This window comes from Edaphobacter acidisoli, assembly GCF_014642855.1.
Classification (GTDB): domain Bacteria; phylum Acidobacteriota; class Terriglobia; order Terriglobales; family Acidobacteriaceae; genus Edaphobacter; species Edaphobacter acidisoli.
This window is the reverse complement of sequence record NZ_BMJB01000001.1, coordinates 3,051,107-3,166,449: the sequence shown is the minus strand read 5'-3', so window position 1 is coordinate 3,166,449 and position 115,343 is coordinate 3,051,107. Positions and strand designations below refer to the sequence as shown.

At 58.7% G+C, this 115,343-nt stretch carries 99 protein-coding genes and 5 tRNA genes (1 of these 104 cut by a window edge); 49 read left to right on the top strand and 55 right to left on the bottom strand.

The genetic code is table 11. The features are described 5' to 3' along the window. Positions 1–30: 30 nt before the first annotated feature. From IEX36_RS12955 to IEX36_RS12910, 10 genes are all read right to left on the bottom strand, one after another. Entirely contained in the window at positions 31–957 is a 927-nt protein-coding gene (locus IEX36_RS12955) for a TadA family conjugal transfer-associated ATPase (protein ID WP_188759678.1), read from the bottom strand. Beyond that, positions 954–2,990 (bottom strand): type IV secretory system conjugative DNA transfer family protein, encoded by a 2,037-nt coding sequence (locus IEX36_RS12950; RefSeq protein ID WP_188759677.1) that lies wholly within the window; start codon positions 2,988–2,990, stop codon positions 954–956. Before IEX36_RS12950 ends, IEX36_RS12955 begins: the two co-directional genes overlap by 4 nt. 15 nt (positions 2,991–3,005) lie before the next feature. Further along, positions 3,006–3,302 carry a hypothetical protein gene (locus tag IEX36_RS12945; protein WP_188759676.1) on the bottom strand — a complete coding sequence of 99 codons (297 nt, stop codon included), beginning with the start codon at positions 3,300–3,302 and terminating at the stop codon, positions 3,006–3,008. Between the two features lie 298 nt (positions 3,303–3,600). Continuing rightward, positions 3,601–4,443 carry a hypothetical protein gene (locus tag IEX36_RS12940; protein WP_188759675.1) on the bottom strand — a complete coding sequence of 281 codons (843 nt, stop codon included), beginning with the start codon at positions 4,441–4,443 and terminating at the stop codon, positions 3,601–3,603. Positions 4,444–4,445: 2 nt separating this feature from the next. Then, complete coding sequence (locus IEX36_RS12935) at positions 4,446–5,483, bottom strand: hypothetical protein (protein WP_188759674.1); 1,038 nt, start codon at positions 5,481–5,483, stop codon at positions 4,446–4,448. Next, positions 5,461–5,682 carry a hypothetical protein gene (locus IEX36_RS12930; protein ID WP_188759673.1) on the bottom strand — a complete coding sequence of 74 codons (222 nt, stop codon included), beginning with the start codon at positions 5,680–5,682 and terminating at the stop codon, positions 5,461–5,463. The genes IEX36_RS12935 and IEX36_RS12930 overlap by 23 nt, the downstream gene beginning before the upstream one ends. 61 nt (positions 5,683–5,743) lie before the next feature. After that, the gene (locus IEX36_RS12925; RefSeq protein ID WP_188759672.1) at positions 5,744–6,040 is read right to left on the bottom strand and encodes a hypothetical protein; all 297 of its coding nucleotides are present in this window, start codon (positions 6,038–6,040) and stop codon (positions 5,744–5,746) included. Positions 6,041–6,130: 90 nt separating this feature from the next. After that, complete coding sequence (locus tag IEX36_RS12920; protein WP_188759671.1) at positions 6,131–6,526, bottom strand: single stranded DNA-binding domain-containing protein; 396 nt, start codon at positions 6,524–6,526, stop codon at positions 6,131–6,133. Between the two features lie 32 nt (positions 6,527–6,558). Continuing rightward, positions 6,559–6,966 carry a single-stranded DNA-binding protein gene (locus tag IEX36_RS12915; RefSeq protein ID WP_188759670.1) on the bottom strand — a complete coding sequence of 136 codons (408 nt, stop codon included), beginning with the start codon at positions 6,964–6,966 and terminating at the stop codon, positions 6,559–6,561. Between the two features lie 537 nt (positions 6,967–7,503). After that, on the bottom strand, positions 7,504–9,072 hold the full coding sequence (locus IEX36_RS12910) for a DNA cytosine methyltransferase (protein WP_188759669.1): 1,569 nt from the start codon (positions 9,070–9,072) through the stop codon (positions 7,504–7,506). Between the two features lie 86 nt (positions 9,073–9,158). Between IEX36_RS12910 and IEX36_RS12905 the strand changes: the two genes are divergently transcribed. Next, positions 9,159–9,473, top strand: a complete 315-nt coding sequence (locus tag IEX36_RS12905) for a type II toxin-antitoxin system RelE/ParE family toxin (RefSeq protein ID WP_188759668.1) — start codon at positions 9,159–9,161, stop codon at positions 9,471–9,473. 3 nt (positions 9,474–9,476) lie between these two features. Further along, positions 9,477–9,785 carry a helix-turn-helix domain-containing protein gene (locus IEX36_RS12900; protein ID WP_188759667.1) on the top strand — a complete coding sequence of 103 codons (309 nt, stop codon included), beginning with the start codon at positions 9,477–9,479 and terminating at the stop codon, positions 9,783–9,785. A gap of 14 nt (positions 9,786–9,799) precedes the next feature. On the opposite strand, the gene IEX36_RS12895 is transcribed toward IEX36_RS12900, so the two are convergent. The 3 genes from IEX36_RS12895 to IEX36_RS12885 are packed head-to-tail and all read right to left on the bottom strand — an operon-like array spanning position 9,800 to position 11,247. Further along, positions 9,800–10,186 (bottom strand): hypothetical protein, encoded by a 387-nt coding sequence (locus IEX36_RS12895; protein WP_188759666.1) that lies wholly within the window; start codon positions 10,184–10,186, stop codon positions 9,800–9,802. Positions 10,187–10,189: 3 nt separating this feature from the next. After that, the gene (locus IEX36_RS12890) at positions 10,190–10,867 is read right to left on the bottom strand and encodes a VirB8/TrbF family protein (RefSeq protein WP_188759665.1); all 678 of its coding nucleotides are present in this window, start codon (positions 10,865–10,867) and stop codon (positions 10,190–10,192) included. A gap of 5 nt (positions 10,868–10,872) precedes the next feature. After that, a complete protein-coding gene (locus IEX36_RS12885; protein WP_188759664.1) occupies positions 10,873–11,247 on the bottom strand; it encodes a type IV secretion system protein in 375 nt (124 codons plus the stop codon). On the opposite strand from IEX36_RS12885, the gene IEX36_RS12880 reads away from it, so the two are divergent. Beyond that, on the top strand, positions 11,246–11,467 hold the full coding sequence (locus IEX36_RS12880) for a tyrosine-type recombinase/integrase (protein ID WP_188759663.1): 222 nt from the start codon (positions 11,246–11,248) through the stop codon (positions 11,465–11,467). The two genes, IEX36_RS12885 and IEX36_RS12880, sit on opposite strands and share 2 nt — an antisense overlap. Before the next feature lie 97 nt (positions 11,468–11,564). Here the strand turns inward: IEX36_RS12880 and IEX36_RS12875 are convergent. Next, positions 11,565–11,641 (bottom strand) — tRNA-Val (locus tag IEX36_RS12875). Positions 11,642–11,725: 84 nt separating this feature from the next. Here IEX36_RS12875 and IEX36_RS12870 point away from each other — a divergent pair. The 10 genes from IEX36_RS12870 (at position 11,726) to IEX36_RS12825 (ending at position 22,926) form a co-directional block, all read left to right on the top strand. Further along, the gene (locus IEX36_RS12870) at positions 11,726–12,295 is read left to right on the top strand and encodes a CDP-alcohol phosphatidyltransferase family protein (protein ID WP_188759662.1); all 570 of its coding nucleotides are present in this window, start codon (positions 11,726–11,728) and stop codon (positions 12,293–12,295) included. A 375-nt stretch (positions 12,296–12,670) separates the two neighbouring features. Continuing rightward, entirely contained in the window at positions 12,671–13,135 is a 465-nt protein-coding gene (locus IEX36_RS12865; RefSeq protein WP_188759661.1) for an RrF2 family transcriptional regulator, read from the top strand. A 59-nt stretch (positions 13,136–13,194) separates the two neighbouring features. After that, complete coding sequence (locus IEX36_RS12860) at positions 13,195–14,463, top strand: IscS subfamily cysteine desulfurase (RefSeq protein ID WP_308422306.1); 1,269 nt, start codon at positions 13,195–13,197, stop codon at positions 14,461–14,463. Positions 14,464–14,730: 267 nt separating this feature from the next. Continuing rightward, positions 14,731–15,147: a Fe-S cluster assembly scaffold IscU gene (gene iscU, locus IEX36_RS12855; RefSeq protein WP_188759660.1), complete on the top strand. Its 417-nt coding sequence runs from the start codon at positions 14,731–14,733 to the stop codon at positions 15,145–15,147. Positions 15,148–15,249: 102 nt separating this feature from the next. Next, the gene (locus IEX36_RS12850) at positions 15,250–15,753 is read left to right on the top strand and encodes a HesB/IscA family protein (protein ID WP_188759659.1); all 504 of its coding nucleotides are present in this window, start codon (positions 15,250–15,252) and stop codon (positions 15,751–15,753) included. 115 nt (positions 15,754–15,868) lie between these two features. Next, on the top strand, positions 15,869–18,094 hold the full coding sequence (locus IEX36_RS12845; RefSeq protein WP_188759658.1) for an alpha-N-acetylglucosaminidase: 2,226 nt from the start codon (positions 15,869–15,871) through the stop codon (positions 18,092–18,094). Positions 18,095–18,109: 15 nt separating this feature from the next. Next, the gene (locus tag IEX36_RS12840; protein ID WP_188759657.1) at positions 18,110–19,300 is read left to right on the top strand and encodes an acyltransferase family protein; all 1,191 of its coding nucleotides are present in this window, start codon (positions 18,110–18,112) and stop codon (positions 19,298–19,300) included. A 147-nt stretch (positions 19,301–19,447) separates the two neighbouring features. Further along, positions 19,448–20,386, top strand: coding sequence for a tetratricopeptide repeat protein (locus IEX36_RS12835; protein WP_188759656.1), 939 nt, complete (start codon positions 19,448–19,450; stop codon positions 20,384–20,386). Between the two features lie 113 nt (positions 20,387–20,499). Then, positions 20,500–21,657 (top strand): acyl-CoA dehydrogenase, encoded by a 1,158-nt coding sequence (locus IEX36_RS12830; RefSeq protein WP_188759655.1) that lies wholly within the window; start codon positions 20,500–20,502, stop codon positions 21,655–21,657. 111 nt (positions 21,658–21,768) lie between these two features. Next, on the top strand, positions 21,769–22,926 hold the full coding sequence (locus IEX36_RS12825; RefSeq protein WP_229668948.1) for an MFS transporter: 1,158 nt from the start codon (positions 21,769–21,771) through the stop codon (positions 22,924–22,926). Here IEX36_RS12825 and IEX36_RS12820 read toward each other — a convergent pair. Both IEX36_RS12820 and IEX36_RS12815 read right to left on the bottom strand, forming a co-directional pair. Continuing rightward, positions 22,927–23,003 (bottom strand) — tRNA-Arg (locus IEX36_RS12820). After that, entirely contained in the window at positions 22,981–23,625 is a 645-nt protein-coding gene (locus IEX36_RS12815) for a hypothetical protein (RefSeq protein ID WP_188759653.1), read from the bottom strand. The genes IEX36_RS12820 and IEX36_RS12815 overlap by 23 nt, the downstream gene beginning before the upstream one ends. A 747-nt stretch (positions 23,626–24,372) precedes the next feature. On the opposite strand from IEX36_RS12815, the gene IEX36_RS12810 reads away from it, so the two are divergent. Next, the gene (locus IEX36_RS12810) at positions 24,373–25,053 is read left to right on the top strand and encodes a PEP-CTERM sorting domain-containing protein (protein ID WP_188759652.1); all 681 of its coding nucleotides are present in this window, start codon (positions 24,373–24,375) and stop codon (positions 25,051–25,053) included. A 317-nt stretch (positions 25,054–25,370) separates the two neighbouring features. Here IEX36_RS12810 and IEX36_RS12805 read toward each other — a convergent pair whose 3' ends face one another. The 4 genes from IEX36_RS12805 to IEX36_RS12790 form a co-directional block, all read right to left on the bottom strand. Beyond that, positions 25,371–26,639 carry a S41 family peptidase gene (locus IEX36_RS12805; protein ID WP_188759651.1) on the bottom strand — a complete coding sequence of 423 codons (1,269 nt, stop codon included), beginning with the start codon at positions 26,637–26,639 and terminating at the stop codon, positions 25,371–25,373. 380 nt (positions 26,640–27,019) lie between these two features. Then, entirely contained in the window at positions 27,020–28,060 is a 1,041-nt protein-coding gene (locus tag IEX36_RS12800; RefSeq protein ID WP_188759650.1) for a YheT family hydrolase, read from the bottom strand. Continuing rightward, a complete protein-coding gene (locus IEX36_RS12795) occupies positions 28,060–28,857 on the bottom strand; it encodes a DUF72 domain-containing protein (RefSeq protein WP_229668947.1) in 798 nt (265 codons plus the stop codon). The genes IEX36_RS12800 and IEX36_RS12795 overlap by 1 nt, the downstream gene beginning before the upstream one ends. Before the next feature lie 31 nt (positions 28,858–28,888). After that, a tRNA-His gene (locus tag IEX36_RS12790) sits at positions 28,889–28,963 on the bottom strand. 91 nt (positions 28,964–29,054) lie between these two features. Between IEX36_RS12790 and IEX36_RS12785 the strand changes: the two genes are divergently transcribed. The 7 genes from IEX36_RS12785 (at position 29,055) to IEX36_RS12755 (ending at position 36,000) form a co-directional block, all read left to right on the top strand. Beyond that, positions 29,055–29,597: a DUF4112 domain-containing protein gene (locus IEX36_RS12785; RefSeq protein WP_188759649.1), complete on the top strand. Its 543-nt coding sequence runs from the start codon at positions 29,055–29,057 to the stop codon at positions 29,595–29,597. A gap of 30 nt (positions 29,598–29,627) precedes the next feature. Beyond that, positions 29,628–29,704: transfer RNA gene (locus tag IEX36_RS12780), tRNA-Pro, on the top strand. Positions 29,705–30,436: 732 nt separating this feature from the next. Next, a complete protein-coding gene (locus tag IEX36_RS12775) occupies positions 30,437–31,378 on the top strand; it encodes a hypothetical protein (protein WP_188759648.1) in 942 nt (313 codons plus the stop codon). 3 nt (positions 31,379–31,381) lie between these two features. Continuing rightward, entirely contained in the window at positions 31,382–32,347 is a 966-nt protein-coding gene (locus IEX36_RS12770) for a DUF4129 domain-containing protein (RefSeq protein WP_188759647.1), read from the top strand. Further along, positions 32,344–33,555, top strand: coding sequence for a DUF4350 domain-containing protein (locus IEX36_RS12765; protein WP_188759646.1), 1,212 nt, complete (start codon positions 32,344–32,346; stop codon positions 33,553–33,555). Before IEX36_RS12770 ends, IEX36_RS12765 begins: the two co-directional genes overlap by 4 nt. Continuing rightward, positions 33,539–34,549: an AAA family ATPase gene (locus IEX36_RS12760; RefSeq protein ID WP_229668946.1), complete on the top strand. Its 1,011-nt coding sequence runs from the start codon at positions 33,539–33,541 to the stop codon at positions 34,547–34,549. The genes IEX36_RS12765 and IEX36_RS12760 overlap by 17 nt, the downstream gene beginning before the upstream one ends. Beyond that, entirely contained in the window at positions 34,549–36,000 is a 1,452-nt protein-coding gene (locus IEX36_RS12755; protein WP_188759645.1) for a DUF58 domain-containing protein, read from the top strand. Before IEX36_RS12760 ends, IEX36_RS12755 begins: the two co-directional genes overlap by 1 nt. Positions 36,001–36,002: 2 nt before the next feature. Here the strand turns inward: IEX36_RS12755 and IEX36_RS12750 are convergent, their stop codons facing one another. After that, on the bottom strand, positions 36,003–37,013 hold the full coding sequence (locus IEX36_RS12750) for a stage II sporulation protein M (protein ID WP_229668945.1): 1,011 nt from the start codon (positions 37,011–37,013) through the stop codon (positions 36,003–36,005). Between the two features lie 44 nt (positions 37,014–37,057). Between IEX36_RS12750 and IEX36_RS12745 the strand changes: the two genes are divergently transcribed. After that, entirely contained in the window at positions 37,058–37,837 is a 780-nt protein-coding gene (locus tag IEX36_RS12745) for an RDD family protein (RefSeq protein ID WP_229668944.1), read from the top strand. Between the two features lie 136 nt (positions 37,838–37,973). Here IEX36_RS12745 and IEX36_RS12740 read toward each other — a convergent pair whose 3' ends face one another. From IEX36_RS12740 to IEX36_RS12730, 3 genes are all read right to left on the bottom strand, one after another. Next, entirely contained in the window at positions 37,974–39,251 is a 1,278-nt protein-coding gene (locus tag IEX36_RS12740; protein WP_188759642.1) for an MFS transporter, read from the bottom strand. Between the two features lie 185 nt (positions 39,252–39,436). Continuing rightward, positions 39,437–41,017, bottom strand: a complete 1,581-nt coding sequence (locus IEX36_RS12735; RefSeq protein WP_188759641.1) for a VOC family protein — start codon at positions 41,015–41,017, stop codon at positions 39,437–39,439. A gap of 83 nt (positions 41,018–41,100) precedes the next feature. Beyond that, positions 41,101–44,631, bottom strand: coding sequence for a TonB-dependent receptor (locus IEX36_RS12730; protein WP_188759640.1), 3,531 nt, complete (start codon positions 44,629–44,631; stop codon positions 41,101–41,103). A gap of 542 nt (positions 44,632–45,173) precedes the next feature. Here IEX36_RS12730 and IEX36_RS12725 point away from each other — a divergent pair. Then, positions 45,174–46,205 (top strand): LacI family DNA-binding transcriptional regulator, encoded by a 1,032-nt coding sequence (locus IEX36_RS12725; RefSeq protein ID WP_188759639.1) that lies wholly within the window; start codon positions 45,174–45,176, stop codon positions 46,203–46,205. A 112-nt stretch (positions 46,206–46,317) separates the two neighbouring features. Here the strand turns inward: IEX36_RS12725 and IEX36_RS12720 are convergent. Next, positions 46,318–46,410 (bottom strand) — tRNA-Ser (locus IEX36_RS12720). A 95-nt stretch (positions 46,411–46,505) separates the two neighbouring features. Here IEX36_RS12720 and IEX36_RS12715 point away from each other — a divergent pair. After that, positions 46,506–47,840 carry an APC family permease gene (locus tag IEX36_RS12715; RefSeq protein WP_229668943.1) on the top strand — a complete coding sequence of 445 codons (1,335 nt, stop codon included), beginning with the start codon at positions 46,506–46,508 and terminating at the stop codon, positions 47,838–47,840. A gap of 113 nt (positions 47,841–47,953) precedes the next feature. Here the strand turns inward: IEX36_RS12715 and IEX36_RS12710 are convergent, their stop codons facing one another. Continuing rightward, on the bottom strand, positions 47,954–48,511 hold the full coding sequence (locus IEX36_RS12710; protein ID WP_188759638.1) for an inorganic diphosphatase: 558 nt from the start codon (positions 48,509–48,511) through the stop codon (positions 47,954–47,956). Between the two features lie 133 nt (positions 48,512–48,644). Here IEX36_RS12710 and purS point away from each other — a divergent pair, with 133 nt between their 5' ends. The 5 genes from purS (at position 48,645) to hemG (ending at position 53,347) form a co-directional block, all read left to right on the top strand. Further along, positions 48,645–48,890, top strand: coding sequence for a phosphoribosylformylglycinamidine synthase subunit PurS (gene purS / locus IEX36_RS12705; RefSeq protein WP_188759637.1), 246 nt, complete (start codon positions 48,645–48,647; stop codon positions 48,888–48,890). 292 nt (positions 48,891–49,182) lie between these two features. Beyond that, entirely contained in the window at positions 49,183–49,755 is a 573-nt protein-coding gene (locus tag IEX36_RS12700; RefSeq protein WP_188759636.1) for a hypothetical protein, read from the top strand. Between the two features lie 95 nt (positions 49,756–49,850). Next, positions 49,851–50,951, top strand: coding sequence for a uroporphyrinogen decarboxylase (gene hemE / locus IEX36_RS12695; RefSeq protein WP_188759635.1), 1,101 nt, complete (start codon positions 49,851–49,853; stop codon positions 50,949–50,951). Then, a complete protein-coding gene (gene hemH / locus IEX36_RS12690) occupies positions 50,944–51,924 on the top strand; it encodes a ferrochelatase (protein WP_188759634.1) in 981 nt (326 codons plus the stop codon). The genes hemE and hemH overlap by 8 nt, the downstream gene beginning before the upstream one ends. Before the next feature lie 10 nt (positions 51,925–51,934). Continuing rightward, positions 51,935–53,347 (top strand): protoporphyrinogen oxidase, encoded by a 1,413-nt coding sequence (gene hemG, locus IEX36_RS12685; RefSeq protein WP_188759633.1) that lies wholly within the window; start codon positions 51,935–51,937, stop codon positions 53,345–53,347. Between the two features lie 30 nt (positions 53,348–53,377). Here the strand turns inward: hemG and IEX36_RS12680 are convergent, their stop codons facing one another. Together IEX36_RS12680 and IEX36_RS12675 are read right to left on the bottom strand one after the other, a co-directional pair. Continuing rightward, a complete protein-coding gene (locus tag IEX36_RS12680; protein ID WP_188759632.1) occupies positions 53,378–54,130 on the bottom strand; it encodes a metallophosphoesterase family protein in 753 nt (250 codons plus the stop codon). 129 nt (positions 54,131–54,259) lie between these two features. Next, complete coding sequence (locus IEX36_RS12675; protein ID WP_188759631.1) at positions 54,260–55,072, bottom strand: ATP-binding cassette domain-containing protein; 813 nt, start codon at positions 55,070–55,072, stop codon at positions 54,260–54,262. Between the two features lie 189 nt (positions 55,073–55,261). On the opposite strand from IEX36_RS12675, the gene IEX36_RS12670 reads away from it, so the two are divergent. Beyond that, entirely contained in the window at positions 55,262–56,851 is a 1,590-nt protein-coding gene (locus IEX36_RS12670; protein ID WP_229668942.1) for a hypothetical protein, read from the top strand. Between the two features lie 194 nt (positions 56,852–57,045). Next, entirely contained in the window at positions 57,046–57,978 is a 933-nt protein-coding gene (locus IEX36_RS12665) for a hypothetical protein (protein WP_188759629.1), read from the top strand. 37 nt (positions 57,979–58,015) lie between these two features. Here IEX36_RS12665 and IEX36_RS12660 read toward each other — a convergent pair whose 3' ends face one another. From IEX36_RS12660 to dnaG, 7 genes are all read right to left on the bottom strand, one after another. Then, the gene (locus tag IEX36_RS12660) at positions 58,016–59,167 is read right to left on the bottom strand and encodes a glycosyltransferase family 2 protein (protein WP_229668941.1); all 1,152 of its coding nucleotides are present in this window, start codon (positions 59,165–59,167) and stop codon (positions 58,016–58,018) included. A gap of 19 nt (positions 59,168–59,186) precedes the next feature. Continuing rightward, entirely contained in the window at positions 59,187–61,100 is a 1,914-nt protein-coding gene (locus tag IEX36_RS12655) for a glycosyltransferase family protein (protein WP_188759628.1), read from the bottom strand. A 191-nt stretch (positions 61,101–61,291) separates the two neighbouring features. Then, a complete protein-coding gene (locus IEX36_RS12650; protein WP_229668940.1) occupies positions 61,292–61,723 on the bottom strand; it encodes an NINE protein in 432 nt (143 codons plus the stop codon). 150 nt (positions 61,724–61,873) lie between these two features. After that, positions 61,874–63,580 carry an RNA polymerase sigma factor RpoD gene (gene rpoD / locus IEX36_RS17665; RefSeq protein WP_188759627.1) on the bottom strand — a complete coding sequence of 569 codons (1,707 nt, stop codon included), beginning with the start codon at positions 63,578–63,580 and terminating at the stop codon, positions 61,874–61,876. Positions 63,581–64,069: 489 nt separating this feature from the next. After that, the gene (locus tag IEX36_RS12640; RefSeq protein ID WP_188759626.1) at positions 64,070–65,209 is read right to left on the bottom strand and encodes a glycosyltransferase family 4 protein; all 1,140 of its coding nucleotides are present in this window, start codon (positions 65,207–65,209) and stop codon (positions 64,070–64,072) included. A 35-nt stretch (positions 65,210–65,244) separates the two neighbouring features. Then, positions 65,245–66,753, bottom strand: coding sequence for a lipopolysaccharide biosynthesis protein (locus IEX36_RS12635; RefSeq protein WP_188759625.1), 1,509 nt, complete (start codon positions 66,751–66,753; stop codon positions 65,245–65,247). 66 nt (positions 66,754–66,819) lie between these two features. Then, positions 66,820–68,622 carry a DNA primase gene (gene dnaG / locus IEX36_RS12630; protein WP_188759624.1) on the bottom strand — a complete coding sequence of 601 codons (1,803 nt, stop codon included), beginning with the start codon at positions 68,620–68,622 and terminating at the stop codon, positions 66,820–66,822. A 255-nt stretch (positions 68,623–68,877) separates the two neighbouring features. Here dnaG and IEX36_RS12625 point away from each other — a divergent pair, with 255 nt between their 5' ends. From IEX36_RS12625 to IEX36_RS12615, 3 genes are all read left to right on the top strand, one after another. Then, entirely contained in the window at positions 68,878–69,825 is a 948-nt protein-coding gene (locus tag IEX36_RS12625; RefSeq protein WP_188759623.1) for a YXWGXW repeat-containing protein, read from the top strand. A 74-nt stretch (positions 69,826–69,899) separates the two neighbouring features. Beyond that, complete coding sequence (locus IEX36_RS12620; RefSeq protein ID WP_188759622.1) at positions 69,900–70,658, top strand: RNA methyltransferase; 759 nt, start codon at positions 69,900–69,902, stop codon at positions 70,656–70,658. A 47-nt stretch (positions 70,659–70,705) separates the two neighbouring features. Further along, positions 70,706–73,057 carry a S9 family peptidase gene (locus IEX36_RS12615; protein WP_188759621.1) on the top strand — a complete coding sequence of 784 codons (2,352 nt, stop codon included), beginning with the start codon at positions 70,706–70,708 and terminating at the stop codon, positions 73,055–73,057. A gap of 21 nt (positions 73,058–73,078) precedes the next feature. Here the strand turns inward: IEX36_RS12615 and gluQRS are convergent, their stop codons facing one another. Both gluQRS and IEX36_RS12605 read right to left on the bottom strand, forming a co-directional pair. Then, a complete protein-coding gene (gene gluQRS / locus IEX36_RS12610; RefSeq protein ID WP_188759620.1) occupies positions 73,079–73,900 on the bottom strand; it encodes a tRNA glutamyl-Q(34) synthetase GluQRS in 822 nt (273 codons plus the stop codon). A 23-nt stretch (positions 73,901–73,923) separates the two neighbouring features. Further along, a complete protein-coding gene (locus tag IEX36_RS12605) occupies positions 73,924–75,243 on the bottom strand; it encodes a DNA polymerase Y family protein (RefSeq protein ID WP_188759619.1) in 1,320 nt (439 codons plus the stop codon). Positions 75,244–75,341: 98 nt separating this feature from the next. On the opposite strand from IEX36_RS12605, the gene IEX36_RS12600 reads away from it, so the two are divergent. Both IEX36_RS12600 and IEX36_RS12595 read left to right on the top strand, forming a co-directional pair. Beyond that, the gene (locus tag IEX36_RS12600; protein ID WP_188759618.1) at positions 75,342–76,997 is read left to right on the top strand and encodes an acyl-CoA carboxylase subunit beta; all 1,656 of its coding nucleotides are present in this window, start codon (positions 75,342–75,344) and stop codon (positions 76,995–76,997) included. Between the two features lie 2 nt (positions 76,998–76,999). Next, positions 77,000–77,341, top strand: coding sequence for a cupin domain-containing protein (locus tag IEX36_RS12595; protein WP_188760005.1), 342 nt, complete (start codon positions 77,000–77,002; stop codon positions 77,339–77,341). A gap of 5 nt (positions 77,342–77,346) precedes the next feature. Here the strand turns inward: IEX36_RS12595 and IEX36_RS12590 are convergent, their stop codons facing one another. Both IEX36_RS12590 and IEX36_RS12585 read right to left on the bottom strand, forming a co-directional pair. Further along, complete coding sequence (locus IEX36_RS12590) at positions 77,347–77,703, bottom strand: carboxypeptidase-like regulatory domain-containing protein (protein ID WP_229668939.1); 357 nt, start codon at positions 77,701–77,703, stop codon at positions 77,347–77,349. A 55-nt stretch (positions 77,704–77,758) separates the two neighbouring features. Continuing rightward, positions 77,759–77,959 carry a hypothetical protein gene (locus IEX36_RS12585; RefSeq protein WP_188759616.1) on the bottom strand — a complete coding sequence of 67 codons (201 nt, stop codon included), beginning with the start codon at positions 77,957–77,959 and terminating at the stop codon, positions 77,759–77,761. Positions 77,960–78,115: 156 nt separating this feature from the next. Between IEX36_RS12585 and IEX36_RS12580 the strand changes: the two genes are divergently transcribed. From IEX36_RS12580 to IEX36_RS12560, 5 genes are all read left to right on the top strand, one after another. Continuing rightward, entirely contained in the window at positions 78,116–79,624 is a 1,509-nt protein-coding gene (locus tag IEX36_RS12580; protein ID WP_188759615.1) for a M28 family metallopeptidase, read from the top strand. A gap of 15 nt (positions 79,625–79,639) precedes the next feature. Continuing rightward, on the top strand, positions 79,640–80,467 hold the full coding sequence (locus IEX36_RS12575; RefSeq protein ID WP_188759614.1) for a rhomboid family intramembrane serine protease: 828 nt from the start codon (positions 79,640–79,642) through the stop codon (positions 80,465–80,467). Between the two features lie 145 nt (positions 80,468–80,612). Next, positions 80,613–81,455 carry an alpha/beta hydrolase gene (locus tag IEX36_RS12570; protein ID WP_229668938.1) on the top strand — a complete coding sequence of 281 codons (843 nt, stop codon included), beginning with the start codon at positions 80,613–80,615 and terminating at the stop codon, positions 81,453–81,455. A gap of 95 nt (positions 81,456–81,550) precedes the next feature. Then, positions 81,551–81,847 (top strand): hypothetical protein, encoded by a 297-nt coding sequence (locus tag IEX36_RS12565; RefSeq protein ID WP_188759612.1) that lies wholly within the window; start codon positions 81,551–81,553, stop codon positions 81,845–81,847. Between the two features lie 80 nt (positions 81,848–81,927). After that, entirely contained in the window at positions 81,928–83,295 is a 1,368-nt protein-coding gene (locus tag IEX36_RS12560; RefSeq protein ID WP_188759611.1) for a pyridoxal phosphate-dependent decarboxylase family protein, read from the top strand. A 3-nt stretch (positions 83,296–83,298) separates the two neighbouring features. On the opposite strand, the gene cfa is transcribed toward IEX36_RS12560, so the two are convergent. After that, positions 83,299–84,414 (bottom strand): cyclopropane fatty acyl phospholipid synthase, encoded by a 1,116-nt coding sequence (gene cfa / locus IEX36_RS12555; protein ID WP_188759610.1) that lies wholly within the window; start codon positions 84,412–84,414, stop codon positions 83,299–83,301. A gap of 131 nt (positions 84,415–84,545) precedes the next feature. Here cfa and IEX36_RS12550 point away from each other — a divergent pair, with 131 nt between their 5' ends. Continuing rightward, positions 84,546–85,067 carry a Dps family protein gene (locus tag IEX36_RS12550; RefSeq protein ID WP_188759609.1) on the top strand — a complete coding sequence of 174 codons (522 nt, stop codon included), beginning with the start codon at positions 84,546–84,548 and terminating at the stop codon, positions 85,065–85,067. Positions 85,068–85,083: 16 nt separating this feature from the next. Here the strand turns inward: IEX36_RS12550 and IEX36_RS12545 are convergent, their stop codons facing one another. From IEX36_RS12545 to IEX36_RS12535, 3 genes are all read right to left on the bottom strand, one after another. After that, positions 85,084–86,151: a SurA N-terminal domain-containing protein gene (locus IEX36_RS12545; RefSeq protein WP_188759608.1), complete on the bottom strand. Its 1,068-nt coding sequence runs from the start codon at positions 86,149–86,151 to the stop codon at positions 85,084–85,086. Positions 86,152–86,237: 86 nt separating this feature from the next. Then, entirely contained in the window at positions 86,238–87,257 is a 1,020-nt protein-coding gene (locus IEX36_RS12540) for a DsbA family protein (protein ID WP_188759607.1), read from the bottom strand. A gap of 41 nt (positions 87,258–87,298) precedes the next feature. Further along, complete coding sequence (locus IEX36_RS12535) at positions 87,299–89,740, bottom strand: LPS-assembly protein LptD (protein ID WP_229668937.1); 2,442 nt, start codon at positions 89,738–89,740, stop codon at positions 87,299–87,301. 267 nt (positions 89,741–90,007) lie between these two features. On the opposite strand from IEX36_RS12535, the gene IEX36_RS12530 reads away from it, so the two are divergent. Next, a complete protein-coding gene (locus tag IEX36_RS12530; RefSeq protein WP_188759605.1) occupies positions 90,008–91,363 on the top strand; it encodes an RDD family protein in 1,356 nt (451 codons plus the stop codon). Positions 91,364–91,437: 74 nt separating this feature from the next. Here IEX36_RS12530 and IEX36_RS12525 read toward each other — a convergent pair whose 3' ends face one another. After that, positions 91,438–91,929: a carboxymuconolactone decarboxylase family protein gene (locus tag IEX36_RS12525; protein WP_188759604.1), complete on the bottom strand. Its 492-nt coding sequence runs from the start codon at positions 91,927–91,929 to the stop codon at positions 91,438–91,440. Between the two features lie 102 nt (positions 91,930–92,031). Between IEX36_RS12525 and IEX36_RS12520 the strand changes: the two genes are divergently transcribed. After that, complete coding sequence (locus IEX36_RS12520) at positions 92,032–92,901, top strand: sigma-70 family RNA polymerase sigma factor (protein ID WP_188759603.1); 870 nt, start codon at positions 92,032–92,034, stop codon at positions 92,899–92,901. A 59-nt stretch (positions 92,902–92,960) separates the two neighbouring features. On the opposite strand, the gene aspS is transcribed toward IEX36_RS12520, so the two are convergent. The 3 genes from aspS to IEX36_RS12505 are packed head-to-tail and all read right to left on the bottom strand — an operon-like array spanning position 92,961 to position 96,671. Beyond that, positions 92,961–94,781 carry an aspartate--tRNA ligase gene (gene aspS / locus IEX36_RS12515; RefSeq protein WP_188759602.1) on the bottom strand — a complete coding sequence of 607 codons (1,821 nt, stop codon included), beginning with the start codon at positions 94,779–94,781 and terminating at the stop codon, positions 92,961–92,963. A gap of 45 nt (positions 94,782–94,826) precedes the next feature. After that, a complete protein-coding gene (hisS, locus tag IEX36_RS12510) occupies positions 94,827–96,119 on the bottom strand; it encodes a histidine--tRNA ligase (RefSeq protein WP_188759601.1) in 1,293 nt (430 codons plus the stop codon). Between the two features lie 33 nt (positions 96,120–96,152). Further along, positions 96,153–96,671 (bottom strand): gamma carbonic anhydrase family protein, encoded by a 519-nt coding sequence (locus tag IEX36_RS12505; protein WP_188759600.1) that lies wholly within the window; start codon positions 96,669–96,671, stop codon positions 96,153–96,155. A gap of 341 nt (positions 96,672–97,012) precedes the next feature. On the opposite strand from IEX36_RS12505, the gene rpsU reads away from it, so the two are divergent. The 4 genes from rpsU (at position 97,013) to IEX36_RS12485 (ending at position 101,084) form a co-directional block, all read left to right on the top strand. Beyond that, the gene (gene rpsU / locus IEX36_RS12500) at positions 97,013–97,210 is read left to right on the top strand and encodes a 30S ribosomal protein S21 (protein ID WP_014267628.1); all 198 of its coding nucleotides are present in this window, start codon (positions 97,013–97,015) and stop codon (positions 97,208–97,210) included. 273 nt (positions 97,211–97,483) lie between these two features. Next, positions 97,484–97,918: a zinc-ribbon domain containing protein gene (locus tag IEX36_RS12495; RefSeq protein ID WP_188759599.1), complete on the top strand. Its 435-nt coding sequence runs from the start codon at positions 97,484–97,486 to the stop codon at positions 97,916–97,918. Positions 97,919–97,962: 44 nt separating this feature from the next. Further along, complete coding sequence (locus IEX36_RS12490; RefSeq protein ID WP_188759598.1) at positions 97,963–98,898, top strand: MBL fold metallo-hydrolase; 936 nt, start codon at positions 97,963–97,965, stop codon at positions 98,896–98,898. 110 nt (positions 98,899–99,008) lie between these two features. Next, on the top strand, positions 99,009–101,084 hold the full coding sequence (locus IEX36_RS12485; RefSeq protein WP_229668936.1) for a glutaminase family protein: 2,076 nt from the start codon (positions 99,009–99,011) through the stop codon (positions 101,082–101,084). A gap of 63 nt (positions 101,085–101,147) precedes the next feature. Here IEX36_RS12485 and rpmA read toward each other — a convergent pair whose 3' ends face one another. The 6 genes from rpmA to IEX36_RS12455 all read right to left on the bottom strand — a co-directional run bounded on the left by rpmA (position 101,148) and on the right by IEX36_RS12455 (position 109,311). Continuing rightward, a complete protein-coding gene (rpmA, locus tag IEX36_RS12480) occupies positions 101,148–101,423 on the bottom strand; it encodes a 50S ribosomal protein L27 (RefSeq protein WP_188759597.1) in 276 nt (91 codons plus the stop codon). Between the two features lie 122 nt (positions 101,424–101,545). After that, complete coding sequence (gene rplU / locus IEX36_RS12475) at positions 101,546–101,869, bottom strand: 50S ribosomal protein L21 (protein WP_188759596.1); 324 nt, start codon at positions 101,867–101,869, stop codon at positions 101,546–101,548. Between the two features lie 663 nt (positions 101,870–102,532). Beyond that, the gene (locus IEX36_RS12470; RefSeq protein ID WP_188759595.1) at positions 102,533–104,725 is read right to left on the bottom strand and encodes a glycoside hydrolase family 3 C-terminal domain-containing protein; all 2,193 of its coding nucleotides are present in this window, start codon (positions 104,723–104,725) and stop codon (positions 102,533–102,535) included. A gap of 153 nt (positions 104,726–104,878) precedes the next feature. Further along, positions 104,879–105,976: a S41 family peptidase gene (locus IEX36_RS12465; protein ID WP_188759594.1), complete on the bottom strand. Its 1,098-nt coding sequence runs from the start codon at positions 105,974–105,976 to the stop codon at positions 104,879–104,881. 218 nt (positions 105,977–106,194) lie between these two features. Further along, on the bottom strand, positions 106,195–107,655 hold the full coding sequence (locus tag IEX36_RS12460) for a glycoside hydrolase family 28 protein (RefSeq protein WP_188759593.1): 1,461 nt from the start codon (positions 107,653–107,655) through the stop codon (positions 106,195–106,197). A 315-nt stretch (positions 107,656–107,970) separates the two neighbouring features. Beyond that, positions 107,971–109,311 (bottom strand): class I SAM-dependent rRNA methyltransferase, encoded by a 1,341-nt coding sequence (locus IEX36_RS12455; RefSeq protein ID WP_188759592.1) that lies wholly within the window; start codon positions 109,309–109,311, stop codon positions 107,971–107,973. A gap of 49 nt (positions 109,312–109,360) precedes the next feature. Here IEX36_RS12455 and IEX36_RS12450 point away from each other — a divergent pair, with 49 nt between their 5' ends. Continuing rightward, the gene (locus tag IEX36_RS12450; RefSeq protein ID WP_188759591.1) at positions 109,361–110,536 is read left to right on the top strand and encodes a BaiN/RdsA family NAD(P)/FAD-dependent oxidoreductase; all 1,176 of its coding nucleotides are present in this window, start codon (positions 109,361–109,363) and stop codon (positions 110,534–110,536) included. A 150-nt stretch (positions 110,537–110,686) separates the two neighbouring features. Here the strand turns inward: IEX36_RS12450 and IEX36_RS12445 are convergent, their stop codons facing one another. Both IEX36_RS12445 and IEX36_RS12440 read right to left on the bottom strand, forming a co-directional pair. Then, complete coding sequence (locus IEX36_RS12445) at positions 110,687–111,181, bottom strand: c-type cytochrome (RefSeq protein WP_188759590.1); 495 nt, start codon at positions 111,179–111,181, stop codon at positions 110,687–110,689. A 107-nt stretch (positions 111,182–111,288) separates the two neighbouring features. Then, a protein-coding gene (locus tag IEX36_RS12440) for a choice-of-anchor D domain-containing protein (protein ID WP_229668935.1) crosses the window boundary here: on the bottom strand, positions 111,289–115,343 show its 3' portion. The gene runs 559 nt beyond the window's last position; the window shows 4,055 of its 4,614 coding nt (coding positions 560–4,614); the start codon falls outside the window, past its right edge — the gene reads right to left on this strand; it ends in the stop codon at positions 111,289–111,291.

Sequence of the window (115,343 nt, the reverse complement as noted above, 5' to 3'; positions counted from 1 at the left end):
TCGCATGAAGGACTTGGCTGAGGACCGTTTTCAGCCGCCCTTTAAACTCTCAAATGGTTTGGGCAACTCCAGGACTGTGCCGACTCTTCGGATTCCTCGGCACCGCTCGATGTGGACGACGCGATGGAAGGAAGAGGTGATCTCGGCGTCTGCCTCTCCGGGCCTGAGCGAAACGGCACCACGCAGGAGCAGAGTGCGCAAACGGAGCAATGCGCCCTGGGCGCTGCTGGCGTGGATGGTGGCCAGGACGCCGCGATGTCCTGTGTTCATGGCATCGAGCAGCATGCGGGCTTCAGTGCCACGAATCTCACCGAGGATGATGCGGTCTGGACGGTGCCGCAGGGCCGCTTTCAGGAGATCGTCGAAGGTGACAGGCTTGCGGTGAGTATCGGTCTGGGCCTCTTCCGCGACGACATGGGGCTTCCGCAGATGCAACTCTGCCGTGTCCTCGATCACCAGGATACGTTCTTCCTCTGGAATTGCATCTGCGAGCACATTGAGGAAGGTCGTCTTGCCTGTAGAGGTCCCTCCCGAGATCAGGATGTTGTCGCCCTGTCGGACAGCCTCTGACAGAACGGACGCCTGCTCTCCGGTGAGCATTCCGCGTGCGACCAGATCCTTCATGGTAAAGTCCCGCGCGGTGAACTTGCGGATAGTCATCAGAGGCTGGGGACCGACTATAGGCGGGATGATGGCGGCCAGTCTGCTGCCATCGGGCAGACGCAGGTTGAGGATGGGCGAGTCGGCGTCCAGCTTCCTGCCGAAGCGGTTGGCGATCGCTTCGAGACTGGTGGAGAGCGCACCTTCCTCGAAGGAGATATCAGGTTGGCGCTGAATGAGGCCTGCCTCTTCTATCCAGACGGTGCCGTCCGGGTTGACCATGATCTCGGAGATGGAAGCCTCCATCAATAAATGTCCGATGGGTTTCAGAAACGGGAGGATGATTTCGTAATTCATTGGGGTATCCTTTCCGGGGCGAAGCCAATCTCCTCCTGCTCGAACCAGCTCATGCTGACAGGCAGGAAGTCGGGCTTCAGATAGCAGTAGGTCGGCGGCAGAGGGCGGATGCCGTTGAAGGCGACCACGATAGCCTGGGCGTTGCCGAGATCGTAGAAGGCGTTCTCGTCGAACAGCGGCTCCCGGCGTTTCTGGTATTGCTTTGATGCCGAGACCGATCCTTTATTGGACGAGGTGCGGCCACTGAGCCATCCCACATTGGCGTTTGAGCTTGATTCGGAGACCGTATAGCTGATGTGCGTCCGGTCGGTCTTGCCGCACAACTCCGAAGCATAGCGTGCCGTGTCGGGGTCCGAAGTGGTGAGGAAGACCTTTGTGCGAAAGGCCTGCAACAGGGTCTTGACGCCTTCGTTGGGCAGCGCCTCCTTCAGCGATGAGATGCTTTGCGTGGCGACGAGCGGGATGCACTTCGGCTGGCGGGATAGAGACAGGAACCGCTCATCACCGGTAGGGTTGTCCCCACCGACGGTGGCGAAGTTCTGGTACTCATCGCAGAGGAAGACGGTAGGGCGGAAGTGCCGTTCGGGATGCACCTCCATCTTGGGGATGCGCAGCATGACGGCCCGCTGGTAATCGACTTTCATCAGGGTGCCAATGACCTTGGCGAGCGCGGGATTGAGCGCCGTGGGAAAGTTCAGGCCCACGATCGAACCCGACTCGATCAGATACTCGAACGGAGGCAGCACCTTCGCGCCGGGATCGGAGGCCACGGGTTTTCCCTCGTAGAGTTCCTTCGGTGGACAGAAGATGCGCCGGACAGTGCGGTTGGTGTCGAAGAGCGAGAGGAAGATGGTAACGCCTTGAATGATGGCCGTTTTGGTCTCGTCGCGGAAGAACTTCCAGTGTTCCCAGTACCAGTAATGGACACTCTCCCAGTCCGCGCCGGACTCTTCGCTGCCCTGGGTCCTTCTATATATAGATACGGGGATGGATGTCTGCTGGACGATGACAGATTCCAGCGCTTCGCTGGAGCGGGCCAGATACTGGCCGAGCCTCTCGTTCCATGCGAACCCAAACGGAGCCAGCAGAGACTCGTATCGCTGATACTCTGCTTTGTCGACACCGGCGAACGAAGCCGGGGTGAAGCGCCTCCCGGTTGCAGTCAGTATGGCTTCCAGCGTCGCGGCACTGATCACCGTGCGGAAGATGTCGACCATCGTGACGTACTCGTCGCGGACGCGGTGGAGCATGATGACGTAGCGGACGAGGTCGGTGTAGGACTGCATCCAGAATGGCTCCTTGCCTTTCCCCCAGATAGCAATGATGACGGAGGCGATGTTGAATGCCTGGGCGTAGGGATCGGCATCGTTGTTGAGAGGGTTATAGCGAAGGCTGCCGGTGAGCGAGACTTCGACATAATCCTGCTCTCGCCCACACTCCTTCAGGGTCCTCTGGACATGGCCGCAGAGATCGCCTTTGACTTCGAGGACGACGCCGGAGAGACGTTGCCTGGGATCGGTAGCCTTGTAAGCGAAGAGCTGCCGCATAGCGGGCAGCAGGATGGCCCGGGTCTTCCCACTGCCGGTTGCTCCGACGATGCAGATACCGGTATAGAGGCCGCGCTCGGGGATGGAGAGCCATTGCGGTGTGGGTGAAGGCTTCGGTTTCGTCGGATGGTGCAGTTCGCCAAGGACCAGGGACAGATGCTCGCGGGTGAGAGGATCGGGATAGGGCGGCAATGGTCCTGAGACCTCCTTCTGTCGTGGTGCATAGAAATGGACATACGCGAGCGAGAACAGGATGGAGAAGAGCAGGAAGGGCGTGCTGTACAGGAACAGGTTGTAGCTCCAGACCAGGGCATGAAAGATGCGGGGCTGTTCGAGTTCGATCAGACGCAATATCGGATCGGATGTATGGACTGGGTAGAGGCTTCGGAGCACGATGCCACAGGCTGCACTGAGCCCCAGAGAGAGCAACAGCCGGTACTCAATCAGTGGCCGCAGGATGCGTTGAAGATAAGCTGTAAGGCGCATAGTTAGAATCCCCTATTAAGAGCGCACGGGTGCAGGTGCATCTGGCCTGGTGATCGTGTCCTGTGCTGTTCGGGCTGATGAGGATGCAACTTTCGTACCGCCAGTGGTCTTTGCTGCACTGGCCTTGTATCTCTGGAAGCCATCTTCCTGTGCCAGCGCAAAGCGGAGCAGTTCGTTGACGATGTACCTGCGGTCGTTATCAGACCATGCTGCCATCAGGTCGATGTCCTCGGCGATGGTGTCCTCGATATTGGTCTTGAGCAGGACAAGACTGATCCTGCTTGCCCGATGCTCGATCTTCAGTTTGCTCATCGTTCAGTTCCTTTCCGGCCTTGTTCATGGGCCTTTTAGTGGACAGATGTTCGATTAACTCAGGTACAGATTCAGGCCCTGCATCGGGCCGGATGAGGTACTGAGTTCGGACCTCAACACGTACCTGTTTCGGCCCACACGCAATCCATCGGAGACACATGGGCGGGAGCGATCAGCACGGCGGGAGCCGGTGCGGCAGGCCGTAGGCCGGGATCGCTCCCGCCCATGTGTTACCCAGAGCCTGTGTGTTGCCTTGCCATGTATTTGCAGGGCCATCGTTTATCTCCTCCTTTCCTTTTTAACTGCGAACCCTTGCGGAACCCCTGACCTCACTTCGCTGGAGAATGGGATAGCTGTAGCCGAGCAGCAGCGTGGTGAATCGCGGCTGGAAAGGGACGCGAGGTTGCATGACGACCGGTCGCAAATCGTCGTCTAAGAAGCTGGGACTGCTGTGCGGATCGTCTGCGAACTTTCTCCAGAAAGTTGCTTCAGCATCCTCAAAGTGAGTGCCCGAGATGGCCACATAGGCCACCTCGAAGTTGCCGACTGAGCGCAGCAGCGGGCCGGTGACGGAGAGAAACCGGAGGAACTTCTCAACCGTGGCAAGCCCTTCATCGACAAAAGCGAAACGCACCGGCGAGCGCGCAGGCCGTGTGCGATCTGTCAGCGAGATGGGAAACGATGCCAGCAGCGGATACAGTGCGCCATCTTCACCGGTGAAGAGACTCGGCGAGATACCGCGAATCTCCGCGAGAAAATGGAGCCTCTCTTCCGGGGAGATGAGATAACGGTCGTCCTCATTTTCGAGTGCGTAATCGAGCGCCATAAGCCGGGCACGCACATGGGCGTCCCCCTTTCTGCGCCGGAGCTGCGACTCGGGATCGCCGAGCAGACGATAGATCGTCCGCGAGACGATGTGATAGACATGCCAGCCTTGCTTATAGTCCAGGGATTCAATGTGGCCAGTGGCGTGGGCCTTTTCGAGAAACCGCATAACGATGGAACCTTTGTTGCGGTCGGTAAAGTAATCGAACTGTCGGCGTAGGAAGTAGCCGGAGTGGGCGGCGGCCAGGTAGAGGAACGCGGCCTCGCGGTCGGTGTAGCCGAATGATTGAAGTGCGGGGATGGGATCGGCGGCCATGGTTACAGCTCCAGAATCCTGTCCATGAGGTGATGGTCACCCTCGATCCTCGCGGTCAGGGTGGCGCGGTCGGAAGCTGAGGCATAGACGTGAAAGCCCGCCTGCGCTTTGTGCCGGAGATGGCCGGGGCGGTAGGCCGCTGTCAGGACCTCGATGTCTTCGTGGCCGGTGCGCGGACCATGGTCCCTGTCCTGATCGTCCTTGCGCGGTAATTCATACTCAATCCGTGCATCGGGAATCTGGATGCCGCCATCCACGAAGGGCAGATCAAACTGTCTGGCCACCTGCTGCTTAATCTCATCCATGCCGCGTTCCGGGTTGACCTTGCGCTCGACGTAAATGGCCTTCTGAATCTGCGATTTCAGTTCAAAATCAAGCTGGACGCGGAGGTTCGTGCCGCCTTTCCGCTCGATGCGCTCGGCTTCCTTGCGAAAAGCGCGATAAATCTGCGTGTCATGTTCCACCTCGCGCGGCTTGACCATCCCGGCATAGAGTTTCTGGTCACGCGGCAGATCGCTCGTCATGCGTGCCAGCGATTGGCCACCTTTGGTGAGCGTGACAACCTCAATACGCTCGACACTGCCGCCGCGCCCGTCGCGGCGGGCATTCACAGAATCCACCTGAATGAGTCCTTTCTCGCGCAGGAAGGCGAGGTCGCGTTCCATGCGCGACTGGCGGTTGTCATAGATGGTCGCGGCAAGATCGCGGGTAGCGACGACGCGGAAGCGGCCCACATCAGCCAGCACCCTGCGTTCTTCTTCGCGTAAAGAAAGCCCGATAGCTTCGGGCGCTAATGTCTGCCGGCGCGGGCGTTGGTCTCTCAGACTATCTACTGGAAGCGCGCGACGTCCTTGATCGGATGCCCGCTCGGGATGGCGGGAACGATGCTGCTGCGCCTGGGGCATGGGACGGCGGTCGGCGGCGCGTGCGGCCAGAGCTTCGTGTCTTGCCTCGACGGGAGAAGGTTTCAGCGGAACATCGGGCTGTGGCGGTTCAGGCTCCCGACGCTGAGGCACATCATGAGGAATATCGAGCCGCATCAGTCCGGCTCTCCCGGCCCGTCGAAAACGTCATCCTTAAAATCCAGAGGCGCTGCGTGGGGACCACAGGCTCTTCTTTCAGTTGCCCATGAAGGATCGTGACGTCATATTCCGAGACATCGCCGAACGACTCCATCTCCCTCTGCGCGGCTGTTTTGGCGGCACGGACGCGAGCCACATGGTCGTTTGAAAAATCCATGAACTGCGCTTTCTCTTCCGCGGTGAGCGGCTGCTGCGCAGGCGTCCCGCTCGAGTTTTGTTTACTCTTCGCCGAACTGCGCGGCGATCTCTTCTGAGAGTTCCGAGTGTCCACTGTGTATCTCCTGATCGAAGTGTTTGAGCTTGCGGCCTGTGTCGCGGAGGAAGAACTTGCGCTCGATCCAGATGGTGAGGCCGAGAATGTTGGCGAAAAGCAGAGCGGCGTAGAGCACGATGCCCCTGAGGTAGCTGTGCAGGATGAGCAGGCGCCACGGCGTGAGGAAGACAAACTCACGCGAGAGTCCGAAGAGCAGCGCGAGGAAAACCAGTGTGGAGATGAAAACGGCGTTGGCAACCATCGAATTCCTTTCTGCTGTGGCCAGTGCGCGGCATTTTCGGAACAAAATGCGGAGAGGAGTCATCCCCTCCACAAGCAGGGCAAGGGGTTCTCAGCCGTCCTCGCCGTAATCGACCAGATAATCTGGGCGATCCAGTCTGCTGATGCGAGTTGCATGAACGGCATAGTTACCGCGTTTCACCGGCGTACATTCCCCAGCGACCATCACGGAGCGGGTCTGCACCTCGATACGGAGCTCGCCTTCGACTTCGAGATAGTCGCCGCGCCGCATCCCGCGCACCATGCCGCAGAAGAACGGGCCGGGGCAGATGACGCGATGGATGTCTGTGCGTGGATGCCACTCGTTGTGGCCGAGATCCCAGATGCCCGAGACAGTCGCCAGCGTCAGGAGGGCGAAGGAATCATTGGCGATGTGATCCGATGATGGAGCCTCGGCATCGTTGCAGAGGAAGCCGCGAAGTTGTACGAGATTGGTAAAGAGATTCATGGCAGCACCTCCCAGTGGGAGGACAACGCCGCTTACGCGGCATCATCCTCGGTAATGGGCTCGGCGTCGAGGTTCTCGTTCTTGGCCGGCTCTGCCAGCTTCTTTACGATGCTGGCGCGAATCTCCTTATCCCGGAAGGCGACCTTGACCTTGTTCTTGCCCTGGCCGACTTCCTTCTCATACTGGGTCGAGTGCAGCTCGCCTTCAACTTCCACGTAGTCGCCCTTCTTCAGGCTCCTCGCGTAGTCAGCGGGCTTGCCGAAAGCCACGATGCGGTGCCATTCAGTATGGTTCACCCACTCGTTCTTCTGCTGGTCCTTGTAGCCGGACTTGGTAGCAAGCGACAGGACGACGAACGTCTTCTGGGTGCGGGTAGGGAAGGACTCGGCGTCCTTCCCTAAAAAGCCTTTGACGGTGACGGTGTTGGTATAGAGTGCCATTGCTGTATCTCCTGTTTGGATTTGCCCTGCGCTTACTCGGGACACTCCTGCACGAAGTGACGCGAGTGTGCCCCGCTCCCAAGGCCGCAGACGTGCTTTCTGCGGAGGCTCCGAAGAAAAATCTCGCCCGTTCTTTGGGCCGTAGCCGCAGGGAGATTTTTCTTTGGAAACCCAGACCCGAAGGGCGCGCGGTAGCGCGAAGCAAAACGGCAAGTGCCGCCGGGCGCGGGAGAAGCACCGAGCGAGTGACCGAGTGAGACATGGGAAAATCCGGGGGGATGGCGCTCGATGGAAACACCCGACTGAAGATGGCGGGGAAGGATGCTCCTGGTTCGTAGCCTGTGCACCGGTGAAGTCGCCCAGTCCGTCGTGCCTTCTATCCGGTGCGGACGGGCTGAAGTGGGTACATCACACAGCCTGCTGCATCGTGACTGATCTACCGGCGCTGCAAAGAGTAGAACGCGGGCGACGGAGTGGGAGGATGCGCTGCACGCTCGATGTGTTGAGAGGATGTTGAAGGCATAAAGGTCAAAGCCGTCACTCTTTCGCATGAAAAGCACCGGTATCGTGGAATAGCAGTTCAAGGCGTAAACCTCGCGCCGTGTTCACGAAGGATGGCATCGACTTGAGCGATGCGTTGTCCCAGCCAGCGCATGACAGGAACAGCCATCGGAGAGCTTTGTAGCGGGGGCCGTCGGCGGCGAGCCTGCCGCGATACTCGACCAGGGTGTAGTCGTCAGGAAATCCCTGCAGGCGCTCGCACTCGCGTGGCGTCAGTCGGCGCACGGCCATCTGTGCTGCCATCGCTCCATCGGCGCGTCCCCCTTCACCGCCACGCTGAAGGGGCCCGGCGAGATTGGTCGATGCGGCGAGTTCCTGTGTCCAGGAGACGACGACATTGGCGGCATTGCGGCTGGTTGCGTTCGCGTTGGTCCCCAGCGAGTGCATCACGCCGCTGCTGCGAACATCGCCTTCCTGGTTCTGCGCAAACGCGATGGCGATCTGTCCGCCACCGTTCGGGTGGCTGAGATGATGTCCCATGCCGCGCAGCGTGGGCGCGACATCATCGGCATCCATCCCGTAATCCTTCGAGGAAAAAGCAATAGCCTGAGCGCCGCTGCCGCTCTCCAGCGTATGCGCGATATTGTCTGAGAAGCCGGAGCCATTCGACTTCGTGTGCGCAATGTTGATGGCGATGGGGACCATCGGCACGCCGCGTCCGGTGCCGTCTTCCGAGGCATCGAAGCCATCGGAGCAGAGTGTATGGGCAATGAAGGTTTCCGTCTCAAAATCCTGCCTGCCCATGCCACCGGCGTTCAGACAGCGTGAGACGTTTTCAGTCGAAGCAATCAGGCCGCCGTCGAGGTCGAAGTCGGTTTCTGTCCCGCCACCACCATAAGCGCGTGTGCTAAGGGTGGGGGCAAGGTCTTGCCGCGCTTTGCGGCGCGGCGGAGGATACCCCGACAGGCACGCCCACTCAAGCAATACCGCTGCGGGGCCTCGCCATCCTCCAGAATGTCCGATAACGAAGACGCGACGCCGTCGCTGGGGTACTCCGAAGAATTGTGCGTCCAGAACTCGGTAGGCGATCCCATACCCGAGTTGGACCAATAGCCCGAGGAAGGCTCCAAATGTCCGTCCTCCATCAAGCGACAGGACACCGGGGACGTTCTCCCACACCAGCCACGAGGGCCGTAAGCGATCAGCAAGTCGAGCAAACTCGATGGTGAGGTTGCCACGCGGATCATCCAGTCCCGCTCGCTTACCGGCGACGGAGAAAGACTGGCAAGGTGTTCCTCCGGCCAGAAGGTCGATTGCTCCCACATCGTCTTTGCCTATCTTCATGAAATCGCCTGCGTTGATGATGTCGCCAGTGGCGGGCAGAGCAACGATGTTGCGAATGGCTGCTGCACGGTGTTTCGCCTCTTTCCTGTCCGGTGCATCATGCGGACTGGGCATAAACACAGGCCGCGATGCGCGGTAGCGCGAGCGCAGAAGCCAGCAGCAGAACGGATCGATCTCGGCGAACATGGCAGGCTGCCAGCCGAGAGGTTGCCACGCAACCGAGACGGCTTCGATGCCGGAACACACGGAGAGATATCTCATGGATGCATCTCCGCCGTTTCCATAAATTTCGGCTCGTAGGCTGCTGCCTGATTTAGATAAGTATTGATATAATCGGTCGAATGGAGATGAAGCCCATTTTCTTCATCGGCAGCAGTCGGGACGACCTGCGGGAGTTTCCAGTAGAGGTCCGCAAATCGCTTGGCGATGAGCTTCTCCGCGTGCAGCATGGGCTGATGCCGGTTGACTTCAAGCCCTTGAAGGACGTGGGCAGAGGCGCCTATGAAATCCGGGTCCGCCTCAATGGTGCCTGGCGCGTGATTTACGTTGCGAAGTTTGCGAACGCTGTTTATGTGCTGCACGCCTTCGAGAAGAAGACTCAGAAGACGAGCCAGAGCGATATGGAGCTTGCGAAACGGCGATACAAGCTGATTGGAGAATGACGGATGAAGAAGACCGATTCCCGTTGGAACGACACCAAAATCACCAAAGGCAGCAGTAACATCTTTCTGGATCTCGGCTTTGATGAAGATCAAGCGGCCATTCTCAAGATGCGCGCCGAGGTCATGATCCGTATTGAAAAGCGCATCGCGGAGAACGGCTGGACACAGGCCGCAGCCGCCAGAGAGCTTGGCATCTCGCAGCCGCGCGTCTCGAAGATCAAGCGCGGCGAATGGAAAGACTTTTCGCTTGATACGCTGCTGACCATCGCTTCGCGGCTGGGCCTTCGTCCCAGGCTCAAACTGGCTGCGTGAAAGGGCCGACTCCCTCATGCCGCACCCCGTGGCCCGCGCTTCCGCGCGCAAAGCACGTTGAGCGCGGCGAGGATGTAGGCCATCGAGGTGTTGCGGCCATAGAGCACGATGTCCGCGTAGCGGACGGGTGCGAGGTCACCCGCCCGGTCCACCAGCAGGATGGGAACGTGCAGATCCGATTCGAGCAGGCGGTGAATCAACCTGCCTGAAAGGTCGCCCTGCCGTGTATGAATCAGCACTCCGCAGAGAAGCTCATCGCTGCCAGCCATCATGAGCGATGCAGCGTTCCGGCTGTCGTCGACAGCCGTGACCTCATATGGGTGCAGGTGCAACGCAAAGGCCATCGAGGGGAGCAGTTCGCGGTCGGGGCAATAGAGCAGAAGTTGCTTCTTCTGTTTCATGGCTTAACTCCCGAACGCCTGGTCTTCGTGGACGTAGCTGATGACAAGGCCCAGAGGGTTGGTGAGCAGCATCTGGTTGGGAACCTCGCCGCGGAAGCTGAAGATGACATTTGCGGCCCAGCGTTCGCGGTTCTGCTCCTGCTGGTCGCCGGGCGAATACATGACCTTCTCGAACTCGATATGAGCGCGGTATGGGGCCTGGCGTGTATCGTCGAGCACAACAGCCCTGATCTCGATGTCCACGTTGGGTGCGCTGGGATCAAGCAGGAAGGTCTCGAGCGTCTTCGCCTTGTTGACGCGGGCCAGCGTCGCCGACTGCAACGGGTCCGAGAAGAAGTTGAGCGACTCGGCGAAGTCGCGCTGCAAAGTGGCGTGATTGCGTCCGTAGTAGAGCTGCGCCCAGCGGGCGAGGTAATACTTGCTCACACGCTCCGTAGGGACCTTTGAGAGGTCGTCGTAGTTCATCACCTGTCCACGCCCGATGTCCGAGACCGCGATGACGAGCGGCTTCAACCGTGAGGCAGCGGTCTGTGCCCGGTAGAGTAGAGCCAGCGCAGTGAGCGCGACAACAGCGAGCACGAGCAGCGCGACCTTGAGATAGTTGTTGGTGACGACAGGCTCGGCATAGAGTTCAAGGAACCTGTGGCCTGCCTCGGTCGTCGAATAGGAAGTCTTGTGCATCGCGGTTACTCCTTGTTGAGGCCGACCCACGTCCCGGCGCGGCCACCGAGGATGGAGCCGGTCAGTTCGGGTATCTTGTGCAGGCCGTAGACGCAGACGAAGGCCAGAGTGAGGAGGGCCGGCAGCACCGTCACGATATTCGCAAGACTGAGCGTCCCGATCACATGGAACATCCCGATGACGACCTTCGAGAAGACGAAGATGAAGGCGCTTGCTACGACCTGGTAGAAACTGAAGCCGATGAAGGCTTTCAACCATCCCCAGAAGAGCCAGTCCATCTTGGGCACGATGAACCACGGGATGAAGACTGGGCCGACGAGGACACACACGGCAGTGGCAACATAGCCGTAGGCGATCACCGCGAAGACGAATGCCTGCATGATGGCGAGCGCAAGCTCAGCAACCCGGCATACCTACAGCACGATGTTGGCCGAGCATGGCAACGACGTGAAGGTGGTGCAGGAACTGATGCGTCACGCGAAGCTCTCGACCACGATGGAGATCTATACGCACCCGCGAATGGAAAAGAAGCGGGAGGCGCAGAGCAAAGTCGTGGATGTGCTCTTCGGTCGTCAGCGTTTGCAGGAGGTTGTGGCGTGAGAAGGTACACACCACAACACGCAGTAGATTCCGTGCCCTCTCTGTGTCCTTTTGTGCCCTTTTGGGGTATGGGAGAGAGCGTAAGTTGTTGAGGATATGGTAGGCACGAGGAGACTCGAACTCCTGACCTCTACCGTGTCAAGGTAGCGCTCTAACCAACTGAGCTACGCGCCTGCGTTGAGTCTTCAGTCTAAATGGAACCGTTCCGCTAAGCAATATCAGCATGGACTTGAGTTAAGATTGACTCACCACTAGAACGTGCGTTTCCTCAATCAATTTCGCGCCGCACCTAATCTGCTGACGCTGATGCGGCTCTTCATTATCCCTTTTCTCATCATCGAAATACTCGATGGGCACTATCGGACTTCGTTTGCGCTGTTTCTGCTGGCCGGCCTTAGCGATGCACTCGATGGGCTGTTGGCGCGCGCACTCAAACAGCGCACTACGCTGGGGCAATACCTCGATCCAATCGCCGACAAGCTTCTGCTCAGTACCCTATTTGTCGTCCTTACACATGTGGGTCTGATGCCGCGCTATGTGACCGTGCTGGTATTTAGCCGCGACCTGGGGATACTGCTGATTGCAACTCTGCTGTTTGCCACTGGCACACTGCGGGACTTCCGTCCAAGCCTGATTGGCAAGCTCAATACATTGGTACAGATCGTGGCTCTGCTCGCAGTATTTTGCGAGAAAATTTTTGTGTCGGCGCATTTAACTGCCTTGCGCATTGGTCTGGTAAGAACGATCGCAGTACTGGCCCCTCTTTCTGCAGCGCAATATGCATGGCTAGTATTTCAACGGATGAGTCAACAAGCGCCAGCCACCTAATCTTCGACTGAGGAGTCGTCAACGTCTTGCGCTTCTTCGATAGCGATGTCGCTAAACTCTTCTGAATCAAATACTTCTCCACATGATTGGCATTCTACAAACTCAACATTGTCTTCGCGGCTCACAACTTTCACGACGGGGTGTTTGCAGGGTGCACTCATGGGGTTGGGAAGAATTTGTAAGGATTTTGCCCGTCTCCCAGTAGCTTGTCAACAGCGATTTAGCTCACTTTTGCAGTGACAAAAATTACGGTTTAGCCAGAATGATCCAGATGTGGCAGAGTCAGGTTTGCAACAGCACCTAAAACGACGTAAACTATCTAGGACTGGAATTGTCGGCATTCGCCGGGCGTATCCGTGTTATTGAGTACTCAAGATGCTGCGTCTGACCAAAAAAGCGGACTACGGTCTGATGGCTCTGAAGTATTTGGCGGAGCAGAAGGACGGCAGTGCTCACAGCGCTAAGGACATTGCCGAGGCGTATCACATTCCTCCTCAGCTTCTGGCAAAGATTCTCCAGACGCTGGCCAAGGCTGGGTTATTGGTTTCTCATGCGGGCACTAACGGGGGTTATGCCCTGGCAAAGTCGGCTGCAGAGATATCAGCATTTGAGGTCATCCGTGCAATAGACGGGCCGCTATTCATTACAAGTTGCATCACAATCCATGGAGCCTGCGACCTGACTAGCACCTGCACCATCAAAGAACCATTACGCAAGGTGAACGACAGCATCAAGGACTTGCTGAGCGGCATCTTCATCGCCGACCTGATCGAGGCAGAGACGGAACAGGCAGGATCAGGTGTACCAGTGGGCGGTGGGTTAGTAACGATAGCGATCTAACGCAAAACGGAAGAGTTTAGAAAACTGGGTTTCAACGAACGATAAGGATGAGTCGAGACATGAGCAACAACGGGGTAGTGGTCAGCGAATCGAATACGCCGGTTCCCGAGGGCGTGCATCTTCCTATTTACATGGACAACCATGCAACGACACCACTCGATCCGCGCGTGCTGGAAGCCATGATGCCGTACTTTACGACTGTCTTCGGCAACGCAGCCAGCCGCAACCATAGCTACGGTTGGGAAGCAGAAAAGGCAGTCGAGAAGTCCCGCGAGCAAATTGCAAAGCTGATCGGCGCGACAGCGAAGGAGATCATTTTCACTTCGGGCGCGACCGAGTCTAATAATCTTGCACTCAAGGGCATCGCGGAGATGTACCGCGAACGCGGCAATCACATCATCACGCAGGCCACTGAGCATAAGGCTGTTCTCGACACCTGCAAGAAGCTCGAGAAGCAGGGCTTCCGCGTGACCTATCTGCCAGTGCAGGCGGACGGCCTGATCGATCTCGAAGATCTGAAGCGCGCCATGGACGACAAGACCATCCTCGTCTCGATCATGTATGCGAACAATGAGATTGGCGTCATCCAGCCCATCGCAGAGATCGGCAAGCTGTGTCACGAGAAGGGCATCATCTTCCACACAGACGCAGTGCAGGCCGTTGGCAAAATAACTGTAGATGTCCAGAAGGACAACATCGACGTGCTGAGCCTGAGCGGGCACAAGATTTATGGCCCGAAGGGTGTGGGTGCGCTTTACGTGCGTCGTCGCAATCCGCGCGTGCAAATCTCCGAGCAGATTAATGGCGGCGGACACGAGCGTGGGATGCGTTCAGGCACGCTGAATGTTCCAGGCATCGTTGGTCTTGGCGCAGCGTGCGAGATTTGCAGCAAAGAGATGGAAGCCGAGGCGAAGCGGGAGCGCGAGCTGCGTGACTATCTCCGCAACAAACTCGAGACAGCACTCGACTACACGAAGGTGAATGGCAACATGGACCACCACCTTCCCGGCAACCTGAACATGAGCTTCATCTATGTCGAAGGTGAAAGCCTGTTGATGGGCATCAACGATGTTGCAGTCTCGTCCGGATCAGCTTGCACGTCAGCCACGCTGGAACCAAGCTACGTGCTGAAGTCACTGGGGCTGGGCGATGATGTGGCTCACAGCTCCATCCGGTTCGGGCTTGGCCGCTTCAACACGAAGGCCGAAGTGGACTACGTGGCCGACAAGATTATTGATGTCGTGCGGAAGCTGCGTGAGCTTTCGCCGCTGTACGAAATGGTCAAGGAAGGAATCGACCTCTCGAAGATCGAGTGGGCGGCGCACTAATGCGAGAGGGTTGGTTGGCTCGCATCAACGATGCGTCAATCTCCGGATGCTTCGCACAGGCGAGGCCTTCGAAGCTCCCTCGAACAGTGCAAGTAGCCACGATTGTGGCTTTTCTGGTTGCTATCGTTGTAGCTATGCGTTTTCTTGGAATTACACCGATCAGGCGCATGCACCTCGATCCCCGATAACGAGAGCAACCGCGATATTCAACGTTGGCGCAGCGAAATACGCCGGAGTATCATCTAAGTAAGAGAAGAGGAGCACAAAATGTCATACAGCGATAAGGTAGTTGACCACTACAACCATCCCCGGAATGTCGGCACGCTGGACAAGAGCGCGACCGAGGTTGGCACCGGCCTGGTCGGCGCTCCTGAGTGCGGCGACGTGATGCGCCTGCAAATCAAAGTGAATCCCGAGACGCAGGTGATCGAGGACGCGAAGTTCAAGACCTTCGGCTGCGGCTCCGCCATCGCCAGCTCATCACTTGCGACCGAGTGGGTGAAGGGCAAGACGGTCGAAGAGGCGCTCACGATCTCGAACACCGACATCGTAAAGGAACTGTCGCTTCCTCCGGTGAAGATCCACTGCTCGGTGCTGGCGGAAGACGCGATCCGCGCCGCGATTGGCGACTGGAAGAAGAAGAACAATGTCGTCGAGACGGCCGCTGCTACTGCAGCGCACTAAGCAAAGCATCAGGCGACCGCGGAGCGGTGCGGGTGAACGCGGATGTATGTCGTCCGCGCAGTCTGCGACAGTCCGTGGTCGTTTTGTCAGAGGGCAAAAACGATGGCGATGGTGACAATACAAACCGCGGCGGAGTTGGAGGCGAGCAGGCATCAAGCTGTCTCCGGCGAGAAGAAAGACCCGCTTGCCGGAATGAAACTGCTTACCGCTGAAGGTCAGGAGCCGCGTGCGAAGAACGCCATCGAGATCACCGAAAAGGCACTGAAGCGCATCCGCATTGCAATGGCGAAGGAGGGCGTGTCGCCAGAGCAGGGTGGTCTGCGAGTAGGCATCCAAGGAGGTGGCTGCTCGGGCTTGAGCTACTCGATCCGATTCGATTCACAGCCTCGCGAGCGAGATCGTGTGTATGTCTTCGGCGCAGATGTTGAAACGGCGGGAGACCCTACGAGGGGCGCACCCATTCGCGTCTTTGTCGATCCCAAGAGCTTTCTTTATTTGGCAGGGATGGTACTGGACTTTGAAGAGACGCTGATGCGGCAGGGCTTCAACTTCATCAATCCGAATTCGAGCAAGAGCTGCGGTTGCGGCTCCAGCTTCTCCGCCTAACTTGGCACGTTTACTCACATTTTGAGAGAAAATCGCAGGCATTGACACCTATTCATCAGGTGTCCCTATTTGCGCGGCTAGCCCAAAGTTAGCGCTTACCGGTAAAGTGTTTGTCATGCCTTTCAGACGTACTTTGCTTTGGTTCTCATTCACTCTCTTCGCTTTTGGTTACCCTTTCGGATTTGCTCAGCAGTCTTCGACGGCTCCGGCTGAAGGTGTTCTGAGCCGGCTGATGCCTCAGTTAGCCTCGCAGTTTGAATTGATTCTTTCCCCACGTGCAGATGGCCACGATTACTTTCGTATTACCGGAACAACCGGTCACATTCGCGTTGAAGGTGCCACGACTCCCACGCTGCTCTATGGGGTGAACTGGTATCTAAAGTATGTCGCGCACCTCCAGGTCTCAACCAATGGTCTGCAGCTCGGATTGCCTGGCCTGCGTCTGCCCGCTCCCCCGCAGACGATAGAAAAGTCCGCGCTCTATCGCTTGCGCTATGCATTGAACGAAAACGTCGATGGCTACTCGGCACCTTATTGGGACCAGAGACGTTGGCAGCGGGAGATCGATGTTCTTGCGATGAGCGGCACCAACGCTATCTTGATCGAGCGTGGCACAGACCTTGTGCTCTATCAGACGTTCCGCGACGCCGGTTACTCGGATGAGGCAATCCGCCGCTGGATTACCCAACCCGCACACCAAAACTGGCAGCTGATGGGCAACATGTGTTGTTTCGACGAGACAGTCACGATGGAACTGATGAAAAAGCGTGCCCACTCGGCAAAAAATTTAATCGATGAGTTACGCAGTCTCGGCATCACACCGGTGCTGCCGGGCTACTATGGGGTAGTTCCTGCGGACTTCGCCACACTGCACCCTGGCGCGCACATCATCACGCAGGGTGAGTGGAATGGCTTCACGCGGCCCGGATGGCTCGACCCTCGCGACCCGGAATTCGACAAGCTCGCATCGTCGTTTTACAGGCATCAGCACGAACTGTATGGAGACACTTCGATCTATGACATGGAGGTGTTTCAGGAAGGCGGCAACGCGGGAAACGTTCCCGTCAGCGAAGCCGCAAAGTGTGTGCAGCAGGCACTTGAGCGTGCACATCCCGGTGCGTTGTGGATGCTGATGGCATGGCAGCGAAACCCCACGCCGGAATTGTTAGCCGCACTAGATACAAGCCATCTATTAATCGCAGACATCATGCAGGGACGCGTTCCATTCAACGATCGCGACACGACGTTCCGAGGCGCACCATGGCTATTCGGTGGCCTGTGGGAGTTCGGTGGGCGCACCACCATGGGCGCTCCGCTCTATGATTATGCCGTGCGCTTTCCCGAGATGGCTCAGCGCAAAGGCAGCCACATCGCCGGCACCGCGTTGTTCACCGAAGGCCTCGACACCAACCCATTCGCATTCGATCTGTATACCGAGATGGCCTGGCACGCGACTCCAGTGAATCTACAGCACTGGACGGACGGCTATGCGCTGCGACGCTATGGTGAGGGCGACCTTCACGCACGCCGCGCATGGCAAATCCTGCTCAAGACCGCCTATAGCTATCGCGCCGACGGCAATATGCATCACGGCGAACGGGACGCCTCGCAGGATTCTTTGTTCAATGCAGAGCCGTCACTGACGGCAATGCGTGCAGCTTCGCCAGCCCCTGATGTCCTACGCTACAACCCCGCCGATCTTGCTCCCGCGTTAACCGAGTTACTGGAAGTCTCGCCAAAACTGCGCGGAACCGAAACCTACCGTTACGATCTCGTCGATGTAGCGCGGCAGGTAATGGCAAATGAAGCTCGCATTATGCTTCCACAGATTAAGAGTGCATATGACACCAAAGACAAGAAGGCGTTCTCTCGGCTCACCTCCGAGTGGCTCCGTCGAATGCAGCTGCAGAATGATCTGCTCAGAACCAATCAGTATTTCCTCCTCGGGCGCTGGCTGTCGTATGTTCCAGCGTGGGCATCGTCCCCTGCGGAACTGGACCGGCTCAATTACGACGCACGCTCGATCCTGACCACATGGGGAGAACGCAAAGCCAGCGAGCAAGGTGGGTTGCACGAGTATGGCAATAAGGACTGGGCCGGACTAACGAACGACTACTATATGCCGCGATGGAAGATGTACTTTAACTCGCTCGCCACTTCGCTGGACACGGGCAAGCCACCAAAGCCCATTGACTGGTATGCTTTTGGCGATCGCTGGAACCACGGCCGGAAGCACTTCAGCGCAATGCCCTCCGGAGACAGCTACGCAGCCGCGCTGGCGATAGCTCGCGAACTGCATCTTGCTCCGGAGCAGGTTGCAGCTTCGGCACAGCTCAGGTAGGCAAGGAGGCGACACATGACCACGACAAGCAATCCGCTGCCTGGTTACACCCAGGCTCCGGTGCAAACCGCAACAGCCCGTCTGCTCTCACTCGACTTGCTGCGCGGCCTGACAATCGGCTTCATGATCCTGGTGAATAACAACGGGAGTTCCCATGCCTACTGGGCTCTAAAACACTCCCCTTGGAACGGCTTCTCGCCCACTGACCTTGTCTTTCCGACGTTTCTGTTCCTGGTAGGCATCACTACTGTTCTCTCGACGGCGGCCAGACGAGCAAAGGGCGTCTCACGACAGTCACTTTTTCTGCACACACTCAAGCGGACCATCATCCTCTATCTGCTTGGTCTCGTGGTCAACAGCTTCCCATTTTTCAACCTGCACACCATGCGCTTCTACGGTGTGCTACCTAGAATTGCGATCTGTTACTTCATTGTCGCCACACTCTATCTGCTAAGCCCTGGCTGGAAGAATAAAGTCGCAATTGCAGTGGCCGCATTGATTGGTTACTGGGTGCTGATGCGGTTCGTTACTGTACCCGGCTATGGCACGCCAACGCATCAGATCCCACTGCTTGATCCCGATCGAAATTTAGCTGCACTAATTGACCGGCACATCTTCTCCGCGTCGCATCTGTACGAGCGGACCCGCGACCCAGAAGGCTTACTCAGCACAATTCCCGCAATAGCAACCACACTCATGGGCCTTCTGACCGGCCTCTGGCTGCGCACCAATAACTCGCTCCGCCGCAAGGCGAATGCAATCGCTATCGCAGGGCTATCGAGCGCAGCACTCGGCGCGCTCTGGGCACTCGAATTTCCCATCAACAAGAAGCTCTGGACCAGTTCGTTCGTGTTGTACGCGGGCGGCCTCAGCCTGATGCTGCTCGCCCTCGCCATCTGGATCGTCGATGCGCGCAGATCAAAACAAAGTGAAGTCAAGAATGGTCGCAATCCACTCGTCTTCACCTTCCTGCTCGTCTTCGGCACAAACGCGATCACAGCCTATGTTCTGTCCGAACTACTGGCATCTGCGTTAGCCAGTGTCCACATAGGCCACATGACGCTGAAGCATTGGATATACAGCGGCATACTTGCATGGATGCCGGACTCAGGCATCTCCTCACTGATTTACTCGCTGGGCTTTGTTGCGGTCTGCTGGCTACCGGTGTATGTGCTCTATCGCAAACGCATATTCGTAAAAATTTGATTGCAGTATTACCTGTTAAGGTTCCAGAACCAGATTTGGTACACGTTATCCACTGATATCTGGTGGAGCATGCTTGATTTGGTCTTGATTGGCGCGGGTGCGCGAGGGATACTCCAGACAGAGTCCAGATAGGGACGCGCAGGAGTTATGGCCAGGGCCAACCAAGTTGACGACGTGACCCGATACAGCCGTCAGGATGTTCTTCGTATTCTGCGTCTCAATCCTCGCCATCTTGCCGCGTGGGAACGAGCAGGACTTGTCTCTCCTTGTGAAGAATATTCTTTTGCCGACATGGGTCGTCTGCGTAAGCTGCGCGAGTTACAGGCCGTGAAGCGGCTCTCGGCCCAGAATATTCGGGCATCTGTGGAAGCGATGCAGCGAATAGCAGGAGTACGCAATGCTCTGATCGAAACCTGTGCTGTACGCCAAGGCTCGCGGCTCGCATTCCGTCATGGCGGATCTCTCTTTGAACCACTAACCCAGCAACTCGCATTTGATTTCGACGCATCTTCAGGTCGTTCTGTACAAATGACGCCTGCACAAACACAGCAATCTGTGCAACAGGTAGCCGAGGTACAGGAAGTGTTTCTGCGCGCTGTACGGCTGGAGGAAAGCGCGGCCACTATCCCAGCCGCAATCGAGCTCTATCGCGAAGTATTGGTATCGAACCCGAATCACGCACCCGCCCTCATCAATATGGGTACGATTCACTACAATATGCGCCAGTACGAAGCGGCGGAAGGTTTCTATCGTAGAGCAACGGTAGCTGATCCTGATTACGCGTTGGCATTCTTCGATCTCGGTAACGTGCTCGATGAGATGCAGAGACTCGATGAGGCGACTACGTCATATCAAAGAGCTGTTGCTTTGGTCCCGCAATATGCCGATGCACACTACAATCTCGCATTAGCATACGAACGCCAAGGACAACGGCGGCGAGCCCTTCGCCATTGGCTTACCTACGTGCGACTGGATCCTGTGGGGCCATGGGCAAATCACGCGAAGGAACAAGCGCGAAAGATATTGAGCAGCGAGAAGCTTTCGATTGTAAGTCGCCGCGGACGGCTTGTGCGTGCCGCAGGCTGATTCTGAACAATGGCTGATCAGTGGATTGTCTACTCTTCTTTCCAACAACTATAGATAGATGCTGTCCGCGTGCTAGACTCGCTCTTTGCAACTTCGACTTTTATGGGGTGTGCATGGCCCAGGACAGCGCAAAGCCAGCTTTAACACAGTTGAGTGAAGATGAGCAGATGTTCCTCAACACAGTTCATCAGTTTGCAGTGGAACAGATTGGGCCGTTGTCACGCGACATGGACGAAGCACAGCAGATGAACGCCGTGCTCATCCAGAAACTCTTCTCGATGGGTCTGATGGGGATTGAGGTTCCAGAGCAGTACGGCGGAGCAGGTGGAAGCTTCTTCGAGGCAATCCTCGCTGTCGAAAAGATCTCGGAGGTAGATCCTGCTGTGGGCGTCCTGGTGGATGTGCAGAATACGCTGTGTGTCAATGCACTCAGAAAATGGGGCACGGAAACGCAGAAGCAGCGGTATCTAACGCGACTGGCAAAAGACACCATTGGAGCTTATGCGCTTAGCGAGGCGACATCGGGCTCCGATGCGTTTGCGCTTCAGACGCGTGCAACGAAGCGTGGTGAGAGCTATGTCCTAAATGGACGGAAACTATGGATCACAAATGCGAAAGAAGCAGGACTCTTCATTGTCTTTGCGACGCTTGATCCTGCGGCAGGATACAAAGGCATCACGGCGTTTCTCGTGGAGAAGGGCTCTGCAGGGTTTTTGCTCGGTAGAAAAGAAGACAAACTGGGCATTCGCGCTTCGAGCACCTGCGAGCTGATCTTCAACGACTGCATTGTGCCAGCAGACCGGATTCTCGGCGAACCAGGCAAAGGCTACAAAGTCGCCATCGAAACACTGAACGAAGGTCGAATTGGCATCGGTGCACAAATGCTCGGACTAGCCGAAGGAGCATGGATGCATGCAGCGAAGTGGGCGAAAGAGCGCAAACAGTTCGGCAAACCTCTCGTCGAGTTTCAGGCAATGCAGTTCCAATTAGCAGAGATGGCAACCGAAATCGAAGCGGCACGGTTGATGGTCTACAACGCGACACGGCTGAAGGATGCAGGAGTCGAATTTTTAAAAGAGGCAGCAATGTGCAAGTACGTTGCCTCACGAGTAGCCGAGCGTGTTGCAAGCCTCGCAGTTGAAGTCTTCGGCGGCTCAGGCTTCGTCAAGGATTATCCCGTCGAAAAGCTCTACCGCGATGCGAAGATCGGCAAGATCTATGAGGGCACTTCATTTATGCAACTATCTACAATAGCTAAACTTTTGCTTTGAGTGCTTTACACTATTGGTCAGGCCTCTTATTTCATGTCTAGGACCACGCATTCAACGCCTTGTGCGCCACTTCCCTTTCTTGGACTGGCGTGCGCAGTAGGCGTATCGACAATGTATTACAACCAGCCACTTTTGCTGGAGATGGGGCATACATACGGCGCCACAGCCGGTCGCGCCGGATTCATCGCTGTAGCGACGCAGGTAGGTTACGCTCTGGGTCTGCTTATGTTTGTCCCATTAGGGGATGTGCTGGAACGGCGATCTCTCATGATGAAGATGTACGGTGCCGTGGCTGTTGCTCTGGTGTTCGTGGCCCTGGCACCAAGCTTTGCATGGCTCATCATCGGCAGCGTGCTGATTGGACTGTTTGCATCAGTTACCCACGTGGCACTGCCAATTGCTCCGGACCTGGCAGATAACTCGCAGCGCGGGCGCGCAATCGGCATCGTGATGACCGGGTTGCTACTCGGGATTCTGCTTGCACGCACTTTCTCAGGTTGGGTAAGCAAGATTCACGGCTGGCAGACGGTATTTATCGTTGCTGCCGTGATGAATGCTGCATTTGTGCCGCTGTTGTTGAGAGTAATGCCCAAGCTTCCTCCCAAACAGAATTTGCTTTACACCGATGCGATGAAGTCGCTCTGGACGCTCTTCCGTACCCAGCCCCTGCTTCGTGAGTCGTCGATCCTTGGAGCACTGGTCTTTGCCTCGTTCAGTTGCTTCTGGACGACGCTGGCGTTTGTGCTCTTTAGTCATTATGGTCTGGGAGCGGGCGTCGCTGGCACGTTTGGCCTGGTCGGTGCCGCCGGAGCAATGGTAGCTTCGGTCGCTGGACGACTGGCCGACAAGCACGGTTCGCGCTGGGTAATAACGGTGGGCACGCTACTGCTGGCGGCTTCGTACGTGCTTCTCTGGGGTGAAGAGCGAGCGCACATTTCAACCACGCTACATCTCATCGCACTGGCTGTCGGGGTAATCGTGCTCGATATCGGAGCGCAGATGACGCAGGTTGCTAACCAGACGCGCATCTTCGGACTGGTGCCTTCGGCACGCAGCCGCCTGAATACGGTCTACATGACGGTGTACTTCAGTGGTGCGGCAGTCGGGTCGGCTCTTGCGACGATCGCGTGGGAGCACTGGCACTGGAACGGGGTCTGCTACCTCGCGTTGGGGTTGATCGGGCTGGCGGGGGTTCGCCATGCGACCGGGGTGCGCGACGAGGCCGACCACTGCCATCCTTCGAAGGAAGACATCCTGATGGAGGCGTAGTGGTGAGCGAGGCAGGGCTCGAACCTGCAACCGTCAGCTTAGAAGGCTGATGCTCTATCCAATTGAGCTACTCGCCCTTCGCGGTGGGCTTTTATAGATTGTAGCGGAACCTCCTTGCGGGTCCCGGCTGCGGATGAGGGCGACGATGGCGGCCAGCGCGGCTGCCCAGTTTTCTTCCGCGGCGTGGGGATCGTGGGCGAGTGCCTTGATGTAGAGGCTGATGGCGAAGCCCTCCTGCGGGCCGTCGAGGTCGAGGAGCGCGGGGCGGATGACGTACTCGGCGAGGGCGTAGGGGTAGTGGAGCGGGGCGGCGAGGCGGGTGAAGCGGTCGAGGAGTTGCCCCTGGCGGTGGAAGGAGGCGAAGAGGGAGCGGTCGCGCCAGAGGAGGTCGAGGTAGCTGGCGAAGCCAGCGGGGGCCTCGTGGGCGGGGTGGTCGAGGAGGAGTTGGACCTGGGTGAGCTCGTCGGGGCCGAGCGGCCAGACGTCACACTTCGCGGTGAAGACGGGGGAGCGCGGGGCGTTGAGGGCGCGGAGGGCGTGGAGGAGTGCGGGGTGGTCGGCGGCTTCGGAGACGTCGTCGAGGTCGTAGGGGTTCTCGCGGAGGTCGATGAAGCGGCGGGTGAGGTCGGCGGGGTCGGACCAGGGGACGACGAGGACGGGATCGTCGGCGGCGCACTCGGCGGACCACTCAGCGAGCACCCGGAACCCCCTCCCCGTACTTTTTGTGCAAAGTCTTCATTTTATTTGGTTTGTGGTTGGACTTGGTGATGGTTTCCCCTTGTAAGATGTTGATTTTGCTGGATGGTGTGTGTTTTTGAGTGTCTAAAGTCTTCATTTCAAAGAAGAAGTTCGGTTTCCCGGCCATGGGTCTCGCGTTTTTCTGACCCTGATTTAAGTGTAGCAACTTGGGTGGGGTTTTACGCCACGGGCAACTTGTTTGGAATGAGTGCTTTGACCTGACTTGGGGGTTGACATGCGATTTTGGCTGGAAATTCGAGGAAGAAATTTGTAAGTGCAATGAATATAGTTAGTTAGTTGGTGTGGTTCTGTACATTTCGGGTTTCACCTCTGAGCGATCCCGGATTTTGTGGCGGAAAGTGGGAAGCGGTATGGGCAACCGGTGCGGTCTCGGGGTCCTTCGACTCCGCGCTCTGCGCTCCGCTCAGGATGACGGCTCTCGATCGATGTGCGTTACGAATCATCAAGCGACGGGAGCATTGTGGTGGGATGAGTGAGCCGCACGCGAGGCGAACGATGTTCCTTTGTGCATGCATAAAATTGCGCTGCTCATCTGAAGGCGAGGGGCAAGCTGCAAATTTTCGGGATTTTCCTGCTGGTTCGTTTGGCGATCTATTTGCACGTGGAGATTGATATACGCTCCACAACGGAACTTCAGGGATTCCTTGCAGGTGCGTTGTGTTGAGTTGCGTGCGTGGAGGAACTTGCATGTCGTTGCAGTTGGGATCCTATGTTCGGATGGCCGGTTTGGTCGCGTTGGCGGCGGCTTTTGTGGCGGGAAGCTCGGGACGAGCCGATACGCTGTTGATTCAGGGAGAGATCACGGGCGTCTCTCAGTCGAATGGTCAAAGCGTGCTTTCGGTCTCGCTTCCGACGCTGGATAATTTGGTGCTGGCAAACTATAGCTCGATCGATCTTCAGCTCTCGGTCACCCCAGGGCAGGAGGTGGTTGTCGACGAGAACTCGTTTTTTGGCTTTGGCGTAAATTTCTGGCGGGCCGGCTCCACGGGTGCGACACCTGCAGGAGGCGCTTGTACGTTCAGCATGACGGGAAGCGGTCCTGCTCCTTCCGGTTCCGGGACCTGCGCAATCGGGACGAATGCCGAGCTGATTTATTACAGCGACTTCCAGAGTTTCTCAGCAGGCGACACGTTCACACAACTTGACTATGTGATGAATGTTCCGACAAATCTTCCTGTGTTGAGTGGAGCGGATTTTACCCCGGATAGCTTCGAGTCCCCGGGCTTCAACTTCCACGATCCGAACGGGGGCACGGAAACGGAGGCGACGATGCAGTCAGCGGCTACGCCGGAGCCGGGAACGCTTGTATTGGTGGGGACCGCGTTGCTGTCAGGCGCGGGATTGATCCGGCGGCGTCTGCAGGCGTGAGGACAGATTGAGTGGAGAGCCGGCGCTTTGGCGCCGGCTCTTTTGTCTGCGGCGTGATTTGTGGAATGGAGATGCAAAAGCTGCGATTGCGGCGCGGCTGAAGTCGTGCCCTTAAGCAAAGCGAAACGCGGATTCCCTGCGGGAATGACAAACAAAAAGAAGCAACTGCATCTGCGATTTTGTCTTGAATTCAGTGGCGGAAAGCGGGGTGCGGCATGGGCAACCGGTGCGGTCTCGGGGTCCTTCGACTCCGCGCTCTGCGCTCCGCTCAGGATGACGGCATCGCACTTGTGCCTCGCCCCACCGACTCGCGCCGTTCAAGGCGCCGCTCGTCGCGGCTCATTGTCAGGCAATGGCTGACGCAGTATCCAATCGATGGCCGCGTCTCTGCCGGTCCGGAATGCGTTCCAATCGGGATCGACACGCTGGTCCGGAAAGACGCCTGCACTGTCTCGGAAGGGCTGGAACCTGTACTTCAACGTCGCGCAGGACGCTCGAATGTGTGAATTCGGCAGCGTGAACCAGTGGTTCTCCTGGTAGCCGTTCGGACGCGCACCCGTCGGCTCTCCCACCAGAATCGCCTCGGTCTCACGCCGGAAATCCGTCACATTCGTCATCGCGGCGGAAAATGTCCTTCGTCCCGTAATCACGAACAGCCGTCCGGTCTGGTTCAGTTGCGGCAGAAAGATGATCTTCGATACGAGATACTCGCGTCCCTGCATGAAGTTCCCGCCGATATTCCAACGCATATCGACGATCAGACGTTTTGGCGAATGCTCCGCGATGAAGTCCCAGAGCGGCTTGGTCTCCTGCTCAAGGTTTTGGTATGACCGAAAATCAACATACACGGTCTGCGAGTCCGGCAAATAGGTGAACCAAAGACCATCATCCGCATGCTGGAATGAGAGCGGAACTCGATCGCCAAGCATTACCATCGCGGTGCTCTTGCCCGGCGGATCGGCGCGAAGCGCAAGCGTGAACCGCCTGCCGGAATCGGTCTCAAATGTGAAAGAGGCCGTATCGCCGTCGGGAATGATGTGCAGAGCCGCAAGCGGTTCTATCTGCGTGATCAGTCGTGCGCTCTTGTCCATCACAAACCATTCGCTCTCGCCTTGAGGGATAAGCTGCTGAAGTCTACGATTGACCTCATCGATCGGCGTCGAGCCAACCGCTATAATCCTCGTTCCCAAGACGCTGCTGTACTCCGGCGCGGCGCGCACCACACGAAGCTCGTCACCGAACCAAAACACCTCAATGGGTACTGCAGTTGGGACTGCCCCATAAAGCATTCCGGTGTCGACAAATGTGTGTCCATCCCCGATCGACGCGGCCAGCCGCTGCAGGCCGACCACAATCTCATCATCCTTCATCGACGGGATTCGGCTCCGCAGGTCCGCGACCTCGGCATCGAACCTCGCCTTCGGAATCAGGTGATACGGGTTGCGGTGATAGGTTGTGATCTCGTTGGCGAAATACCCCAAATCCTGCCTCCACTGCGCGGAGGTCAGCGACGGAATTCCCTGCGCGCGCGTCAGCGCAGCCGACAACATGAAGAAACAAACCAGGCATTTGCGGAGGATTTGCATTTCGCACCTAGATAGTGATACGAACCCGCTCCCACTATAACCGAGTCAGAAGCCAAGGATAGTCCCCATTTAATGGATTTAGCATGTTTCGGTGAGTTGAACTGATGCCCCAGCTTTTTTGTGCAGCCTCCTCACTTTTTGTGCAAAACAACGTTTTTGTGCAAAGCCGCCGTGCCCTTAAGCGAGGCGAGACGCGATTCCCCGTGGGGATGACAACAAAAGAAGCAACGGCGGCTGCGATTGTGTCTTGAGTTTTGCGGCGGAAAGTGGGAAGCGGCATGGGCAACCGGTGCGGTCTCGGGGTCCTTCGACTCCGCGCTCTGCGCTCCGCTCAGGATGACAGTAATTAATGCGGGCTGGAGCTGACTCCTGGCGAAGGTTCAGGCGTTGGCGAGGAGGAAGCGGAGGAGGGTGTGTTCGGCCCAGTAGCCATCGTAGTTGTTGGCGGGATCGGGTTGGGCGAGGAAGGCGCAGTGGCCGCCGTGCTCGGGTTCGATGAGGGTGATGTTGGGGTTGGAGGCGATCTTCGCGCGGGTCTCCGGGATGATGCGGATGAAGGGATCGTCGGTGGCGTGGAGGATGAGTGTGGGGACGGTGATGCGGTCGATGACGCGGGCGGCGGCGGCGCGGGTGTAGTAGTCGTCTGCGTTGCGGAAGCCGGAGTAGAGCGCGGTGATGCGGTTGTCGAACTGGCGCAGGGAGTGGATGCCGGTGGCGCGGTTGGGATCGTAGGCGCGTGGGAAGAGTGTGGTTTTGCGGCGAAAGCGGCGCAGGAGCGCACGGAGAAATTTCTGCTCGTAGATGCGGTTTTCGATGCGGTGGAGCGCGTCGGCAGATGGACCGAGATCGACGACGGGCGAGACGCCGATGACGGAGCGGAGCTCGGGCGGGGCTTCGGGGCCGAGGTCGCCGGCGAGCTTGAGGACCAGATTGCCGCCCATGGAGTAGCCGATGAGTGAGACGGATTGGAGGCCGAACCGCTCCACGAAGAAGCGCATGACGGCGAAGACGTCCGAGGAGAGTCCGGAGTGGTAGAGCGTGGGGGTGAGGGCTTCGGTACCGCCGCAGTTGCGCATGTTCATGCGAACGATGTTGGCCCCGGCGCGCCAGAGCTTGTTGGCGTTGCCGATGACGTACTGCGAGCGCGATGAGCCTTCGAGGCCGTGGACGATGATGGCGGTGGGGCGCGAGGCGCGCACCGCTTCCGGCTGCCAGTGGCACTGGCAGAGTACCTGGCTGGCAATCTGCCCGTTGGTGGCGGGTGAGACTTCGACGAGCTCGTCTTCGGCGGGAGGGAGATGGTCGGCGCGCGGGAGGAAGTTTCCCAGGATGGTCTGGAGATGGTTGTTGGTGAGATAGCGGCGGGGTTGGAACTGTTCGGCGTGCGCAGCGAGGGCCTCGGGAACTGCGGTGGTTTGCATTACGCTCCGCTTGCCTCCCTGACTTTGGTGAGGAACTTGAGCGCGTCGATGGCGCCGGAGGGCTCGTCTTCGTGCTTGAAGTAGACGTAGACATCGCGTTCGCGTGCGAGCGTGCTGAATCGTTCGGCGAAGGCGGCCAACTCTGCGGCGGAGTAGCCTCCGGTGCGGCGGAGGCGGAAGCTGGTGTGTGTGGCGGCGGTGTGGACCTCAGGTGTGCGGAGTTCGTCGCTTTCGGCGATGCAGAGCGCGGCGTTGTGTTCGCGCAGGATGGCGTAGGTCGCGTCGGAGAACCAGGACTCGTGGCGGAACTCGAAGGCTATGGGCGTGGCGCCGGAGTTTTCGAGTGCGGCGATGGAGAGGAAGTCGGCGAGCAGAGCGGCGTCGGCTTTGAAGTTGGGCGGAAGCTGGAAGAGAAGAAGGCCGAGTTTGCCTGCCTGGCGGACGGGCTCCAACACGGAGATGAACTGGGCGACGTCGGCGGCGCATTCGCGGAGGCGCTTGAAGTGCGTGATGCGCTGCGGCGATTTGAAGCTGAAGCGGAAGCTGGATGGCGTGGAGGCGAGCCAGTTTTCGAGCGTCTTGACTGTAGGGAGCGCGCGGAAGGTGTAGTTGACCTCGACGGAGGTGAGCTGCGATGAGTAGTAGTCGAGGAACTTTTTCTGCGGGGTGGTGGCGGGGTAGAAGTCGGGCTTCCAGGTGGGATAGGCCCAACCGGAAGTTCCCGCGAAGATGCGGGAAGGTGGTTGCAGGTCGCGTTCGTTTACGAACAGAGGCGGCGTTTGAGATGCACGAGGCAAGGTGTATCCGCGTCGTAAATTTGGGGAGTATTGGGGCGGCTAGTGGGGTTCGAACCCACGACATCCGCAGCCACAGTGCGGCGTTCTGCCACTGAACTATAGCCGCCGTATAAACAGAATTATAGCATTGTGGCCTGTGGGGATTGCCGCGATGGATGGCGGCGCGTCTAATGGAACGGCGTGATGAAGGAAATCAGATGGCTTTGAAGACGAAACCCGAGGTGTTGCCGCCGCGGTTGAAGCGGGGAAAACAGGCGTTCAAGGACGAGAACCTCGACCTGCTGTCGCATGTGCTGGACGACTTCATTCGCGTGCCGGGCACGTCGATTCGGCTGGGTCTGGATGGAATTGTGGGCGTGATTCCTGGGATTGGCGATGCGATTGGCGGGATTGCTTCGTGCATTATTATCGTCGCGGCGTGGGCGCGCGGGGTGTCGTATGGGACGCTGCTGCGGATGATTGTGAATGTCGGGATCGAGGTTGTGGTGGGGTCGGTTCCGATTGTGGGCGATATGTTCGATATTGTGTGGCGAGCGAATCGGCGGAATTATGCGCTGCTGACCGGAAGCTTGTATGAGCCACGCAAATATACGATTCAGAGCTGGATCTTTCTGGGGCTGCTGTGCGTGGGGCTGATGTTGCTCGTGCTGTTGCCGGCGATTCTGTTCGCGTGGCTGTTTGGCGATGCGGTGCATGCGCTGCTGGGGGCGCCTCCGCATGGGCTGTTTGGGAGTTTCTGAGCGCACGGGGATACGATAAACTAAATCAGTCGGGGCGTAGCGCAGTCTGGTAGCGCATCTGCTTTGGGAGCAGAGGGTCGGGGGTTCGAATCCCTCCGCCCCGACCATCCTTCAGATTTTCTCCTCAACAAGACGGTTCGTGCACTCGCGCGAATGCACAATCATGCGATAAAACTGCATGAATGGGGCACCCAGTGTGTAGATTTCATTCGATGTGTGGGCCACCCGCCGATGGTTAATGCAGCGAATTAGGGGGCGTGAATGGGGGAACTAAAGAAGGAATTTGTACGCAGGAGAAGCGATAATCCCTTACGAGAAGCGGCTGTTGATTCTCCCACCCTTGCAGCTTCTTGGCTGAAGGGTGGCGAGTCACTGTCACCAATCCAAAGACTAGGCCATGGAGTGTTTTCGATAGTTTTTATCGGTGCAGGACTCTTCTTGGCAGACTCTTGTTGGGATGGCGTTCAAGCGGGTGACCTTTTCAATATCTTCTTTTTTGGAGCAGCCAGCTTGTTTTTCCTGTACTTTGGCTTACGAGGAGTGAGGAACGCGCTTCGCTTGAAAGCCAAAGGCGAGGTGCGGCGCGAATCTTCGGACTAAGAGAAGCCCCCTCTGGATTACCACCCTACTTGCATAGCAGCGGATGACTCGCGTACTGTTGGCGAGTTAAATAGCAGGAAGGTTCTAAAATCGTCCACTAAGGCCGACCATTCCTTCAGATTTTTCCCCTCAACAAGACGGTTCGCGCACTCGTGTGGGCGAGAGAAACTGGCTCAAGCAGGATTGTGCTACGATTCTCGGCAACATTGATTCAACTCAACTTGCAGGAATCCCTGGCTATGTCCGAAGAGCCTTTGCTTCATCCCAACCAGCCGGCAATTTCCCATACTGACGATGTTTCAAACTCTCCTGCTCCGTTTGAACTTCGTCCTCTCTCCACGGGAGAGATTCTGGATCGAGGAATCTATCTTTACCGCTCCAGGTTTGCTCTTTTCATTGGGCTCTCGTTGCCGCCGGCAATCATTTCTGTGGCGGGCCAGGCCCTGAGACTCAGCCTGATGCATTGGCGAGGAAACACCTATGCGTTAGTTCTTGCCGGAATTTTCCAGATTGTGACTGCGATTCTGGCCTGGTTCGTCCTGGGCATCACGCAGGCTGCAACCTCTTCTGCCGTATCCAGCATTTATCTTGGCGAAGCCACCTCGATTGCAGCGGCGTTTGGTTCCATTGTGAAGCGCTGGTATCGATACATCGCCATTGCGATATGGCAGGTGTGGAGCGGGAGCTGGCTGATGGTGCTGCTCGTGGTTGCAGCCGGGGCGGCCAGCGGGGCCAGGATCAGCTGGCTTGCAGTTTCTCTGCTGTTTCTTGCCTTCGCCAGCCTTGTTTATGGTGTGATTGCTTATATCCGCAACAGCCTGGCTGTTCCTGCCTCGGTTGTCGAATCATCGGGCGTGCGTGCTTCCATACGCCGCAGCAAGCAGTTGGTTAGCGGGCGAAAAGGACGTATCTTCCTGATGTTTGTTCTGGTGATTGTGCTGTATATGGTGATGGGGATGATTGAGATGCCTTTTGCATTGATAATCGCCCGTTCACCGATGAGCCCACACACCGTGGTGGAAGGCATCTTACTTCTCATCAACTTTATCTGCCAGGTTCTGGTGGCGCCTGTGAGCAGCATTGCACTCAGTCTGTTTTATTTTGACGAACGGGTCCGGCGGGAAGGCTTCGACATTGAGTTTCTGCTGGCGCACAATACTATCTCTCCCGAATCCGCGTAACGTATGAGGTTTGCATGGCTCATCCCGGGGGCGTTGGGCATCGCTGTCCTTTCTTGTGGGAGGACCTGCGTTGCTGCTCCGGCTGCACCGGGTTCCACCATCTCCAGCTTTGCCGATTACACGGCCCACCTGGACAGCCTGCGCGAGGTCATTCTTCTTTGCAGGAACGACGCGGCTCAGTGCCAATCCAGCAAAGTGGGAGCGGACCAGCGCATTGAGCCGGAGGGTTTTACCGCAAAGTACGGTTGGCTGCGCGATGCGATCGACCGGTCGAAGGACAAAGCCCTGAAGGACCGCGACGCTATCTTAGACAGCGCTCTGACGCGCGTTGGGGTAGAGGAGAGTGAGGCGCATCAGAATGCAGACGCAGCTGGCTTCGACAATGCCCGCCGCGTAGCGAACGACATTCTGGCGACACCTGAGTTTCAAAGAGTACAGGGACCTTCGTGGTGGGAGCAGAAGGAGTTGGCCTTCTGGCGCTGGGCCGACCGTCTCTTCGGCGATGTATCGGATGCCGCGGGGCGTAATCCTTGGCTGAGGCCAGTCATTCTCTGGGGGATGCTGGTTCTCGCAATTGCGGGACTCTTCGTCTGGGCGAGGCGCGCGTTCCAGCGTCAGCGATTTGTTGTGCGCGTCGAAGGTCAAGGCACGTCAATGATTGCCTCAGGGAGCTCGCCTGATTGGACGGCTCTTGCACAGCAGTACTCCGCGGAAGAGAACTGGCGTGAGGCTGTTCATTGCCTTTACTGGGCTTCGATCGTGATGCTGGAGGGACGAGGGATATGGCGGCGAGGCGTCGCGCGCACGCCCCGCGAGTATCTTCTACTTTTGCGATCAGGGTCCGCGCAGCAAACAGCGCTGAGGCAGCTGACCTCGCTCTTCGAGCGGGTATGGTATGGCAAGCACCCTATCGGCAAGGGCGATTACAACAGCGCTCTCGCACTCTTCGACGCGTTGAGGTCTGCATGAGACGGCTTTCGCGCGATACGCTGCTGGTCCTGTTTTCCGTTCTTGGAATTGTCGCGGTGATTGGCGCCATCAGCATCTTCTCTCCCGAATCCGATAACGCGGACCCCACGCCAACTACATACAACAGCGGTACGGACGGAGCAAAGGCAGCGTATCTCCTGCTCCAGAAGCTTGGTTACGATACCGCTCGCTGGGACCGCACCATCTCTGCCCTGGACGAGATCGACGCTGCACATACGACCTTCATCCTGGCGGAGCCGTGGCCATCGGGAGAGGACAATCATCGCGCGAGGCAGGCGATGGAGAGCTTTTTGCAACGCGGAGGGCGCGTTCTGGCGACTGGCGCCGGTGGCTATTATCTTCCGCAATCGGAGATGTCGCGCGCGGCACGGGTCAACGATAACCTGTGTTCTACGACTCCGGAGGGGCGTGGGGATCTTGCACGTGCGGGTACGGTGACAATTTCCGGCAATCAGGCGTGGGCATCGGACAAGATTTCAGTGCGAGTTCAACAGCGCTGCAATCAGGACGCTGTTGTCGTCAGCTATCGGGTCGGTTCTGGTGAGGCGATCTGGTGGAGCTCTGCGATGCCCTTGACCAATGCAGGCTTGAAAGAGGATGGGAGTCTGCGTCTTCTGCTCGCCTCCATCGGCCCATCTGGCAGGCGTGTGCTGTTCGATGAGTTTGTGCACGGCAATCGAGTCAGCCCCTGGGACTTCGCCAGTGGAATTCCCATACGATCGCTGGCGCTTCAGTTCGGACTGATTGCGCTCCTTCTTCTTGTCAGCTTCAGTCGCCGCCATGGCCCTACACGAGCGTTGTTGCAGGTTCCACGAACCTCTCCGCTTGAGTTCGCTGAGTCGATGGGGCAGCTTTATGGCAAGGCCGGAGCTACAGCTATCGCAGTAGACTGCTCGCGGCGCCGCGTAGTTCGTTACCTGTATGAGAGCTGCGGAGTGCCCGCCGAGGTCCTGCGCGATTCCCCGAAAGCTATTGCAGACGCCGTGCAGCAGCGGTTTGGTGGAGACTGGTCGAAGCTGGAGGAGCATCTGAAGCACGCGAATGGTTCTGAATTTCAATCGATTTCGCCTGCAACCGCACTCTCGCTTGTAATAGCCTTGAACCGCGATTTGCTCGAACTCAAGAACCGCATCCAAGTTCAATCATCCGCAAGAAAAGGGAGTCCGTCATTTGAGCCTCGACACTAACTCTGCTCTTACCTTTCCTGATCAGGGAGATGGCAGCCCGGCCCGGATCAAGGCCACGCTGCAGCTCTTTGAACAGGGCCATGCGCAGATCGGCCGCATCATCGCCGGTCAACAGGAAGTCATCGAGCAGGCGCTCATCACGCTTTTATGCGGAGGACACGCTTTGCTTGAAGGCGTACCGGGTGTCGCGAAAACTCTTGCGGTCAAAACGCTCGCACGCTTTCTTGCTTTGGATTTCCGGCGCGCACAAGGCACGCCAGACATGATGCCCGCCGACATTCTGGGCACCAATGTCTTTTCATTGCAGACCAATGAGTTCAAGCTGCATCGAGGCCCTATCTTTACGCAGTTTCTGCTCGTCGATGAGATCAATCGCATGCCGCCACGAACGCAGGCCGCTCTGCTTGAAGGAATGGAAGAGCGCCAGGTTTCCATGGACGGAACTTCGCATGCTCTGGATGAATATTTCACCGTTTTCGCGACGCAGAATCCGCTGGAGTTCGAGGGAACATACCCGCTGCCAGAAGCACAGCTCGACCGCTTCCTGCTCAAGATCCGCGTTCCGTATCCGGCGCTCGAAGACGAGAGAACTGTTATTGAACGTCATCATGCGAGCACGACGTCCAGAGGGATCGAGTCCACGCCTGTAGAGTCGATCGATGCTGCGTTGTTGGCCGAAGCGCGTCGCGAGGTCCGCGCGGTCCGCGCAGAGGCCCCAATTATCGACTATCTTCTGTCCATCATCCGCCGCACGCGTGAGTGGCCGACGCTTGTTCTCGGCGCGTCGCCACGTGCGTCCTGGAGCCTGCTGGTTGTCGCCAAGGCACACGCCGCCCGTGAAGGGCGTGACTTTGTTGTTCCAGATGATATTAAGAACGCCGCGCCTGCGACGTTGCGGCATCGACTGGTTCTTCGGCCCGAAGCTGAGCTTGAGGGATTCGATACCGATCGAGTCATCGCGGACGTTCTCGCGGCAATTCCAGTGCCTCGCTGATGCAGACGCTTATTCCACCGTCGGCCTCCGGTGTCGTTCGTCCCGTGGGACGCTTTGGCCGCGTCTTCGGATTCGGGCTCACGACTCGGGCGATCCTTATTCTGCTCGGCGGCTTCCTGGGTGCAGTGCCCGCTTTTTTTCACGCCGGAAAACCATGGCCCATGTTCGTGTGGGATGCGGTCGTGCTGGTGCTGGTCCTGTTCGATCTGCTCCTGCTGCCTCCTCCGTCTGCAATCACGGTGACGCGGCGCTTCATTCATTCACCAGCAATCGGGCAGCGCTCTGAAATACAGCTCGAGGTCCTGCATGATGCGCGACGCCCCTTCGACGTTTTCCTGACCGATGATCTGCATCCGAGCCTCGCTGCAGCACCGCTGACCGCTTACGTGAAGGCGTTCCCTCGCGAGCCCGCTGTCGAGACTCTCAACTTCACTCCCCGCGAGCGAGGAGATTTTTCTTTAGGGCGCATCTATCTCCGGGTCCGAGGCGCACTTGGTCTTGTCGAGCGTTGGGCCGTGGTGGAGATGCCACAGGCGGTTCGTGTTTACCCGTCATCTGTGCGACCAGAGGAGAGCACGGAGTTTTATCTCATTCGCGCGCGCCAGATTGAATTGCAGAAGCGACGTCTACGCATGCGCGGCATGGGACGTGACTTCGAGAGTCTCCGCGATTATCGGGACAGCGACGATCTCCGCAACATTAGCTGGACGGCCACAGCACGACGCGCGAAGCTGATCGCACGTGAGTTTGTCGCCGAGCGCAGCCAGCAGGTGTGGATTGTTCTCGATGCTGGCCGCCTGTCCCAGACCGCGGTTGAGCTGAGTAATCGGCCTGCCCTGCCGCAGAGTGCTATCCGACCGGCCGTGCAGGAGGAGACGCTGTTCTCTGTCACTCAGCTTGACCAGGCCACCAATGCGGCGGTCATGCTCGCACAGGTGATTGGCGGCTCGGGCGACAAATTTGCTTTGCTCGCATACGGCCGCAGTATTCAGCAACTGCTGCTGCCGGGAGGTGGTCCAGCACATCTTCGCCTCTTCATTGATCTTCTTTCGAGTGTCCGCAGCGAACGAGCAGAAGCCAACCATCTGCAGGCGGCCTCAAAGCTCAAAAACCTGCAGCGCAGGCATGGACTTGTGATCTGGATTACGGAGATTGCTGAAAGCGCCAATACGCCTGAAATACTCGCCGCTCTCGCGCAACTGGAGCGACACCATGTCGTCATTTTGGTCCTCATCCGTCATCCGGAGCTTGAAGCGCTGGCTTCGCGTACACCTGCGAACGCCGAAGAAATGTATGCGTCGGCAGCGGCCCAGGAGGTGCTGGACCGCCGTCGTGTCCAGATCGTGCAGCTTCAGCAGCAGGGTGTGCTGATCGTTGAGACGACGGGCGCAGAAGCCGGGGCAGCAGCGGTCAGCAAGTATCTCGAAGTGAAGGCAAAGAGTTTGCTCTGAACTCAGCGTTCCTGCCCGCTTTTACCTGTGGGCGCAAGCCCTGTGGCCGGGGTGTGGCGTCCGCCTTCACCTAACCATAATCCGAGCCCCGTCAACAAAGCGGCGCAAACGGAGAACTTGAGGGCAAGCGGTACATGGGTAGGGGAAAGAAATCCTTCCAGCAGTCCAGCGATGACGAGCAATGGAATGGTTCCGGCGAGCAAACGAATTGCATCACTGCCAGCCACGGCGAGCGCATCCTTGCGAAGCAGTGTTCCAGGAAATAGAAGTCCCACGGCGAGCCGCAGGCCCGCTGCACCCGAGATAAAGATGCTGGGCAGCTCAAGGGCTCCATGCGAAGCAACAAAGCTCCAGAGGCTCAGCGCCATTCCGTGCTGAGCGCAGGTTGCGCTGACAACGCCCATCATCATGCCGTTTTCAAAGAGCAGATACAGCGTGCCGATGCCTGCTGCGATACCGCTAGCAAACGTCATAAAGCACACGCTGATGTTGTTCGTCATGATGAAGCTTGATGCCTGCGGTTTTGCACTCAGGATCGACTCGGTCCACATCTTGTGGTGCTCGATTGTATTCATCATGGCGGGGCCAAGCAGGGCCTGCGCGAATCGCGGCCGCGCCATGGCTGTGAGCGCACCAAGCAGCGCACCGCCGACGAAGAGCATGAGCGCTACCGCAGTGTACGGAAGCAATTTGCGGAAAAGCCTCGGGTAGTCCTGCGCAAAAAATTGCCAGACGGAGGTGAGGCTCAATCTTTTTCCAGCGTAGATGTAATTATGTGCTCGGCCGAGGAGCTGATTTAGGTATGCTTCGATGGTGCGTGAGGCGCGGTCTGCACGCACGGCAGAGAGGTCCGACGCCGTCTGGCGGTATAACAGACCGAATTCCCGCAAATCGGCGGCTGCAAGGCTCTTCAGCCCGCTTGACTCTACCTGTTGTACTAATATTTCGAGGCGGTTCCAGCTTTGCCTCCGAGTTTCAATCCAGCGATTCGAGATCATACGGAATGAACGCACCCATGAACTTAGGAGATCAGCTTAACATCGAAACGCCGGAGTTGGTGGATATCCGCTTCTCCGTCTCAGGGATCGGCAGCCGCTGTCTTGCCATCCTTGTTGACACTCTCATTCAGGTCGCGGTTCAGATTTTCATCCTTCTCCTCCTTATCCTTCTTGGCGTTACATTTTCTAAAATTTCGACTGCCGCCTCAGACAAATGGATTATCGCTGGAGTTGTCCTGGTTTACTTTGCTTTGTATTGGGGATATTTCTCCCTCTTCGAGTACTTCTGGAATGGCCAGACTCCGGGAAAACATCTCTTTAAAATTCGTGTGGTTAAGGACACAGGCCGCCAGATTACGTTCTTCGAGGCCCTGGCCCGCAATTTGCTCCGCATCATCGATTCTCTTCCCAGCTTCTATCTGGTAGGCGTCATCAGCATGATGTGTAACAAGCAGCAAAAGCGGCTTGGGGATTTTGTGGCCGGCACCATCGTTGTCCACGAACGCCAGGAAGACCAGCCTTTGCTGGGCCACAACAGCCGTATGCTCACCGCCGGCTTATATCAGCAACCTGTGAGCGAGCCTCCTCTGCAATCGCCGGCAGGATCGGCCCTGATTCAGGGAGACGCTATTGGCCGCCTCAAAGCGCCGGACCTGCAGATGATTGAGGCGTTCACGGCCCGTGCGCTCGATCTGGACATGGATGTCCGTGCCAGAATGGCAGATCGTGTCGCCAATCAAATTGCCGGCAAGATGAACTATCCGATACCGGAGGGCACAAACCCGGAGCGCTTTCTTGAAGCAGTCGCTTATGCAATGCGCGCGCAGAGCCGTTTTTAGACTGGGCAAGGTTGCACCGCGCGCCCGGCCGCGTACTTCTATGCTTTCGACGATGGATGGGAGTGTATGGAGGGCGTCGAACCGGTCTCTGCGTGCATTTCCCTGCTATCGGGGAAAATAACAGAGAATCTCTCTACTAGGATGCAGATCGATACTTTGAACCGAGGATAAATAGCGCCAGAGTGCCCAGCAACGGCATGAGGCCAACCACAATAAATGCTGGCCGGTACGAGAAGTTATCTACCAGCACTCCCGTCACGAGTGGAAACAGGAGACCGCTTAGACCTCCTGAGACTCCGGTGAGACCAGTGGCGCGCCCTACGCTCTCTTGTGGGAACAGGTCGGTGACTGCGCCAAACATGTTGGCGACAAGAAAGGTGTTCGCCATCAGGGCAAAGCCGATCATGAAGAGAGAAGCAACTGCATCTCTCAGGTAAGGCACAATCAGGCTACTGAGACACAAGATGCTGCTGCCGTACATGGTAATCCGGCGCACGGTGTAGATTTTGAGGTTTCGCCGTTGCAGCCAGCCGGCCACGTAGCCGCCGAGTATGCCGCCAATATCGCCCAGGAAAAACGGGAGCCATGCGATCACACCAATCTGCACGATTGACATGTGACGGGCGCTGTAAAGATAACTCGGAATCCAATACCAATAGAACTGCATGACAGGGCCAATCAGAAACCGGCACGTCATGACTGCCCATGTGGAAGATTGCTTCAGTAATTCAGCAAGCGGCGCCTTCAGTACGCCGTCGCTCGACAGGACAGGCCGGTGGCCGGGATAGAAATGCCACCAGACAGGAACCCACAGAAGTCCCAGCAGTGCGGGGATCGTAAACGCAATGCGAAAGCCATAACGCTCGAGAAGAAAGACAATCAGCGGGGGCGCAAGGGTTGCGCCTATCATCGTGCCACTATTAAAGATGCCGATAGCAAGCGTGCGCTCTTCCTGGGTGAAGAAACGCGAGATTGCTTTCATCCCTCCCGAGAAGTTACCTGCTTCTCCTGTCCCCATCCACAACCGGGTTGCACCGAGTTGAAAGCCGCTATGGGTGAATGCCTGACATCCTGTTGCCGCCGACCACCACAGTACTGCGGCGGCGAGGCCAATGCGCGCTCCGACGCGGTCCATCAGCCACCCCATCGGAAACTCGCCTGCCATCATGCCGAATTGCAGAGCAGCAACGATTCGTCCGTAGGCTTCGTTGGAAAGGTGATAGCTCGCACGGAGAACAGGAGCCAGAACAGACAGCGTCTGGCGGTCGATGAAGTTGATGACTGTAACCGCAAAGATGAACCCTAGTACGAGCCATCTACGCCAGGATCTCTTCTCATCTTCCGAGTCGCACCCCGCGGGTTTGCACTCGATGGCTGCGCTTTGATTCGGTACATCGTGTAAGTCGCGCGGCATAAACCCTTGTCCATCGATAGGACGTTCCTGAATTGTGTGAAGCATGGTGGACAAGTCGATCGATCCGTGTGCTCCGGGCCTGGTTCATGAACCGGAAGCTCTGAATCTAAGCCGACGCATTTTCATTCGCGGCAGAAGAGTAACTCGCTACTTAGTTGCAGCCGATACTTCGCGCTGGGGCGAGATTAATTTTCGCCCTTCACTTCGTCGCGCTTGGCAGGTTTACCCTTGCGTTGCTTTTTAGGAAACACTTCCACGCTCACGTTAGAGAATATGGCGGTTTCAAGCGTAGCTGCGTTATGTGAGCACACACCCAAGCCCAGGTAAAAAGGCTCGTTCAGCTTCAGCGCATAAGCACCTAGCTCCTGAAGTGGTTGCCCCTCGCGCCCCGCATACATGGTGAACCAACCATCTTTTCGCTCCAGCCTAATCTGAACCGGCGCATCGACGGGAAAGCGAATGGCGTGAGTCGCATCTCCCTTCGTCTCTCGAAACTGCAATTCAGTAAGTCCGCTGCCGTGAACCACGGCATCGGCATAGGGCGCATCATCATCGAGGCTTTGCCGTGCCATGAGTGCAGCTTTGCGGTGGCTGGGCGGCTCCTGCTTCGGAAAATGCACGGTAGCTGTAAGTGAAAAATCTCCCGAGATGCTGCGCCACACGAAGTGGAACTCGTCCTTTTTGCCCCAGATATTGGCACCAGCCCCCGACACCACGTATTGGTTCTGGGCTGAGTCAAAGGAAGCAGACCCGGGCAGCGCAGGATCGCCAATATCCGATTGCTCAGTAAAGAGTCCGAGCGCGCCTCCGGCCCTTTGAAAATTTGCGGGCGTGGTGACGACGGCTGGCGCAGGATGCGCTGGATCGGCCACCTGCATAAATTCCACCCTGGTACTGTCTGGGTCAAAGAGATTGAAGTTCCAGCGATTGTCGAGCCCATAGCGCGGCGAATGCAGTTTCATCTCCGACTGCCTAGCATGCACGGCTTCGACAGTCGCATTGATGTCAGCAACGGTGAGCGCAAGATGAGCTGCACCAGCCGCACGCTTTCTCTCCAAGGGCTTATTGGATTGACCGAAGTTCGAGAGTTCAACGAAGTCGCCGCTTGGGCCTGGCATCTGAATGTGGTCAATGATGACGTGCTTGCCGTCCTCTGCTACGCGGCGCCACACTTCGTGGAAGCCGAGAGTTTTGACGTAGAAGTTATATGCGGCGTCAAAGTCGGTCGCAATGATTCCTACATGCTCGAGATTGGTCGAGAGGCGATGATCGTCCTGGTTCTGCCCCTTCGTTCGCTCCGCAAGCGACTTCGGTCCATAGTCCACAAACTCGAGATAATCGAGATTCTGCCCGGGAAGATCGGTCAGCATAAATCCGCGGCTTCCATCTTGATCGAGATGAATCTTGCCGGGGTGCAGTCCGCGGGCCTTAAGCATCTGATGAAGCTTCTGAAGCTGGTCGGTACGAATGGCAAATCCGACCATCGGCCGTGGCTGGGTTGGCTTCAAACCCGGTACGACTTCCAGAAACTGCTGGTCGTTGATCTTAAAGTAGGCAGCCGCAATCGATCCATCGGCACTTCGCACATCGTAGGCATCCTGGAACCCAGCTACGCCCGAGTAGAATGTGCGCGCCTGGCTGAGATCGGAGACCCGGATGGTAACTCGCGCCAGTCCGAGCAGTGGAAGTGGATCTGCAGCAGCTCCCGCTCCAACGAAGAATATGCCAGCCACCAACGACACAAGGACCCGTCTGATCAAAGCCATGAACTGCTCCCTCTAATGTGAACATATAAAAATGAGTAAGTAAGAATGAGTAAGTTAGTAAGTAAGTTTGCCTGGCATTCTATCTAGAACGAAATTCTGAGAGACGCGATAATCTGACGCTCTTGCGGTAGCGGAGTGTTAGGAAGTGTTCCAAACCCCGTCCAACTGGTAGTAGGAGAAAAAGAGGCCGGAGTAGCTGGACTGATGTTTGGTGCTCCCCAGATAGGATGGTTCGCTCCGTTCGTGGACTCCATACGAAACTGGGCAGTCATTTCACGGAACGGAAGGGCAAACTGCTTACTGAGGGCTGGGTTCCATACCATGTAGCTGGGGTTCCGGATAAATCCTACATACAACGGAGTTGTTCGCGGCTGCCATGGTCCCAGGTTGGCCCAGCAGCTCTCGTTGTTATTGAACCAGTGCGCGCGCGTCTGTCCGCCCTGCGGCGCATAGCTGGAACAACCTGAGGTGCCGGCATTGAAATTCGCCGACGGGAGTTGCAGCGGATTTCCAGTGCCCCAGATTACCGTGGAGGCAAAGACCCAATCGTTTGCGAGCACACCTACAAATCCATGCTTTCCTGTGCTGGGAAGAGGGTAGACCATGTTCAGGCTGATATAGTTTCTTCGATCGAGCGGATCGAGTGTCTTTGTAGGATTGGCATCGACAAAGTCTCCGGAATTGAGATAGGTCAACCTATCCATCCAGTTTGAGTAGTAGTAATTGAAGACGAAGTCCAGGTTCCGCACTGTGCGCTCGGCTCGAACGTCTACTCCGTGGTAATGCGAGCTTCCCGACGGAACGCGGTTTTCTGTAACTCCATTGAACAGTGGATAGGCACGCATCAACTCCCATGCTGGAATGGTGGAAGATGCCCCAAGAGAAGTGCTCGACGAGAGGACGCCATAGAACGGGTTTGCGACATTCGTGTTGCAGACGGAGAGATCCGTGTTGCACTGCTGCTGCAAGGCCGTCGAGACCACCCCGAGCGGCGTGCTAATCGAGATACCGTGGACACTGCTTCCCAGGTATTCAACATCAAACAGAATTCCCGCCGGCATTCTCCGCTGAATGCCGAAGGACCAATGCTGCGTCATGCGAAGCTTGCCGTTCAAATCGTTAAAGGTAATGCCATTGCCAGCATTGGTTGCAAGGCCAGCTGCAGCGCCCGAAGGAGCAATGGCGCCGCCGGGATAGGGAGTACCAGAGTTGAGGTTCGTGTCGGGAGTTAGTTTTCCATTCAGCGAAGCAACAAATGGAGTGGTCTGGCTGAATCCTGTGTTGTCGACGCCGAGAGGGGCCCAGGGAAAGTAGATTCCATAGCCACCGCGAATGACGGTATCGCGGAGTGCGGCCCAGCTGAATCCGACACGCGGCTGCCAGTCGTTCCAGTGATTCTGATAAGGAGCACTCGACTGTCCATTGACTCCGGCAAACTGCAGCCCTCCCACCAGGGGATTCTGAAGACCGGGGGCTTTCGCGTAGTTGATCTGCGCGGAGAGTGGATTGGCGCAGGTAAAGCAGAAGCCCGCATTTATCCGATCATGGCGGTCCCTTGGCGATGTATTGAGGTCCCAGCGCAGTCCAAGATTCAGCGAGAGATTGGGAAGCGCCTTGAAGTTATCCTGCATGTAGAGAGCGTAATAGTGCATCGTGACAAAGGTAGGCTCGTTCCAGCTCACGCTTCCAGAAGAGGGATAGCCAAGGAGAACGTCGGCGAACACATTTCCCTGTCCGGTCGTGGCCTGCAGCGGATTTCCCTGTGTGTAGGTCTGATCGAAGGTGAAGGCCCCGTTGGGATTTCCCAAAACGCCCGTCGGGGCCGTCTGGATATCCATAAACTCGAAGCCATAGTGCAGACTATGCCGACCTACTAACTGCGTGATGCTGCCGGAGAAATCGGCATCTGCATCAGCTGTGCCGCTTGCGGTGTTGCCGAATATGTTCGTGCCTCCAGTTACCGTCATGCTGGGGGCGATGTTTTGGTGTGATGTAGTGCCGACAGCAGGCATATTGAAGCCGAGCTTGCTGGCGCTAAATCCGCTCTGAACTGCATTGCCTGTGGTGGTTAGGGCCGAGGTGTGGCCGTACGATGCCTTGAGGTCCAGTACCTTGGTTGGCGAGAGGATGTGCGTCAGATCGAGGACGATATTGTAGTTCGAGGATACAGGCGTACTCCCCGACCAGGCTTCATTAGTGAGGCCATTGCCGGCGTTTTGGGCGTGGTCGTGTTCATGCGTATAGATTCCATAGAGGCGCGTGTTCTCCGAAAAGTTCTGATCGATGCGCCCGATAAACTGCTCATACTCATAATTCGTTGGCCAGGTGATTACGTAGTTCTTTGTCAAGCCAGGCTGGTTTTGCTGAGGGTACATGGCTAAGATGGCCGCTCCGATTGGGCTTATCTCGCCGGCAGGAATGGTGTCGTTTGGAAAGGATTTTCTCGCATACAACGTGCATCCCCCTGACGCGTTCTTCTGCGCGCAGTAGGTCGAGAGTGGGTCATAGATCGTATAGCCAGTGCCGGTGAAATTTCCGCTCCGCTCCGCTGCGGTTGGCACGGTGTCGGTTGGGGTTGCGGGCTGCTCCTGATGGAAGCCTTCGTAGGAAAAAAAGAAAAATGTCTTGTCTTTGCGGATCGGTCCGCCGACTTCGCCACCCCATGTGTTGCGGGTGTCGACCGGCTTTGGAATGCCGGAGAGCTTGTCAATCCATGGGGTCGCGTTCAATACCCGATTGCCATAGTAGTCGTAGATCGAGCCGTGATAAGCGTCAGCTCCGCTCTTCAGGTTGGTACTGAAGACTCCGCCTCCGGTCCGCCCGTACTCCGCATCGTAAGGCATCGCGCTGGTCTGCATCTGCTGAACGGAGGACATGTTCGGCGTGAAATACCAGGACCCCTGATCGCTGATCGGGGCACCATTCATATAGAAGACGTTCTCGTCCGTTTGCGCGCCAGATACGGCGTAGAGATTCGCGTTGTTCCTAGGCGTCAGGTTGAACACGTTCGCACTGGCACTCTTCACGCCTTCTGCGAAGGAGACGTCGTCCCATACCATCATGCCGGTGGACGGCATGTTCGCTACCTTGGTGTGATCCACTACGCCGCCTGAGGTCGCAGAGACGGTATCGAGGTCGACTGCTCCGGCTGTCACGACGACCTGCTGGGCTACACTCCCAGGCTGAAGCGTGATGTTCAGGCCAAATTGCTGTGCCGAATCGAGGCGCACGTCGTGGTAGACCATGGTCTGGAAATTGCCTGCCTTGGCAGTGACGGTGTACATGCCGGGAAGCACGTAGAGTATGGAATAGATGCCCTGTCCATTGGTTGTCGCGGAGTACTGCACGTGAGTAGCGACATTGAACACAATGACTGCTACATGCGGAATCACAGCTCCAGATGGATCCGTGACTTCTCCCGTGATGGATGCCCGGAAGTCCTGTGCAGAGGCCGACGCCACCAATCCAACTGTCACGGCAAGCAGCAATAGAATGCGCCAGGGCGCACATGAGTGGACTATCCCGGCTTGCGCCTTGTGCCGGTTGTCGGCCGCCGGGTGCATTGTGAACGGCTGAACTTCGGTGAAATCCGCCGTATTGACCAGGGAGGACATGTTTTTTTTGCAGTGATCGTGGTCTGTCATTGGCCTACTCCGATATGTCTCCGGCTTGCGATGGTGCTTTCTTCTGAAGGAATCCGCACTTGTGCCGTTCTCGCTTCAATTTGGTTGACTTTCGCTGTTGTATTGAAACGTTCTGCTCTCGCATTTATGGAGCCGCGGTTTTGACAGCGCTATCAATTGGAATCGATTGCCAGCGCTGTCATAATTGTGGCGAGAAGCTTACGCAGGCGAATCAGCGCTTGTCAAGAGATTTGAAAAGCCCCGTGAATCGTGCCTGGAAGCCTCTTGTAGAAATGCGTGGCGACTCGTTTGTGCAGAGAGATATGTATCTTGAGGACCGACCGTATGCATGCCAGGAGAGAAGGCTTTCGGCACTCGGGCGTAACGCCCGCAGAATGTGTATCTGATTTTCCTCCTGCTGCTCTGGTGAGACAGGACAGCGGGTTAGTATGGGCTAGTAATCGTAATCCTATGCAGAGACAAGATGCGCAATCGCTCACGGGAATGAGCACACCCAACAGGAAGAATAGAAGATGACTGCAAGAACAAGGAAACCCCCGACCCTGGAGGATGTCGCTCGCGAAGCTCGTGTTTCGCTGAAGACTGCTTCCCGGGTGCTGAACGGAGCGATCAATGTCCGCCAGGAAAAAGCCGATAGGGTGCGGGCTGTGATGGAACGAATCGGCTACCGTCCGAACGAGCTGGCCCGCAGCCTGATGACGCGAAAGTCCTCAGTGATTGGAATGATCGTAGCGAACCTGGCCAATCCGTTCATCACGAGTGTGATTCACGAAGTTCAGGAAGTAGCACGCAGCCACGGGTATGTCGCAATCGTTACAAGTTCCAAAGGTCGCCCTGACATCGAACGAATGGAGATTGAAACACTGGTGAGGCGGCGGATCGACGGTCTGATTCTTGCTCCCGCTGAGAGCAGGCGAGACACAATCACGGATGCGTTGCCGAACGATCTTCCTCTCGTAACTCTCGATCAGCTGGTTCGCGGCGCCAGCTTTGATTCCGTCACGATCACGAACCGCCGCAGCGCGTGCGATGCGACGCAACATCTGCTTGGCCATGGCTATCGCAGGATTGTAGCCATCGGAACGCGGCCACACCTCTATACATCGAAGGAACGAATCACCGGCTACCGCGAGAGTATGCGCCGCGCGTCATTCGAACCGAGAGTGTGCTGTGTCGACCACGAAGATTTGCTGACATCGGAGTGGTTCGACAAAGAGGTCATCCGGGGGCAGTCGGCCGATGCTGTCTTGTCTCTCAACTGGGTTACGACTCTGCATTTTCTGCGTGGACTCGACGCGTTGGGCATCAGGGGCGGACGGAACATCCCGTTTATTGCATTTGACGACTTCGATCTGGGCGATGTGCTTAGCCCGCGGCTCACCGTTGTAAGGCAGCCATCAGAGCTGCTGGGACGTGAAAGTGCGCAACTGCTCTTCGATCGGATGAATGGCAAGCGGCGCCCCAAGCCCGACGCAGTCGTTCTTCCAGCCGGACTCATCATTCGCGAGTCGTGCGGATGCAAAGGCTCACGCAGTTCCTCATAAGGGTCTGGCGGGTCCACATGGGACATGCAAAGGGTTGAGCAGGTGTAGCCTGTTGCCGTGAAGCAAAGGGCACTTGCACGGATTTTTCTGGATGTCTTCTGGGAAGATTTACTGGCGGAGAGTGGGGGATTCGAACCCCCGATAGAGCTTTTGACCCTATAACGGTTTAGCAAACCGCCGCCTTCAGCCACTCGGCCAACTCTCCGCGCCCTTGTGTGGGACAGACTAGGAGTGATTATACCGTGCCGGGGTGGATTCGCCTCTGGCTGGCGGTTAGATTTGTGTTGACGGTAAAAGCAATTGGCCCAGACCCAGACACAACGAACGACTGGCAGCGCGGCGAAGATGCGGCTGCTACCGCTCGTCGCCGCGACCTACTTTATGGTAGCGGGCGGGCCGTATGGGCTGGAAGACATTATTGGCATGGCCGGATATAAATGGGCCCTGTTGCTGCTGCTGGCCGTGCCGCTGCTGTGGAGTCTGCCGACGAGCCTGATGGTGGGCGAGCTGGCGGCGGCCATGCCTGTCGACGGCGGCTTCTACTACTGGGTGCGCGAGGCGATGGGGCCGTTCTGGGGATTTCAGGAGGCGTGGCTGAGCCTGGCGGCAAGCGTCTTCGACATGGCCATCTATCCGACGACGTTTGTGCTGTATCTTTCGCACGTTGCGCCGCGGCTGACGGCAGGGCACGGCGGGCTGATGCTGAAGCTGGGGATCGTGGGCATCTCGGCGGTGTGGAACCTGCGTGGCGCGGTGTCGGTTGGCTGGGGTTCGGAGCGGATGATGGCGGTGTCGCTGTCGCCGTTTGTGCTGCTGATCGGGCTGGCAGTGTGGCACGCGATGCGCCACGGCGCGTTGTTTGCTCCGGGCGGCGCGCCGGTGGGGCTCGACATTGGCGGCGCGGTGTCGGTGACGCTGTGGAACTACATGGGCTGGGACAACGCCTCGACGATTGCGCAGGAGGTGGACGAGCCGCAGAGGAATTATCCGCGCGCGATGTTTCTGTCGGCCCTGGCGGTGACGTGCGTGTATGTGCTGCCACTGATGGCGGTGTGGATGTCGGGGATTCCTGCGGCGCGGTTTTCGACTGGAGCGTGGGTGGACGCGGCGCGGCTGCTGGGAGGGCCTGCGCTGGCGTTAATGGTGGTGCTGGCCGGGTCGCTGGACGGGCTGGGCACGTTCAATGCGCTGACGCTTTCGCTGACCCGGCTGCCCTATGCGATGGCGGAAGACGGCCTGCTGCCGCGTGTGCTGACGAAGCGATGGGACAACGGTGTTCCGTGGGTGAGCGTGCTGGCATGCAGCGTGGGATGGGCTCTGGCGCTGGGATTTTCGTTCGAGCGCCTGATCTCGATTGACCTGGTGCTGTATGGCGTGGCGCTGGTGCTGGAGTTTGTCGCGCTGGTCGCGCTGCGCGTGAAGGCTCCAGGAATGGCGAGGCCGTTTCGCGTGCCTGGTGGGCTGGCGGTTGCAGTGGCGCTGGGCATTGGTCCAACGGGCCTGATTGCCTATGCGATGTGGACTGCACGCGGTGAGCGCGTGGCTGGCATCTCAGCGCTGGGCTTTGCGGCCATCATCGCGCTGCTGGGAGTGGTGGCGTATTGGATCGGGCGAAGCAGACAGGTTGCGTCCTGAGGGGGCTTCTCTTCAAGCGAAGCTGTCAACAATCACCATCCGCAAGCGCGTACATAATCAACGAAGAGAGCTGCCCGCGGGCAGCTCTCTTTCACGGCTCTCGAAGTGGAGTGCTACTTTTTTGCGACTGGAAGCTCTACCGGCTTGACCTTGTTGTCGATGAACCGCTGCTTTGCCTCGACGACTTTTTTGCGAGCATAATCGGCGTCGCGCCAGCCCTTCACCTCGACGCGCTTGCCCTCGAGGTCCTTATAGATGGAGAAGAAGTGCGTGATCTCGCGCAACATGTGCGGGTAGATCTGCGAGTAGTTGAAGACGTCTTTGTAACGCGGGTTGTTCTTGCCTACGCAGAGAACCTTCTCGTCAGGCACTCCCTGGTCGAGCATCTCCAGCAAGCCGATAGGTCGCACAGCCTGCACACATCCGGAAAAACTTGGCGCATCGACGAGAACAAGCACATCGAGCGGGTCGGCGTCTTCGGCCAGCGTGCTGGGGACGAAGCCGTAGTCGCCCGGATAGTGCACGGGCGAGTAGAGATTGCGGTCCAGGCGAAATACGTGCAGCTTTTTGTCGTATTCGTATTTGTTGCTGCCGTCGCGAGGAATCTCAATGACTGCGTTGATGACCTCAGGCGATTCTTCGCCAATGGGGAGTTCAAGGTAATTCGTCATAAGGAGTGAGGTTCTCTTCTTCGTTTGGAAAGTTCAAGAACTGCAGGTACGACGGTCGTTGGGTCTTTGCTTCCTGTGCCGCCGCATCATCTGCGTGCGGACTGGAACAGTACCCTGTCTATAATTGAACAGAATGAAGGCTCATGTCTATGTCACGCTGAAACGGACCGTGCTGGATGCCCAGGGGCAGACAGTGGCCGATGCTCTGAAACGGATGCAGTACCAGGGCGTCGAGGATGTGCGACAGGGGAAATACTTCCTGCTGACGCTTGCAAATGGAATGGCGCAGAACGCCGCGCAAGCCGAGGTCGAAAGGATTGCGCGCGAAGTGCTGACCAATCCGGTGATTGAGGAGTTCACGTATCGTCTTGAAGCGTGAGCTGGAGCTGGACTCCTGCTCATCAATATGGATACCCTGCTTGCATACAAGTCAATAGCACAAAGATTGCAATGGCGCAGGCAACCAGGGGATGGCTTTTGGAATATAAAGATTCAACAGTAATCTTAAGAAAGTTTCGTTCGTAACATGACGCCCGGATAGAATAGGCCAGAACTATCCGGAGGCGCTACGCAAGAGTGCTGTCGGACTTTGCCATCTTCGACAGGATTTCTGACGGAGATATTTTTTGAGAGGGCAACGGATGCAGAGACAACAACCACGAAGGCGGACTTTGCGATTTGCTTTGTCGGCATCGCTGCTCGTCCTGCCAGTTCTGCTTGCCAATCGGATGGACGCTCAGGCCACCGCAGCCCGATCGAGAGAGGCGGCTGTCAGCGCCTTTGGAATGTTCACGCACCTGACCCCCGATTACGGCCAAAGTGTGAAGGCCTTCACCGCGGGCGGTGACTATACGCGTTTCTACCAGGCCCTCTCACCATCTCTTGAGGTGCGCTTCAAAACTTCGTCGATGGGGACGGTCTCGGAGAGGACGTTCGGCGGCGGCATCCGCGTAGAGCGATCCTTTAGCTACTTCCGTCCGTATGCTGACTTTCTGATCAGCGATGGCACCATCAACTTCGCGCAAAAGTATTACATCGGAGCGAACGGAACCGGCACAAACGGCTCCGTGGTGTATTCCTATGGCGGTGGCCTGGACTACGACTTCGCCGATCAGTGGGCAGTGCGCGTCGACTATCAGCAGGAGAGCTGGAACGTCAATAAATCGCCTGCTGTCACGCTTGCCCCACGCGCGCTGAGCTTCGGTGTCCTGTACCGGTTCCGTTTCCACCACCCCTACCAATAGAGTCAGCCTGGCCGCAAGATGTACCTCTCACGCGCAGCCGTGCGCACTCGCGGGATTTTACGCCGAATGCTAGGCTCGAAGGAGAGGTTCCCCTTTTGAGCAACGCTCCGGCCCACCACATTGCGTTCGAACAGTCCGCCGGTATCGCGGCGGGCAGCCGCTTCGTGCGGGCGTGTCTGCGCCAGCCAGTTGACCGGACTCCGGTATGGCTTCTGCGCCAGGCCGGGCGCTATATGCCGGAGTACATGGCCGTGCGGAAGCACCACTCGTTGCTCGATATCTGCCGCACACCGGAGATCGCCGCCGAGGTGACGATCACCGCCGCCGAGCGGCTGGGCGTGGACGCAGCCATCATCTTTGCGGACCTGCTGCTTCCTTTCACGCCGATGGGCCTGGAGTTTGAGTTTCTCGCCGGTGAAGGCCCGGTGGTGCATCGTCCGGTGCGGACCGCGGAACAGGTGCGGGCGCTGCGCACGGACCGCGTAGACGAGCTGAGCTATGTTGCGCAGGCGATTGAAAAGGTGGCGCGCCACTTCTCTGCCCCGCGCGTGGACGGCGATCAACTTGGCATCATCGGCTTCTGCGGCGCGCCGTTTACGCTGGCCAGCTACATGATTGAAGGCGGGTCATCGCGGAACTACGTCGAGACCAAGAAGATGATGTACGGCGACGGCGCCGCGTGGCCTCTGCTGATGGAAAAGCTCGTGACCGTGCTCGTCGGCTATGCTGCCCAGCAGGTCGAAGCGGGCGCGGATGTCATCCAGATATTCGATAGCTGGGTTGGCGCGCTGTGTGTCGCGGACTATCGACGCTACGTGCTGCCGGCGACGGCGGAGCTGGTGCAGCGGGTGCAGGGCCTGGGTGTTCCTGTGATCTATTTCGGCGTGGATACGGCCTCGCTGCTGCCGTCGATGGCTGAGACGCGGGCCGATGTGATTGGGCTGGACTGGCGCGTGCCGCTCGATGAGGGCTGGAAGGCTGTAGGGCGCGGATGCGCCGTGCAGGGAAATCTCGACCCCATTACGCTGTTTGCCCCCGACGATGTGCTGCGGGAGCGCGTCCGCGAGGTGATGACGGCGGCAGCGGGGCAGCCAGGACACATCTTCAACCTCGGCCACGGCATTGTGCCGGACACGCCGGTCGAGAGTGTCATCAAAGTGGTGGAATGGGTGAAGGAGTTCTCGCGTCATGAGTGAGGCTGTACTGCTGCTGGCTCATGGAACGCCAAACGCGCTCGGCGAGATGGCTGAGTATCTGGACAAGGTGACGGGTGGGCGGGCCATTCCACGTGAGGTCGTGGAAGAGTTGCAGCATCGCTATCGGTTGATCGGGCTTCGAGAAGAAGCTGGAGCGACTCCCCCGCCTTTGACCCACTGGACGCTGGAGCAGGCTCGGCTTCTGGAGCGGAATTTTCTTGCTAATGGATTGAAAACAAAGGTATATGTGGCGATGAGAAATTGGCATCCCTACATCGCAGACGTTATTGCGCAGATGAGGCGTGATGGGGTGACGCAGTTTCGCGCTGTGTGCCTGGCTCCGCAGAACTCGCGCACCAGCGTCGGGCTTTATCGCAAGGCTACGCTTGCCGCGGCAGAGGGGATAGAGGTTGAGTTTATTGCAGGGTGGGCTGAACATCCTGTTTTGGCTGAAGCATTTGCAGAAAAATTGCGCAAAGTATGGAGGCCTGCCTGTGACGAAGCTGGGCGGAAGGTTCCCGTGCTGTTTACGGCGCATAGCGTACCCTGCCGGACAGTGATGGGAGATTCTCCTGATCCCTATCCTGTCGAGGCCAAGGCCACGGCACGGCTGGTTGCTGAGCGGATGGCTGGTGACGGGCTCACGGGACTGGATTGCTATTTTGCCTTTCAGAGCCAGGGGGTGAGTGGAGGTCCGTGGATTGGGCCGACGGTTGAGGATACTTTGAAGGCGTTGCGCGAAGAGGGTCACGCTGGAGTTGTCATCCAGCCAGTGGGGTTTCTCTGCGATCATGTTGAGATTTTGTACGATATCGATATTGCTTTCAAAGAGTTGGCAGCAAAGATCGGGCTCGAGCTATGGCGTGCCGAGAGCTTGAACGATTCGCCTTTGCTGATTGACGCACTGGCTGACGTCGCGACGGGACGCTATCGGGCAGGGGTCGTCGAAACTGTAGCGGCTGCCGGGGTGTAAGCTGTCCGAAATGAAGAGGATTGCGATTGTCGGCGGCGGAATCGCGGGATTGACGGCGGCCTATGAGCTGGCTCGGCTTCGGGAACGCAGCCCTGTACAAGTTGTTTTGTTTGAGTCGTCTGCGCGGCTGGGTGGAATCGTCGAGACGGTTCGGGAGGGTGGGTTCGTAATCGAGTGCGGACCGGATGGATGGGTCACGGAGAAGCCATGGGCTCGGGAACTTGCTGAAGGGCTTGGGCTTGAAGGCGAGATCGTGCCGTCGAACGATAGCCAGCGGAAGACCTATGTTCTGACTGGAGATCGCTTGGTTCCTATCCCTGACGGGATGCGTATGATGGTGCCGAAAATATTACAAAACATTGATTCATCAGAACTTTTTAGCGATCAAGCAAAGCTTGGCTTTCATCGGGAACTGGAGCGGGCCGAGGAACTGAAGGCTGCGGCCCCGGACGAAGACGAGAGTGTAGCCACGTTTGTCCGGCGGCACTTTGGCGAGGAAGTTATTGAAAAGATTGGATCGCCTCTGCTCAGTGGAGTACTCGGCGGGGATGCGGAGAAGCTGAGTGTGCGGGCTGTGATGGCCCCATTTGTGGCGATGGAGCGAGAGCATGGGAGTTTGATCCGCGCTTTGCAAATCAGGGAAAAATCATCGCAAAATGCTATATTTACGTCGCTTATAAGTGGAACTGGAGCACTCGTAGATCGCATGGAAGCATACGTTCCCCCCGACTGGATTCGCCTGAATAGTTCTGTCAGGTCTATCGCGCGGGACGACAAGGGTTGGCGGGTGGAGACGGCCCATAATCCAGAGTGGGGTTTGGAGCGGTTTGATGCGGTGCTTTTGGCGGCTCCGATCGACGTGGCCCGGACGCTGCTTCAACTGACAGATGAGCGAGCGGCGGAGTTGATGGCGATGGATGCCAGCTCGGCTGTAGTGGTGGGGTTTGGATTTCCGGACGCGAGTAAATTTTCCATCCCACCTGGATTCGGTTTTCTGGTGCCTCGGGGATCGGGAAGCCATTTGCTGGCGTGCACCTTTGTGGATCAGAAGTTTCCGCACCGCGTGCCTCCGGGGGGACGGCTGCTGCGGGCGTTCTTTGGTGGCGAGGCGGCGGAGCGGATGATGCGGTGCGGGAATGATGAGATTGCGGCGATTGCGCGGGGTGAGTTGGCGCGGATTCTGGGGCCGCTTCCTGAGCCCCAGGTGAGCGTGGTGCGGCGTTGGCCGCGCAGCTTGCCGCTGTATGCGGTCGGGCATCTGGAGCGGATGGCGGAGCTGGATGGGCGGGTGCGGCAGTTGCCGGGGCTATGGCTGCTGGGCAATGGCTATCGCGGCGTTGGGCTGCCTGACCTGATTCGTGATGCGAGGGCGGCGGCGCGTGCGGTGATGGGAGTCTCCGCATCTGCCCGACAGACCAACTGACAATCAGTAACTAACGACCTGCAACTGCTTTCAGCGGCCTTCGCGGAGGCGCGAGGCGAGGCGTTCGGGTAGACCGGCGAGGAGGATGCGTCCCTGCGCAGCGGTGATGTCGTAGGGAACGCGGTGGTAGATGATCTCGTTCGAGTCGCTGGAGTAGATGGCGAAGGCGGCGCGCCAGTCGCAGTCGCGGGGCTGGCCGACGGAGCCGGGGTTGATGAGGTAGCGCATGCCGGGCGCGATGGCCATCGCGACGGATTCGGCGTTGTCGCGGGTGGGGTATTGCGGCTTGATCTCCTGCCAGTCGTGGCCGCGCTGGGCGAAGCCTCCCTGCAGGTGGGTGTGGCCGAAGAAGGTGATGGGTGTGGGCATCTGCTGGAGTGGCGCCCAGGCGTCGCGCATGGAGAGGATGTACTGGTCTTCGTTGAGCGGCGAGCCGTGCGCACAGGTGATGCCGGGGTGTTCCGGCTGCAAGGGACCCTGCGGGATTGCGCGGAGCCAGGCGAGATTTTCGGGGGTGAGTGCGCGGTTGGTCCAGAGGGCGGCGGCGCGGGCGACGGGGTTGAAGCCGAGCGCGGAGGTGAGGCCGCAACAGACGCGGTCGTGGTTGCCCCGGACGGTAAGCTCGGCCAGCGGACGAACGAGGTCGATGACTTCGTTGGGGCTGGCGCCGTAACCGACTACGTCGCCGAGGTTCCAGAGCGCGTCGAAGGGCTGAGCTGCGGCTAAAACGGCAGTGAGGGCTTCGAGGTTTCCGTGAATGTCAGACAGGATGAGGGCGCGCATGGTGGTTGAGGCTGGCGGGTCTTTTCAGTCTATCTGGAATCAGGAATCGGAGGAAGGATTGGGGTAAGAGTGCTTTCAGCAAATCGCTGATTTATAAAGTTTTGTTCTGGAAAATGCGGCGCGGACCAGTTATTTGAGCGTAGCGAGCGGCTGGGTGCGGTCGGTTTGCATGGTGGGGGCTGAGGCGAGCAGGCGGCGGGTGTAGGGATGCTGCGGGTTGCGGAAGAGCTGGAGGGTCGGGGCCTGCTCGACGATCTGGCCATGATGCATGACCGCGACACGGTCGGCGACCTGGGCGACGACGGCGAGATCGTGCGAGATGAAGAGCATGGAGAGGTTGTGGGTGCGGCGGAGATCGTTGAGGAGACGCAGAATCTGCGCCTGGACGGTGACGTCGAGGGCGGTGGTGGGCTCGTCGGCGATGAGCAGACGTGGGCGGTTGACGAGCGCCTGGGCGATGAGGATGCGCTGGCGCTGGCCTCCGGAGAACTGGTGGGGGTAATCGTTGAGGCGAAGCGCGGGGTCGGGGAGGGCCACCTCGTGCATGGCGGCGATGACCCGGTCTTTGACGGCTTTGCGGGGCAGCTCGGGGTGGTGGGCCTCGATGGCTTCGGCGATCTGGCGGCCGATGGGCATGACAGGGTTGAGCGCGGTCATTGGCTCCTGAAAGATCATGGCGAGACTGCGACCGCGATGGCGGCGCATGGTTTCTTCCGGAAGCGCGAGGAGTTCTTCGCCTGCAAATTGAATGCTGCCGGTGACGTGCGCGATGGAGGGCAGGAGGCGCAGCAGGGCCAGCGATGTGGCGGACTTGCCGCTGCCGGATTCGCCGACCAGACCGAGGGTTTCTCCGGGTGCAATGTGGAAGGAGATGCCCTGGACGGCTGGGTGTGTGCCAAAGGCGATGCTCAGATTGCTGACTTCAAGGAGGGGCGCATCCATCGGGCTGATGCGATTGTAGCCCCCGCGCGATCCGGCAAGAAGACGACCACGGATTGACGCGGATGCGCACGGATAAGCAACAGCAAAAACAAAAGAATCTGAATATTCAATGCAAATTATCCGCGCACATCCGCGGTCGTTCTTTTCGCCGGTGCGTGGGACGTTGGAGGGGGGATATCGTCTAATCTGGTGACGGCGATGAGAGAGCGGATTGCAGGCGCGATTGTCGGAGTGCTGCTGGCCTCGGGGCCTGCCGTGGCGCAGATGCACAAGGTCGAAAAGCCCCAGCAGGTGGTGCGCGCGGTGGGCGTCTATGAGTGGACCGGCGACATGGCCAAGCCGACGGCGAGCCGGCTGGTTCCGATTGCGCTGTTCATCGATGGGGAGTTTCAGGATGCGGGCGTGTATATGGCGCAGCCGGTTCCGTTTGCGCTGGATACGGGGAACATCTATGAGCTGAAAGATGCGGGCGCAGACAAGGGGACGGTGACGCTGGAGTATGCGCGGCACCTGCAGACGGCTAATGGCGACTACGAAGACGGCTGGATGGGCTATGGCAGCTTCAAGGCTCCGGCGCCGCCGAAGGCGCTGTTTGCGAAGCGGCTGGGTCCGGCGCGGACCGCTGGGATTATGTCGAGTGTGAAGGATACGGCAGACCCTAGCATTCCGGTCCTGATACGGCGGGCTGGCTCGGAGAGCACGGACCCGGCGCCTGCGGCGAGCGCTTCGGCGAACACGGCTTCTGCTGCGAGCACGGCGGCGGCGGCTCCGGTGCCTGCTGGTGAGAACAATCCGGCGGATGATCCTGACAGGCCGGTTCTGAAGCGGCCAGCGAATGAGGGCGGGGGTAATAGCGGCTCGGGATCTTCGGGTTCTTCGACGACGACTTCTTCTACTTCTTCGAGCGGTTCTACTTCGACCAGCCCGACAACTGCCTCGGCCTCGCCTGCTTCTCCGCCGGAGACTTCGACGGCGGGGAGCTCGCCGGAGAGCGATCCGAACCGGCCTACGCTGAAGCGGCGAACGCCGGAGGAGGCGAGGCGGGCCGCGATGGAGGCGCAGTCGGACGCGCCTGGAATGGATGCTTCGCTGAATAGCGATCCGAACCGTCCGCGCCTGCGTCCGGGCAAGCCTGCGGGGACGACGACTGGGCAGGACCTGCCGAAGCTGGTGGGAATGCCGAAGGAGATGCACCAGATGGTGGCTGTCTCCGATGCGGTGAACCGCGATACGCATGTGTTCACGCGGAAGTGGGAGGATGCAGCAGAGCGGACGGCGATTCTGACGAAGATTGAGACGATTGCGCATGCGAAGCTGACGGCATATGAGAAGGCGAATGAACCGGCTGCCATAAAAGACACGACGAAGAAGCTGCCTGCATCGAGCAGGACGCGGCGGAGGGTTGCGAACGCTGTAGCCGCGCCACCTGAGGCTTTGATGGACGAGGAGCTGAACGGCTACGAGCTGAGCTATGGCGCTGACCCGACCTATGTCTACACGGCACGCACGGATGGAACGGGCGCGTCGCTGCATTATGTAACCGTGGTGGCCCAGACGGATGAGATGGGTGAGCTGAAGCCGGTGATGACGAACGTGACGGATGCGATGCATCTGGATCGCACTCCGGAGATGCAGTTCGTCGATGTGGTGGATGCGGATGCGAGCAATCGCGCGAGCTTGCTGTTTGAACTGAAGGAGCAGAATTCGCGGCAGTTTGCGCTGTATCGCGTGATTGCGGGGCAGTCGCAGCAGGTGTTCCTGTCGGGGACGACGCAGTAGGCGGGGGAACTCAACACCGATAAAAGCTGACCACGGATTTCACGGAGGGATACGGATTTGAGTTCTTTCGGCTTGAGAAGCCGTGTTCCTCCGCGAGATCCGTGGTCGATCGACCAGATTGTATTGGGCCTTTCCTGGGCGAAATGGTCGTAAAATAGAAGAAAGCGAAAATTTTAAGAGGACAACAGGTATAGATGACGATGGGAGCCCAGACAGCATTGGCTGCACAGGTGGAAGCGGCGGCAAAGTCCGCTGGATTGCAGGTGATTTCGAGCGAGGCAGGCACAGACTTCTCTGGCAACCCGACGACGCGCTTCACGCTGGGATTGGCCAGCAATCCGGCCAAGACCGAGACGCTGGAGCTGAGCGAGAAGTTTGATCTCGACCGCGCCGACCTGAAGGCTGAGGTGGCACAGTATCTGGCTGAATCGACGAAGCGGCTCCAGAACCCGCGCCCAGACTGCTTCTTTACGCTGCACGGACTTCCACTGCGGTTCAGCAACTTCGCGTGGCCGTTCCACACGTCCACATCGGGAGCGGACACATACCTGGTGCATGGCGAAGTGTGGCTGGAAGACGGCCAGCCTGCGGTGCTGCATGCGAAGGTGTCGGCTTCGATGACGCTGACTTTCGCCGAGATCATCAAGGCACCGGAGCAGCCGTTTGCCGAGAGCTTTATCTACAACGCCGTGCGCAAGACGATGGACCAGGGGCAGCTTGAGCTTGTGAAGAGCGGCAATCGCCAGCCCGTGCCGGTGACGACGCGCTACTTCAGCTCGTGGAAGAAGCAGTTCAACTTCAACGACACGAATGAACAGCAGCGCCGCGACTATGTTGCAGGCCGGGTCTTCTGGCTTTCAGGCGTGCTGGGTGAAGGACAGCAGGTGTGGCTGCTGGACCCTCGCGAGGCTCAGTACGTGAACACGACCGTTGCCGAGCTGAAGAAAGCTGCAGATTCGCTGGCGAAGGAAGGCCTGATTCAACTGTCTGCGGACGGGGAGTACGCTACACCAACCGCTGCACTGATGGGTCGCCAGGCGCAGTATGAAGCTGAAGTGGCCGCGCAGCTTGCATTCATTAAGCCGGCGTTCAACGAAGAGATGCGTGCGGGCCATACGAATATGTAACCGTGCGCGAGCATATGCGGCCCGGCGCAAAGCCGGGTCAGCGTCGATTCATCCCGAGAAGACTGAGAAAGAAGCTACCAAAGATGGCTTCAATGCCAAGCATCAGGCAGGTGGCTGAAGGCAGCGTGAGGCGCAACATCCGTTGCGCCGAGAGATTGCCGAAGTCCGCTGCGTGCCAGATCGAGATGGCGTAGCCGAGTGTTGCCAACCCCACAAGCAGCAGGGCGCAGCCGAAGAGCAATCCAACCTCGAGGTTGATGTATTGGAAGACGCGCTCGAATTGAGGATTGGGGCGGAGGAAACCCTCCTTTGTGCCGAAGACCTTTGCGCTGACGGCAAAGACCGAGATGTGCGCTCCGATCAGGACCAACCCAAGCGCGTAGGTGAGCGTATCGACATCGAACGTCCAATGCCCAACGGTCCTTGGCCCCGCGATGAGCCAGAGCGAGATCAACAGACCCACAAAGAATGTAATCACGCCGGGATAGAAGAAGAGCCAGCGTGGACTGAAAAGAAGGAGAAAGCGCAGATGACGCCATCCGTCGCGCCAGGTGCGCAGATGGGGCGGGCGTGAGCGGCCATCTGGTGAGAGGGTGGTCGGCACCTCTGCAATGCGGAGTCCGGAGAGACTGGAACGAACGACCATTTCACTGGCGAACTCCATCCCCGTCGTCTTGAGATTGAGGCTACGAATGGCATCACGACGCATGGCTCGGATACCACAGTGAAAATCGCGGACAGGTACACCGAAGAAGAGGCGTCCGATGAAGCTGAGTACCGGATTGCCCAGATAGCGATGCAATGGAGGCATAGCCCCTGGTTTAATCTCGCCGCTGAAACGGTTCCCCATCACGAGATCGTTTCCTTCTTCGAGTTTGGCCAGAAAGCGTGGCAGGTGGCCGAAGTCGTAGCTTGCATCAGCGTCGGCCATCAGGACATACTTGCCACGTGCATCCTCAATGCCCGCTATAAGTGCTGCTCCGTAGCCGCGAATGGCAACGGGAACAACACGCGCTCCCTCCGCAACAGCAATCTGCTGAGAGCCATCGGTGCTTCCGTTGTCGGCCACAAGCACTTCGCCAGAGACGTTGTTATCACGCAGAGCGGCGACAGCTTGTCGAACGCAGAAGGCAAGGGTTTCAGCCTCGTTCAGACAAGGCATGAGAATCGTAACGGTAAGCTCGCTCATTGGCTGAATCGTACCAGAGTTATTTTGTAGCATCATCGATCCCGCTTCGCTCGGGCGGTAGCTGGCTTGGAGAAGCATCTGGCGGCAGGTTCAACGGAAGCGCATAGAAGTGCGACTCGCCCAACTCGCGCCAGCCTGCGGTCAGAGGCGTTGCGCCAGTCATCAGCCCTGGGCTGAAGTAGCCGACCAGTACCTTCGCCCCCTGCGCGCGCACGGTGTCGATCGCAAGTTCGCGGTTCGGCATCGCGGCCCAGTACGGATAGAGCGGAGCTTCGGGCAGATAAATCTCGGTCAGGATGCGAACGCCGGTGAGCCTTGCCCAGTAGTGATCGTACAGGCAGGCCCGGGTCCCGATGCAGGCGATGGCATCGCCTGGACCAACGCCCATCGCATTCAACGCATGCGCGGCCTCGAAGGTGTCCGGGTCGTACCAACCGCCCGGCGAGCCTGCGACGTTCAGGTCCCGGCGCAACTCTGCAATCACTCGGGTCGATTCGCCGACTGCCAGCAGCGCCAGCAGGAATACGAGTGAAGTGGCAACCAGAACCGTGCCCGTCTCTCTGCGCGACGAAGCGCGAAGCGAGGCGAAGAGCGCAAGCATAATGGCGAGAAAGGCTACGGTCACGTAGCGCTCCTCGACGTTCACCAGACCATAGATGAAGAAGACAAGGATGCCGAGAAAAACAGGCGTCATCCAGAAGGCGTTGCACCCGGGTCTCCATCCGAGTTCGAAGCGCGCGCCTGCCAGCAGGAGAACAATGAGCAGAAGCCACGACTCTGGATGATTGACCAGATAGCGGGCGACGAGGACGAGGTCCCTGGAACTGGCGCGGATTTCGCCGCGTGGGCTGAAGTGCGTCTTGACCTGTTCATTCCAGAAACTGGTGTCGAACCAGTCAGGATAGGTGCCATACGGAAGCAGTTTGTAGCTTAGAACTTCGGGCGATTGCAGAAGCTCCTTTTCCGGATGCTTGAGATGGACTTCAGCGGAGCCATCGAATGCAGTCTCGTCGCGCTGAAGGTGCATCTTCTTGGTTCCGCCCACATACCAGGCATAGTTGAGTGTGCCGGAGTCGCCGAAATCGAGGCGTCCTCTGCTATGGGAAAGGGCCGCGATGTATGGGCCTGCGACCACTGCAAAACATGCGAAGGCCAGGGCTGCCGCCGTCACAGTGCGGGCCGGTCGATGCTTAAGCCATATCAGACAGAATGCAATCAACGTGAGGGCGCAGAGGATCGTGAAGGCGAAGGCAAACGACTTTGCCAGATACGCGAAGCCGAGCGCGACTCCCATCAGCGCAGCGTATCGAAGATGGGCCGTTGCAAAATAACGAAGCAATGCAGCCATGCCAAACAGAAGACATGCCTGGAGAAGCGCATCCGGACGTACCTTGCCCAGGCTCAACTCGCGCTGTGAGGCGATGACGAGCATAGCGATGCCAAGATATCGAAGCGCGTAGCGGTCCAGGAGAGGTTGCGCCCTCTGTTGTACCGTGTCGGCCATCTCACGAATGTCGCGCAGGTGAACAAGAGAATCCGTGAAGGCTACGATCGCGAGCATCTCCAGAAGGAAGATGCCGAAGTTCACCATGTAGTAGGCATGAAGCTCGGTATAACGTGTTGCGTGAAAGAGTGTGTGGCCAAGCGCAAGACATGCCGGATACAGCGGATTCCAGTATCCGTTGATGACGCCTGCCCAATGGTGGGCACGGATCAGGTCGCCTATATCCATATACGCAACGGCGTCGCCGTCGATCTGGTACTTATCCCAGAATGCGTAGCCGAGTGTAGCGAGGGCGGCGAGAAGACAGTAGATTGGCCAGAAGCGTCGTAATCCGCGCTGAAGAGGGCTCTCCTGGCTGCTTGAAGCGGTGATGGGCTGTTCGCCTTGGATTTGCACGAGTAGTCGTCTCTCCGGGGATGGCTTCTTCATCATTCCAGAAAGAAGCAGATTCGGCCAAGTTCTTCGGAGAACGGCGTACAGATGTTGTAACGGGAGACAGCAGACACAACATCTCTCCCACTCGGGATGCGGTGGGATGTTTTTGCATGCGCCCTGGACATGCGCAGCCAAGGCCTCACACGCTCGTCTGCAACGACGGCATCTTCAGTGCTGAATTCGGCTTAGAGCGAAGTCTGCGGATGAATCGGAGCTGGGGTAGTGCCGGGTGCTCCACAGTGTGGGCAGAAGATTGCGGTGAGGCTTTTGGATACTCCACAGGCGGCACAGTAGTTGGTTGACAGCGATGTGCCGAGAATGTGGTTGGCAATGCGGGCAGCCTGCTCGGCGTTGTAATCGCGGACGCGGCCCGGCATGAAGAAACACTCGACGAAGCTGATAAGTGCAGTGATGCCGGTCCAGAAAAATGCAAAATACAAAATGCCGAGGGCTGTGCGGCGCAGATAGAAGTGATGGGCACCGAAGGCGCCAAGGAAGAGCGCGAAGATGACGCCGATCGCTTCATCTCTCCGGGCGCGGCTGTACTCGGCATAGAACCAATCGCGCTGCTCCGGGGTCATGTTGTTGGTGTAGGGCGCAGTTTCAAACGGCATCATCAGGCATCTCCTGGCTGAAAACCAATACGCGGGCTTGCCGTCGATGGTTCCAAAGAGACGCTAACCATGGCGGCAGCGGAAGACTACAGCAAAGAGGCCCTCGCTACAATGAGGGCCTCTTCTGGGTTGAATCTGTTATCGGGAGTTCGCTTATATTTCCTTGACGCCATCGACGAAGGCCTTCAACTTGCGGCTGCGCGATGGGTGGCGCAGTTTACGCAGAGCCTTGGCCTCTATCTGGCGGATGCGCTCGCGGGTGACCTGGAACGACTGGCCGACCTCTTCGAGTGTGTGCTCGGAGCCGTCTTCCAGGCCGAAGCGCATCTTGATGACGCGCTCTTCGCGCGGCGTGAGCGTGCGCAGAACCTGCGAGGTGTACTCCTTGAGGTTGACGCTGATGACGGCATCGCTCGGCGAGACAGCCATGCGGTCTTCGATGAAGTCGCCAAGGTGCGAGTCTTCCTCTTCTCCGATGGGCGTCTCGAGCGAGATGGGCTCCTGCGCGATCTTGAGGACCTTGCGGACCTTCGCGACGGGGATGTCCATGCGGCGGGCGATCTCTTCGCTGGAGGCTTCGCGGCCAAGCTCCTGCACAAGCTGGCGGCTGGTGCGGATGAGCTTGTTGATCGTCTCGATCATGTGCACCGGGATGCGGATGGTGCGTGCCTGGTCGGCGATGGCGCGGGTGATGGCCTGGCGAATCCACCAGGTTGCGTAGGTGGAGAATTTGTAACCGCGGCGGTACTCAAATTTGTCGACCGCCTTCATGAGGCCGATGTTGCCCTCCTGAATGAGGTCGAGGAACTGGAGGCCGCGATTGGTGTACTTCTTGGCGATGGAGACGACGAGGCGGAGGTTGGCCTCGATGAGCTCGCGCTTGGCGCGCTCGGCGTCCATGTCGCCCTGAATCATCTCGCGCTGGGTGCGCTTGAGGTCGTTGATGGAGATGCCGGCTTCCTGCTCAAGACGCTCGAGGTCGGTGCGGCAGTTCTTCTGCTGGCGCTTGTACTCTTTGCGCAGCTCCTCGGACTTCGAGGCTTCGTGCTTGGCGTCGAGTGTCTTGATCTGGCGCTCGAGCGTGCGCATCGAGTCGACGGTCTTATTGACCTTGTCGAGCAGACGCTTTTTCTCGCCGTTGGTGTACTTGAGCTCGCGAACGATGCGGTTGATGTAGACGTTCTCGCGGCCAATCAGCCAACGGTTTTTGCGCTGGTCCTTTGCTTTGGCCTTGGCGTCCTTTCCATGCGGCGCGGCAACTTTTTCTTCGAGCTGTGCGATCTTCTTCTGGTGCTTCAGGATGTGGTCGATGCGGCCGACGGTGTGCTTGACGCGGGCCTGGAGGATCTCTTCAGTGAGTTCTTCTTCGTCGAAGGTGACAACTTCCTTGATGTTGCGCACGCCACGGCGCAGGTCTTCACCAAGAGCGACGATCTCGCGGATGACGATCGGCGAGCGGGAGATGGCCTTCATGACGCGAAGCTGGCCGCGCTCGATGCGCTTGGCGATCTCGACTTCGCCCTCGCGGGTGAGCAGCGGGACGGTGCCCATCTCGCGGAGATACATGCGGACGGGATCGTTGGTCTTCTCCAACATGCCCGGCGTGAGATCGAGCTCAACGTCTTCGGACTCTTCGCCGGCCTCGGGCTCGTATTTGTCGCGCTCGGCGAACTTGTCGCCAGAGAGCACGTCGATGCCCTGGGTGTTGATGGTGGTCAGCAAATCATCGAGGTCGTCGGGCGTGGTGATATCACCGGGCAGCAGGTCGTTGACCTCGCCATAGGTCAGATAGCCCTTCTCTTTCCCTGTGTCGATGATTTTGTCTATGTCTTCTTCGTACTTGTCCAGTTCTTCAGCCACGGCTGTGCGCTCTCCTCAAATGGGAACTTCGATCACTTCGGGGCAATCCACTGGCCACGCAGCGGCGTTCAGGCGGAATTTCCCCTGGGGTGGTTCGGTATTGGGCAGGGAGTCAGGTGCGGTTGAGACCGCGATGGCAAGCCCGGACGACACATAGGTCGGGGCATTCGAAGGCACACGTCCCCAGCAGACCACAGGATACCACAATCATTTGACGCTTCTGAAACAAAAAGGACGCACTCCGGTCCGGCTGAGGGTGCCGTGTGACGCGACTTCCAGAGCGCCGTTTTCCGGCCTGGCCGGGTGCGCGATTGTTGTTCAGATTCAGTCATTTACAGAATACAGCGTGTCTTCTGAAACACTCTGCCAGCTCCGCCTCGCTGAGCGACCCGTCGGCCAGATGTAGGAAGGTAAGGTACTTCTCCTCTGGCGCCGAGAAACTGAGGAAATGTAGACAGGCATTTCCGACTGTAAGTGAGCTTGCAAGCTCTACGCTTCTTTCGAGCTTTTCGTCCGGGCTGTGGACTGAAACAGTGAGATTGTTTCCTCGCCTATCTCCTGAAAGCGTTTGGCGATGACCCCGGGGAGATACTCGTTTTTGCACCGCCTTACAGCCGACAAGGCAAGCGGCAGCAGTGTTTCAGGATGCAGCAGATAGGGCAGCAGCGCCTCGCGGATGCGAGCCGGGTCGGGGCCTGTCGGCAGACCGGCCTGGCCATCGGCAAGAATCTCCTTCTGGTTGGGACCGCAGGCCGCTACTGGAATACAGCCGGCCGCCATGGCCTCCAGATAGATCCAGCCGTACATCTCCACATGGCTGGGCACCAGCAGGAAATGGCTCTGCCGAAGCAGACGCTGCACCTCGTCCCGGGGCGTTTCGCCGAGCAGCTCGATGTCTGGATGCGCGGGTACGTCTACGGCACCATCGGCAAAGCTGGTGATAATCTTCAGGCGCAGGCGCGAAGGGAATCGTTGAGAGAGTTCCTGAAACGCCCGAAGCACCTCCGGCAAGGCCTTCCTGCGCGCCTCCCGGCCAACAAACAGGCATTGAATCCTGTCGATCGAGGTAAATTTTGCCGCAACCGCTTCTTCCGGGACAGCTTCGAGATGAGGGAGGAAGAAAGGCAGACAGCGCATCTTGCCTGCCTGCTCCGGGAACAAGGTCATCAAATTATGCAGATTCGAATGCGAATGGGACACGACGAGCGTGGCACGCGCGGCGCACCGCTGCTTGACGCGTATATCTCTTGCGATAAAGGCCTCGGACTCGCCCAGTTCGCGCAGGACCTCCGGGTAGGTTGGCCCGCAGTTGAAGGCCACCGGAACATCGTCAATGTTGGAAGGGCTATGACCGTAGATGAAGTCCGGCTTTGCGCGAAGGACATCGCGGCGCGAGAAGATCGAGTCCTGCTTGCTCATCAGAGCATTGGGCAGGGGGAGATGCAGGCGCCCTTTGGTGATTTCGGCTGCCTTGCGTAAATTTTCCTTGAGCGTGCATAAGGTGGACTGCTGCAGGTATACGTCCAGGCCAGAATTGAACTCTGAGACGCGAGGCAGCAGGTGGTTGTAGAGCCAATCTGTATTGCGCGGGCGGATGTAAAACTGCGGAGTGTAGACATACATTCGCATCGTTTGCAATTCCTTGCGCGAACCCTCAGTGAAACTCAGGCGAATTTGCTGGAAAAAATACCCTGTACCCGCTTGAAGACCTCATGGACGTGGAAGAGAAACCACGCGGATGTTGCGACAACGAGGCCTCCCGCAACAGATACCCCAACCTGCAACATCATTGGCCGGTTTGAGATATGCTCCAGGAGAACATAGGAGACCAGCAGGGCTGCAACGCAGGTCGAGATCAGGCGGCGCAGATAGGTGAACTTCAACCTCTCATAGTGCGCGAACAGGTGAACGTTCAAGCGAATGATGCTGGCCATTTGAAAGACCTCGGTTGCCAGCCACGTCCAGAGAAAACCCACGACTCCGAACCAGCGCACCGTGATGAGCGAGACTCCGATCATCGCCAGATAGCTGAAGAACATCAGCCGGGCGAGCTCGATATGCGTATTGGTGGAGAACTGAAACTGAAACTTGTGCTCCTTGAGGCTGATGACCATGGCGATGGCCGCGGTGAGCACGTATGGATAAACGGAGAACAGCTCTGCTTTCTTGTGCATCCAGACGGTGATCAGCACGGGCGAGAGCAGAAGCGCGCCGGTGTTCACGACTGGAATCAGAAAGAAGACGAAGCGCTCGGAGTAGTCGTACAGGCGAGAGATTCCGCGCCAGTCGCCACGTCCGAAGAGGATGGTGATCTCCGAGCCCATCGACGTCGTAAACGTGGCCAGTACCTGACGGCACATGGAGAAGACCGTTCGCATAATCAGAAAGCCTGCGACGGCCACGGCGCCGACGAAGCGCTGCATCACGATGAGCGGAGCCTGAAACGTGAGGAATGTGCAGATGGAGATGAGTCCGAAGTATCCGCTGGGCTTCAGTATCTCCTTCACCGCGGAGCCGTCCCAATAGTTCAGTGTCGGGAATATCTCCGGAGAGGTGCGTCGGATGTCGATCAGCACACCCACCATCGCTGCGAGCACGGAGAAGAGTTGCAGAGCGGCGAGCACAGGAAAAGGCAGATGCAGAACAACGCCGATGAGCAGGCCGACGATGGAGAGCAGGTTCTGGATGTTGTTCCAGTGCGATCCGCGGTGGGCGAGCCGGACGCCCATGAAGATTCCACCAAAGTACCCGAAGAGAATATTGAGCAGAACCTGTAGACAGAGCAGGTATGCCGTCCATTGTGCAGAGCGGCGGCCAATATCGAGCCGCAGCCAGCGGTCCAGCGGGACAATGAAAAGAACGAGACAGAGAACAGCGGTTACAAGAATCACGCCGCACAACAGGCGCAGCGCGGTGGACTGGCGAATGTGATATCCCTCGATCTCGCCGCGGCTGAATCGCACAGCGAGGTCCTGATTCATGAACGTCTGCACGCCAAAGTTGAGCAGGCTGAGCGCGCCAACCGCCCCCGAAAGGACTCCCCACTCGCCAAACTGCGCGATGGAATAGCGTGCGATGAAGACAGGCGGAAGGACCACCTGCTGCAAAATGGAGATCATACGGCTGGTGAGCATGGCGACCAGATTCTTTAGAATGCGTTGAAAAACAGCCATGTTTTAGTAAATCTCCAGCTTGCAACTTTCCTAAATTTAGCACAGGGACTCGACGGCGGATTCTGTCTAAAGTTGCCGCAAAGTCCGGTCGATCTGCATCTTTTCTGCCGTCAACCGGGCAAGCATCTCGTGATCGTTGCGACGTTCAGCTTCGGCGATCAGGGTGCGTACCTCGCGCTGGCGATGTTCCAGGTGGCGGAAGCGCAAGGTGTGCAGCGCGTTTTCTACCTGCTCGGCAGGTGACTGCGGTGGCGTGCTAACGTCTGTGGGCTCTTCGACAAATTCGAGTGCGCGAGCCAGCAGCACGCGGCTTTCTTGATCGGGGGCGGCGTCGAGTGGGTTTTCGGGCGCTAGAGCGTTGGAGAGTGCTTCCAATATCGCGGCGGAGGGGAGACCGTCGTACCACTCGGGATGGTGCGAGAGTTCTTCGGCTGCGAGCGTGCGAGCGGGGTCGTCTTCGGGCAGCACGAGGGCGCGGAGCAGGATGCGCTCGGTTTCGCTCGCGGGGTCGTGCGTGTGCTGGCGGATGCTTTCGACGCGCTGGGCAGCGGCCTGCTTCAGCTCCTGGCGCAGGATGGCGGAGTCGATGTTGAGCTTTTGCGCGGCATCGGCGGCGAATTCGTCGCGCTGAATGCGATTGGGCATGCGGCGGATGTGCGGCAGGAGGAAGTTCATTGCCTTGACCTTCGCGTCGGCGGTGCGGGCGGGGAACTCCTGGCGGGCGCGGTCGATGAGGTAGTCCATGTAGCGATGCGCGGCGCGCACGGCGGCGGTGTACGCTTCGAGGCCGCGTTCGCGGAGGAAGCGGTCGGGGTCGAGGCCGTCGTCGAGCAGGACGATGCGGACCTCGAAGCCTTCTTCGACGAGCAGAGCGCAGGCTTTTTCGGCGGCGTTCTGGCCGGCGTTGTCGGGGTCGAAGTTGAGGATGACTTGTTTTTGAGGAGTGAAGCGGCTGAGCAGGCGCACCTGCGCTTCGGTGAAGGCCGTGCCTGATGTGGCGACGACGTTGTGGATGCCGGCCATGTAGACGGAGATGCAGTCCATCTGGCCTTCGACCAGGAGCGCGAAGCCGAGTTTGCGGATCTCGGCTTTCGCTTTGTCGAGGTTGAAGAGGATTTGTCCTTTTGTATAGAGCGCGGTCTCGGGTGAGTTGAGATATTTGGCGATGGGGCGGCCTTTTTCGTCTTCAGCGTCGAGCGCGCGGCCGGTGAAGGCGATGGTTTTGCCCTGCTCGTTGGCGATGGGGAAGGTGATGCGCTTGCGAAAGCGCGCGTAGAGTTGTCCCTGGCTGCCGTCGGCTTGTTCGCGTGCGCTGAAGAGGCCGCTGGCGCGGAGCACCTCGTCGTTGAAGTGCCGCGCGAGCTGTTCGCGCATGTGGTTGAAGTCATCGGGCGCGTAGCCGATGCGGAACTTTGCGATAGTCTCTGCGGAGACTCCGCGGCCGGTGAGGTACTCGCGCGCGCGGGCTGCTTCGGCGCTTTTGAGTCCGGCTTCGAAGTATTGTGTTGCAGCTTCGTGGATATCGATGAGTTGGCGGCGCTGTCCGGCTTCGCGCGCCTCTTCGGGCGAGTTGAATTCGCGTTTGGGCAGAGCGATACCGCATTTAGCGGCGGCCATGCGCACGGCCTCAGGGAAGCTGACGTTCTCCATCTTCATGAGGAAGGTGAAGACGTCGCCCTTTTCGTGGCAACCGAAGCAATAGAAGTAGCCGTGCAGGGCGTTGACGGAGAAGCTGCCGGTCTTCTCTTTGTGGAATGGGCAGAGGCCGGTGTAGTTCTGCGCGCCGCTCTTGCGCAGCTTGACGTACTCGCCGATGACGCGCACGATGTCCGCCTGCTGCTTGACCGTCTGGGAGAGATTGTCCGGCATACGTTTCCATCTTAGAATGCCGATGCGGAAATGGCCTTTTGCCGGGCGGTGGATGGAAGTATTTACCGAAACGAGAGGAGTTTCTGCCCCTGATTCCACTTTCGTTGTAGGTACGGATGGTGCGGAAAAGATTTTGCAAAACTTCCTACACCAGGCCGTGTTCCCATAGTGGTATTTACGGACGGGCAAAAGGCCCGTTCAAATCGAGAAAGCCGCGGCGATTGGGCCGTGGCACTCTTTCCGAGGTTGATCGAAATGCGACTCTTCAGCTCAGTTCGTACCGTCGTGATGGCGACCGTGCTTGCGGCAGTACCTGCGGCCAGCTTTGCCGGTGTCTTCGTGAATATCACCGTTGCTCCTCCCGTGCTGCCGGTTTATACGCAGCCCATCTGCCCCGGCGATGGCTATATGTGGACTCCCGGCTACTGGGCTTACGGCCCGGATGGCTACTACTGGGTGCCTGGTGTCTGGGTGCGTCCTCCTGCCGTTGGCATGCTGTGGACCCCGGGATACTGGGGCTGGAGCGGCGGCTTCTATGCCTTCCATGCCGGCTACTGGGGCCCGCACATCGGCTTCTACGGCGGCGTGAACTATGGCTTCGGCTATACGGGCTATGGGTATGCGGGCGGCTATTGGCATGGCGGAGTTTTCGCCTACAACCGCTCGGTGAACAATATCAACATCACGAATGTTCACAATGTCTATAACAAGACCGTCATCGTGAACAACTACAATCGCGTGAGCTACAACGGCGGCAACGGCGGCCTGACCGCGCGGGCCTCGGCACAGGAGATGGCAGCGTCGCGCGAGCAGCACTATCAGCCGACTTCCGAGCAGGTGAGCCATCGTGAAGTAGCTTCGCGCGACCGGAACCAGCTTGCTTCGGTCAACCATGGGCGTCCGCAGACGATGGCGATGTCCCGCGTTGGCGCCCGCGCCGAAAATCAGCAGGGCCGCATCGCCAATGGCGTGCGCTCCGGCCAGATGACGGCGGGTGAGACGCGCAACGTTGAGGGCCGCGAAGCCAGCATCAACCGCCAGGTGCGACAGGACCGTCAGGCCAATGGCGGACGCTTGACGCAGCAGGAACGACAGCAGGTCAACCAGCGGCAGAACAATGTCAGCCGTTCAATCTACAACGACAAACATAATGCCGCGACGCAGAGCCATCCTCAGGGCCACGAGAACGGACGCGAGCGTTAGACGTAAGCACTTCCTACCTGCGGCCGGCGAATGTACTTCGCCGGCCGCTTTCTTTGCGCTTAAAATCGGGTGCAATGCTTTCTTGTGAACATGCAGGGCGCGTCACCCTTGTGCTGGTACGTGCGCGCAATCCAAACAACATAGGCGCAGTGGCGCGGGCCATGCACGACTTTGGCTTTGGCGATCTGCGCATCGTGAACGATTACTCCGTGCCGTTTGAGGCAGCACGATCTGCGGTCGATGCTTCGGACGTGCTTGCTACGGCAAGGACCTTCGAGAGCGTGGGCGCTGCAGTTGAAGATTGCACGCTAGTCGTTGGGACGACTGCGGTCGGCGAGCGCGCTTTGCAGCACCGGCTCTATACGCTGGCCGAGGCTGCGCCGCTGGTTCGAGGAGAACTGGCGCGCGAAGATGGCGCTGGACGCGTGGCTTTGCTCTTCGGGTCGGAGAAGACAGGCCTCAGCAACGAAGAGTTGAGTCATTGCACCTGGCTTATGACTATTCCGATGCAGGAGTACGAAGATGCCCGGCACCCTTCGATGAATCTAGGGCAGGCTGCTGCGGTTTGTTTGTATGAGTTGGTGCGGCAGGGTGGAGATGCCGCGGCTCCCGCGGATACTGATGCGACTGCTGGCGAGCGCGAGCGGTTGACTGTGCTGCTTACTGAGGTGCTGCGCGAGTCTGGATATACGGAGCGGCATCCGGCGAACTGCTCGGAGGAACAGATGCGGCGGTTGGTCACGCGCATGGGCGTCTCTGCGGGCGATGCTCCGGTGTGGATGGGGATTCTGCGGCAGGTGCTCTGGAAGCTGCGCGGGACTGATGCCAAATGATGCCGCGTTCGCGTAACCTCAAATGCATTTGCAATGGAGGAGTGTAGATGATTCGACGCAGGAGCCTGTGTGTTGTCGCTGTGATTGCGCTGGTGTTTGGCTGGACGGGCAACGGGCGGGCTCAGGGCAAGGTACTTACCGATGCGGTCTATGCGCGGGCGGAGAAATTCATGGGGTACAACGTGAACCCGCTTGTGTATCACACCGTGCACAGTGTTCATTGGCTCGACGATGGCCGCTTCTGGTACTTCGATCGTGATGCGAGCGGCGTGACTTACATGGTTGTCGATCCGGCGAAGAAGACGAGAGAGCCGGCGTTTGACCATGCGAAGCTGGCTGCTGCACTGACAGAAGCTGCTGCGGGGAGAACCTTTGACCCGCACCATCTCGAGATCACTGAGCTCAAGTTGAGCGATGGAGATCGCGAGGTGGACGTCACCATCCGCGAGGTCACGATGTATTGCGACCTCTCAGGCAAAGGTAAATGCACGGCAGAGGAGCATAAGGGCGGTCCTGAACCGGGGACGCTTTCTCCCGACGGCAAGAAGGCGGCGTTCATTCGCGACTGGAACCTGTGGGTGCGTGATGTGACTACGGGCAAGGAGACGCAACTGACTACGGATGGCGTGGAGAACTTTGGCTACGCCACCGACAACGCGGGCTGGAAGCGCACGGACAGCGCTATTGTGGCCTGGTCGCCCGACTCGAAGAAGATTGCTACCTTTCAGCAGGACGAGCGCAAGGTCGGCAATATGTATCTGGTTCCAGTCACGAATGGTCATTCTGATCTGGTGACATGGAAGTATCCGCTGGCTGGCGACAAGAACGTTGCGATGATTGAGCGCGTCATCATCGATGTGGGCCAGCGCAAGGTTGTCCGGCTCGAGATGCCAGCGGACTTTCATCGCTCGACTATTTGTGATGACGTGAGCTGTGAGGACACTACCTGGGACGATGTTGAGTGGGGTCCAGACAGCAAGACGCTTGCCTTTGCATCCACCTCGCGCGATCACAAGCAGGTGTGGCTGCGCGTGGCTGATGCGGCTACGGGCGACGTGCGCACGGTGTATACCGAGACGGCGCCGAAGTTTTTCGAGAGCGGCAATGGCAAGGTGAACTGGAAGTATCTGCCCGGATCGAATGAATTTCTCTGGTTCAGCGAACGTTCGAACTGGGGGCAGATGTATCTGTATGACTTGACGACCGGCAAACTCAAAAACCAGATTACGCATGGCGAGGGCAACGTGTCGCAGATGCTTTATGTTGACCCGAAGGCGCGCGTGCTTTACTTCGTTGGCGTGGGTAAAGAGACGGGGCGCGATCCTTATTTTGAGCATTATTACAGCGTGCGCTTCGATGGGACTGATCAGAAATTGCTGACGCCTGAGGACGCCGACCACGACATTACGCCTTCGCCGGATGGCCGTTACTTCGCTGATGTCTATTCCACGCCCACTGAGCCGCAGACTGCCGTCGTTCGCGGCAATGATGGCGCGCTCGACATGGATGTGACGAAGCAGGACATCACGACGCTCGTTGCGGCGGGCTGGAAGCCGCTGACGCCCATCACGGTGAAGGCGCGTGATGGCAAGACTGATTTGTATGGCTACATGTTCAAGCCGACGGATTTCGACCCGGCAAGGAAGTATCCCATCATCAACTACATCTATCCTGGGCCATGGAGCAGCTCGTGTGGTTCGCGGCACTTCAGCGCGGCACATGTGGATGATCAGGCGCTTGCCGAGTTGGGCTTCGTCGTGGTGTGCATTGATGGCATGGGCACGCCTTCACGCTCGAAGGCGTTTCACGAGTTCTACTACGGCAACCTGGGCGACGATACGATTCCCGATCAGATTGCGGGGATGAAGCAGCTTGCCGCGCGCTATCCGTGGATTGATCTTGATCGCGCGGGCATCTGGGGGCACTCGGGCGGAGGCTATGCTACGGCTTCAGCGATGTTTCACTTTCCTGATTTTTTCAAAGTGGGCATCAGCGAGAGCGGTAATCATGACAACCGCGACTATGAAGATGACTGGGCTGAGAAGTGGTCTGGACTGGTGGTCACGAACCCCAATGGGACTTCGAATTATGACAGCCAGGCCAATCAGAGCTTCGCCAAGAACCTGAAGGGGCATCTGCTGCTGGCGCACGGAACGATGGATGACAATGTTCCGATGAACAATACGCTGCTGGTTGTCGATGCGCTGATCAAAGCGAACAAGGACTTCGACCTGATTCTGCTGCCGAATCAGCGCCACGGCTACGGGCCTGATTCGCAGTACATGATGCGCCGGCGGTGGGATTATTTCGTGCGCTATCTAGCGGGCGACACGCCTCCGCATGAGTACGAGATGAAGCCGTGGAACGATGTTCTGGAGATTTATGCTCAGAATCCATAGCGATGGATGCTGCTGTATCGATCATGTTGCAAACATCGCCATGACTTGTGCGGGAGTCATGCCGCGCTCGCGCAGTGTGCGGATTGCCAGCGCATCGTGACGTTTTGCGAGCCTTACGCCGTGCTCATCGCGGAGCAGTTGCGTGTGGAAGTATGCGACTGACGGCAAACTGAGTGCGCATTGCAAGAGGAGCTGGCGGGCAGTGGACTTCAGCAGATCTGCTCCACGTACTGCTTCTGTGATTCGCATCGCTGCATCGTCGACTACACAGGCGAGTTGATAGCTCGGCAGGCCGTCTTTGCGCCAGACGAGGAAGTCGCCGAAGTCTATGCCTGCGGTGAAACACTGTTCGCCCATGTTGCCATCGGTGAAGCGAATCGCTTCGCTGTCAGGGACGCGAAAGCGGTAGTTCATGCCTTCTTCGAAGGCGTGCGCGACGCTTGTAGTTGGTCGGCACTTGCCGCTGTAGACAGGTTCATCGTCTGTGTCTTCGTGTGGAGCGGCGACCATTTGGGCCAGATCTCTGCGACTGCATGAGCATGGGTAGACGAAGCCTCCGGCCAGCAGGCGATCGAATGCTTCACGGTACAGTGCGAGCCGCGCAGATTGCACTGCCATCGGTGGCCGCCACTCGATTCCGAGCCACGCGAGGTCCTCCAGCATCGCATCGACGAACTCCTGTTTCGAGCGTTGTGGATCGAGGTCTTCGTTGCGCAACAGGAGCGTTCCGTGATGCGCTTTTGCTCGCTGGTGCGCGATCCAGAATGTGGCTGCATGGCCAAGGTGCAGCAATCCCGTTGGCGAGGGAGCGAGACGGCCCACATATTTTTGTGATGAACTCATCCTCTCTCGAACTATAACCGCGACTACATGTAATCCACGCCGTATTGCACGGGGATCTGCGTGAACGCGATGCGCGTTGGGGCGGACTCGCGTGCGGGGAGCATTCCGGCGAAGTGCAGTGTCGTGTGGCCGTACTTGAGGTTCAGCTTGTCCATTGTGGCTGAGAGCTGAGGGCGGTTGTTGGGGTCGCTGAACAGCTCCGCCTGGTGTTCGCTCTCTGGCGTCAGCTCGCGGAGTGTGACGCCGACGAAGAATGGCCGCCGGAACTCTTCGCCTTGTGGGCGCTGCCGCCAGAGCTGGCGCATGACTTCGAGCAGCGAGAGCGTGTCCTGGCACTCGCGGAAGCGCGCCTCCAGGCCCCAGCCTGCGTGTTTGAGGCCGCTGAAGTGCTGTCGCGACTTCATCCGTGCAGCCTGCTCCTTCGTCAACGCAAAGCGGATCGTCACGGCGAGCGACCCGGCGTAGAACTTTTCCATGCGGAGGCGCATGGCGGCTTTGTGGAGCAGCTTGTTTGCGACGGCCCATGCGCCCTCGTCGGTGCGGAACTCAGGCGCCATGACGTGCGAGTGGCCGAGTGACTTCTGGATGCCGCTCGACACGGGCGCGCCGTCGTCGCCGGTCTCTTCGCCGCGCAGCCAGTGGTAGAGGCGGTCGCCCCAGACGCTGTTCCAGAGCTTGTGCATTCCGGCGCGGTCGAGCGCGAGAAGCTGCGGCATGGTGTGGATGCCCTTCGCGTTCAGACGTACCTCGGTGCGTGCGCCTACGCCGGGGAGGTCGCGCAGTTCGAGGTGGGCGATGGCGCGAGGCAACTGTGACGGCAAGAGGCCGATCAGTCCGTCCGGCTTCTGCATGTCGCTGGCGATTTTGGCGAGGTAGCGGTTTGGGGCCATGCCGATGGAGCAGCGCAGTGCTTCGCCGACGTTTTTGTAGATGGCCTGCTTGATGTCGAGCGCAATGCGCCGGGCGCGTGGAGGTTCCTGCTCGCGGCCCATGAGCTGGCAGACCATCTCGTCGATGGAGGGATTGTGCGCAACCGGACAGACCAGTTCTACCGTATCCGAAATGGCCTTCGAGTACTTCGCGTAGTCCGCGTGGTCTCCTTCGATCAACACGATCTCGGGGCAGATGCGCTTCGCCTCGCCTACCTGCGTGCCGGTTTTGATGCCGAGTGCTTTGGCTTCGTAGCTTGCGGCGATGCAGCAGGTTGTGTCGGCCTTCGTCGGCACGACGGCAAGTGGGCGGTTGCGATACTCCGGGTGCAACTGCTGCTCGACCGACGCGAAGAAGCTGTTGAGGTCGATATGCAGGAAGCCGAAGCGCTCGGGATTTGCGGAGGCAGACACGGTGAATATCGGAGATTATATTCGCTTTTTGTTTGCCAAATTACCCAGACTGCTCTCAATGAGATTCGGACGATTGCGGACTGCTAAAATCGCAGCCTATGGCAGCCGCTGAACATATTGCTCCTGTGCAGGCAAAGCAGCACTCATCACATCACACTAAGCTGGCCGAGTTGGCCGCGCGCAACGCTATTGCTGAAGAAGGCGGCGGGCCGGAGCGGCGGGCGCGTGAGAAGAAGGCTGGCAAGCTTTCTGCCCGCGAGCGCATCGAGTTTCTGCTCGATGAGGGAACTTTCGAAGAGACCGACAAGTTTGTCACGCACCGTGCCACCGATTTTGGCATGGACCAGCAGCGCGTGCCGGGCGATGGATTCATCACCGGACATGGGCGGATTCATGGCCGCGTTGTCTTCGTCTTCGCGCAGGACTTTACTGTCTTTGGCGGCTCGCTGTCGGAGGCCAATGCGGCGAAGATCGTCAAGATGATGGACATGGCTGCGCGGGTGGGCGCGCCTGTCATCGGGCTGAACGACTCGGGTGGTGCGCGCATTCAGGAGGGGGTTGTCTCGCTGGCCGGTTACACCGATATTTTTCTGCGCAATACGCTTTCGAGCGGTGTTATTCCGCAGATCTCGGCGATCATGGGGCCTTGCGCGGGCGGTGCGGTGTACTCGCCTGCTATCACTGACTTCACTGTGATGACCGAGAAGACGAGTTATATGTTTGTCACCGGACCGGACGTCATCAAGACGGTGACGCATGAGGACGTGACCAAGGCTGAGCTGGGCGGGGCCGTGACGCACAATGAGATCTCCGGCGTGGCGCACTTTATGGCGCACGACGACCAGGAGTGTCTGGCTACGGTACGCGAGCTGCTGAGCTTTATTCCGTCGAACAATCTGGACGATCCGCCGCGCAGGCCGACGCAGGACCCGGCGGACCGCGCTGATGTGGCGCTCGACACGATGATTCCGGAGGAGAGCAACCAGCCTTATGACATGGTGGATGTCATCCGCCGCGTTGTGGATGATGGCTATCTCTTCGAGGTGCAGGAGCACTATGCGCGCAACATTGTTGTAGGCTTCGCGCGGATGAATGGGCGGCCGGTGGGGATCGTGGCGAACCAGCCGGCGGTGCTGGCCGGGGTGCTCGATATTAATGCGAGCGTGAAGGGTGCGCGGTTTGTGCGCTTCTGCGATGCCTTCAATATTCCCCTGATTACGTTCGAGGATGTGCCCGGCTTCATGCCTGGGGTGCAGCAGGAGCATGGCGGCATCATTCGTCATGGCGCGAAGCTTTTGTATGCGTTCGCCGAAGCTACTGTGCCGAAGATGACTGTCATCACGCGCAAGGCTTATGGCGGAGCTTATTGTGTGATGAGCTCGAAGCATCTGCGCACGGACTGGAATATTGCCTGGCCTACTGCGGAGATTGCGGTGATGGGGCCGGAGGGTGCGGTGAACATCGTCTACAAGCGCGAGCTGGATGCGGTGGTGCGGCGCGCACAGGCTGTGATGCCGCAGGGCGTCTCGCTGACGGAAGAGCAGAAGCTCGAAGTGCTGGCAGAGGCGCGCAGGGAGAAGGTGGAGGAGTTCCGCGAGCGCTTCGCTAATCCCTATGTTGCTGCGGAGCGCGGTTACATTGATGCGGTGATTCGTCCCAGCGAGACGCGCCGCCATTTGAATACCGCGCTCGACATGCTGGGAACCAAGCGGGAGAAGAATCCGCCGCGCAAGCATGGGAATATTCCGCTGTGACGATGACAATCAGCAAGGACACTGCGGAACACTACCTATGGGGGCAGGGTTGCGATGGCTGGCACCTGGTTCGTACGCCTGAGCTGAGCGTGATTGAGGAACGGATGCCTCCGGGCACGAGTGAGGCGCGACACTATCACGTCCGGGCGCGGCAGTTCTTCTATGTGCTGGAGGGAGAACTAACGATGGAGGTGGAGCGCAGCTTTCACACGCTTCGGGCGGGCGAGGGTGTGGAGATTGCTCCGGGGATGGCGCATCAGGCCTTCAATCGAAGTGGCTCCGATGTGCGGTTTCTGGTAACGAGCCATCCCCCAAGCCACGGCGACCGCGTGGCTTGCGAGTAGTGGGCCTACTTGTTGATCTTGAGGTCGATATAGAACTGGTTCTTGTTTTCGAAGGAGCTGATGGTCTTTGTGGCGCTCTTTTTGCCGTCGCTTGTTGCCCACAGCTCGTAGTCTGTGTTCTGGGCAAGCTGGCCGAAGCGGTAGCTGCCATCGTTACCGGAGATGGCGCTTTTGACGGAGAGTGACTGATCATCCTTCAGATAAACAACCGCGCCTTTGACTGGGGCGTCAGCCTTGTCGATGACTTTGCCCTGCACCACGCGCTGTGCAGACTGTGCGTGCGCAGGAATAGACACGACCAGCGAGACCGCTGCCAAGGCAAGGACGGCGAGAAGAGCTTTATCGGCAAATGTACGGGACAAAGAGTAAGTGCGCGTCATAGGTTCGAGTATACGTCTGACGTTTAGACGAACGCAGCTACTCGTCGTCCTCCTCGGCCATGTGCATGGTCTCTTCGTCGTCGTAGCCGGCCTCTTCGGCCGCTACCAGTTCGATCGGATCGATGGAGACAACCTCCAGCTCGATACCGCACTCGTCGCACTGAAGCGTCTCGCCTTCCTCAACCGCATCTTCGTCTACAACGATGGGGTTGTCGCATTCAGGACATACAACTGCCATGATTCAATGCCTCCGGGTTGGGGTCCGTCACCGGTCTGTAGGATGATGGGAACGGAGTTTGCGGACCAATCCACTAGTTTTATTTAGCGGCCATCCAGCCGGTTCGTCAAGATTACGTTTGCCACAGCGAACGGGTTTCCACACAAGGAGGAATTCGTGACCATTGGACGCAGTTTCTTCCACCGAGTGAGCAGCGTTTTTGTTGCGGGCTCGCTGTTGCTCGCGGCGCCTCTTTACGGCCAGGGTACATCTGTTCAGACTGCGCCGGCGGACCCGGCCATCGCTGCTGCGCTCCGCGATGTCTCTGCCGCACAGGTGCAGGCGACTATCGAGAAGCTGGTCAGTTTCAAGAACCGTAGCACGCTCTCCAGCATGGACACGGACCTACCTCCCAACACCGGGGTCAGCGCGGCTGCGGACTGGATCGAGTCGCAATTCAAAGAGATATCGCGCGAGTGCGGCGGCTGCCTTGAGGTCAAGCGTGATGATTTTGTTGAGCCACCTCAGACGGGACCCTCTTCGCGCATCCTCAAGCCGACAAAGATTACGAACATTTATGCGATCCTGCGCGGGACTGATCCGGCCCAGGTTGCGCGCATGGTTTTGGTCACGGGCCACTATGACTCGCGCAACTCGGACACGTTGAACACGCATGACCCGGCGCCCGGAGCAAACGATGATGCGAGCGGCGTGGCCGTCTCGCTGGAGTGCGCGCGTGTGCTGAGCAAGCATAAGTTCCCGGCCAGCATTGTCTTCGCCGCAGTCGCGGGCGAAGAGCAAGGGCTTAACGGCAGCGCGCATCTGGCGAAGCTCGCAAAGTCCGAGGGTTGGCAGCTTGAAGCTGTGCTCAATAACGACATCGTCGGTGGAGACACGACGCCGGGCGATACGCTTCAGGACAAGGCAGCGGTGCGCGTCTTCTCCGAAGGCATCCCGAGCAACGCGACGCCGCAGCAGATCAATCTCATCCGCTCGGAAGGAGCTGAGAGCGATTCATCCGCACGTGAGCTTGCGCGCGTGGTGGCCGATGTGGGAGCAACCTATTTTTCGCCTTCGGCAGAACGGCCCGCTTCGACACCTGGACGCCTGCGCAGCCAGCATCTGCGGCTGGTTCCGGCGTTTCATCCAGTGCTTATCTTCCGGCGCGACCGCTTCCTGCGCGGCGGCGACCATATCAGCTTCAGCCAGGAAGGCTTTGCCGCTGTGCGATTTACGGAATGGCGTGAGAATTTCAACCACCAGCATCAGAATGTCCGCGTCGAAGATGGTGTGCAGTATGGCGATCTGCTTCAGTTTGTGGACTTCAACTATGTTGCCAACGTGGCGAGGCTGAATGCGGCAACGCTGGCAACATTGGCCGCAGCACCTGGCGAGCCGCGGAATGTTCATATCATCACAGCCGCGCTTGATAACAATACGGAATTGACGTGGGAGCCGCCTGCCGGGATGCCCGCAAATGCAACATACGAGATAGTCTGGCGCGACACGACTGCTTCGAACTGGACCATGAGCGTAAGTGCGGGCGCAGTGACGACCATCAAGGTACCGATCTCAAAGGACAACGTTATCTTCGGTGTGCGGACGGTAGATGAGGCTGGGCATCGTAGTCCGGCGGTCTTGCCCTCTCCGGCGCGAAACAAGGCGCCATCTACTGTGGTGAAATAGAAGACGAGCGGTGACATGCCACGTTCCGGACCCATCTCGCTGAGCCTGCCGTCGTTCTCTGGTGCGACGCGCGGCATCATTGTGGCCAACCTGGCGGTGTTCTTCGCACTAGCGCTGATGAACTGGCTGACACCGGGTCTGGCCCAGGTGCTGCTGCGCCATTCGTTGCTGAGGCCTCTGGCTGTCACGCATGGAGAGATCTGGCAGCTCTTCACTTACTCGTTTATCAACGATGGCGTTCTGAATATCGCATTTGCAATGCTGACGCTGTGGTTTATTGGCTATCTGCTGGAGGAAGCACGAGGGACGCGCTGGCTGTGGGAGCTATACGCGGCTTCAGCCATCGGCGGCGGTGTAATCGCATCGGCGATTGCCTACACGCGGGTACTGGGGTTGCGACCTGAAGCTGTCGGATCGGGCGCATGGGGTGGAATATCGGGGCTGATGATCGCAGTCGCAATGTTGTTTGGCGATCAGGAGTTCTACCTGTGGTTTGTGTTGCGGATCAAAGCGAAGTACATGGTGGCCATCTTCATTCTGGTGGCACTGGCACTGTTCCTGAAGGAATCGGACACATTTGGCGCGCTGCTGGAGCTTGCTGGTGCACTGTCTGGATTTTTATTCACAAAGTTTGCGCCCAGCCGGGGGATGGCATTTGGGGCGTCGGAGCAGTACTTCAGCGTGCGTAATGGCTATTACCGATGGAAGCGCCGTCGCGCAGCCCGCAAGTTCGAGGTCTACATGCGGAAGCAGAACCGTGTGGTCCACTTCGACAACGAGGGCCGGTACATCGATCCAGACGAAGAGCGGAAGAGCCCGAAGGACCGGCGCTGGATGAATTAGCGGAATTATGCGAATCCTCTAGTAGGCATCGCAAAGTATTTTAGACAATACAAAAACGTATTAGTATGGCTGCGTGCCCAGATACGTTTTGCTTGCCACCGTTCTCCTCTCGTTAGCGTCCCTAGCCCCAGCGCAGAAGGTTACATTGCCGCTTTGGCCCAATGGCGCGCCTGAGCCCTACACCGGCGGCGCCGAGCAGGACATTACCAAACCCACAGACGCACTGGTTGCAGGCAAGCCACTCATGCACCTGACCAATGTGAGCAGACCAACGCTCGCGTTCTATCCTGCTGGTGAAGACAAGAACACTGGCGCAACGGTGGTGGTGTTTCCAGGTGGCGGCTATCGCATCCTGGCCTATGACCTGGAAGGCACGGAGGTCTGCACATGGCTGAACGCGATCGGCGTGAACTGTGCGCTAGTGAAGTACCGTGTGCCGTTTGCAGCGCACTTTCCGAAGAACACTGCCGATCTGGAAGATGCGCAGCAGGCAATGCGCATCACACGCGCCCACGCTACCGAATGGAAGATTGATCCGCATCGTGTGGGTGTACTGGGATTTTCAGCGGGCGCGCATCTGGCCGTGGTGTTGTGCAGCCACCCGGACTTCCGGCGTCCCGGCGAACCGGAGCATGAGCTGAATGCGCGTCCGGATTTCGCGCTGATTATCTACCCTGGCTATCTAACAGATGAGCCGGCGTTGAACAAGTTGGCAGACGGCATCGATCCGGGACCGAACACTCCGCCGACGTTTCTGCTTCAGGCCGAAGATGACCCCGTTCATGAAGAGAATGTGTTGCTGTATTTTCAAGCGTTGAAGGAAAACAAGGTCCCGGCGGAGCTGCACATCTTTTCTCAGGGCGGGCATGGATATGGATTGCGGCCAACCGCTTTGCCCATCACCCACTGGCCCGCGCTTGCTGAGACATGGCTCCATACGATCCATGTGATTGGGGGCGATGTTCCTCATCAGGGCGAAGGCAAGTAGGCGGACAATCAGCTCAAGTCCGTTACCTCGGAGGCGCTGGAGTAAAGGCGAACTGCATACTGTGTGTAGTAACCTTGCGGCAGAATAGTGAGACCATGAAAAACTTCTTTTTTCTCTGCCTACAGTTCGTGATCTTCATGATTGTGTTTGCGGCTGGATCGCTGTTTCCTCCGTTTCACATCACGCATGTGCTGACCGCGACACCTAGTTATACGCATGTCTTTGTAGCCGATGGGCTGATCCTGATGATCGCGCTGTATGTGCTGATCGTCATCTTCCAGGCCATGACGAAACGGCTAAGCAGAGCGGTCCCCTGGACGACGATCGCAGTGGTGCTTGCAACGATCATTGGGCTCTATCTAAAGTTCGGGTTTATTACACATGAGCTGTAAGCGGACCTGAACATCGGCTAAAGAGTAATGCTGTTGTTTTCCGCTACGGAAAAATACCAGGATGTATGCCAGAAGAAGCGATGTCACGAGATGGCCTGTTTGAGTTGATCGCCGAGGCCCAGGGACAGTTGGACGAAGGATTCGACCGGCTGCCGGAAGCCCGCCCGGCCGCGTTTGGTGCAGAAGCGCAGAGGATTTTGGGGCTGGCGGCGGAGAGGCTCCGCGACAACTATCCGTATGGGCATCCTTTGTATGCCGGGCAGATGTTGAAGCCGCCACATCCTATTGCGCGGGCAGCGTATACGCTGGCGATGTCCGTAAACCCTAACAACCATGCGCTTGACGGTGGTCGCGCTAGCTCGGCCATGGAGGTAGAAGCCGTGGCGGCGCTGGCTAAGATGTTCGGCTGGCGAGAACATCTGGGGCATTTGACGAGCGGAGGAACATTCGCCAACCTTGAAGCTTTGTGGATTGCCGGGCAGCTTATGCGGAGCGCAGACAACACACCCAAAGCAATTGCTGCTTCTGAGCAGGCGCACTATACACACAGCAGGATCAGCGGAGTGCTGGGACTGCCCTTCATTGCCGTGCCGGTCGATCATTCGGGATGCATGGACATGAATGCGCTAGAGGAAATGGTTGCGCGTGGAGAGATTGGGACTGTGGTTGCAACACTGGGAACAACGGCAATAGGTTCGGTGGACCCGCTGGACAAGATTCTGACGCTACAGCAGAGATACGGCTTCCGCGTGCATGTCGATGCAGCGTATGGAGGCTATTTCACGCTGGCAAAGAATCTGGAGCGCGAGGCGCGAGCTGCTTACGACGCACTGGCGCAGGTGGACTCGATTGTGATTGATCCGCACAAGCACGGTCTTCAACCGTATGGATGCGGGTGCGTAATGTTCCGCGATCCTGCCGTTGGACGGCTGTACAAGCATGATTCGCCGTATACCTACTTTTCTTCGAAGGAACTGCATCTGGGTGAGATTTCGCTGGAATGCTCTCGGGCCGGAGCGGCAGCGGTCGCGCTATGGGCTACGCAGCAACTGCTTCCCTATGTGCGCGATGGAGAGTTTGCGCGGGGACTTGAGGCTGGGCGCAAGGCAGCGCTTATGCTTCACCATCGGCTTACTGCCGATTCACGCTTTATAACACCGGTGAGTGCGCCTCAGCTCGATATTGTGTTCTGGACCGTACAGTCGGAGACGACTGAAGCATCGTCGGCGCTGGCGCAGGTGGTCTTTGACGGGGCTGCAAAACTTGACTTACACCTGGCGCTGGCAAAGTTGCCGGTGTCGTTCTTTCCGCGAGATGCATGGAGTGTCAGGCCTGAAGCGAGGTCTTATGTGACGTGTCTGCGGTCGGTGCTGATGAAGCCGGAGCATCTTGCCTGGCTGGACGAAATTTGGCAGCGGCTGGATGGAGCCGCAAAGCAGGTTTTGTGAGCGCTAGCGGACGGTTTCGTATCCGCCGGGAACACCGTGCCTGGAGAAAGCAACCTGCCAGAGTTGCGCTTCGCGGGCTTTGAGCGCACCGGCGCAGGACAGCAGGTAGTACTTCCACATGCGGTAGAAGGTGGGACCATATTTCGCGGAGATTTCGGGCCAGTGAAGGTCGAAGTTGCGGAACCATGCAACGAGGGTGTTGTAGTAGTAGGCGCCGAAATTATGCCAATCCTCCATGACGAAGCGTCCTTCGGCCGCGCGGCCAATTTGCGCGACTGACGGCAACATGCCATTGGGAAAGATGTATTTGTGTATCCATGGATTGGTGTGGCTGGCAGAGGTGTTGCGGCCAAGCGTGTGGAGCAGAAAGAGCCCATCGCCTGTAAGGCAACGCTCGGCCACCTTCATGAACGATTCATAGTTTTTGTAGCCAACGTGCTCGAACATGCCGATGGAAACGACGTGGTCGAAAGAGCCTTCGACATCACGGTAATCCTGCAACCGGACCTCGACCGGAAGGCCTTGGCAGTGTTCGCGAGCCCATTCGACCTGCTCGCGCGAGACGGTGACGCCCACAACGTTTGCGCCATAACGTTCGGCGGCGAACTTCGCAAAGCTTCCCCAGCCACAGCCGAGGTCGAGTACGCGCTGGCCCGCGCACAGGCCTAGCTTGCGACAGACAAGATCGAGCTTGGCCTCCTGCGCCTGGTCGAGCGTCGTAGCCTCGCGCCAGTAGCCGCAGGAGTAGGTCATGCGTTGGTCGAGCATACGTTCAAAGAGATCGTTGCCGAGGTTGTAATGCTGCTCGCCAACCTTGAATGCCCGGCGTTTTGCTCCAAGATTGCCGAGGACAGCTTGGATGCCGAGCAGAAGATTGGCAGGCTTGAGACGTGCACGGCTAGCGACGTGGTGCGCGGCCAGATGACCGGCCAGTTCGTCGAGTGCGTCGGAGTCCCACCAGCCAGCCATGTAGGATTCGCCGAAGGCCAGCACGCCGCCATGCAGCACCGCAGGGTAGAACCGCTCGTCGCGCACCTGGATGTCCCATGGGCGGCGCCCGTTCAGGGCGACATCCGCCTCCGCAAACAGCCGTTCCAACCATGGGCGACCGTGAGACATGTTGACCAATATAACTCCGATGGAAGGCAGTTGCGGTGAAAAGCTCAGGTTGCAACTTGGCGAGGCGAAACGTCATCGAAGTTGAAGGGAGTGCCGCGTCGGCATATTCCCCTGCGACAACTGGAGGAACCATGCCCAAGCAATCTGAGGCCGCTAAGCGCCAGAAGGCGCCATTGGCAACACCGTCTTATATCGACAAGAAGGCCATGAAAGACATTACCGGCGCGCTCAACGCCTTGCTGGCCGATGTTTTTGCGCTCTATATCAAAACCAAGAACTTCCACTGGCACATGAGCGGCCCGCACTTCCGTGACTACCATTTGATGCTCGATGAGCACTCGGACCAGATTTTCTCCATGACGGACGACATCGCTGAGCGCGTCAGGAAGATTGGCGGAACGACGATTCATTCGATCGGACAGATCTCACGCCTGCAACGCATTGCTGACAACGATGCCGAATATGTCACGCCGGAGGACATGCTTGCGGAGCTGCATGAGGATGAGAATGCACTGGCTGTGCGCATGAGAGCCGCACACACATTATGTGACGACGCGGGCGATGTGGCTACAGCCAGTCTGCTCGAAAACTGGATCGACCAGACACAGCGAAGAGCCTGGTTCCTCTTCGAGGCTACTCGCCCCTTGCGCTGATTTTGATCAGCGCCGATTAGTGGGCATCGTTTTTGAATATCTGTTCAGCGAAGAAGTTTTCAATTTTCGCCTGATCACGCAACATCTCGAAGTAGGCACCCTTGAGCAGCTGGGAGCGGCCGTCCTGTAGCTGCTGCCGGATCGCCTGCTGGACGCGTGGGTCGCTTAGATCGCGCTGCCCGGCGGGCTCGCGCGAGAGCAGCTTATAGATTGCGTAACCGACCGTCTTCTTCGACTGCGGATCAACGATGGGCATGATGTCGGTGTACTCGCCCGCTTTGAGCTTCGTGACGGCAGCGTAGACTGCGGGATCGGTGCGCAACCGCGACTCTGGCACAAAGCCGATGTCGCCGCCATTGGGCGCGGTCTCTGGTTGCTCGGAATAGTTCATTGCGAGCACGCCGAAGTCTGCGCCGCTATCGAGCTGGTTCTTGAGCACCTGAATCTTCTTTTTCGCCTCTGCGTCGTTGGTGGCCTTGCTGTTTTGCAGATTGCCGGGCTGGGCAGAGGGGATGCCGGTCACCTGAATCTGTGCCAAGTGGTACTCCGTCTCGATGAAGTTGAACTCGGCCTTGTGCTGGTTGTAGTAGCTGGCCACGTCGGCATCGGTGACGGTGATCTTGGAGTTGATCTCCTTGTTGAGGAGCTTGTTGATCGTGAGCGTGCGGCGCAGGTTGTGCTTGAGATCGTCGAGCGTGGTGTGGTTGGCCTTGAGGCGCTCCTCGAACTGGTCGTCGGTGTAGGGAGCCTTCATCTCTTTGAGCTTGGCGTCCACCTCATCGTTGGTTGCCGTTAGATTCATTTTGGCGGCACGCTGTTCCACGATCTCTTCATTGATCAGGGACTGGAGGACGTTCAGACGGAGGGAGTCGGCCTGGTCGGGCGAGGGCGTCTGCTGCTGTTGTTGCTGGGCCTCGCCGAGCTGTTCCTGGTAGGCCTTTTCCATGTCAGCGCGCATGATGGGGTGGCCGTTGACTGTAGCAACGACGTCGGCGCTGTGACCACGATTGCAGCCTGTAATCAAGACCATGGCAGAGAGCAAAAGCACGCTTGCGGAGACAGATGTTCCACGGAGCGAGCGCATATTCTGGCTGCGTTCAGTTTGATTCAACAAAGTCGGCACTTCCTTATCTCTCCTGCAATGATCTTCGATCTTTGCAATCATTTGGCCTAATTTCCTGTTTTGGCCGGGGTCTGCTGCGTCTCAGGCGGTGTACCTGCCGGAGCAGCGGCAGGCTCTGCTGGCGGCGGGGGCGTCTGCCCTGCAGCAATGAGTGCGCTATCGATCATACGGTAAACGTCGGCTAAAGGCTCGGCACCCTCAATCTTTTCGCCGTTAATGAATAGGGCAGGTGTAGCTTCCACTCCCAAGGCCTCGCCTTCTTTGACCTCCGCCAGGATTGCCGTGGTGTCCTGCTTGGCGATGCAGGCGTCGAGTGTAGCGGCATCAATATGCTGACGCTTGCCTTCTTCCCTCGTCAGTGTATCGAGCGTCTGGTTAGCTTGAGCGAGACTCGCGGATTGCCCCCCCATCTCCGCGGCATGTGCATGAATGTAATCGACGAGGTTCCAGTAACCCTCGGGGCTGTGGTCGCCCACGCAGTTCACATCAACAGCAGCGCGCATTGCCCAAGGGTGTTTGTCGTAGAGCGGGAAGTCGCGGTAGACGAAGTGAACTTTGTCTCCATAGCGCTGGAGGATCGAGGGAAAGAGCTGCGCGTTCATCCGCGCACAGAATGGGCATTCGAGATCGTCGAAACCGACGATGATGACCGGGGCACTGGCCGGGCCGCCGCGGCTGGGACGGCCTCCGTCGCTGACCAGATCGCGCGGGTTCTTGCTGATGTCGAATTTGGTGAACTGGGCCAAGGTCTTATTGTCAGTCGAGAGTAGAAACGTAATCGGGCGGCTGGTCTTGCCGCCTGCCGAGAATGTCACCGAGATGGCGTCATAACCAGGAAGGTCGCTCCTGGTGCGCGAGCCGATGTGAATCTCGTAGTCGGGCGGCACATCAAAGCGGGAACGCACCTGCACCTCGACGCGGCGGGCCAGATCGGGCGAAAGGAAGTCACCGCTTGAAGCTGCCCCGAGCTTGCTTTGAGACAGTGCCGGTGTCTGTGCATGGCAGCCGAGCGCCGCCAGTGTTAGGGCAAAGACCAGGATTCGGAACGGTTTGACTACATTCTGCACAGTATCTTTCATTATCGCACGCAGGAGCCCTCGGATCAGGCTCAGAACAGGCTCATTGCCCGCCGCAGGTTGCCCGCCGTGCCGATGTTGACCAGGGTGAAATTGAACCGTTCGACACTCTCATTGCGTACCGAACCAAGTTCGAATTTTTGATACTCCACGCTAAGGCCGCAGCAATTCCAGTTGTATGACGTCTGAAGGGTGCCGTATTGCACTAGACCGGCGTTGGAGGTGAGTTGGTTCAGGTCAAGCCCCACGTTGGCTGCGATGGAGAACCCTGGCTTTACCGGCGAGCCGTAGCCCATCAGCAGGCGCAACTGGCTGAAGTTAGATACGGCCGAGCTGACGCCTTCGGTGTAGAAGCGCCCTGGTGCGTTCAACCGGGCGTAGCTAAGACCCGAGAAGATGTTGCCCTCATGCAGGTCCACCAGCACGTTGTCGGAGGTGAACTTCTTGGCGCCGGTGTCGAGATCGAAGTCCCACTCGAAGTCCATGTGATCGGAGGTGCGCACGCGCAGCCGCGAGATAAGCGGCGAGATGGCGCGCGGCTCGGTAAGAAACGCGATACCGGAGAAGTTGAGTGTTGTATCGAAGATATTTCTGCGGCCATCGACCACGGCTCCGCCAAACTGTTGGTCGATGAAATACTTCTGTGCCACCTTCCAGGTAATCCACTCGCGGCTTCCGCAGCCTGGCTTAGCGGAATCCTGCCTGCCAGTGGACGGCTCGGTGTCCCAGTCCTGATCAGCGATTGATTCATTGTCCTCGGGCTTCGCCGCGCACGGCTTGTTTTTGACAGGACGCAAAAATAGCCGCTGCGTGACGCCATATTCGAGTTCATTCGTGTCGCTCACGACATCGGTGTCATCGAATCGCAGCAGCTTGAGAAAGTTATTTACACCGGCGACGTAGCGGTACGTGAAGTCAGGCTCGATGGTATGGCGGATGTCGTGATGAAAGAGCTTTTCGATCGAAGCTGAATCAAAGGTGCGCTCGAGTACTGGTGGGCGCACGTCCATCCCGAGCTCCACGTCGGCACGGTTGATTCCGTTCGGCAACTCGATCGGCGCTCCGGGGCCAGGTCCGGTCTTGGGCTGCTGGCTGCGGCTGTAGAGTGTGTCGCGGACGCCGACCGACGGACGGAAGTGCCAGCCATCGAGCCCAACCGGGTAGGCAATCTGTGGATGCAGATCAATGCGCTGCGTCAGTCCGCCGGAGGCGAACTTCGGCTGCACGCGAGAGAGGCCGGCAAAGGAGTCGTCCATGCTCCATTGCAGACCGCTCTTGCCTAATTCGTGCTCGGTCGAGTCGAAGTCGAGCGAGGGCACGTGGAAGATCTTGACTTGCTCTTCAGGGATTGCGGGGGTTGTGGGAGTGGCTGGTACGGCGACTTGCTTCAGGCCCTGATAGCGATCGGTACGCAGCGACTCGGCATATCCATTAGCCTCGTGTATGCCATAGACAATGGAGAGAATGTCGCTTGAGACGGCCTGATTGAAGTTTTCAGTAAATGCCTCGCGGTAGGTGTAGGAGCTTAGGTATTCGAGGTTGCCTGCAACGCGCGTGTGAGCGTCGAAGTCGTAGCGGCCTGCGGCGAGCATGTCTTGTCCGCCCTGGTTTACATAGACACCGCCGATAACGATGCCTCGATCCACGAGTCCGCTGTAGCGTGCGGTGAGGAAGTCGTTACCCAACCCGCGATAGCGGAACTGACCAGACTCAGCCCATCCACGCAACGAGTAGTAGTCGAGCCCGACCCGCATGTCCATGCTGCGGTTGATGGCCCAGTAGTACTCTTCGCCAAGGCTGAGGCCCTTGGTGGAGGAGTTGCCGGGATTGGGAATCATGAATCCGCTCTGACGACCACCGACATCGACGGGGTGCGTAACGTAGGGCAGATAGAGGAACGGTAGATTGAACAGGTGGAAGACGCTGTTCTTCGCACTGGCCTGCTCGCTGTTCACCTTGAACAAGGCCGCGGACAGGAGCCAGTCCGGGTGGGCGAGCTGGCACGATGTCAGCGTGCCGTAGTAGATCTGATAATCCTGGGGTCCGGTCTTGACCACCACCTGGCCGGTGAACAGGAAGGGATTATTGCTGACATAGATGGATTTACCACCTGCGCTTGGCTTGACCCCAACTGAGCCGGAGACATCATAGAAACGGCCAGTCTCGGTGGTAAGGTTCATGGTGCCGCGGCTAGCATGGATGATCTCCTGGTCCGGGCCTCCGCTTACCTTCACGCGGCCTGTCGCGTTCAACTCTCCGGTGTCGCTGTTGTAATCGATGTGGTCGGCCTCGACGCGGTAGCTGCCGTAGGTAATCACCACGTCGCCGTCGAGTGCGTAGATGCTGCCGGTCTTCGACTGGCGGTCGGATTCGAGCACGGCCTGCTCGGTTTTGCCCGTTGCCGGGAGCACGACGGCGTCCGGGTAGCTGGCGGCGTCCGGGGCATCGGGCAACTGCACCGCGGATGGTGCCATACTTGTTACCTGCTGGGCGCAGAGATGTGGATGACTTGAGAACAGTACCGTGATAGTTATCAGTAGGTAAACAGCTTGGCGAAGACTTTGCCGCGCAAAGCGCTGAGCCGTTTGCAGCTCCGTGAATTTGCCCCATGCCAGGGCGGGCCGCGGCAGGCTGTTACTACCTGCCACCGCACCCTGTTCATTCGGCTCGAAACTTGTCAGAAGCACCACCTATAGAGGCTAAACGATTTCAACCCGAAACTGGGCCAGGCTGTGAACACAATGACCTCTGCACAACTTGAAGCACATCCTCTAGACGAGACCTCTGCCGAAACGGAAGCTCCTTTTGCACTGCGCGCGCAAGTAGCCGAGCGCGTGGCTGCACATCGGGCTCGACGAGGCAGTGCAGCAACAACTGGTTCGGTTACGCCGATTGCGCCGCCGACTCCGGCCAAGCAACGTGCGGCACGCATTGCCGCGACTGTGGCCGAGCGCTACGCGCAGTCGCAGAGCTATCGCGCGTTTCTCGCCGCCGAAGCAGAACGCGCCATTCGCGAGGCTGAGGCTGCCGCTGAAGTTGCAGCGCTGAGCGCACGGGCCGTCGCAGAAGCACAGAACCAGCTTCTGTTTGAACTGGACCAGATTCAAGCTGAGGCATCCGCGGTGAAAGAGTCGGTTGCCGATGTTGAGGCAGTGGTCAAGGCTGGGGTTCCAGAACTTGCGCCGCAGATGGCACCGCATGGTGGTTTGTCGGTGCGGCTCGACGAGCGGTTTGAGCGGGCGCCAATGCCCCTGGCCGCTGCGCATGCGGTCTATGCCGGGCCTGTAGTGGATGAGGACGAGGTTTTCGCACTCGACGAAGAGATTGCCTACCGTCAGAATCCTGTTCTCGATGAGCCGCCTCAAGACATCCCCGCGAACCTGCTTGAGTTTCCGCGCCAGCTTGTTGCGCCACGCAAGGCTCGTCCGCGGCTGGCCGAAGGACCGCTGCGTGAGGATTCCGCCGCGACACATGACGCTGAGCAGCTTCGCATCTTCGAAGTCGAGGCCAGTCAGATTTCTACGGCTCCTGTGATTGAGAGCGCTGAGCCGGAGTGGTCATCCATCGTGCTTACAGCACAGCCTGCCCCAGAGCATGTTGCACGGGTACGGGTTGCCGAGGCAGTCGAAAGCACTTATCCCATTGCTCCTCTTGCCCATGTTCCCCAGACTGCTGCCTTCGGACTGCGTCTGATGGCCGGCATTGTGGATAGCTGCATCGTGCTTGCAGGTGAACTTGCCTTCGTCGCGGTGTCGTCGCTGATCATCAACAAGATGGCTGAGAACGCTCGACTGTCCTCGCACCTGAGCCCACAGATCGCCGCCATCGGCTTCGTTGCGGTATTTGCAGTCTTCACGCTGCTCTACCAGACGCTCTTCTTCACGTTCTCGGAGGCGACGCTTGGGATGCGCTATGCGCGCATTGGCTTGTGCACGTTCTCTGACGACAATCCCACGCGCGGACAGATGCGCCGCCGCATCTTCGCCGCCGTGCTCTCGGCCTGCCCGTTGGGCCTCGGCTATCTGTGGGCAGTGCTCGATGAAGACGGCCTCGGCTGGCACGACCGCATCTCGCGGATGTATCAGCGGAGCTATTGAGAGGTCTCACACCAAATCGATATCAATGCGCCCCACGCATCGCGATGAAGCTGCGATGCGTGGGGCATGCTGTTTCAGTGTGCGTTCTGCGATGGCTTCGTTACGCCTTGCGGCCATACTCCCGCAGTCTGGCGCGTGGTTACGTTCATGCGGTTCCAGAAGTTGATCATGGCAATGTGCAGTACGAGTGCGCCGAGCGCTTTTTCGTCGTAGTGTTTCGCTGCTTCGTTCCAGATCTCGTCCGGCACGGGGTCAGAGCGATCGCTGAGCCGCGTGGCGGCTTCGGTGAGGGCCAGGGCGGCGCGCTCGGCGTCGGTGAAGTACGGGGTGTCGCGCCAGGCTGCCACGCTGAAGAGGCGCTCCGTTGTCTCGCCAGATTTGGCTAACTCACGGGCGTGCATGTCCACGCAGAAACTGCATCCGTTAATCTGGCTGGCGCGCAGGTGCATCAGGGACAGGGTCTTGCCGGGGACGCTGGTGTCCTTCTTTGCAATCGCGCCAAGCGCCATGAGGGCATCGAGGGCTTCGGGGACTACCACGGCTGGGTTTTTCATTCTGGATTGCATCGTCTCTTCTCCTTGGTTCATCAGTTACAAGCGCGTCCATGTCACATAGGTGAGAATTGGAACGTCACAACCATGACGAAGCAAGGCGAAGGAGTGTGACAGATGCAGATCAACGATGTGCTGGCAAGCGAGTTTGAACAGAACCGCTCCCGCCTGAGGGCCGTCGCCTATCGGATGCTAGGTTCACTGAGTGAGGCAGAAGATGCGGTGCAGGAGGCTTGGCTGCGGCTAGGCCGCTCGGATGCTGCAAGCATCGATAACCTCGGCGGATGGCTGACCACGGTGGTCTCGCGCGTATGCCTGGATGTGTTGCGGTCACGCAAGTCGCGCCGAGAAGACTCCTTGGATGCTGAGCCGGTCGAACCGGCCAGCCACAAACGAGAGATTAATCCCGAACAGGAAGCAGAGCTTGCCAGCTCGGTGGGGTTGGCGATGCTCGTTGTGCTCGATACGCTCTCGCCACCTGAGCGGCTGGCTTTCGTTCTGCACGACATGTTTGATCTTTCTTTCGACGAGATTGCGGGCATCACTGGACGTACGACAGCTGCGGCGCGTCAACTTGCCAGCCGTGCGCGACGCCGCGTGCAAGGGCAACACATCAAGCCCACTGTGAACTTCACGCGCCAGCGCAGAGTGGTTGAAGCGTTTCTTGCCGCCGCACGCAAAGGAGACTTTGACGGGCTCGTATCCTTACTCGATCCTAATGCTGTGCTGGTGAGCGATCCTGCAGCGGCCAGGGGATTGCCAGCGGTGCTCGAAGGCGCGGAAGCTATTGCTAAACGTGCGGTGCTTGGAGGTGCGCGCGCGGCTCAGCCCATGCTGGTCGATGGCACGGTTGGCGTGGTTGTCGCTCCGCGCGGCAGGCTGCTGATGGTGCTGCGCTTCACCATTGTGGACGACAAGGTGACGCGCATCGAGTCGATTGCTGCGCCGGAGCACGTGAGCCAGCTCGATCTCGCGGTGCTTTCGTAAGAGACAGCGGCCACGGATTACTCAGAATCCGTGGCCGCGCAGTGTGTATATCTCTTCGGTTAGCTCCGCGCGGCAATCTTCAGGTGCAGCTCGCGCATCTGTTGCTCGCTGACGGGTGTTGGCGCATCGACCATCAGGTCGATCGCTTTCGCCGTCTTCGGGAACGCAATGACTTCGCGGAGGCTCGTTGCGCCAGCGAGGATCATGACGATGCGGTCGAGACCGAGTGCGATGCCGCCGTGCGGAGGCGTGCCGTACTCGAGCGCGTCGAGGAAGAAGCCGAAGCGTTCCCTGGCTTCAGCGTCCGACATGCCGAGTGAGCGGAAGATCTCCTGCTGCACGTCCTGGCGATGGATACGGATGGAACCAGAGCCGAGCTCGGTGCCATTCAGCACGATATCGTAAGCGAGCGCGCGTACGGCACCCTTATCGTTGACCAGGCGACCGGACTTGATATCGTCCTCGTGCGGCGAGGTGAAGGGATGATGCGCCGCATCCCAGGTCTTCGTCTCCTCGTTCCACTCGTACATCGGGAAGTCTGTGACCCAAAGAAATTTGAAGTCAGCCTCAGTGCCGGTCTTGTTGAAGCGGCCATGCTTATCGGCAAACTTCTGCGCGAGTTGCAGACGCAGCGCGCCGACGCGCTTGTAGATCCACTGTGGATCGTGGTTCCACTTCGCGGGCGTGCCGAGTTTGGGCGTGATGACGACGACGAGATCGTCTGCGCCGGCGGCGAGCTTCTTCTCGATTGCCTCGGCCAGCGGCGCGAACGTTGTGTTGGTCTTGAGGCGTGGCACGTCGAGCGCGTCGAGGCCGCAGTCACCGAAGGTGGTGCGGATTTCGCTCATCAGCGATTTGCGCGCGGTGCCGCTTAGTTCACCGACACTGGGGATGATGAAGCCGAGTACTGGCAGTGCGGACTCAATCTTGAGAGATTCGCGCAGTGCAGGCGTCAGCTCGTCGCTCAGCGAGATCATCGCGGGAAGACGCATGTCCGGCTTGTCGATGCCGTAGCTCTTGATGGCGTCGTCGTACGTCATCTGAATAAATGGCGTGGTCAGCGCAATGCCTGCGGCCTTGAACGCTGCTGTGAGGAAGCCCTCGACAACGCGAAAGACCAGCTCCTGCGTGGGAAACGACATCTCGAGGTCGATCTGGGTGAACTCAGGCTGGCGGTCGGCGCGGAGGTCCTCGTCGCGGAAGCAGCGGGCGATCTGGAAGTACTTGTCGAAGCCCGAGATCATCAGGATCTGTTTGAATATCTGCGGCGACTGCGGGAGCGCGTAGAAGCTGCCGGTGTGGACGCGGCTGGGTACGAGATAATCGCGTGCGCCTTCGGGCGTGGAGCGCGTCATAAATGGCGTTTCGATTTCGAGGAAGCCATGCTCGACCAGGTAGTTTCGGATCGCCATCGCCACTTTGCTGCGCAGCGCGAAGTTGCGCTGCATCTCGGTGCGGCGCAGATCGAGGTAGCGATACTTCAGGCGCACCTCTTCGTTCGAGATGGCGTCTTCGGCGGGCGAAAAGGGAGGCGTTTTTGCGTCGTTCAGGAGCAATAGTTCGTGCGCGACGACTTCGATTGCGCCAGTGTCCATGTTCGGGTTCTCAAGCCCTGCACCGCGAAGGCGAACCTTGCCTTTGACGGCGACGACGTACTCGGAACGAGCTGCTTCGGCTTTGGCGTGAGCTTCGGCTGATACCTCTTTGTCGAAGACCACCTGCGTGATGCCGGAGCGGTCGCGGACATCGAGAAAGATCAGGTTGCCGTGGTCGCGGCGGCGGTTAACCCAGCCCATCAGGACGGCCTCCTGGCCGTCGTTCTCCGCGCGAAGCTCGCCGCACATCACGGTGCGCTGTAATCCACTCAAAAAATCAAGCATGTATGCCGTTCACTTTCCAATCTTTGTGCTGGAACTTCAGTCTCTTTAGCGGCGAAGAGCCTCTGCCAGATCGCCTCGCGCGACCTTGGTCTGTTCGCCCGCACTGAAGTCTTTCACTGTTAGGATACCGGACGCGGCCTCGTCTTCGCCGACAATCACCATGCGGCGTGCCAGTTTGTCTGCGGCCTCGAAGGATTTCTTGAGCCGGAAGGAGCCGTCGCCTACTTCGACGCGCACCCCATCGCGCCGCAACTCCTGCGCCAAGGCAAGGGCGAAGGGGTTCTGCGCTACGCCGATGGGAGCGATGAAGGCGTCGAGCTTGCTCTCGCACGTGCTTGCGGCCTGCGCTTGCAGGGTGAGGATGAGGCGGTCTTCGCCGATGGCGAAGCCAATGCCGGGAGCCTTTGGGCCGCCAAGCATCTCAGAAAGGCCGTCGTAGCGACCGCCGCCGAGGAGCGCGTTTTGTGTGCCAAGGCCGCTGCCGTCGGGTACGGTAAATTCGAAGGTCGTACGGGTGTAGTAGTCGAGGCCGCGTACCAGACGAGGATTCACGATGTACTCAACACCGCAGGCATCGAGTGCGGCTTTCACTGCTGCGAAGTGTTCACGCGAGGCTTCGTCGAGGAAGTCGGCTATTTTCGGCAGGGCTTCAATCGTGGCCTGGTCTTGTGGCTCTTTACAGTCGAGCACGCGCAGGGGGTTGGTCTCGGCACGGCGTTGGCAGTTGTCGCACATCTGTGCCTTCACGGGTGCGAGCGCCTCGCGCAGTGCGGCTACATAGCGCGGGCGGTCGGTGGATGAGCCTACTGAGTTGATCTCCAGCTTCCAGCCCTTGATGCCGAGCTCGTTCAGGAATGTCGAGAGCATCTCCAGCACCTCGGCGTCGCGCAGTGCGCTGTCGGCTCCCGACCATGCCGGGCCGAGCACTTCGGCTCCTATCTGCCAGAACTGGCGGTAGCGGCCACGCTGAGGGCGCTCGCGACGGAACTGCGGCCCGATATAGAAGAGTTTCTGCAACAGGCCGCTCTCGTCGAGACGGTGCTCAATGTAGGCGCGCACCACTCCGGCGGTGTTCTCGGGGCGCAACGTCAGGTTTTGTCCCTTCTCGCTTTCGGCGCGACCGCGGTCTTCCCACGTGTACATCTCTTTCGAGACGATATCGGTCTCTTCGCCAACACCGCGGGCGAAGAGTTCGGTCACTTCGAAGATGGGGGTGCGGATCTCGCCGAACCCGTAGCGGGCGAAGACTGACCGGGCCGTGGCTTCGACGTGGTTCCAGAGCGCGGTCTCAGGGGGGAGCAGGTCCCGCGTGCCGCGTACAGCTTTCAAAATCGCCATTTGTTCAAGTGTACTGAATATGCGCGTGCCGCTCTACCGCTGCGTCTCCGCCAGATAGATGGCCGTGTAGTCCAGATAATTGTTGGCATATTTGAGAATCAGCTTGCGGTCCTCTTCGCCGAGCGTGCGGCGAATCTTGCCTGGTACGCCAGCCACCAGCGAGTTCGGCGGAATGACCGTCTGCTCGGGAATGACCGCGCCTGCCGCGATGATGGAGCCTTCGCCGATCTTCGCGTTGTTCAGGATAGTCGCGCCGATGCCCACCAGCACCTGGTCTTCGAGCACGCAGCCGTGCACGGTAGCGTTGTGGCCAATCGTGACCAACTCGCCCACGATGACTGGGTAGAGATAGCGCATTCCGTGCAGTACGGCGCAGTCCTGCACGTTGCTCTTGGCGCCAATGCGGATTGAGTTCACGTCGCCGCGCACAACGGCGTTCATCCAGATGCTGGCCTGCTCGCCGAGTGTCACATCACCAATGACCTGCGCGGAGGGGTCAACATAGCAGCTTGCCGGAATCACCGGCATCTTTCCCTGATAGGAGCGGATCATGGAGCTGATTCTACGCTGCCAGACGAAGCTGGCCTGTCGCCTCCCACACTCATCTGGTAATCAGGAAGGATTTACCCGCTTTGTGCAGGCTTGAACGGAAAACCACATCAGAGCGACGTAAACGAAATCCATGCACAGTCTCATTTGCGCTCTTCGCTTGTATGGAACTGCATGGCTCACTGCAATATGGACACGTTTTGCACAGATAGAGCAAATTGCTTTCCATATCTCAGAAAGTTGTGGATTTATCGAGAAATTACTTGGCTAACGATATGAGTTTTTGCTAAAACCGCGATATCCTATAGTCTGCCCTTTTGGCACTGTTTGGAGGTGTATTTTTCTTGGCAGAGGTTCGAGTACAAGAAGGCGAACCCCTTGAGAATGCCCTGCGGCGCTTCAAGCGCAAGGTGCAGACCGAAGACATTATCAAGGAAGTAAAGCGCCACTCTTTCTACCTGAAACCGGGTGAAAAGAAGCGCGTGAAGGAAGCGCTGGCACGTAAGCGCAATCGCAAGAAAGTCCGCAAGGAGCAGGACTAACTGTCCGCTCCTGACAACAGCAAGCCGTCTCCCCAGATTGCAGAGTTTGGCGGGACGGCTGCTCCTAAACCCGCCGGTTGATGGACTCCCGCCTCAGACCGGCCTCCGGCAGAGATGGCTGTAGTTGACGCCTAGCTGACCGCTAACCAATTGTGACCTGGGCCCCCTTCAAATAGATCCGAAAGATAGCGATCGCCACGGCGGTCAGTTTCCTTTTTGTCCTGCAGGGGACACGGAAAGTTCTTCAATTTCCGCACTACGGGAGTAGCGGCCATGGAATTCGTAGACAGGATTTTGACTTGTGTTGATTGCGGTGGAGAGTTCATCTTCACTGCTGGGGAACAACTCTTCTTCTTCGACAAACAGTTCAAGAACGACCCGAAGCGGTGCAAGCCTTGCAAATCGAAACGCGCAGGCCTGTCGGCTAAGACGGGCGCAGGGCCTGCAGCTGCAGGCATCTCGCGCACCGAGACACGTACGCACTGCTCTGAGTGCGGTGTCGAGACCACGGTGCCATTTAAGCCTACGCAGGGGCGTCCGGTGCTTTGCCGGCAGTGCTTCCAGAACAGGCAGCGTACGGCAGCAACGGATACCGGGGTCGAGAAGCCGGCTGCTTCGCGGAGTCTTGTCGACGATGCCATTCAGCATGCGGCTGAAGCCAGCCAGGAGATTGTTGCAGCTGCAACGTCTGTTCCACAGCGGGTTTAGACGGCGCTCCGTCCTCGACGGTACGATGGGTGCGAGGACAATCGATGAACAGAGCCGAGGACTTTGCTGGGTCTGGGGAGATTCCTGCGGAACTCTCCGCATCGGATGACAGCCTGTTGGTTCGCGCCCGCACCCGCGTTGGCGAATTCGAGCTGACTGTCTGCACGGATGGAATCTACAAGCTCGACGGCGGAGCTATGTTCGGCGTTGTGCCGAAGACGCTGTGGGAGAAGCGAGCACCTGCTGACGAACAGAACCGCATTCTGCTGGGTCTGAACACCGTCGTAGTCCGCACAGGCAAGCAGACTGTGGTGATCGAGACTGGCATCGGCAATAAGCTGTCCGCGAAGATGCGGGATATCCATTCGAATCAGGAGCTTCTGCCGCACTCGCTGGCTGCCGCTGGCGTGCGCCTGGACGAGGTGGATGTAGTGGTCAACACGCATCTGCACTTCGACCACTGCGGCTGGAACACTACACTGCATCCGGATGGCAGCGTCACGCCGACCTTTCCTAATGCGCGGTACTTCGCGCATCGCGGCGAAGTCGAGCACGGACACCTGCAACTGGACCGCGACAAGGTGAGTTATCTCTCGCCGAACTATGACCCTCTGATCGAGTCGGGCCAGATGACGCTGCTCGATGCCGACCGGATTCGTACGCATGCGGAGATATGTCCGGGCATCAGCGTTGAGCTGTTTCCTGGTCATACGGCGCAGTTGATGGCTGTACACATCGAGTCTGGCGGCGAGCACGCGTGCTACATCTCCGACCTCATTCCGACATCGGCGCATCTCGATCCAACCTGGGTAATGGGTTACGATCTCGACCCGTTGCGGTCAATTGCTGAGCGCAAGCGGTTCTATACGCGAGCGATTCCAGAACAGTGGCTTGTGCTCTTTACTCACGATCACCGTACGCCGATGGCACGGATCGGTGTGAACGAGAAGGGCAAGCCAGTCGTGAGTGCACGCCGTTGAAGCAAGCCCATCGATAACAGGTGAACAAGAAGATGAGCCCCGAATTTGTCTGTGCCTCAGTACGGAAGGTAAGATTGTAACCGCTTTCAATACAGTTCAAGGAGCCCGATTTGAACCGGTTCAACGCTTGCCTTATCGCGTGCGCGATGCTTTGTCTCAACCTGTCTTGCGCTCTTGCACAGGAACGCCCACCGGCAACTCCGCTGATTACGCATGACCCCTACTTCAGCGTGTGGTCGTTTACGGACAAACTAACTGACTCGGACACAGTGCACTGGACCGGCACAGAGCAACCGATCGTCGGTATTGTGCGTATCGATGGCAAGGCTTACCGCTTCATGGGACGACACCCTGACAACGTCCCTGCTATGCAGCAGACTGGGCATGTCGTAACAGCAACGCATACGACCTATGAGTTCCGCCAGAGCGGCGTGACGCTGCAGCTGGCTTTCTTTACACCTGCGTTCGTGAACGACCTTGATGTGTTGTCGCGGCCTGTGACTTATGTGACCTGGACGGCGGCGTCGAATGACGGCGCGACGCATGATGTTTCGGTGCTGCTCGATGTCGATCCGGTGATTGCAGTGAACGATCGCAGCGAGAATGTTGTACTGACACGAAATCGCACAGCCTCACTTGATGTTCTCTCTGCCGGATCGCAGGACCAGCGAATTCTGAATCGCTCCGGCGATAACCTGCGCATCGACTGGGGGCACTTTCATCTGGCTGTGCCGAAGGATGAGAACGCTGCGACTTCGCTGGCGCCTCATGCGATTGAAGACTTCGACCAGAGCGGGAGCCTGCCTGTCAGTGATGCCATTGGAATGCCTGAGTTGCCTGGACGTGGCAGCGCGCACCTGGATGCGGTGCTCGACTTCGGCAAAGTCGGCGTGACGGCTGTCGATCGTCATCTGCTGGTGTCGTACACGCAGGACTATGCGATCCAGTATCTTCAGAGAAACCTGCGGCCTTACTGGCAGCGCGAGAATATGCCTGTCGCCGAGATGCTTGATACGGCTGAACAGCAGTATCTCGCGCTCGAAAAGCGCGGCGTTGCTTATGACACAGAGTTGGCCTCCGATTTGACCAAGGCAGGCGGCGAGCACTATGCAGCGCTTGCGGTGCTCGCATTTCGCCAGACGCTGGCGGCGCACAAGCTGGTCGCGGATGTGAACGGCGATCCGATGTTGTTTGCCAAGGAAAATTTCTCGAACGGCTGCATTGCAACGGTGGATGTGTTGTATCCGTCGGCTCCGTTTTTCCTGTTCTTCAACCCGAAGCTGCTGGAGGCGCAGTTGCTGCCGGTGCTGGAGTACTCGGCGCTTGCGCGATGGAAGTTTCCCTTCTCGCCGCATGACCTGGGGCAATATCCGCTAGCCAATGGGCAGGTTTATGGTGGCGGAGAGAAGACTGAAGACAACCAGATGCCCGTGGAGGAGAGCGGCAACATGCTCATCCTGGCCGACGCGGTGGCGCGCGCTGAGGGCACACCGCAGCTTGCCCAGCGTTACTGGCCACAGCTGACCAAGTGGGCTGAGTATCTGAAGGCTAAGGGACTCGACCCCGAAAATCAGTTGACGACCGATGACTTTGCTGGACACGTGGCGCACAATGCGAATTTGTCGATCAAGGCCATTGATGCGCTGGCGGCTTACGCCGACCTTGCTCATCTGCTCGGTCACGAGGATGTGGCGCGTGACTATCACACGACCGCGAAGGACATGGCGGCGAAGTGGATCACGATGGCCAAAGAGGGCGACCACTACAAGCTTGCCTTCAACAGTCCGAACACATGGAGCCAGAAGTACAACCTGGTCTGGGACAAGATTCTGGACTACAACCTGTTTCCGCCGAGTGTGCGCGATAGCGAGGTGAAGTTTTATCTGACGAAGCTGAACAAATACGGGCTTCCGCTGGACAGCCGCGCGGACTATACCAAGCTTGACTGGTCGGTGTGGACGGCCACCCTGGCTCCAACTTCTGACCAGTTCAACGCGATCATCGACCCGATCTACAAGTGGCTGAACGAAGGGCCGAGCCGCGTGCCGCTGACCGATTGGTACGACACCAAAACCGGCAAGCAGGTCGGCTTTCAGGCTCGCAGCGTCGTGGGCGGCGTTTATATCAAGGCGTTGTCGAACCGCGAGCTGACGGCGAAGTGGCGCGCGAAGGCTGCGCAGCAGTAGTTTCGCATGAAGCACAAAAAGCGCCAGCTCAGCGGCTGGCGCTTTTTGTTTGAGACGGAATGCTTAGGCGTGGACGGCAGTGACTTCGGCCGGGTCGACGTTGACGAAGCGACCCTGCTGGCCACGGTCCTGGAAACGGACGATGCCGTCAACCTTGGCAAAGAGGGTGTCGTCCTTGCCGCGGCCTACGTTCAGGCCAGGCTTGAGCGGGGTGCCGCGCTGGCGCACGATGATGCCGCCGCCGAGGATGGCCTGTCCACCGAAGACCTTGACGCCGAGCCGCTGTGCATTCGAGTCGCGGCCGTTTTTGGAAGAACCTAAACCTTTTTTATGTGCCATTGCTTTGCCTCTTTCGCGCCGGGGTCAGGCCAGGGCGCTCTGATCTCAAAATCTGAAAACTAATAGCTCTCTGCTGAGAGGCTTTTTCTGAAAACGAAAAGCTCTTTGCTGAGAAGTTTTTTCTATGCCTTGAAGCTCTTGCCGTTGACGAGGATCTCGTTGATCTTGACCTCGACGAAGTTCTGGCGGTGGCCCTGCATCTTCTTGTACTGCTTCTTGCGCTTGAGTTTGAAGACGAGGATCTTGTCGCCGCGGCCTTCCTTGACGACCGAGGCGAGGACCTTCGCGCCGGAGAGGTTCGATTCGTACTTGCCCTCTTCGTGGCTGACGGCTAGGACGTCGGCGAACTCGATGGCGCCGTCGTTGTGTGCCGTGGTTTCAATCTTCAACTGCTCGCCGGGGGAGACGAGATACTGTTTGCCGCCGGTGCGGATGACTGCGTACATGGCTGGAACCTCAGGCGGGCACTCAGAGAGCGACCGCTTTCCTTCTACGGAGTAAGTTGTGTTGCTGGGGCGTGTACAGTGACTGCACGAAACCAACCGGCCAGACTCGTATGACTTGCCTGAAGCCTGCTCGTCCCTGTAACCCTCACGATAAAGACACGTGGGCTACAGCGCCAAACTTAATGAGTTTACCGTGTTCGGGAATGCTGGTCAAACGCTGTCTTTGAGCAGGTACCCCCTACCCGTACTTAAGTACCAAAGTCTTCATTCTATGTGTTTTACGAGAATAGACTTTGGGCCGGCCTCTTCTGGGCTCTTATTTCTATTATAGCGGGGCAGGAAAACTCAACCGCCAGATTGGGCGCAGAAAAAGTGCTTTGAAATCTTTGGCTTACGGGGAATTTTAAGGGAGTGGGGGGTTGACAGAATTATGCCCTGCCATGAGTTCGGAACAGAGGTGATTTGTGACTGAAAGTGAGCAGAGATATAGGTGACCGACACATTCTCGGGATCCTTCGACTCCGTTTGACGCTGCACGCGTCAAACTCCGCTCAGGATGACGGGCTTCGGTGGAGATGCCGTAATACTTGTTTTTGGCTAGCCTGCTGAGGTGATGCTTGCTGAAGAGCTGATCGCTCTATTCTCTTGATGCCTTGCTCTCATCTACTGAATCTGGATGGTGGTGGAGAGTTTGATGTCGGCGGAGGAGTCGCCGACGAGGAGTTTGACTGGCTCGGATTCTACGACGAATTTTTGTTGCTGCTCGTTCCAGTAGGCGAGCGCTTCGGCTTTGAGCGGGATTTCGACGGTTTTGGTTTCGCCGGGTTGGAGGGTGACGCGGTCGAAGCCTTCGAGCTCTTCGTGGGGGCGCGAGACTTTTGACTTCAGGTGCTGGACGTAGAGCTGGACGACCTCGTCTCCTGTGCGTGTGCCGGTGTTGGTGACGTCGACTGACACGTTAAGGGTGCCGTCTTTGGCGAGGTGCGTGGCGCTGGGTTTGAGGTTCGAGAGTTTGAATGTGGTGTAACTGAGGCCGAAGCCGAATGGGTAGAGCGGCTGGCCTTTGAAGTACATGTAGGTGCGGCCGTCGCGGATGTTGTAGTCCATCATCGGCGGGAGTTCGGCGAGCGAGCGGGGCCAGGTGGTGGTGAGGTGGCCGCCGGGGTTCGAGTCACCGAAGAGGACTTCGGCGAGAGCGGTGCCTTCGTCCTGCGAGGCGTGCGCCATGTGGAGAATCGCGGGGATGTTGGCCTGGGTCCAGTTGATGGCGAACGGGAAGCTGGAGATGAGTACGACTACGGTGTGCGGGTTGACGGCGTAGACCTGCTTGACGAGCTGCTCCTGCTGGCCGAGGTCAATGCTCTCGCGGTCGCGGCCTTCGCGTCCGTCGCTGGGGACGGTGCAGGGGAGCGTGCCGTTGCCGGTCCAGTCGTGCGCCATGTCGGGGCCGCAGGTGGGGTCGTTGCCGACGAAGACGACCGCGACTTGCGCTTTGCGCGCGGCATCGACAGCGGCGTGGTTCGTCTCGTCTGCTGCGTAGAGGACTTTGGTTTCGGGGCCGACTGCTTTCTGTATGCCTTCGAGCGGCGTGATGGCGTAGGGTGGTGTGCCGCCGTACCAGTCCCAGTGGACGGAGTTGGCGAGCGGGCCGATGACGGCGATGGACTTGAGTGATTGCTTGTCGAGTGGCAGGGTGTTGGCTTCGTTTTTGAGCAGGACGATGGATTCGAGTGCGATCTTTTTGGAGACGGCGCGGTCGGCTTCGGTGTTCCAGGGTTCGGGTGAGTCTTTGACGCTGCTGTAGGGCACCATCTGCGGCGGGTCGAGCAGGCCGAGTTTCAGCGTGACGTAGAGTTTGCGGCGGACTAGCTCGTTGAGGTCGGCTTCGGTGATGGTGCCTGCTTTTAATGCGGCGCGGGTCTCGTCTTTGTAGGTGTCGAGGAACTGGTTGATGCCGTTTTTGAGACACGCTACGACGGCGGCCTGCTGGTTGGGGAAGCTGTGCGAATCGGTGACGAGCGCGCGGACAGCGCCTCCGTCGCTGGAGACGACATGGGCTTTCCACTTGTCGATGACTACGCTTTGGATGACGGGGTTGACGGCCATGTGGGTGCCGTTCCAGGCGTTGTAGCTGGCCATGACGCCGGTGCCGCCGCCGTCGAGGAAGCCCATGCGGAAGGGGACGGAGTAGTACTCCCAGAAGAGGCGCTGGTCGAAGTCGGAGGAGGTTTTGGTGCGGTTGTTCTCGTTGGAGTTGGCGAGGAAGTGCTTCATGAGCGAGGCGGCCTGCCAGTAGTGGGGGTCGTCGCCTTGGAGGCCGTGGATGAAGGCCGTGACCATGGTGCCGTTGAGGAATGGGTCTTCGCCGTAGACCTCCTCGGAGCGGCCCCAGCGTGGGTCGCGGGCGAGGTCGGCCTGTGGGCCCCAGAGCATCAGCATGGGGTGGTGATACTTCGCGGTCTGGGTGATGAAGCGGGCCTCGTGGCCTTCGACGGCGGCGGCTTCGCGGACGAGGGATGGGTCCCAGGTTGCTCCCATGCCGGGAGGTTGCGGGAACTGCGTGGTGGGGATGGCTGGGTGGGCGTAGGGGCCGGTGGGCTCGTCGCGCTGGACGACGCCGTGGATGCCTTCGGAGCTGCCGAAGCTGGGGATGCCGAGGCGCTTGACGGAGGTGTCGGTCGAGAGGAAGTCGATCTTCTCCTCGGTGGTCATGAGCGAGACGATGTTCGAGATGCGCTGGGCTGCGGGGAGGGTTGGGTTTTGGAATGGGTACTTGTATTGCTGCGTCTGCGCGATGGCTGGAGTGAGTGCGAAGGCGGCGAGAGCGAGGGCAGCGGCGAGAGGTTTGGTGTGCATGATGGCCTTGGGGTTCTCGACGATCCGGGCACACGCGACTTCACAACGCGCAGGCGGGGTGTTCGTGAGAGATTGCCATGCTATCACTGAATGGCGAGCTAATTCGATTAAATGGGCACCCGGCATGGCATTCTGCCGTCGCCCGATTTCGTCTCATTCTTCTACGCCGCCGCTCTTTTGTTTTGCTTCCAGATCTTCAATCAACTTTTCCAATTCCGCTTTTCGCCCTGGATCGCCGGTTGTGCGTGCCAGGATGCCATGTAACGCCAGAATATGTGCTGTCAGCAACGCCTCGCTGGCTGGAACCTGTACATCCGGCTTCACTCCGACGCCTTCGTAGTCCGTATGCGTGACAGGGCTGGTTCCCCGGTTAAATGGGATGGACGCGATAAAATGAGCGCTCAAGCGATAAGGCTTTGTTCCGTGAGCTCCTCCGCCTGTGACTTCTCCCACGACCTTTGCGCGTCCCAGCGCCTGCATATCGTAGGCAAACGCTTCGGGCGCAGAAAACGTGTCATGGCTCGTCAAAATATAGAGGTCCTTGTCTGCCAGGCTCGGGCCGGGCACAACCGGCATCGTCCAGAACTGCTGGGTCGAGTTCTCGGCCCGGTTGTAGGAATCAGAGATGTGGGTCATTTCCTTGAAAAAATAACTCTCGAGCAGCAGTGGCCCATCTACCATGCCGCCGTGGTTTTGCCGGAAATCGAGAATGACTGCGTCTGTGTGCGAAAGAAATCCGGCGGCTCCTGCCACGATCTCGCGCACGTACTCCGCAGGATAAAATCCGTCCACCTGTAACAACCCGACGTTCCCCGGAAGAACCTCGATCCTGCGATACTCAAAATTCCGCCGCTCACCCTGCAGGCGGAACTTGCGAATGTCTTCCGGCGAGGGTTTGTCCATGGGCCGATCACTCACGAACTCGGCGGAATAGTCGACTCCCAGGTGGTGATCGTGACTCACGGCTTGAAGGTCCTGGGTTAAAGTCTTAGCGAATTGTTCGCCGTCCGTAATCGAATCGTATTCATGCCTGGCCTGATGCTCGCGGATCGCCTGGGCCATCTGCTTTGCAACGTCGGGCAGGATGTAGTCCGATTCCATCGACTTCAGGAGCGCATGGATAACCTCAGCGCGTTCCGCCTGGGTCAATCGGTGTTCTGTTGTCCTCTGTCCATCCGGCGCAGCTTGCGCAAGCATGATGGGAGTCTCTTGTGCGCACAAGGCCGCCACCATTGCGGCCACTGCAAACATTCGCTTCACCCTGTTTCGATCTGGCATCCAACCTGCCCCTTTTGGTCACTGGACTTTGAAGCATCTTCTGCATCATCAGGCGAACAAGCGGTTGTAGAACAAGGTAACAGAATAGGGAGATGATTCTTGCTGTGTGTAATACAGGGGTTCTTCGCTGCGCTCAGAATGACAGGCAAAAGCGGGAGGATGACAATTATGAGAGTTGCTTATTCCTTTGCTTAGTGCAGCGTGTACGGTTCGGCGGGTGTGGGGATGTCGTCTGGGAGTTTCGGGGCTTCGATGGTGGCTGGGTTTCTGATGCCTACGCCGGTTGAGTTGTACGTGTTGAACAACGCGCCGGTGTAGCCTTTGACGTCGATGTTGCGGAAGATGGCGTTCTTTACGTTGGCGAGGAAGATGCCCTTCTGGCAGGTGCCGGTGACGTTCGTGAGCGTGAGGCCGGTGAGTGGCTTGTTTGGGTGGATCGATGTGGCTTCGACTAACACGGGCACGTTCTCGACGTGGATATTTGAGAAGTGGAAGTTGCGCAGGGTGGGGATGCCGGCGTCGCCGGGGACGGGGTCCTGATCCTGGATGCCGCTCTTGAGGCCCTCGATGCGGAGGAAGCCGGCGAAGTCGCCGGTGAGGTCGAGGTTGGTGGCGGTGATGTCTTCGATGAAGGCGCCGCGGCCGGTGCGGGTCTTGATGTAGAAGGCGAAGCTGCGGGCGTGGGTGAATTTGCAGTTGCTGATGCGGACGTTGCGGATGCCGCCTGAGGTCTCGGAGCCTATGCCGATGCAGGCGAAGATGGAATCGGCAAAGGTGCAGTTGGTGATGGTGACGTCTTCAGTTGTTATGGCTGCGCGGGTGGTGATCGCCGGATTGATGCCGGGCTTGGAATTTCCAGAAGACGGAATCTGGGATGCGGCCTCTTCGCCGCGGCCGGACTTGAGCGAGATGCAGTCGTCGCCGGTGGAGATCTCGCAGTGGTCGATGAGGACGTGCTGGCAGGAGTCGATGTCGATGCCGTCGCCGTTGCCGCCGGTGGAGCGGATGGTGAGGTTTTTGATGACGATGTTCTGGCAGAGAGTGGGATGAATCGACCACATGAGGTGGTAGCTGGTGGAGAAGCCTTCGAGGCGGATGTTGGAGCAGTTGATGGGCTCGATGAGCGCGGGGTGGCGCAGTGGCGAGGTGGGGCGTGGGCGACCTCCGAGTGCGGGGTTGCCGATGATTTTGCCTGCGCCGACGATGCCGATGTCTTCGACGCCGTTGGCGTAGATGAGTGCGGTGTGGCCCTGGATCCACTTGCCCTCCCAGCGAACCTGGGTGACGGGATAGTCGTCGAAGTCGGGGCTGCCGGTGAGCGTGGCGTCGGGGTCGAGGCGAAGCAGTGTGCGGGTGCGGAGCTGGATGGCTCCGATGAGGTAGTTGCCTGCGGGGACGAGGACTTCGCCGCCTCCGAGGACCGAGCAGCGGTCGATAGCTTGCTGGATGGCTGCGGTGTCTTTGGTCGTGCCATCACCTTTTGCGCCGAAGTCACGGACGTTGAGCGTAAGCTTTGGCGTCGCGGGATGTGTTGGCGCTTTGCGTGGGGCGGATGGCTGCGGGGCTTCGGCGCTGGCGATGAGAGAGAACGCGGGGGCGGCGAGGGCGGCGGTCTTGAGGAAATTGCGGCGGGCGAAGAGAGTATCTTTCATGGGCGTTGATCTGAGGACGGATAGATCGTGGCTGAGGTTTCGTTGTAGGCACAATTTCATTGCAGAAGATTGGCTGGCTACGTGTCTACTTTCCCACCCATCGCGATGAGGCCGCGAAGGATGGGGCACCCGAACTTCTTACTGGTTTGAAGGAAAACAAATACAGGGGTCTCTCCACTTCGCAGCGCGAGAAAAACCGCGCTGCTTCGGTCGAGAGGACGTGCCTATCTGCCTAGTTTGAAGAAAGACAAAAGCAGGTCTCCCACAATGCTGAAGGATAACAACTTCATCAGCGACTACACGCTCTATTGGCACTCAATCGACGCGGCAGATGAGGCACTTGAGGTAGGTGGTTTCCGGGAGGGTGAGGACGGCGGGGTGGTCGGGCGCGGCTCCACGGGCTTCGAGTAGCTGCACGCGGCGATTGGCGTCGGAGGCTGCGGCGGCGACCACTGAGGTGAAGTCTTCGAGCGGGACGTGGTGTGAGCAGGAGCAGGTGATGAGCGTGCCGCCGGGGCGGAGCATCTTGAGGGCGCGGAGGTTCAGCTCTTTGTAGCCGCGAAGGGCCGAAGCCGCGGCACGCTTCGATTTGGCGAAGGCGGGAGGGTCGAGCACGATAGTGTCGTAGCGCTCGCCCTGCTGCTCGTACTCCCGGAGCAGCTCGAAGGCGTCGGCTTCGATCCAGTGGACGTTGGCGGGAAGGTGCGGGTTGAGTTCGAGGTTGCGGTCGGCGACTTCGAGCGCGGCGCGGCTGGCGTCGACGCCGGTGACTTCGCGGCAACGCTGGGCGAGGTGGAGCGCGAAGCCTCCCTGATAGGTGCAGATGTCGAGCGCTGTGCCTCGCGCGTGAGCGGCGGCTGCGGCGTAGTTGAGACGCTGGTCGAGGAAGGCCCCGGTCTTCTGGCCGGCGGTTGCGTCGTAGTGGAAGCGCAGGCCGTTGATGGTGAAGATGGTGGTGAGGTCGGGCGTTGCGCTTGCGCTGAAGAGTGGTTCGGGGGATGGCGCGTCGAGTTGTTCGAGTTCGCGGATGCGCGGGTCTGGGCGCTCAATGATGGTGAGTGTGCCGGTTGCGGGTTGAAGGTGCTCGCGGATGACTTCGGTGAGGACGCGGCGGACGTCCGCCTGCGCTGTGCCTTGCGTGAGCAGTTGCAGGATAACGAGTGAGTTGTAGCGATCGGCGATGATGCCGGGGAGCGCGTCGGCCTCGGAGAAGATGAGGCGTGCGGCGTTGTTCGCGGCTGAGTCGGGTGCAAGCTCGTCCCGCAGGAGAAGTGCGGCTTCGATGCGTTCGCCGAGTTGCTGGAGGTAGGCTTCGCGCGTCTGCGCGGCTTCGCGGGTGACGAGGCGCGCGGCGATTTCAGATGCGGTGCTGTAGAGTGCGGTGCCAAGTGGGATGCTGCGGCTGTCGGTGATGGTGATGAGCGAACCGGGGGCAAGCTCGCGCGAGTCGGGTGCAGGCGTGAGCGATTCGATGTCGGAGCGGTAGACCCACAGGTGGCCAGCGCGGAGACGGTCGGCGGCGCGGCGTGTAACAGTGGCGGCGGGGCCATGCGGCTTGGGCACGGTGATGCGCGGAGTTTCTGTTTGCTTAGCTGCTCGGGATGGTGCGGTTTTGCGAGATGGTTTGGCTTCGCAGGCTTCGGGGCGTTTGGCCATGGGTTAATGGTCGCACAGATGCGACACTGGTGATGAGGCGTGGGCGCGAGTGCAGAAGGTGGATGCAGTGGTGCTGGGTGCGGGTGCGGCGGGCATGATGTGTGCACTCGAAGCGGGGCGGCGCGGGCGGCGCGTTGTCTTGCTGGACCATGCCGAGCGCGCGGGGAAGAAGATTCTGATTTCGGGCGGCGGGAGGTGCAACTTTACTAATGTGAATTGCCGCGCGGAGAGTTTTCTTTCAGAGAATCCGCACTTTGCCAAGTCTGCGCTGGCGCGGTTTACGCCTGCCGACATCATTGCGCTGGTGGAGAAGCATGGGATTCGCTTTCACGAGAAGACGCTGGGGCAACTGTTTTGCGACCGCTCGGCGATGGACGTGGTTGCGATGCTGGAGCGTGAGTGCGCTGAGGCAGGCGTGAAGCTGATGGTGGGCGTGCGTGTTGAGAAGGTGGTGCGCGACGGGAGTTTTCGAGTAGAGACAACCGCGGGAGTGTTTCACGCTGAAGCTGTGGTTGTGGCGACGGGCGGGTTGTCGATTCCGAAGATGGGCGCGACTGGGTTTGGGTACGATGTGGCGCGGCAGTTTGGACTGCGGGTTGTGGAGTGTCGCCCTGCACTGGTGCCGCTGGTGTTCGACGCGAAGGACTGCGGGCGGTGGTGTGATTTGAGTGGCGTTTCTGCTGAGGTTGTTGCGACTGCTGGGCGCAAGAGGCTCAGTGTGAGCTTTCGCGAGAAGATGCTGGTGACGCATCGCGGGCTGAGCGGGCCTGCGGTGTTGCAGGCTTCGTCGTACTGGCGGGCGGGTGAGAGCGTGACGATGGATCTCGCTCCGGGAGTGGAGGCGTTTGCTCCATTGATTAAGAAGAATGCCCGGCGCGATGCGAAGGCTGCGGTGGAGGCTTTGCGTGCCGTGCTGCCGCAGCGGGTAGCGGAGCGGTGGGTTGCGCTCTACCCACCTAAAGACTGGACGAATGCTTCGCTGGCGGCGATGGAGCGCGAGCTCCATGCATGGACGGTGACGCCTGCCGGGACTGAGGGCTATGCCAAGGCCGAGGTGACGGCTGGCGGCGTTGATACGGCTGAGCTGGACGCGAGAACGATGGAGAGCAGCAAGGTTCCGGGGCTTTATTTTATTGGCGAAGTTGTCGATGTGACTGGATGGTTGGGCGGGTATAACTTTCAGTGGGCGTGGGCTTCGGGAGCGAGCGCGGGGCGGGCGGTCTAGGGATTCATGCAGTCTGGCGCGGCTAGGCGAGGAAAGACAAAAGCAGATTCCTCCGCTTCGCTACGGAATGGAAATACAAAAAGGTGCCGAATGAAAATGTGAAGATACAGAAATGGCGTGGCTTTCATCGGCCACGCCATTGCATCATCTCTAGTTTGATGGCGGGGCGGGCGGTGGGCCGTGGTGCTCCTCGGGCGGGGGCGTGAACTTCGGCGGCTCGGGATGGCCCTGGTGGCAGGTACTGCAGCTTACCCTGGCCTCGTGCTCTGTGCCTTCTGCGTGCTCGTGATGCGGCAGCTCAGCGAGATATTTGGTGTTGATCTCGTGAGTCATCTGCATCATGACGCGGGCTGCTACTTTCTCGTGCTTGGCATCGGAGGCGAAGTCGGGCTTGTGGGTCTGAGCGTTGACTTCGTGGCAGAAGGTGCAGTGGACACCGAGGTCGCCAGTGAAGTCGTGCATGACGGCCATCAGGTCTTTGGTTGAGATGTCCTTCGGCAATATCTGAAGGTTGGTGGGCTTGGGCATCTCGTGGTGCATGCCTTCCTGTGGAGCTGCTGCTGGTGCGTTCTGCGCGAGCAGGCAGGTGGAGGGGAACAGCAGCGATGACGCTATCAATGCGCGCGAAAGGTTTCGGTGGAGCATTTGGTTCGCCTCGAAGAATGGTTTGAATAACCAGACGCCGTGAATCTTACAGAAGTTTTCTTAAGAGCGAAAGAAAATCTTCAGCTACCGGGGAATTGGGCCCTGAGTTACTGAACGATGAGGGTGAGGCTGACGGTGCGGGTGAGGCCTGCGCTGGTGGCTGAGACGACGATGTTGTAGGTGCCGGCTGGGGTGGTTGTGCCACCACCGGGCTGACTGCCCGATCCTCCGCCTGGCGGGATGACGCGCCCGGAGCCGCATCCTGCGATGCAGATGAGCAGGCAGAGGAGTGCGACTGCCGGGATGCCTTTGCGACGGCGGAAGGTGAGAAGGCCGAGCGGCAGCAGCATCGCAAACCAGAACGCGCGGTGGGATGCGTTGGCGGCGGAGGTGGTGACTCCGGTATCGACTGTGACGGAGATGGTGGACGTAGCGCCCAGGGCGATGCTTGAGGGCGTGACGTTGCAGATGGAGTTGGCTGGTACGCCTGTGCAGGAGAATGTGGCCGTGCCGGGGACGTTGGCTGCCGAGGTGAGCAGCAGCGGGAAGACGGCGTTCTGACCACTTTGGATGGTGAGACTGGAGCTGCCGTTGGTGGCGAGCGTGAAGTCTACTCCTGTGCCGGAGAGTTGCAGCACGTGTGGCGAGGTGGCGGAGTTGTCCGCCATGGTGAGTGTGCCGGTGCGCGGGCCTCCTGCTGTCGGCGTGAAGATGACCTGCATGGTGCAGGCGGAGCCGACGGCGAGTGTGGCGCCGCAGGTGTTGCTGCCGGAGGCAATGCTGAAGTCGCCGGTGAGCGCGGGGCTTTGTAGCTGGAGTGGGACGCCGCCGTTATTCGTGAGGGTGACGGTCTGGGGCGCGGATGCGATGCCTACTCCGATTGCGCTAAATGTGAGCGAGGATGTGGGTGAGAGCGATACGCCGGGCGGCGCGATGCCTGTGCCGGAGAGAGAGACGGTCTGGCTTCGGTACTCGTCGGCGATGGTGAGCGTGCCGGCGACAGCGCCTACGGTTTGCGGCGCGAAGGTGACGGAGATCGCGCAGGTGGAGTGCGGGTTGAGCGAGTTGCCGCAGGTGTTGACGGCGGAGAATCCGGCGCTGTTGGTTTGGGCGGAGATGAGCGTGAGTGGCACGTCGCCGGAGTTAGTCAGCGTGACTTGCTGCGGAGCGCTCGACGTGGTGAGCTGTTGCGGGCCGAAGGTGATCGAGATCGGCGAGAGCGCGTCGGTGGCTGGCGCGACGCCTGTGCCGGAGAGTGAGGCGGTCTGCGTGCCTGCGGCGTCGGTGATGGTGAAGGCACCGCTGCGCGTACCTGAGGCTGTGGGCGTGAAGGCGATGGAGACGGTGCAGCCGGTGCTGGGATCGAGCGTTGCGCCGCAGGTGTTGGCTGTGAGCAGGAAGTCGCCTGTGACTGTGGGCGGCTGGAGCGTGAGGGTTGTGCCGCCGGTGTTGGAGATGGTGATGTTTTGGGCGGCGCTGGTGGAGTTGATGTTGGTCGGGGTGAATGTGAGAGTGATGGGATTCAGAACGATGGCTGCGGCGGGCGAGCCGGTGCCTGTAAGCGATGCTGTTGCCTGGCCTCCGGAGACGTTGCCGTAGACCGTGAGTGTGCCGGTGCGGCTGCCGGTTGCGGTGGGGAGAAAACGTACCTGGATGGTGCAGGTGGAGTTAGGTGCGACGGTTGCGGTTGTGCAGGTGCTGGTCTCGTTGAAGTCTCCGGTCGCGGTGATTTGGCTGATCGTCAGCGGAGCTGTGCCAGTGTTCGTTACTGTGATGGTTTCGGCTGCGCTGGCTGTGCCGACAGCTTGTGTTGTGAAGGTGAATGTGGACGGGGTGAGCTGCATCGCGGGCTGTACCCCGTTGGCTGCCGTGACAAGCGGAATCTGCCAGATGCCGCGGCCGTAGGTTGCCGCGCGGAGCTCGCCCTGGCGGCCGTCGCCGGTGGAGAGTGCGGGTGCGGCTTCGAGCTGGACGACAGGAGCGTTGGGCAGCGCAGTGCCATAGATGCTCCAGCAGTTTTCTGTCGGGCATGTTGTAACCGATGTGGTTACATATACGCCAGTGTCGAGTGCGGCATAGACGGTGTTGGCGTCGTTGGGGTCGATGACGAGGCTGTTGGCGGGAGCGTTGGGCAGGTTGGCCGAGATGTTCAGCCAGTGCGCTCCGCCGTCGGTGGAGCGGTAGATGTGCGGAGCGTTGATGCCGTTGTTGGCAAAGCCCATCACGGTGGCGTAGATGGTTTGGCCGGTGGAGTCGTGCGGGTCGGCGGTGATGGAGGAGATGTCGAAGGCACCGGGGTTGAATTGCTCCGCGTCGGCGTTGTCGTTAGTGACGGGCGAACTGGTGAGGTCGGTCCATGCGGTGGTGCTGGTGGATGTGCCCGCGTTTGTTGTGGAGAAGATGTGTCCGCCGTAGCTGCCGCCATCATCGAGAGCGCCCGCCATGCCTGCGTAGAGTACCTGGGAGCCAGCGTTTTGAGCGGCTGTAGCGCTGCTGGTGGGGCCTCCGGCGGCGAGTGAACGAATGACTGGATTGTTGCTGGCGCAGGCGGCGTTCTGCGGGCCGCCGAGCAGGTTGCTGATGGCGTTTGAGGTGGACCACGACGATCCGTCGTCCGCTGGACCGCGCCAGACACGGCAGGTGCCGACGATGATGTTCGAGGTGAGCGCGGGGTCGAGCAGCCAGGGTGCGTCGATGAGTGAGTCGTCGCCGTTGGTTTGTGTGTAGCCGATGGTGGGAGCGCCGGTGAAGTCGGACGCGGTGCAGGCAGAGCCGTTCGGGCATTGGCGGATGCTGATTCCTGCTGCGGTCGAGACGTACCAAAGCAAAGGATTTGTAGGATCGATGGCTGCCATGCCGCCTTCGCCGGTGGAGATCTGCGGCCATGCGCTTGTCGTCAATGCCGACGCAGTGGCTGCAGTTCCGTTTGCGCCGAGACCAGCGATGAGCGTGCCGGGTTGGGTTGGGTCCTGCGCGAAGCCAATGACCTCAGCCAGCGAGCCGATGCCGTTGTTGAGATTCTGGAAGTGCGTGGCATCGTCGGGAGAGCAGGGTGTTGCCTGCTCGTTGACGCCGTCGGTTGAGCGCCAGATACCGCCGTCGTTTCCGAGATAGACCAGTGGCAGGCTTGTCGTGGCCAGTGTGGCGATAGCATGCTGCGCCGGTGCGACCTGAGCCGGAGCTGCGCAGCCGTTGATTGCGTTGGTAGTGTTGCGCAGCGTGCATCCTGCGGCAAGCGAGCAGCGGTAGAGATCGGTGGTTCCGACAAATATGAGGGTGTCTTGTGTTGCGCCCTGCGTGGAGGCGACGGCCGCGAGGGTGAGGTTGTAGTCGCCCTGCGGGATGATGGTGCTGCCGTTGCCTTGTTCCAGCGGCGTCGAGGTTAGGCGTGTCGAGAAGGTGAGATCGCTAGTGGAGCAGCTCGATCCTGAGAGCGCGCAGGCGTCCTGCCAGAGACCCTGGTCGCTGTTGGTGGAGTCGACCGTGAGAGCGAAGGTGTCACCGGTGACGGGCTGCACTGCAAGCGCGCCGCGAAAGATGGGGCAGGATGCGCTTCCGGTTGTTCCGGGTGCGGTGGGACAGTTGGTGAGGGTGAGATTGGTGCCGGGCTGGTCGGTGAGACGTGTCCAGGTGATACCGTCGGCGGATTCATAGTAGCCGTGATAACGGATGGCAGCGTAGAAGCGCTGGCGCACGGGGTTCCAGACGACAGAGGTCGCGGCGCGTCCGCCGAGGTCGCCGCCGCTGGGCAATGGGGCCTGCAGGGTTTGGCTGCCGTCCATGATGGTAGACATCTGCCAGGTCGCGCCGGAGTCGGTGGAGTAGTAGAGACCCATCGCGCTGTTGGCCTGGTTCGCTGCATTGACTAACGTGCCTTCGGCGGCTTGAGAGACGGCGGCTACTACGGTGCCGGGCGAGATAGTGCTCCACGCAAAACCGCTGAAGCCGAGACCGACCCAAGAGTGATTGCCCGCGGCGCCGTCGTGAGACTCCTGAATCAGCGTCCAGGTCTGGCCGCCGTCGGTCGATCGGAGCAGGCCGCCGCCGTAGTAGGAGTCGGTCGCATCGTTGGGGTCGCCTGTGCCTGCGAGCACTACGCCTTCGGCGACGCTGACGGCTCCAATCGAGAGCGAGGGAATTGCCGAGTTGCCCGCGTTGGGGC

Coding starts and splice junctions, on each gene's coding strand:
- IEX36_RS12955 (WP_188759678.1), bottom strand. CDS start 957: ATGAATTACGAAATCATCCTCCCGTTTCTGAAACCCATCGGACATTTA.
- IEX36_RS12950 (WP_188759677.1), bottom strand. CDS start 2,990: ATGCGCCTTACAGCTTATCTTCAACGCATCCTGCGGCCACTGATTGAG.
- IEX36_RS12945 (WP_188759676.1), bottom strand. CDS start 3,302: ATGAGCAAACTGAAGATCGAGCATCGGGCAAGCAGGATCAGTCTTGTC.
- IEX36_RS12940 (WP_188759675.1), bottom strand. CDS start 4,443: ATGGCCGCCGATCCCATCCCCGCACTTCAATCATTCGGCTACACCGAC.
- IEX36_RS12935 (WP_188759674.1), bottom strand. CDS start 5,483: ATGCGGCTCGATATTCCTCATGATGTGCCTCAGCGTCGGGAGCCTGAA.
- IEX36_RS12930 (WP_188759673.1), bottom strand. CDS start 5,682: ATGGATTTTTCAAACGACCATGTGGCTCGCGTCCGTGCCGCCAAAACA.
- IEX36_RS12925 (WP_188759672.1), bottom strand. CDS start 6,040: ATGGTTGCCAACGCCGTTTTCATCTCCACACTGGTTTTCCTCGCGCTG.
- IEX36_RS12920 (WP_188759671.1), bottom strand. CDS start 6,526: ATGAATCTCTTTACCAATCTCGTACAACTTCGCGGCTTCCTCTGCAAC.
- IEX36_RS12915 (WP_188759670.1), bottom strand. CDS start 6,966: ATGGCACTCTATACCAACACCGTCACCGTCAAAGGCTTTTTAGGGAAG.
- IEX36_RS12910 (WP_188759669.1), bottom strand. CDS start 9,072: ATGAGATATCTCTCCGTGTGTTCCGGCATCGAAGCCGTCTCGGTTGCG.
- IEX36_RS12905 (WP_188759668.1), top strand. CDS start 9,159: ATGAAGCCCATTTTCTTCATCGGCAGCAGTCGGGACGACCTGCGGGAG.
- IEX36_RS12900 (WP_188759667.1), top strand. CDS start 9,477: ATGAAGAAGACCGATTCCCGTTGGAACGACACCAAAATCACCAAAGGC.
- IEX36_RS12895 (WP_188759666.1), bottom strand. CDS start 10,186: ATGAAACAGAAGAAGCAACTTCTGCTCTATTGCCCCGACCGCGAACTG.
- IEX36_RS12890 (WP_188759665.1), bottom strand. CDS start 10,867: ATGCACAAGACTTCCTATTCGACGACCGAGGCAGGCCACAGGTTCCTT.
- IEX36_RS12880 (WP_188759663.1), top strand. CDS start 11,246: ATGATGGCGAGCGCAAGCTCAGCAACCCGGCATACCTACAGCACGATG.
- IEX36_RS12885 (WP_188759664.1), bottom strand. CDS start 11,247: ATGCAGGCATTCGTCTTCGCGGTGATCGCCTACGGCTATGTTGCCACT.
- IEX36_RS12865 (WP_188759661.1), top strand. CDS start 12,671: ATGCTGCGTCTGACCAAAAAAGCGGACTACGGTCTGATGGCTCTGAAG.
- IEX36_RS12860 (WP_308422306.1), top strand. CDS start 13,195: ATGAGCAACAACGGGGTAGTGGTCAGCGAATCGAATACGCCGGTTCCC.
- iscU (WP_188759660.1), top strand. CDS start 14,731: ATGTCATACAGCGATAAGGTAGTTGACCACTACAACCATCCCCGGAAT.
- IEX36_RS12850 (WP_188759659.1), top strand. CDS start 15,250: ATGGCGATGGTGACAATACAAACCGCGGCGGAGTTGGAGGCGAGCAGG.
- IEX36_RS12845 (WP_188759658.1), top strand. CDS start 15,869: ATGCCTTTCAGACGTACTTTGCTTTGGTTCTCATTCACTCTCTTCGCT.
- IEX36_RS12840 (WP_188759657.1), top strand. CDS start 18,110: ATGACCACGACAAGCAATCCGCTGCCTGGTTACACCCAGGCTCCGGTG.
- IEX36_RS12835 (WP_188759656.1), top strand. CDS start 19,448: ATGGCCAGGGCCAACCAAGTTGACGACGTGACCCGATACAGCCGTCAG.
- IEX36_RS12830 (WP_188759655.1), top strand. CDS start 20,500: ATGGCCCAGGACAGCGCAAAGCCAGCTTTAACACAGTTGAGTGAAGAT.
- IEX36_RS12825 (WP_229668948.1), top strand. CDS start 21,769: ATGTATTACAACCAGCCACTTTTGCTGGAGATGGGGCATACATACGGC.
- IEX36_RS12810 (WP_188759652.1), top strand. CDS start 24,373: ATGTCGTTGCAGTTGGGATCCTATGTTCGGATGGCCGGTTTGGTCGCG.
- IEX36_RS12805 (WP_188759651.1), bottom strand. CDS start 26,639: ATGCAAATCCTCCGCAAATGCCTGGTTTGTTTCTTCATGTTGTCGGCT.
- IEX36_RS12800 (WP_188759650.1), bottom strand. CDS start 28,060: ATGCAAACCACCGCAGTTCCCGAGGCCCTCGCTGCGCACGCCGAACAG.
- IEX36_RS12785 (WP_188759649.1), top strand. CDS start 29,055: ATGGCTTTGAAGACGAAACCCGAGGTGTTGCCGCCGCGGTTGAAGCGG.
- IEX36_RS12775 (WP_188759648.1), top strand. CDS start 30,437: ATGTCCGAAGAGCCTTTGCTTCATCCCAACCAGCCGGCAATTTCCCAT.
- IEX36_RS12770 (WP_188759647.1), top strand. CDS start 31,382: ATGAGGTTTGCATGGCTCATCCCGGGGGCGTTGGGCATCGCTGTCCTT.
- IEX36_RS12765 (WP_188759646.1), top strand. CDS start 32,344: ATGAGACGGCTTTCGCGCGATACGCTGCTGGTCCTGTTTTCCGTTCTT.
- IEX36_RS12755 (WP_188759645.1), top strand. CDS start 34,549: ATGCAGACGCTTATTCCACCGTCGGCCTCCGGTGTCGTTCGTCCCGTG.
- IEX36_RS12740 (WP_188759642.1), bottom strand. CDS start 39,251: ATGCCGCGCGACTTACACGATGTACCGAATCAAAGCGCAGCCATCGAG.
- IEX36_RS12735 (WP_188759641.1), bottom strand. CDS start 41,017: ATGGCTTTGATCAGACGGGTCCTTGTGTCGTTGGTGGCTGGCATATTC.
- IEX36_RS12730 (WP_188759640.1), bottom strand. CDS start 44,631: ATGTCCTCCCTGGTCAATACGGCGGATTTCACCGAAGTTCAGCCGTTC.
- IEX36_RS12725 (WP_188759639.1), top strand. CDS start 45,174: ATGACTGCAAGAACAAGGAAACCCCCGACCCTGGAGGATGTCGCTCGC.
- IEX36_RS12710 (WP_188759638.1), bottom strand. CDS start 48,511: ATGACGAATTACCTTGAACTCCCCATTGGCGAAGAATCGCCTGAGGTC.
- purS (WP_188759637.1), top strand. CDS start 48,645: ATGAAGGCTCATGTCTATGTCACGCTGAAACGGACCGTGCTGGATGCC.
- hemH (WP_188759634.1), top strand. CDS start 50,944: ATGAGTGAGGCTGTACTGCTGCTGGCTCATGGAACGCCAAACGCGCTC.
- hemG (WP_188759633.1), top strand. CDS start 51,935: ATGAAGAGGATTGCGATTGTCGGCGGCGGAATCGCGGGATTGACGGCG.
- IEX36_RS12680 (WP_188759632.1), bottom strand. CDS start 54,130: ATGCGCGCCCTCATCCTGTCTGACATTCACGGAAACCTCGAAGCCCTC.
- IEX36_RS12675 (WP_188759631.1), bottom strand. CDS start 55,072: ATGGATGCGCCCCTCCTTGAAGTCAGCAATCTGAGCATCGCCTTTGGC.
- IEX36_RS12665 (WP_188759629.1), top strand. CDS start 57,046: ATGACGATGGGAGCCCAGACAGCATTGGCTGCACAGGTGGAAGCGGCG.
- IEX36_RS12660 (WP_229668941.1), bottom strand. CDS start 59,167: ATGAGCGAGCTTACCGTTACGATTCTCATGCCTTGTCTGAACGAGGCT.
- IEX36_RS12655 (WP_188759628.1), bottom strand. CDS start 61,100: ATGAAGAAGCCATCCCCGGAGAGACGACTACTCGTGCAAATCCAAGGC.
- IEX36_RS12650 (WP_229668940.1), bottom strand. CDS start 61,723: ATGATGCCGTTTGAAACTGCGCCCTACACCAACAACATGACCCCGGAG.
- IEX36_RS12640 (WP_188759626.1), bottom strand. CDS start 65,209: ATGCGAATGTATGTCTACACTCCGCAGTTTTACATCCGCCCGCGCAAT.
- IEX36_RS12635 (WP_188759625.1), bottom strand. CDS start 66,753: ATGGCTGTTTTTCAACGCATTCTAAAGAATCTGGTCGCCATGCTCACC.
- dnaG (WP_188759624.1), bottom strand. CDS start 68,622: ATGCCGGACAATCTCTCCCAGACGGTCAAGCAGCAGGCGGACATCGTG.
- IEX36_RS12625 (WP_188759623.1), top strand. CDS start 68,878: ATGCGACTCTTCAGCTCAGTTCGTACCGTCGTGATGGCGACCGTGCTT.
- IEX36_RS12620 (WP_188759622.1), top strand. CDS start 69,900: ATGCTTTCTTGTGAACATGCAGGGCGCGTCACCCTTGTGCTGGTACGT.
- IEX36_RS12615 (WP_188759621.1), top strand. CDS start 70,706: ATGATTCGACGCAGGAGCCTGTGTGTTGTCGCTGTGATTGCGCTGGTG.
- gluQRS (WP_188759620.1), bottom strand. CDS start 73,900: ATGAGTTCATCACAAAAATATGTGGGCCGTCTCGCTCCCTCGCCAACG.
- IEX36_RS12600 (WP_188759618.1), top strand. CDS start 75,342: ATGGCAGCCGCTGAACATATTGCTCCTGTGCAGGCAAAGCAGCACTCA.
- IEX36_RS12595 (WP_188760005.1), top strand. CDS start 77,000: ATGACAATCAGCAAGGACACTGCGGAACACTACCTATGGGGGCAGGGT.
- IEX36_RS12585 (WP_188759616.1), bottom strand. CDS start 77,959: ATGGCAGTTGTATGTCCTGAATGCGACAACCCCATCGTTGTAGACGAA.
- IEX36_RS12575 (WP_188759614.1), top strand. CDS start 79,640: ATGCCACGTTCCGGACCCATCTCGCTGAGCCTGCCGTCGTTCTCTGGT.
- IEX36_RS12565 (WP_188759612.1), top strand. CDS start 81,551: ATGAAAAACTTCTTTTTTCTCTGCCTACAGTTCGTGATCTTCATGATT.
- IEX36_RS12560 (WP_188759611.1), top strand. CDS start 81,928: ATGTCACGAGATGGCCTGTTTGAGTTGATCGCCGAGGCCCAGGGACAG.
- cfa (WP_188759610.1), bottom strand. CDS start 84,414: ATGTCTCACGGTCGCCCATGGTTGGAACGGCTGTTTGCGGAGGCGGAT.
- IEX36_RS12550 (WP_188759609.1), top strand. CDS start 84,546: ATGCCCAAGCAATCTGAGGCCGCTAAGCGCCAGAAGGCGCCATTGGCA.
- IEX36_RS12545 (WP_188759608.1), bottom strand. CDS start 86,151: ATGCGCTCGCTCCGTGGAACATCTGTCTCCGCAAGCGTGCTTTTGCTC.
- IEX36_RS12535 (WP_229668937.1), bottom strand. CDS start 89,740: ATGGCACCATCCGCGGTGCAGTTGCCCGATGCCCCGGACGCCGCCAGC.
- IEX36_RS12530 (WP_188759605.1), top strand. CDS start 90,008: ATGACCTCTGCACAACTTGAAGCACATCCTCTAGACGAGACCTCTGCC.
- IEX36_RS12525 (WP_188759604.1), bottom strand. CDS start 91,929: ATGCAATCCAGAATGAAAAACCCAGCCGTGGTAGTCCCCGAAGCCCTC.
- IEX36_RS12520 (WP_188759603.1), top strand. CDS start 92,032: ATGCAGATCAACGATGTGCTGGCAAGCGAGTTTGAACAGAACCGCTCC.
- aspS (WP_188759602.1), bottom strand. CDS start 94,781: ATGCTTGATTTTTTGAGTGGATTACAGCGCACCGTGATGTGCGGCGAG.
- hisS (WP_188759601.1), bottom strand. CDS start 96,119: ATGGCGATTTTGAAAGCTGTACGCGGCACGCGGGACCTGCTCCCCCCT.
- IEX36_RS12505 (WP_188759600.1), bottom strand. CDS start 96,671: ATGATCCGCTCCTATCAGGGAAAGATGCCGGTGATTCCGGCAAGCTGC.
- IEX36_RS12495 (WP_188759599.1), top strand. CDS start 97,484: ATGGAATTCGTAGACAGGATTTTGACTTGTGTTGATTGCGGTGGAGAG.
- IEX36_RS12490 (WP_188759598.1), top strand. CDS start 97,963: ATGAACAGAGCCGAGGACTTTGCTGGGTCTGGGGAGATTCCTGCGGAA.
- rpmA (WP_188759597.1), bottom strand. CDS start 101,423: ATGGCACATAAAAAAGGTTTAGGTTCTTCCAAAAACGGCCGCGACTCG.
- rplU (WP_188759596.1), bottom strand. CDS start 101,869: ATGTACGCAGTCATCCGCACCGGCGGCAAACAGTATCTCGTCTCCCCC.
- IEX36_RS12470 (WP_188759595.1), bottom strand. CDS start 104,725: ATGCACACCAAACCTCTCGCCGCTGCCCTCGCTCTCGCCGCCTTCGCA.
- IEX36_RS12465 (WP_188759594.1), bottom strand. CDS start 105,976: ATGTTTGCAGTGGCCGCAATGGTGGCGGCCTTGTGCGCACAAGAGACT.
- IEX36_RS12460 (WP_188759593.1), bottom strand. CDS start 107,655: ATGAAAGATACTCTCTTCGCCCGCCGCAATTTCCTCAAGACCGCCGCC.
- IEX36_RS12455 (WP_188759592.1), bottom strand. CDS start 109,311: ATGGCCAAACGCCCCGAAGCCTGCGAAGCCAAACCATCTCGCAAAACC.
- IEX36_RS12445 (WP_188759590.1), bottom strand. CDS start 111,181: ATGCTCCACCGAAACCTTTCGCGCGCATTGATAGCGTCATCGCTGCTG.